General features: G+C 71.7%; 99 protein-coding genes and 11 pseudogenes (1 of these 110 cut by a window edge). 42 read left to right on the forward strand and 68 right to left on the reverse strand.

Annotated features, from left to right (window positions below; all coding sequences use genetic code 11):
- Positions 1-421, reverse strand: the 5' portion of a protein-coding gene (locus RLT59_RS19125) for a maleylpyruvate isomerase family mycothiol-dependent enzyme (RefSeq protein WP_311304523.1). The gene continues 404 nt to the left of window position 1, outside the view; the window shows 421 of its 825 coding nt (coding positions 1-421); the start codon lies at positions 419-421; its stop codon lies off the left edge, out of view.
- Between the two features lie 185 nt (positions 422-606).
- On the opposite strand from RLT59_RS19125, the gene RLT59_RS19130 reads away from it, so the two are divergent.
- Complete coding sequence (locus RLT59_RS19130; protein WP_311304524.1) at positions 607-1407, forward strand: carbon-nitrogen family hydrolase; 801 nt, start codon at positions 607-609, stop codon at positions 1405-1407.
- 84 nt (positions 1408-1491) lie between these two features.
- On the opposite strand, the gene RLT59_RS19135 is transcribed toward RLT59_RS19130, so the two are convergent.
- Both RLT59_RS19135 and RLT59_RS19140 read right to left on the reverse strand, forming a co-directional pair.
- Positions 1492-1983 (reverse strand): LURP-one-related/scramblase family protein, encoded by a 492-nt coding sequence (locus tag RLT59_RS19135; RefSeq protein ID WP_311304525.1) that lies wholly within the window; start codon positions 1981-1983, stop codon positions 1492-1494.
- A gap of 54 nt (positions 1984-2037) precedes the next feature.
- Positions 2038-2200: pseudogene (locus RLT59_RS19140) on the reverse strand (ISAzo13 family transposase); the annotation flags it as partial.
- A gap of 148 nt (positions 2201-2348) precedes the next feature.
- Here RLT59_RS19140 and RLT59_RS19145 point away from each other — a divergent pair.
- From RLT59_RS19145 to RLT59_RS19165, 5 genes and pseudogenes are all read left to right on the forward strand, one after another.
- Positions 2349-2765, forward strand: a complete 417-nt coding sequence (locus RLT59_RS19145; protein WP_311304526.1) for an SseB family protein — start codon at positions 2349-2351, stop codon at positions 2763-2765.
- A pseudogene (locus tag RLT59_RS19150) lies at positions 2755-3348 on the forward strand (hypothetical protein); the annotation flags it as partial. The gene RLT59_RS19145 and the pseudogene RLT59_RS19150, both read left to right, overlap by 11 nt.
- 138 nt (positions 3349-3486) lie before the next feature.
- Positions 3487-4692: an IS256 family transposase gene (locus tag RLT59_RS19155; protein WP_399126925.1), complete on the forward strand. Its 1206-nt coding sequence runs from the start codon at positions 3487-3489 to the stop codon at positions 4690-4692.
- A gap of 423 nt (positions 4693-5115) precedes the next feature.
- Positions 5116-5334, forward strand: coding sequence for a hypothetical protein (locus RLT59_RS19160; protein ID WP_311304527.1), 219 nt, complete (start codon positions 5116-5118; stop codon positions 5332-5334).
- Positions 5335-5464: 130 nt separating this feature from the next.
- Positions 5465-7273, forward strand: coding sequence for an NHL domain-containing thioredoxin family protein (locus RLT59_RS19165; RefSeq protein ID WP_311304528.1), 1809 nt, complete (start codon positions 5465-5467; stop codon positions 7271-7273).
- Between the two features lie 42 nt (positions 7274-7315).
- On the opposite strand, the gene RLT59_RS19170 is transcribed toward RLT59_RS19165, so the two are convergent.
- From RLT59_RS19170 to RLT59_RS19195, 6 genes and pseudogenes are all read right to left on the reverse strand, one after another.
- Positions 7316-8032 (reverse strand): DUF4232 domain-containing protein, encoded by a 717-nt coding sequence (locus RLT59_RS19170; protein ID WP_311304529.1) that lies wholly within the window; start codon positions 8030-8032, stop codon positions 7316-7318.
- Positions 8033-8208: 176 nt separating this feature from the next.
- A pseudogene (locus RLT59_RS19175) lies at positions 8209-11024 on the reverse strand (BTAD domain-containing putative transcriptional regulator).
- Positions 11025-11147: 123 nt separating this feature from the next.
- Entirely contained in the window at positions 11148-11366 is a 219-nt protein-coding gene (locus tag RLT59_RS19180; protein WP_073733335.1) for a DUF6458 family protein, read from the reverse strand.
- 99 nt (positions 11367-11465) lie between these two features.
- Entirely contained in the window at positions 11466-12764 is a 1299-nt protein-coding gene (locus RLT59_RS19185) for a M18 family aminopeptidase (RefSeq protein ID WP_311304530.1), read from the reverse strand.
- Positions 12765-12824: 60 nt separating this feature from the next.
- Complete coding sequence (locus tag RLT59_RS19190; protein WP_311304531.1) at positions 12825-13496, reverse strand: hypothetical protein; 672 nt, start codon at positions 13494-13496, stop codon at positions 12825-12827.
- Between the two features lie 208 nt (positions 13497-13704).
- A complete protein-coding gene (locus tag RLT59_RS19195) occupies positions 13705-15531 on the reverse strand; it encodes an acyl-CoA dehydrogenase (RefSeq protein ID WP_311304532.1) in 1827 nt (608 codons plus the stop codon).
- A 164-nt stretch (positions 15532-15695) separates the two neighbouring features.
- On the opposite strand from RLT59_RS19195, the gene RLT59_RS19200 reads away from it, so the two are divergent.
- Positions 15696-16136 carry an SseB family protein gene (locus RLT59_RS19200; protein ID WP_018522179.1) on the forward strand — a complete coding sequence of 147 codons (441 nt, stop codon included), beginning with the start codon at positions 15696-15698 and terminating at the stop codon, positions 16134-16136.
- A gap of 25 nt (positions 16137-16161) precedes the next feature.
- Here the strand turns inward: RLT59_RS19200 and RLT59_RS19205 are convergent, their stop codons facing one another.
- The 15 genes and pseudogenes from RLT59_RS19205 to RLT59_RS19275 form a co-directional block, all read right to left on the reverse strand.
- The gene (locus tag RLT59_RS19205) at positions 16162-16839 is read right to left on the reverse strand and encodes an ABC transporter permease (protein ID WP_311304533.1); all 678 of its coding nucleotides are present in this window, start codon (positions 16837-16839) and stop codon (positions 16162-16164) included.
- Positions 16826-17589, reverse strand: a pseudogene (locus tag RLT59_RS19210) (ABC transporter ATP-binding protein). Before RLT59_RS19210 ends, RLT59_RS19205 begins: the two are co-directional and overlap by 14 nt.
- A 1-nt stretch (position 17590) precedes the next feature.
- Entirely contained in the window at positions 17591-18931 is a 1341-nt protein-coding gene (locus tag RLT59_RS19215; RefSeq protein WP_311304534.1) for a sulfate adenylyltransferase subunit CysN, read from the reverse strand.
- 1 nt (position 18932) lies between these two features.
- On the reverse strand, positions 18933-19847 hold the full coding sequence (gene cysD, locus RLT59_RS19220; protein ID WP_399125704.1) for a sulfate adenylyltransferase subunit CysD: 915 nt from the start codon (positions 19845-19847) through the stop codon (positions 18933-18935).
- A 21-nt stretch (positions 19848-19868) separates the two neighbouring features.
- Positions 19869-20474 (reverse strand): annotated as a pseudogene (locus RLT59_RS19225) (glycosyltransferase); the annotation flags it as partial.
- 239 nt (positions 20475-20713) lie between these two features.
- Positions 20714-21742, reverse strand: coding sequence for an ATP-grasp domain-containing protein (locus RLT59_RS19230; RefSeq protein WP_311307779.1), 1029 nt, complete (start codon positions 21740-21742; stop codon positions 20714-20716).
- Positions 21716-21925: pseudogene (locus RLT59_RS19235) on the reverse strand (biotin carboxylase); the annotation flags it as partial. The pseudogene RLT59_RS19235 and the gene RLT59_RS19230, both read right to left, overlap by 27 nt.
- A gap of 92 nt (positions 21926-22017) precedes the next feature.
- The gene (locus RLT59_RS19240; protein WP_311304536.1) at positions 22018-22818 is read right to left on the reverse strand and encodes a sulfotransferase; all 801 of its coding nucleotides are present in this window, start codon (positions 22816-22818) and stop codon (positions 22018-22020) included.
- On the reverse strand, positions 22815-23456 hold the full coding sequence (locus tag RLT59_RS19245; RefSeq protein ID WP_311304537.1) for a sugar phosphate isomerase/epimerase family protein: 642 nt from the start codon (positions 23454-23456) through the stop codon (positions 22815-22817). Before RLT59_RS19245 ends, RLT59_RS19240 begins: the two co-directional genes overlap by 4 nt.
- A gap of 12 nt (positions 23457-23468) precedes the next feature.
- Positions 23469-23714 carry an IolE/MocC family protein gene (locus RLT59_RS19250; protein WP_311304538.1) on the reverse strand — a complete coding sequence of 82 codons (246 nt, stop codon included), beginning with the start codon at positions 23712-23714 and terminating at the stop codon, positions 23469-23471.
- Entirely contained in the window at positions 23711-24463 is a 753-nt protein-coding gene (locus RLT59_RS19255; RefSeq protein WP_311304539.1) for a hypothetical protein, read from the reverse strand. Before RLT59_RS19255 ends, RLT59_RS19250 begins: the two co-directional genes overlap by 4 nt.
- Complete coding sequence (locus tag RLT59_RS19260; RefSeq protein WP_311304540.1) at positions 24460-25404, reverse strand: Gfo/Idh/MocA family protein; 945 nt, start codon at positions 25402-25404, stop codon at positions 24460-24462. Before RLT59_RS19260 ends, RLT59_RS19255 begins: the two co-directional genes overlap by 4 nt.
- Positions 25401-26933 carry an Ldh family oxidoreductase gene (locus RLT59_RS19265; protein ID WP_311304541.1) on the reverse strand — a complete coding sequence of 511 codons (1533 nt, stop codon included), beginning with the start codon at positions 26931-26933 and terminating at the stop codon, positions 25401-25403. The genes RLT59_RS19260 and RLT59_RS19265 overlap by 4 nt, the downstream gene beginning before the upstream one ends.
- A 124-nt stretch (positions 26934-27057) precedes the next feature.
- Positions 27058-27465 carry a VOC family protein gene (locus tag RLT59_RS19270; protein ID WP_311304542.1) on the reverse strand — a complete coding sequence of 136 codons (408 nt, stop codon included), beginning with the start codon at positions 27463-27465 and terminating at the stop codon, positions 27058-27060.
- 97 nt (positions 27466-27562) lie between these two features.
- Positions 27563-27886, reverse strand: coding sequence for a hypothetical protein (locus tag RLT59_RS19275; RefSeq protein WP_311304543.1), 324 nt, complete (start codon positions 27884-27886; stop codon positions 27563-27565).
- Positions 27887-28046: 160 nt separating this feature from the next.
- Between RLT59_RS19275 and RLT59_RS19280 the strand changes: the two genes are divergently transcribed.
- Positions 28047-29003, forward strand: a complete 957-nt coding sequence (locus RLT59_RS19280) for a pirin family protein (RefSeq protein ID WP_311304544.1) — start codon at positions 28047-28049, stop codon at positions 29001-29003.
- An 85-nt stretch (positions 29004-29088) separates the two neighbouring features.
- Positions 29089-30180: an AI-2E family transporter gene (locus tag RLT59_RS19285; RefSeq protein WP_311304545.1), complete on the forward strand. Its 1092-nt coding sequence runs from the start codon at positions 29089-29091 to the stop codon at positions 30178-30180.
- 34 nt (positions 30181-30214) lie between these two features.
- Here the strand turns inward: RLT59_RS19285 and RLT59_RS19290 are convergent, their stop codons facing one another.
- Positions 30215-32350, reverse strand: coding sequence for an ATP-binding SpoIIE family protein phosphatase (locus tag RLT59_RS19290; protein ID WP_311304546.1), 2136 nt, complete (start codon positions 32348-32350; stop codon positions 30215-30217).
- Positions 32351-32514: 164 nt separating this feature from the next.
- Between RLT59_RS19290 and aspS the strand changes: the two genes are divergently transcribed.
- Positions 32515-34332 carry an aspartate--tRNA ligase gene (aspS, locus tag RLT59_RS19295; RefSeq protein WP_073733359.1) on the forward strand — a complete coding sequence of 606 codons (1818 nt, stop codon included), beginning with the start codon at positions 32515-32517 and terminating at the stop codon, positions 34330-34332.
- 278 nt (positions 34333-34610) lie between these two features.
- On the forward strand, positions 34611-35459 hold the full coding sequence (locus RLT59_RS19300) for a L,D-transpeptidase family protein (protein ID WP_311304547.1): 849 nt from the start codon (positions 34611-34613) through the stop codon (positions 35457-35459).
- Positions 35460-35726: 267 nt separating this feature from the next.
- Here RLT59_RS19300 and metG read toward each other — a convergent pair whose 3' ends face one another.
- Complete coding sequence (gene metG / locus RLT59_RS19305; protein ID WP_311304548.1) at positions 35727-37337, reverse strand: methionine--tRNA ligase; 1611 nt, start codon at positions 37335-37337, stop codon at positions 35727-35729.
- A gap of 172 nt (positions 37338-37509) precedes the next feature.
- Between metG and RLT59_RS19310 the strand changes: the two genes are divergently transcribed.
- Both RLT59_RS19310 and RLT59_RS19315 read left to right on the forward strand, forming a co-directional pair.
- On the forward strand, positions 37510-38163 hold the full coding sequence (locus tag RLT59_RS19310; RefSeq protein WP_073733731.1) for a response regulator transcription factor: 654 nt from the start codon (positions 37510-37512) through the stop codon (positions 38161-38163).
- Positions 38160-39365 (forward strand): sensor histidine kinase, encoded by a 1206-nt coding sequence (locus RLT59_RS19315; protein WP_311304549.1) that lies wholly within the window; start codon positions 38160-38162, stop codon positions 39363-39365. Before RLT59_RS19310 ends, RLT59_RS19315 begins: the two co-directional genes overlap by 4 nt.
- On the opposite strand, the gene RLT59_RS19320 is transcribed toward RLT59_RS19315, so the two are convergent.
- Complete coding sequence (locus RLT59_RS19320; protein WP_311304550.1) at positions 39314-40726, reverse strand: VWA domain-containing protein; 1413 nt, start codon at positions 40724-40726, stop codon at positions 39314-39316. The two genes, RLT59_RS19315 and RLT59_RS19320, sit on opposite strands and share 52 nt — an antisense overlap.
- 280 nt (positions 40727-41006) lie before the next feature.
- Here RLT59_RS19320 and RLT59_RS19325 point away from each other — a divergent pair, with 280 nt between their 5' ends.
- Positions 41007-41411 (forward strand): Hsp15 family ribosome-associated heat shock protein, encoded by a 405-nt coding sequence (locus tag RLT59_RS19325; protein ID WP_311304551.1) that lies wholly within the window; start codon positions 41007-41009, stop codon positions 41409-41411.
- Positions 41412-41429: 18 nt separating this feature from the next.
- On the opposite strand, the gene RLT59_RS19330 is transcribed toward RLT59_RS19325, so the two are convergent.
- From RLT59_RS19330 to RLT59_RS19345, 4 genes are all read right to left on the reverse strand, one after another.
- Positions 41430-43346 carry an FUSC family protein gene (locus tag RLT59_RS19330; RefSeq protein ID WP_311307780.1) on the reverse strand — a complete coding sequence of 639 codons (1917 nt, stop codon included), beginning with the start codon at positions 43344-43346 and terminating at the stop codon, positions 41430-41432.
- Positions 43347-43411: 65 nt separating this feature from the next.
- Positions 43412-43663 (reverse strand): DUF2630 family protein, encoded by a 252-nt coding sequence (locus RLT59_RS19335; protein WP_311304552.1) that lies wholly within the window; start codon positions 43661-43663, stop codon positions 43412-43414.
- A gap of 40 nt (positions 43664-43703) precedes the next feature.
- Entirely contained in the window at positions 43704-44708 is a 1005-nt protein-coding gene (locus tag RLT59_RS19340; protein ID WP_311304553.1) for an NADP-dependent oxidoreductase, read from the reverse strand.
- Between the two features lie 94 nt (positions 44709-44802).
- Complete coding sequence (locus tag RLT59_RS19345) at positions 44803-45720, reverse strand: hypothetical protein (RefSeq protein WP_311304554.1); 918 nt, start codon at positions 45718-45720, stop codon at positions 44803-44805.
- Between the two features lie 123 nt (positions 45721-45843).
- Between RLT59_RS19345 and RLT59_RS19350 the strand changes: the two genes are divergently transcribed.
- Positions 45844-46242, forward strand: a complete 399-nt coding sequence (locus RLT59_RS19350) for a hypothetical protein (RefSeq protein ID WP_311304555.1) — start codon at positions 45844-45846, stop codon at positions 46240-46242.
- Between the two features lie 80 nt (positions 46243-46322).
- Positions 46323-47456 carry a MerR family transcriptional regulator gene (locus tag RLT59_RS19355; RefSeq protein ID WP_311304556.1) on the forward strand — a complete coding sequence of 378 codons (1134 nt, stop codon included), beginning with the start codon at positions 46323-46325 and terminating at the stop codon, positions 47454-47456.
- 70 nt (positions 47457-47526) lie between these two features.
- On the opposite strand, the gene RLT59_RS19360 is transcribed toward RLT59_RS19355, so the two are convergent.
- The 3 genes from RLT59_RS19360 to RLT59_RS19370 form a co-directional block, all read right to left on the reverse strand.
- The gene (locus RLT59_RS19360) at positions 47527-47949 is read right to left on the reverse strand and encodes a universal stress protein (protein WP_311304557.1); all 423 of its coding nucleotides are present in this window, start codon (positions 47947-47949) and stop codon (positions 47527-47529) included.
- Positions 47950-48059: 110 nt separating this feature from the next.
- Positions 48060-48713 carry an FMN reductase gene (locus tag RLT59_RS19365; protein WP_311304558.1) on the reverse strand — a complete coding sequence of 218 codons (654 nt, stop codon included), beginning with the start codon at positions 48711-48713 and terminating at the stop codon, positions 48060-48062.
- 2 nt (positions 48714-48715) lie between these two features.
- Positions 48716-49825, reverse strand: a complete 1110-nt coding sequence (locus RLT59_RS19370) for an LLM class flavin-dependent oxidoreductase (RefSeq protein ID WP_311304559.1) — start codon at positions 49823-49825, stop codon at positions 48716-48718.
- Positions 49826-50056: 231 nt separating this feature from the next.
- Here RLT59_RS19370 and RLT59_RS39385 point away from each other — a divergent pair.
- A pseudogene (locus RLT59_RS39385) lies at positions 50057-50176 on the forward strand (DUF6126 family protein); the annotation flags it as partial.
- 13 nt (positions 50177-50189) lie between these two features.
- Here RLT59_RS39385 and RLT59_RS19380 read toward each other — a convergent pair.
- Entirely contained in the window at positions 50190-50549 is a 360-nt protein-coding gene (locus tag RLT59_RS19380) for a winged helix-turn-helix transcriptional regulator (RefSeq protein WP_311304561.1), read from the reverse strand.
- 86 nt (positions 50550-50635) lie between these two features.
- Between RLT59_RS19380 and RLT59_RS19385 the strand changes: the two are divergent.
- Positions 50636-51301: pseudogene (locus RLT59_RS19385) on the forward strand (NAD(P)-dependent oxidoreductase); the annotation flags it as partial.
- A 73-nt stretch (positions 51302-51374) separates the two neighbouring features.
- A complete protein-coding gene (locus RLT59_RS19390) occupies positions 51375-51827 on the forward strand; it encodes a hypothetical protein (protein ID WP_311304562.1) in 453 nt (150 codons plus the stop codon).
- A gap of 102 nt (positions 51828-51929) precedes the next feature.
- Here RLT59_RS19390 and RLT59_RS19395 read toward each other — a convergent pair whose 3' ends face one another.
- Both RLT59_RS19395 and RLT59_RS19400 read right to left on the reverse strand, forming a co-directional pair.
- Positions 51930-52136, reverse strand: a complete 207-nt coding sequence (locus tag RLT59_RS19395) for a DUF397 domain-containing protein (protein WP_311304563.1) — start codon at positions 52134-52136, stop codon at positions 51930-51932.
- Positions 52133-53053, reverse strand: coding sequence for a DUF5753 domain-containing protein (locus tag RLT59_RS19400; protein WP_311307781.1), 921 nt, complete (start codon positions 53051-53053; stop codon positions 52133-52135). Before RLT59_RS19400 ends, RLT59_RS19395 begins: the two co-directional genes overlap by 4 nt.
- Positions 53054-53527: 474 nt before the next feature.
- Here RLT59_RS19400 and RLT59_RS19405 point away from each other — a divergent pair, with 474 nt between their 5' ends.
- Entirely contained in the window at positions 53528-53932 is a 405-nt protein-coding gene (locus tag RLT59_RS19405) for an ATP-binding protein (protein ID WP_311304564.1), read from the forward strand.
- Positions 53933-54159: 227 nt separating this feature from the next.
- Positions 54160-55236 carry a tryptophan--tRNA ligase gene (gene trpS, locus RLT59_RS19410; protein WP_311304565.1) on the forward strand — a complete coding sequence of 359 codons (1077 nt, stop codon included), beginning with the start codon at positions 54160-54162 and terminating at the stop codon, positions 55234-55236.
- A gap of 4 nt (positions 55237-55240) precedes the next feature.
- Here the strand turns inward: trpS and RLT59_RS19415 are convergent, their stop codons facing one another.
- The 3 genes and pseudogenes from RLT59_RS19415 to RLT59_RS19425 all read right to left on the reverse strand — a co-directional run.
- The gene (locus RLT59_RS19415) at positions 55241-57235 is read right to left on the reverse strand and encodes an NAD-binding protein (protein ID WP_311304566.1); all 1995 of its coding nucleotides are present in this window, start codon (positions 57233-57235) and stop codon (positions 55241-55243) included.
- 230 nt (positions 57236-57465) lie between these two features.
- The gene (locus tag RLT59_RS19420; protein WP_311307782.1) at positions 57466-58485 is read right to left on the reverse strand and encodes an XRE family transcriptional regulator; all 1020 of its coding nucleotides are present in this window, start codon (positions 58483-58485) and stop codon (positions 57466-57468) included.
- A gap of 90 nt (positions 58486-58575) precedes the next feature.
- Positions 58576-58896 (reverse strand): annotated as a pseudogene (locus RLT59_RS19425) (multiprotein-bridging factor 1 family protein); the annotation flags it as partial.
- Positions 58897-58974: 78 nt separating this feature from the next.
- On the opposite strand from RLT59_RS19425, the gene rfbB reads away from it, so the two are divergent.
- The 3 genes and pseudogenes from rfbB (at position 58975) to RLT59_RS19440 (ending at position 62372) form a co-directional block, all read left to right on the forward strand.
- Complete coding sequence (gene rfbB / locus RLT59_RS19430) at positions 58975-60006, forward strand: dTDP-glucose 4,6-dehydratase (RefSeq protein ID WP_311304567.1); 1032 nt, start codon at positions 58975-58977, stop codon at positions 60004-60006.
- Positions 59996-61231, forward strand: a complete 1236-nt coding sequence (locus RLT59_RS19435) for an ATP-grasp domain-containing protein (protein ID WP_311307783.1) — start codon at positions 59996-59998, stop codon at positions 61229-61231. Before rfbB ends, RLT59_RS19435 begins: the two co-directional genes overlap by 11 nt.
- Positions 61231-62372: pseudogene (locus RLT59_RS19440) on the forward strand (DegT/DnrJ/EryC1/StrS family aminotransferase). Before RLT59_RS19435 ends, RLT59_RS19440 begins: the two are co-directional and overlap by 1 nt.
- Positions 62373-62385: 13 nt before the next feature.
- Here RLT59_RS19440 and RLT59_RS19445 read toward each other — a convergent pair.
- The 5 genes and pseudogenes from RLT59_RS19445 to RLT59_RS19465 form a co-directional block, all read right to left on the reverse strand.
- A pseudogene (locus RLT59_RS19445) lies at positions 62386-63247 on the reverse strand (UDP-N-acetylglucosamine--N-acetylmuramyl-(pentapeptide) pyrophosphoryl-undecaprenol N-acetylglucosamine transferase).
- On the reverse strand, positions 63248-63382 hold the full coding sequence (locus RLT59_RS19450; RefSeq protein WP_311304568.1) for a hypothetical protein: 135 nt from the start codon (positions 63380-63382) through the stop codon (positions 63248-63250). It lies immediately after the preceding pseudogene.
- A gap of 252 nt (positions 63383-63634) precedes the next feature.
- Positions 63635-68605 carry a DNA repair ATPase gene (locus RLT59_RS19455; RefSeq protein ID WP_311304569.1) on the reverse strand — a complete coding sequence of 1657 codons (4971 nt, stop codon included), beginning with the start codon at positions 68603-68605 and terminating at the stop codon, positions 63635-63637.
- Positions 68606-68692: 87 nt separating this feature from the next.
- A complete protein-coding gene (locus RLT59_RS19460) occupies positions 68693-70792 on the reverse strand; it encodes a flotillin family protein (RefSeq protein WP_311304570.1) in 2100 nt (699 codons plus the stop codon).
- A 242-nt stretch (positions 70793-71034) separates the two neighbouring features.
- Positions 71035-71694, reverse strand: a complete 660-nt coding sequence (locus RLT59_RS19465) for a hypothetical protein (protein WP_311304571.1) — start codon at positions 71692-71694, stop codon at positions 71035-71037.
- 304 nt (positions 71695-71998) lie between these two features.
- Between RLT59_RS19465 and RLT59_RS19470 the strand changes: the two genes are divergently transcribed.
- Together RLT59_RS19470 and RLT59_RS19475 are read left to right on the forward strand one after the other, a co-directional pair.
- Complete coding sequence (locus RLT59_RS19470) at positions 71999-73084, forward strand: PucR family transcriptional regulator (RefSeq protein ID WP_311304572.1); 1086 nt, start codon at positions 71999-72001, stop codon at positions 73082-73084.
- A gap of 130 nt (positions 73085-73214) precedes the next feature.
- Complete coding sequence (locus RLT59_RS19475; protein ID WP_311304573.1) at positions 73215-74747, forward strand: MFS transporter; 1533 nt, start codon at positions 73215-73217, stop codon at positions 74745-74747.
- Positions 74748-74757: 10 nt separating this feature from the next.
- On the opposite strand, the gene RLT59_RS19480 is transcribed toward RLT59_RS19475, so the two are convergent.
- Complete coding sequence (locus tag RLT59_RS19480; RefSeq protein ID WP_311304574.1) at positions 74758-75054, reverse strand: hypothetical protein; 297 nt, start codon at positions 75052-75054, stop codon at positions 74758-74760.
- Positions 75055-75383: 329 nt separating this feature from the next.
- On the opposite strand from RLT59_RS19480, the gene RLT59_RS19485 reads away from it, so the two are divergent.
- Positions 75384-75944: a MarR family winged helix-turn-helix transcriptional regulator gene (locus tag RLT59_RS19485; RefSeq protein WP_311307784.1), complete on the forward strand. Its 561-nt coding sequence runs from the start codon at positions 75384-75386 to the stop codon at positions 75942-75944.
- Positions 75945-75952: 8 nt separating this feature from the next.
- Here RLT59_RS19485 and RLT59_RS19490 read toward each other — a convergent pair whose 3' ends face one another.
- The 8 genes from RLT59_RS19490 to RLT59_RS19525 all read right to left on the reverse strand — a co-directional run bounded on the left by RLT59_RS19490 (position 75953) and on the right by RLT59_RS19525 (position 83949).
- A complete protein-coding gene (locus RLT59_RS19490) occupies positions 75953-77227 on the reverse strand; it encodes a cation:proton antiporter (protein ID WP_311304575.1) in 1275 nt (424 codons plus the stop codon).
- 2 nt (positions 77228-77229) lie between these two features.
- Positions 77230-77700, reverse strand: a complete 471-nt coding sequence (locus tag RLT59_RS19495) for a cation:proton antiporter regulatory subunit (protein WP_024492051.1) — start codon at positions 77698-77700, stop codon at positions 77230-77232.
- Positions 77701-78370: 670 nt separating this feature from the next.
- Positions 78371-78592, reverse strand: coding sequence for a hypothetical protein (locus RLT59_RS19500; protein ID WP_311304576.1), 222 nt, complete (start codon positions 78590-78592; stop codon positions 78371-78373).
- A gap of 269 nt (positions 78593-78861) precedes the next feature.
- Positions 78862-80049 carry a helix-turn-helix domain-containing protein gene (locus RLT59_RS19505; RefSeq protein ID WP_311304577.1) on the reverse strand — a complete coding sequence of 396 codons (1188 nt, stop codon included), beginning with the start codon at positions 80047-80049 and terminating at the stop codon, positions 78862-78864.
- Between the two features lie 105 nt (positions 80050-80154).
- Entirely contained in the window at positions 80155-80796 is a 642-nt protein-coding gene (locus RLT59_RS19510) for an HAD family hydrolase (protein ID WP_311304578.1), read from the reverse strand.
- Between the two features lie 526 nt (positions 80797-81322).
- Positions 81323-82762 (reverse strand): flotillin family protein, encoded by a 1440-nt coding sequence (locus tag RLT59_RS19515; RefSeq protein WP_311304579.1) that lies wholly within the window; start codon positions 82760-82762, stop codon positions 81323-81325.
- Positions 82763-82838: 76 nt separating this feature from the next.
- Positions 82839-83348 (reverse strand): NfeD C-terminal domain-containing protein, encoded by a 510-nt coding sequence (locus RLT59_RS19520; protein WP_311304580.1) that lies wholly within the window; start codon positions 83346-83348, stop codon positions 82839-82841.
- Between the two features lie 115 nt (positions 83349-83463).
- Positions 83464-83949 carry a peroxiredoxin gene (locus tag RLT59_RS19525; RefSeq protein WP_311304581.1) on the reverse strand — a complete coding sequence of 162 codons (486 nt, stop codon included), beginning with the start codon at positions 83947-83949 and terminating at the stop codon, positions 83464-83466.
- Between the two features lie 145 nt (positions 83950-84094).
- Here RLT59_RS19525 and RLT59_RS19530 point away from each other — a divergent pair, with 145 nt between their 5' ends.
- On the forward strand, positions 84095-84427 hold the full coding sequence (locus tag RLT59_RS19530; RefSeq protein ID WP_399125721.1) for a hypothetical protein: 333 nt from the start codon (positions 84095-84097) through the stop codon (positions 84425-84427).
- Positions 84428-84518: 91 nt separating this feature from the next.
- Positions 84519-86237, forward strand: a complete 1719-nt coding sequence (locus RLT59_RS19535; RefSeq protein WP_311304582.1) for a SpoIIE family protein phosphatase — start codon at positions 84519-84521, stop codon at positions 86235-86237.
- 172 nt (positions 86238-86409) lie between these two features.
- Here RLT59_RS19535 and RLT59_RS19540 read toward each other — a convergent pair whose 3' ends face one another.
- Together RLT59_RS19540 and RLT59_RS19545 are read right to left on the reverse strand one after the other, a co-directional pair.
- Positions 86410-87258: a GNAT family N-acetyltransferase gene (locus RLT59_RS19540; protein WP_311304583.1), complete on the reverse strand. Its 849-nt coding sequence runs from the start codon at positions 87256-87258 to the stop codon at positions 86410-86412.
- Between the two features lie 99 nt (positions 87259-87357).
- Positions 87358-88752 carry a hypothetical protein gene (locus RLT59_RS19545; protein WP_311304584.1) on the reverse strand — a complete coding sequence of 465 codons (1395 nt, stop codon included), beginning with the start codon at positions 88750-88752 and terminating at the stop codon, positions 87358-87360.
- 186 nt (positions 88753-88938) lie between these two features.
- On the opposite strand from RLT59_RS19545, the gene RLT59_RS19550 reads away from it, so the two are divergent.
- Complete coding sequence (locus RLT59_RS19550; RefSeq protein WP_311304585.1) at positions 88939-90300, forward strand: molybdopterin-dependent oxidoreductase; 1362 nt, start codon at positions 88939-88941, stop codon at positions 90298-90300.
- A gap of 325 nt (positions 90301-90625) precedes the next feature.
- On the opposite strand, the gene RLT59_RS19555 is transcribed toward RLT59_RS19550, so the two are convergent.
- The 3 genes from RLT59_RS19555 to RLT59_RS19565 form a co-directional block, all read right to left on the reverse strand.
- Entirely contained in the window at positions 90626-91507 is an 882-nt protein-coding gene (locus RLT59_RS19555) for a class I SAM-dependent methyltransferase (RefSeq protein WP_311304586.1), read from the reverse strand.
- Positions 91504-92127, reverse strand: coding sequence for a TIGR04282 family arsenosugar biosynthesis glycosyltransferase (locus tag RLT59_RS19560; RefSeq protein WP_311307785.1), 624 nt, complete (start codon positions 92125-92127; stop codon positions 91504-91506). The genes RLT59_RS19555 and RLT59_RS19560 overlap by 4 nt, the downstream gene beginning before the upstream one ends.
- A 68-nt stretch (positions 92128-92195) precedes the next feature.
- Complete coding sequence (locus tag RLT59_RS19565; RefSeq protein WP_399125725.1) at positions 92196-92909, reverse strand: glycosyltransferase family 2 protein; 714 nt, start codon at positions 92907-92909, stop codon at positions 92196-92198.
- 114 nt (positions 92910-93023) lie between these two features.
- Here RLT59_RS19565 and RLT59_RS19570 point away from each other — a divergent pair, with 114 nt between their 5' ends.
- Entirely contained in the window at positions 93024-94001 is a 978-nt protein-coding gene (locus tag RLT59_RS19570; protein WP_311304588.1) for a response regulator transcription factor, read from the forward strand.
- Positions 93998-95104 carry a sensor histidine kinase gene (locus RLT59_RS19575; RefSeq protein ID WP_311304589.1) on the forward strand — a complete coding sequence of 369 codons (1107 nt, stop codon included), beginning with the start codon at positions 93998-94000 and terminating at the stop codon, positions 95102-95104. Before RLT59_RS19570 ends, RLT59_RS19575 begins: the two co-directional genes overlap by 4 nt.
- A gap of 76 nt (positions 95105-95180) precedes the next feature.
- Here the strand turns inward: RLT59_RS19575 and RLT59_RS19580 are convergent, their stop codons facing one another.
- The 5 genes from RLT59_RS19580 to RLT59_RS19600 all read right to left on the reverse strand — a co-directional run bounded on the left by RLT59_RS19580 (position 95181) and on the right by RLT59_RS19600 (position 99400).
- Positions 95181-96251, reverse strand: a complete 1071-nt coding sequence (locus RLT59_RS19580; protein WP_311304590.1) for an NAD-dependent epimerase/dehydratase family protein — start codon at positions 96249-96251, stop codon at positions 95181-95183.
- A 141-nt stretch (positions 96252-96392) separates the two neighbouring features.
- Positions 96393-97013, reverse strand: coding sequence for a phosphatase PAP2 family protein (locus tag RLT59_RS19585; protein ID WP_311304591.1), 621 nt, complete (start codon positions 97011-97013; stop codon positions 96393-96395).
- Positions 97010-98329, reverse strand: a complete 1320-nt coding sequence (locus tag RLT59_RS19590) for an MAB_1171c family putative transporter (RefSeq protein ID WP_311304592.1) — start codon at positions 98327-98329, stop codon at positions 97010-97012. Before RLT59_RS19590 ends, RLT59_RS19585 begins: the two co-directional genes overlap by 4 nt.
- Positions 98330-98389: 60 nt before the next feature.
- Positions 98390-98950: a toxin gene (locus RLT59_RS19595; RefSeq protein ID WP_311304593.1), complete on the reverse strand. Its 561-nt coding sequence runs from the start codon at positions 98948-98950 to the stop codon at positions 98390-98392.
- Positions 98951-98953: 3 nt separating this feature from the next.
- On the reverse strand, positions 98954-99400 hold the full coding sequence (locus tag RLT59_RS19600) for a hypothetical protein (RefSeq protein WP_073733428.1): 447 nt from the start codon (positions 99398-99400) through the stop codon (positions 98954-98956).
- Between the two features lie 646 nt (positions 99401-100046).
- Between RLT59_RS19600 and RLT59_RS19605 the strand changes: the two genes are divergently transcribed.
- Positions 100047-100370, forward strand: a complete 324-nt coding sequence (locus tag RLT59_RS19605) for a MerR family transcriptional regulator (protein WP_311304594.1) — start codon at positions 100047-100049, stop codon at positions 100368-100370.
- A 36-nt stretch (positions 100371-100406) separates the two neighbouring features.
- On the opposite strand, the gene RLT59_RS19610 is transcribed toward RLT59_RS19605, so the two are convergent.
- Positions 100407-101426, reverse strand: coding sequence for a LacI family DNA-binding transcriptional regulator (locus RLT59_RS19610; protein WP_311307786.1), 1020 nt, complete (start codon positions 101424-101426; stop codon positions 100407-100409).
- Between the two features lie 412 nt (positions 101427-101838).
- On the opposite strand from RLT59_RS19610, the gene RLT59_RS19615 reads away from it, so the two are divergent.
- The 8 genes from RLT59_RS19615 (at position 101839) to RLT59_RS19650 (ending at position 112272) form a co-directional block, all read left to right on the forward strand.
- Positions 101839-103125, forward strand: coding sequence for an ABC transporter substrate-binding protein (locus RLT59_RS19615; protein WP_311304595.1), 1287 nt, complete (start codon positions 101839-101841; stop codon positions 103123-103125).
- An 8-nt stretch (positions 103126-103133) separates the two neighbouring features.
- Positions 103134-104078: a carbohydrate ABC transporter permease gene (locus RLT59_RS19620; protein ID WP_399125730.1), complete on the forward strand. Its 945-nt coding sequence runs from the start codon at positions 103134-103136 to the stop codon at positions 104076-104078.
- Complete coding sequence (locus RLT59_RS19625; protein WP_311304596.1) at positions 104075-104935, forward strand: carbohydrate ABC transporter permease; 861 nt, start codon at positions 104075-104077, stop codon at positions 104933-104935. Before RLT59_RS19620 ends, RLT59_RS19625 begins: the two co-directional genes overlap by 4 nt.
- A 63-nt stretch (positions 104936-104998) precedes the next feature.
- Positions 104999-106252: a glycoside hydrolase 5 family protein gene (locus RLT59_RS19630; RefSeq protein ID WP_311304597.1), complete on the forward strand. Its 1254-nt coding sequence runs from the start codon at positions 104999-105001 to the stop codon at positions 106250-106252.
- Between the two features lie 61 nt (positions 106253-106313).
- A complete protein-coding gene (locus RLT59_RS19635) occupies positions 106314-109343 on the forward strand; it encodes an alpha-mannosidase (RefSeq protein WP_311304598.1) in 3030 nt (1009 codons plus the stop codon).
- A gap of 358 nt (positions 109344-109701) precedes the next feature.
- A complete protein-coding gene (locus RLT59_RS19640; protein ID WP_015609674.1) occupies positions 109702-109905 on the forward strand; it encodes a cold-shock protein in 204 nt (67 codons plus the stop codon).
- A gap of 429 nt (positions 109906-110334) precedes the next feature.
- A complete protein-coding gene (locus tag RLT59_RS19645; protein ID WP_311304599.1) occupies positions 110335-111909 on the forward strand; it encodes a DEAD/DEAH box helicase in 1575 nt (524 codons plus the stop codon).
- Between the two features lie 51 nt (positions 111910-111960).
- Positions 111961-112272: an SCO5918 family protein gene (locus tag RLT59_RS19650; protein ID WP_311304600.1), complete on the forward strand. Its 312-nt coding sequence runs from the start codon at positions 111961-111963 to the stop codon at positions 112270-112272.
- 81 nt (positions 112273-112353) lie between these two features.
- Here the strand turns inward: RLT59_RS19650 and crcB (RLT59_RS19655) are convergent, their stop codons facing one another.
- The 3 genes from crcB (RLT59_RS19655) to crcB (RLT59_RS19665) are packed head-to-tail and all read right to left on the reverse strand — an operon-like array spanning position 112354 to position 113488.
- Positions 112354-112728, reverse strand: a complete 375-nt coding sequence (gene crcB / locus RLT59_RS19655) for a fluoride efflux transporter CrcB (protein WP_311304601.1) — start codon at positions 112726-112728, stop codon at positions 112354-112356.
- The gene (locus RLT59_RS19660) at positions 112725-113075 is read right to left on the reverse strand and encodes a putative PII-like signaling protein (RefSeq protein WP_311304602.1); all 351 of its coding nucleotides are present in this window, start codon (positions 113073-113075) and stop codon (positions 112725-112727) included. The genes crcB (RLT59_RS19655) and RLT59_RS19660 overlap by 4 nt, the downstream gene beginning before the upstream one ends.
- Entirely contained in the window at positions 113072-113488 is a 417-nt protein-coding gene (gene crcB / locus RLT59_RS19665) for a fluoride efflux transporter CrcB (RefSeq protein WP_311304603.1), read from the reverse strand. Before crcB (RLT59_RS19665) ends, RLT59_RS19660 begins: the two co-directional genes overlap by 4 nt.
- A 244-nt stretch (positions 113489-113732) precedes the next feature.
- On the opposite strand from crcB (RLT59_RS19665), the gene RLT59_RS19670 reads away from it, so the two are divergent.
- Positions 113733-114473 carry a peptidoglycan recognition protein family protein gene (locus RLT59_RS19670; RefSeq protein WP_311304604.1) on the forward strand — a complete coding sequence of 247 codons (741 nt, stop codon included), beginning with the start codon at positions 113733-113735 and terminating at the stop codon, positions 114471-114473.
- Positions 114474-114527 lie beyond the last annotated feature (54 nt).

Consider the following 114527-nt stretch of genomic DNA (forward strand, 5'->3'; position numbering starts at 1 on the left):
GCATCCGCAGCGCCAGTTCGAGGGTCTGCTCGGCGCCGAGCGGCGCGCGCGTCATGGTCTCCGGATCACGCGTCTCGTTACGCAGCTGACGGGACCGCCGGATGATCGTGTACTCCAGCTCGGAGGTCATCTCCGGTGCGGTGTGGTGACGCCGCACATCGACCTGCATCTCCATGTAGCGGGCGAAGTCGCTCTGCACATGGTAGAGATCGCGCGGCAGGGTGTGGATGGGGCGCGGGTCACCGAGCTGCTCACACTCCATGCCGATGATGTGCGACACGACGTCGCGCACCGACCAGTTGGGGCATGGAGTACGGCCGTTCCACTCCCCCTCGGTGAGTGGGCTCACCAGCTCGGCTATCGACTCGATGGAGTGGGTCCAGGCATCGGCGTAGGTCTGGAGGCTGGGATGGACGGTCACGGGACCCCTCGGGCGGTTCTGCGGTGCATGGGCTGGAGAACTGGGCGCGGACGGCGGGCTGCGGGCTGCGGGCTGCGATGAGGTTCGGTCGGTCCAAGTTACGCTGCGAGCAGGCACCCCGGCAGTGCTTTCGTGTGACGATCGTAGGCCCGTGTTGACGGCTCATATGCCAGGACGGTGGTAGTGTGCGCGCCTCTCTCATCCAGATCGCAGTAGACCCGGACGAATCCATCGACGCGCGCAGGGAGCGGGCGGCTTCGCTGGTCGCGGCCCAGCGGGGCGCGGATCTGGTGGTCCTGCCCGAACTCTGGCCGGTCGGAGCCTTCGCCTACCCGGTGTTCGAGACCGAGGCCGAACCGCTGCTCGGCCCCACGCACGAGGTGATGTCCAAGGCCGCCGCCGACGCCGGGGTCTGGCTGCACGCGGGCTCCTTCGTCGAGCGGGCCGACAACGGCACCCTCTACAACACCACGCTCGTCTTCACCCCCGAGGGCGAGCGGGCCGCCGCGTACCGCAAGATCCACCGCTTCGGCTTCGACAAGGGCGAGGCGGTCATGATGGGCGCCGGGGACGAGCTGGTCACGCTCGCCCTGCCGCAGACCACGATCGGCCTCGCCACCTGCTACGACCTCCGCTTCCCGGAGATGTTCCGCGGGCTGGTCGACGCGGGCGCCGAGACCCTGGTCGTCGCGGCGGGCTGGCCCGAGCGCCGCCGCGCCCACTGGACGCTGCTCGCCCAGGCGCGGGCCGTCGAGAACCAGGCGTACGTGCTGGCCGTCGGCTGCGCCGGTACCCACGCCGGAGTCCCGCAGGCCGGGCACAGCATCGTCGTCGACCCCTGGGGCGAGGTGCTCGCGGAGGCGGGCGCGGACGAAGAAGTGCTGAGCGTGGAGTTCGACCCGTCCCGGGTGGCCACCACCAGGGAGCAGTTCCCGGCCCTCAAGGACCGCCGACTGGGACTCGCTCCGCCGGTCTTCCCCGGATAGCCGGGGCCCTGTTGACCGGGGCCCTGTTCGTGCCGGTGGCTGTTTCACGTGAAACAGCCACCGGCCCACATGGGGCTACGCCGCTCAGTCCTCGTGATCCTTCTCCGCGAGCACGATCACGCACACCGCCACCGCGATCAGCAGGCTCGCGTCCGCGTCGTCCCGCACGATGTCGATCCCGTACGTGTCCCGGATGGACAGCCAGCGGCGCGAGATCTGGGCCAGCAGCTCCCCGTCGTAATCGACCGCGAACTCGCGGTCCAGGATCTTGCCGCTGACGTCCAGCTCGGTGCCGTCCACCAACGTCACCCGGTAGTGGTTGCGCAGCAGCGAGAGGTGCTTCCGCTTGACCTTGGCGAGCTGCTCGCCGTCCCGCTCGATGAGCATCGTGTCCCGCAGGCTCAGCAGCTTCTGCTTGATCTCGACAACGATCCGCCCCTGCGCGTCCTTCAGCTCGAAGGTGTCGCGCACCCGCATGGCCTTGCCGTCGACGAGGAAGACCTTGTGGCCGTCCGTGTCCTCGATCCAGTAGTCGTCGCCGATGCTGAACAGTCGCTCACGCACGAGAAGTCTCATGGCTCACAGGTTCCCCGAGGTACCTGTGGAATGCGTGGACGCCACGGTGATGTTGACCCGGTATCCGTTGGAACCTCCGGCATCAGCGGTGATCAAGAGTCGGGAGGTGAGCGGTGTTGGCCTTCGCCTTCCCACCAACGACGCAGGGTGGCGACGGCGAACGCGGACGTGTCACCATCGCACCCACCGACACCCAGTCTGCGTCCGCGACGATGTCACCTGGTCATTGATGTAGTGGAACTGGGCATCCCGGCCGGGAGACGGGCCCCTCGGTGGTAACGAACTGCGCCGTAATGGGAACTGTGCCAACTCTGTCGGGCATCGTGTTCTACGGTGCCTTCAGTCACCGAGGACGGGGGAGGAGCATGGGCCGGGCAGGAACAGCGCTCGCGGAGCGGATTGTGGAGCGCAGGAGCGGTGTTGGTGACCCGCGGGCGTTGGTGGGTGAGATGCGGCGTTCGGTCCTTCTGGTGCCGGTGGCCGATGAGCGGTTGTGGTCGGTGCGGATGGGTGGGGTGCGGTGGATCTGCGGGTTCACCGATGAGACGGCGCTGGCCCGGTTCGCTCTCCACCACGGTCCGGGGGACCAGCCGGTTGATTACGCGGCGCTGTTGGGTGCGCGGATCGTGGATGAGATCGTGCCCGCGCTGGGTGAGCCCGCGGGCCTCGCGGTGGATATCGCGACCGAGGACGGGTCGATGTTCTTCCCGCCGGTCTCCGGGATCGTTCCGGACGCGGTCGCCGTCGATAGGGGTGCGGGTGAAGAGGGGGCTGAGCGGTGACGGGGCGGATCTGCATCTCGACAAGGAGTCGGTCACCAAGTTCACCAAGTTCACCAAGTTCACCAAGGGCCTGAACTCGACGATCGATGAGTTGGGTGATCTGGGTGGTGCGACGGGTTCGGTGATGGGCAAGGGTTTCTCGTCGTTGGCGATCACGGGGATGGAAGCCGGTCACCACGGGGTGTCGGTGGACTTCGAGGACTTCTGCGAGCGGTGGGAGTGGGGGGTGCGGGCCCTGGTGCGCGATGCGAGTGGGCTGGCGGACCGGCTCGGGCTGGTGGCGGGTACGCAGTGGGAGAACGACCAGTACATCGCGGGCACCCTCAAGGTGGGTGCGAATGCCGTGTTCGGCGGGAATCCGCATGCGAGTGAGGAGGAGATCGCCAAGCAGGACTGGGGCGACATCTTCACGCCGGACTATCTGGACCCGGACTTCAGCCCGGAGTCGTTCGAGAAGGCCGGCCAGGACATGGGCCAGACCTGGAAGGACACCGGCCGCACCGTCCTCACCGAGGGGTATGGCGGGCGGCAGTCCGACATGTTCAACAGTGCGCTCGGTATCTCCGACGAGCAGTTCAACCGAGTCGCGGGAGTGTTCAATGAACGGCGGATCCGATGGTCAAGGAGACGCCAGATGAGCGATACCACCATCGAGCAGAGAGCGGGCGGCGAGCCGGGGGTTGCGGAGGCCGCGTCGGCGAGCGACGAGCAGTTGGTCGCGATGCTCGCGAGCCGGGCCCGTTCGGAAGGGCTGCAGCTGACTGGGGAGGGCAGGCTGCTTCAGCAGCTGACCAAGCGGGTCCTGGAGTCCGCGCTGGAGGGCGAGATCACCGATCACCTCGGTTACGAGAAGCACGATGCCGAAGGCCGGGGCAGTGGTAACAGCAGGAACGGGAGCCGGGCGAAGACGGTGCTGACCGACGTCGGTCCGGTCGAGGTGAAGGTCCCCCGGGACGTGACAGGCACGTTCGAGCCAGCCATTGTCAAGAAGCGGCAGCGGCGCCTGACCGGGGTGGACGAGATGGTGCTGTCGCTGTCGGCGAAGGGGCTCACGCACGGTGAGATCTCCGCGCACCTGGCCGAGGTCTATGGCGCGAGCGTGTCCAAGGCGACCATCTCTACCATCACCGACAGCGTGATGGACGGGATGGCGGAATGGGCCAGCCGCCCGCTGGACCGCGTCTATCCGGTCCTGTTCGTGGACGCCATCAACATCAAGATCAGGGACGGGCACGTCGCCAATCGCCCGGTCTACGTCGTCATGGCCGTGACCGCCGAGGGCCACCGCGACATCTTGGGGATCTGGGCCGGTGACGGCGGCGAGGGCGCGAAGTACTGGCTGAGCGTGTTCACGGACCTGAAGAACCGGGGCCTGGAAGACGTCCTGATGCTGGTCTGCGACGGGTTGAAGGGCCTGCCCGAAGCGGTGGAAGCCGTCTGGCCCCGGACAATTGTCCAGACTTGCGTAGTTCATCTCCTGAGGAACAGCTTCCGCCACGCGGCCCGCCAGGACTGGGACAAGATCGCCAAGGCGCTCCGGCCCGTCCACACGGCCCCGAACGAAGCGGCGGCCACCGAGCGGTTCAGCGAGTTCCAGGAAACCTGGGGCAAGAAGTACCCGGCGGTCATCCGGCTCCGGGAGAACGCCTGGGCCGAGTTCGTCCCCTTCCTCTCCTTCGACGTCGAGATCCGCAAGGTCATCTGCTCGGCCAACGCGATCGAGAGCGTGAACGCGCGGACCCGCAAGGCCGTTCGAGCCCGCGGGCACCTCCCCAACGAGGCCGCGGCTATGAAGTGCGTCTACATGGCGCTCATGTCCCTGGACCCGACCGGCAAGGGCCGCAAGCGCTGGACCATGCGCTGGAAGGCGCCCCTGAACGCCTTCCAGATCGCCTTCGAAGGCCGGCTCACCCCGGCTGCCTACTGACCCCAACAACACTGGATCAGCCGTTTACTGGACACTCCCAGATCAAGGTGCCATCCAGGAAGCGTTGGGGTACCGAGCCGAAGATTTTCCGGGCGGACCTCATGACCCCTATATGGATGGAAAGGCGTATTTCGCTAAGGAGCGTAAACTCGCAGACGTATATGCTCAGCATTATGGTGAAGGTGTTATAGAGATCAGGATTCCTCTGGAGGAGTACAATCTTCGCTTTGGGCAATATGAGTGCCCCTACGAAAGTGGGCCCTTGACCGAGATCCCGATCCCGAACACTGTCGTGGAGGATCTGAATCCGTACTACAGAAAATGGCACAAGTAGTTATGGAAGACGAATGGGGAAATGCAAAGCTCCGGCATCCGGTGGGCAGTAAGACTCACGGAGTGGTCCGTATCCGACGCCCGTTCGGGGTGTTCATCGAGCTCGACGGCGCTCCCGAAGCGATCGGATTCCTGGACATTGCCTCGTACAACCCCAATCCACCGGTGCTCGACCTGCCTGGGGTAGGAGCAAGAGTCTCTGTCGAAGTGGCGTTCCACGACGAACAAAAAAGGCAAATCAGAGTTCGGGTGGGTGAACCGTTCTGGAATGATTCGCGACCGGATGGGGAAAACCCTCTTTCATCCTGATCAGGTGGTGAGTTCGAGGGGGCTCTGACCAGCACTGCTGCTCTCCGAGTCGGGTGGGTCCCCCGCGCCGCAGCAGGGGCGGGGCAGGGCGCGCGGAGGGAAGAGCGCCGGTAGTGGCACCCTTGGACGCATGAGCAAGCGAGCCCGCGTCCGCGCCCCTGAGCTGCAAGGACGGTCCTGGATCAACACAGGCGGCAAGGAGCTGTCCCTTGCGGACTTCCGAGGTCGCACACTGGTGCTGGATTTCTGGACGTTCTGCTGTGTGAACTGTCTGCATGTCCTCGATGAGCTGCGCGAGCTGGAGGAGAAGCACCGCGACACCGTGGTGATCATCGGCGTTCACTCGCCGAAGTTCGTCCACGAGGCGGAGCACCAGGCCGTGGTCGACGCCGTCGAGCGGTACGAGGTGCACCACCCGGTGCTCGACGATCCCGAGCTGGCGACCTGGAAGCAGTACGCCGTACGCGCCTGGCCGACGCTCGTCGTGGTGGACCCCGAGGGCTATGTCGTCGCCCAGCACGCGGGTGAGGGCCACGCGCACGCCATCGAGAAGCTGGTCGAGGAGCTGGAGACCGAGCACGCCGCGAAGGGCACCCTGCGGCGCGGCGACGGTCCGTATGTGGCGCCCGAGCCGGTGGCGACGCATCTGCGGTTCCCCGGCAAGGCGCTGCTGCTGGACGACGGCGGCTTCCTGGTCTCCGACACCACCCGCCACCGGCTGGTCGAGCTGGCGGCGGACGGCGAGACCGTCCGGCGCCACTTCGGCACCGGCGACCGCGGGTTCAGCGATGGCGGGCCGGAGGAGGTCCGGTTCAGCGAGCCGCAGGGGCTGACCGTGCTGCCCGACGGGCGGATCGCCGTCGCGGACACGGTGAACCACGCCATCCGCGCGCTCGACCTCACGACCGGTGCGACCGCCACCCTCGCGGGCACCGGCCGCCAGTGGTGGCAGGGGGCGCCCACCAGTGGTGCGGGGCGTGAGGTGGACCTCTCCTCGCCGTGGGACGTCGCCTGGTTCGACGGCAGGCTCTGGATCGCCATGGCGGGCGTCCACCAGCTGTGGACGTACGACGCGGAGGACGGCACCGTGCGGGTCGCGGCCGGGACGACGAACGAGGGGCTGGTCGACGGTCCGGGGACGGAGGCCTGGTTCGCCCAGCCGTCCGGGCTCGCCGCCACCGCCGAGCGGCTCTGGGTCGCGGACTCGGAGACGTCCTCACTGCGCTATGTCGACCTGGAGGGTGCCGTCCACACCGCCGTCGGCACCGGGCTCTTCGACTTCGGCCACCGCGACGGGGCAGCGGACCAGGCGCTGTTCCAGCACCCGCTGGGCGTCACCGCGCTGCCCGACGGATCGGTCGCCGTCTGCGACACGTACAACCACGCCCTGCGCCGCTACGACCCGGCGAGCGGTGAGGTCAGCACGCTCGCCACGGATCTGCGCGAGCCCAGCGACGCCGTGCTGGTGGACGGCGATCTCGTGGTCGTCGAGTCCGCCCGGCACCGGCTGACCCGGCTGCGGCTGCCCGAGGAGGCGGTACGCGTCGCGGACTCGGCGCACCGCACCCAGCGTGCCACGACCGAGATCGCACCGGGCACGCTCCGGCTCGACGTCGTCTTCCAGGCGCCCGCCGGTCAGAAGCTGGACACCCGGTACGGGCCCTCGACCAGGCTGCTGGTCTCCTCGACCCCGCCGGAGCTGCTGGCCGGGGGCGAGGGAGCGGGCACCGATCTCTTCCGCGATCTGGTCGTCGCGGACGGGATCACCGAGGGCGTCCTGCACGTCTCCGCGATGGCCGCGTCCTGCGACGACGACCCCGCGAACGAGTACCCGGCCTGCCATGTCCACCAGCAGGACTGGGGCGTCCCCGTCCGCGTGGTCGCGGAGGGGACGCCCCGGCTGCCGCTCGTGCTCGCGGGGATGGACGAGCAGGGCTGACAGCCGTACCGGGGGACGGGGCGGGTCGCGGGGGCGGGCGGCTCAGAAGCCGTCGGCGCCGTTGCGCAGCTCGTACGTCCAGTAGCCGGTCCGGTACACCGCCGGGTCGACGGCGATGCCCTCGGCGCCGGGTGCCCGCACGGCGGCCTGGCCGCTGCCGCCCTGGAGCCACACGGCGAACGCCGTCACGGGCTCCACGTCCTCGTCGGCGCCGCCGTTGGACAGCTTCACCAGCGCGTACGCCGGTGCGCCCGCGTCGAGCACGATGCGGGTGGCCGGCTTGCTCTTGGCGACCGACGGGATGTTCTGCTTGTGGCTCTCCAGGAACTGGATCTCCGGGAAGCCCTTCATCTCGCACCTGTGGCCCGAGGTGTTCTTGGCCGTCAGGACGATGTGCGTGTAGAGCGGGCCGTCCTGGGTGGCGGCACTGATCCTGACATCCTCGGTGGTGCAGAGCGGGGCGCTCGCGGACCCGGTGGCGGACTTCGCCGCGCCGCCGCTGGTGCTGCCGGTGCCTCCGGTGGTGCCCTTGGCTCCGGTGGTGGTGCCCTTCGCGGCCACGGAGGTCTTGGCGGCGGCGGAGCCGGAGCCGGTGGCGGACTTCGTGGCGGAGACCGGTGCGGAGTTGTTCGCCGGGCCCTCCGACCTGGTGCCGGTGCCGCTGTCACCGCCGCCGCAGGCGGTGAGCGCCAGGGCGAGTACGGCTGTGGTCGTGGCGGCCAGGGCGGTGGCGCGGTAGCGGGTCCGGAAGGCAGACATGGTTTTCCCCCGAGTGTGGTGACGCGTGACGGTGAGACGAGAGCCGGGCGCGGTGGTGAGTCGCCCCGGCATGCTGACAGCCATGAGTCTTCCGGGCACCGCTCACGTCCCGCTGACGTGCGGCTAACGTCCCGCTGACGTGGTCCGCACCCCGGCACCCCCCGCTGCCGCCGGGCTCAGCCGTCGTCGGCGAGCCGCCGCACCGCCTGCTCGTACCGCCGTACGTACTCCGCCCCCGAGGCCACCCGCAGCAGCGCCTCCAGCGCCCGCACCGCGCCCTCGTCGTACCCGGCGCGCTCCGCCTCCGCCGCCGCCAGGTCCAGCAGCCGGACGCCCTCGCCCTCCGTGCCCAGGGCCAGGTGCGCCTCGCCGCTGACGGTCAGCAGGAGGACGCGACGGGCGGCCTCCTCGTGCTCGGGGCCCAGGTCGAACGCGGTCCGGGCGCAGTCCAGCGCTTCCTTCGGCCGCCCGGCCACCAGCCACAGCCGGGTCAGGTGCTGGAGGGCGAGCATCTCGGTGTGCGCGTCGCGCTCCTGCCTGGCCAGCGCGACGGCCCGCTCGCAGCCCTCCAGCGCCTCGTCCAGACCGCCCTGCTCCGCCTGGACGACCGCCAGGTTGATCAGTGCCGTCGCCTCGCCCAGCCGGTCCCCGGCCCGCCGCGCCAGACCGGGCGAGGGCTCCAGCAGTGCGGCGGCCTCCGTGGTCCTGCCCTCCTCCGACAGCACCCAGCCCAGCAGGTTGCGCACCCGCTACTCGGCGTACGGGTCGTCCCGCGCGACCGCCGCGTCCAGCGCCAGCCCCAGGGCCGGGGCCCAGCCGTCCCGGACCCGCCAGACCACGTGCGGCCACTGGAGCAGGATGATCCGCCAGGCGCGGTCGTCGAGACCGGCACCGCGCGCGGCGGCGGCCGCCAGGGACAGGTCCTCGCGCTCGGTGGCCAGCCAGCTCATCGCCTCGGCCCGGTCGGTGAAGTCCCTTACGGCAGTGGGCCTGCGGTAGTCCTCCGGCAGGACGAAGCAGGGCTCGCCGCCCGGTTCGGCCGTGTCGGCGGCGGCCAGCGCGGTCGCGATGCAGTGGTCGAGCACACCGAGCAGGGCGTCGGGGCCGGACTCGGGGTCGATCCCCCGTGCGTAGAGGCGCACCAGATCGTGCAGCTCCCAGCGTCCCGGGCTCGTCTCGCTGACCAGGTGGGCGGCGGCGAGCCGCTCCAGCGCCGCCGCCGCGATGACCGGATCGCTGCCGGCCAGGGCGGCGGCGGTGTACCGGTCGAAGTGGCTGCCGGGGTGGTGGCCGAGCCGGGCGAAGTGGTGGACGGCGTCCGGCGGCAGCTGCTGCACGGTCAGCCGCAGCGCCGCGGAGACCCCGGTGTCCTCCACGTCGAGATAGGTCAGCCTGCTGCGCTCGTCGGCCAGTTCGTCGGCCGTCCCGGCGAGCGTCCGGTGCGGGCGGCCCGCCAGCCGGGCCGCCGTGACCCGCAGGGCGAGCGGCAGTCCGCCGCAGAGCTCGGCCAGCCGACGGGCCGCCACCGGTTCCGCGAGCACCCGCTCCTCGCCCAGCACCCCGGCCAGCAGCGCGGTGCCGTCCGGCGGTCCGAGCACGTCCAGCGGCACCGGGCGGGCGGCGTCGGAGGCGACGAGACCGTCCAGCCGGTGCCTGCTGGTGACCAGCGTGACGCAGTCGGTGCCGCCCGGCAGCAACGGCCTGACCTGGGCCGAGTCGCGGGCGTTGTCCAGGACGACGAGCAGGCTGCGCCGGTCGGTCAGCGAGCGGAAGAGCGCGGCGGCGCCCTGGACGGACTCCGGGACCCGGCGGGGCGCGACACCGAGCGCCAGCAGGAACTCCCGCAGCACCTCCAGCGGCGTCGGCTGCCCCGTCTCACCGAACCCGCGCAGATCGGCGAAGAGCCGCCCGTCCGGGAACGCGGCGGGTGCGCGGCGCGCCCAGTGCAGGGCCAGCGCGGTCTTGCCCACCCCGGCCGGTCCGGTGACCAGGCAGACGGGCGCCTCGCCGGCCGCCGCCCGGGAGAGCGCGGCCAGCTCGGCTCCCCGGCCCTGGAAGCCCCGTGGGGCGCGCGGCAGCAGATCGGCGGGGTGGGGCTCGCCGCCCCGGACGCCGCCCTGTGCGCCTGCGGCCGTCGCGCCTGGGTCCGACGCGCCTGCGGCCGTCGCACCAGCGGGAGGCACCCCCACAGCAGACCCCCCGGCGGGACCGCCCTTCGCACCACCGCGCCCGTCCGGCTGCGGCTCCGGTTGCGGGTCGCCGCGCAGGATCGGGGCGTAGGCGTCCGCCAGCTCGCGGCCGGGGTCGATGCCCAGTTCGTCCGCGAGCAGCCGCCGGGTGCGGTGGAACCAGTCCAGCGCCTCCGACTGGCGCCGGAGCCGTGCAGCGCCGACATCAGGGCAGCGGCGAGGGACTCCCGCATCGGATGGGCCACGGCCTCGTCCCGGAGCACCGCCGCCGCCCGGTGGTGCTCGCCCAGCTCGGCGTAGGCGTGGGCCAGTTGCTCGACCGTCGTGAGCCGGGACTCCTCCAGCGCCTGCGCGGCGGCCTGGAGCGGTGCGCTGGGGAACGTACCGGTCAGCGCGGGCCCCTCCCACAGGGACAGGGCCTCCTTCAGCATCAGCACGCTGTCGGCCGGACTGCGCTGCTCCCGGGCCAGCATCAGCAGTTCCTCGAACCGCTGGGAGTCCAGCAGGGTCTCCGGCACCCGCAGCACGTACGCGTCCCCGAGCGTGGTCAGCTCGACCCCGTAGGCCTCCGCGTCCGCGCCCGTCAGCAGGGCGCGCAGCCGGGACACATGCCCCTGGATGACCGTACGGGCGTGCAGCGGCGGGGAGTCGTCCCACAGACAGCCCGTCAACCGGGCCACGGACACCGGGGTGTTGGCGCGGAGCAGCAGCGCGGCGAGCAGGCTGCGGCGTTTGGCGGGGCCGAGTGGCAGCGGACCCGTCAGCGTGTCGACGCAGACGGTGCCCAGCAGCCGGAACTCCACGAGCGGCTCCCCTTCCGGGTGTGACGCGCCCGGTGCCGGGTCATGGACAGGGCCCCAGAATATCCGGCGCCGCCCTGGGACGGGGAGGGGGTGCGCCCGGTCCACGGGGCGCACCCGCCCGGGTCACAGGTGGCGTTCGTCCTCGGAAACCACTGTGGTGGTGGGGGGTACGACCATGCGGCGGCGCCGCATGACACTCGCGTAGACGAACACGCCGATGATGCCGACGATCATCATGATCCAGCCGACCATGTCGACGTTGACGCTGTCCATCTCCCAGTCGGTCGCGAAGGCGAGTATCGCCCCTGCACCGATGAGAAGGATGCATCCTCCGAGTCCCATGAGTTCCGCCTCCTCGACGCCCCGGAAGCTCCGGGCCGTGTATCGAGCGGATACCCGGCCCGGCAACGACCATGTCCGAGAAGAGGGTTGGTGTTTCGGTCAGCCCGCCAGGAACGACGCCAGGGCGGTCGCCAGCAGGTGCGGGTCGTCGGCGCCGCACAGCTCACGGGCGCTGTGCATCGACAGGATGGCGACGCCGATGTCGACGGTCTGGATGCCGTGCCGGGCGGCGGTGATCGGCCCGATCGTGGTGCCGCAGGGCATCGAGTTGTTGGAGACGAACGTCTGCCACGGCACGCCCGCCTGCTCGCACGCGGCCGCGAAGACGGCCCGGCCGCTGCCGTCGGTCGCGTACCGCATGTTGACGTTGGTCTTGAGGATCGGTCCGCCGTTGACGACCGGGTGGTGCGTCGGGTCGTGCCGCTCGGCGTAGTTGGGGTGGATCGCGTGGCCGGTGTCGGAGGAGAGGCAGACGGTCCCGGCGAAGGCGCGGGCCCGGTCCTCGTACGTACCGCCGCGGGCGAACACCGAGCGCTCCAGGACCGTGCCGAGCAGCGGTCCGTCCGCACCCGTGTCGGACTGCGAGCCGTTCTCCTCGTGGTCGAAGGCGGCCAGCACCGGGATGTACGGGATCTCCGCGTCGGGCTGTCCGGCGACGGCGGCGAGCGCCGCGACCGCCGCGTGCACCGAGAGCAGGTTGTCCATCCGGGGCCCGGCCACCAGCTCGCGGTCACGGCCCAGGTAGGACGGCGCCTCGACGGGGTGCGGCATCAGGTCCCAGCCGGTGATGTCCTCGGCGTCGACCTCCGCCTCCTGTGCGACGAACCGGATGAGGTCGCCCTCCGCCACGTCGCCCAGGCCCCAGATCGGCTGCATGTGCTTCTGGCGGTCGAGCTTGAGCCCGTCGGGGTTGGCCGACCGGTCCAGGTGCACGGCCAGCTGCGGGACGCGCAGCAGCGGCCGGTCGATGTCGACCAGCCGGTGGGTGCCGTCACGCAGCGAGATGCGCCCGGCGAGGCCGAGGTCCCGGTCCAGCCAGGTGTTGAGGAGCGTGCCGCCGTAGACCTCCACGGCGACCTGCCGCCAGCCGTGGGCGCCCGTGTCGGGCAGCGGCTTCACGCGCAGGTTCGGGGAGTCGGTGTGCGCGCCCGCGATCCGGAACGGGGTGTGGGCCTGCGCGCCCTCCGGCACGTACCAGGCCACGATCGCGCCGCCGCGCAGCACGTACTTCCCGCCGCTGGACCCGTCCCAGGCCGCCGTCTCCTCGACCTGCCGGAAACCGGCCTTCTCCAGCCTCGACGCGGCGGTCGCCACGGCGTGGTACGGGGAGGGGCAGTCCATCAGGAAGGCCATCAGATCGTCGGTGTGCCCGCGGTCGAAGCGGAGGGAAGAACTCATGTTCTTCACCTTAACCAGGCAGGAGCGGGAGGTTTCACCGTTGCCCCCGGTGACGCACCGCTATCGTCCGGTCACCGCGGCGGACGGCTTCTTGCCGTCCTGTGCCTGCTGGGCCCGGTCCGCGACCATGGCGGCGAGGGCCTTGACCTCCGCGTCGGGTACGGCCGATTTGCCCTGGGTCCCGGTGCTGATGCCCAGCACGAGGGTGCCGACCCGGAGCTGGGTGATGGTGGCGGGGCCGCCCATGGTGCCCGTCCCGGCCCGGTTGGCCTCGCGCTCCGCCCCCGGCTCACCTATCTCGACCGGTTTCGCGCCCTCCCCGACCCTGTCCCCGCCGTAGTACGCGTTCAGCGCGTCATAGGCGGCGTCGGCCGTCTTCTCGTCCTTGTAGGCGAGGGTCCAGAAGTTCAGCGAGGTCACGTCGGGCTTGCGGACGAACGAGGAGATGCCCCAGAACGTGATCTCCCCGCAGGTGGCCTGCCGCTTCTTCTTGTCGGGCACCTGGCAGACCGGCGGCGGGTAGTCGGCCACCGGCTTCTGCGCCTCCGGCTCCGCCACGGTCCGCCAGCCCGGCAGCGCCTTCGCGTCCGGCAGCACCGACAGCAGCTCCGCCCTGCCCAGCGCCTTCGAGGCGTCGCCCCCGCCATCGCCGCCACCGCAGCCCGCGAGGAGCAGCGCCACCGCCCCGACCGCCGCGCCCCGTACGTACCACCGCTTGCCCGGACGACTCATGCGCCGACCTCCCCCTCGGAACCGGCTCCGATCATAGGGAAGGGCACGGACAGCGGCTCCTGGAGCGTGTCGATCGCCGTCAGATCGATATCGATGTCGTACGGAACGGAGAGCTTGAGCCGGTCGTGGTGGAGGCCCGTACGACAGCACCGTCACCCGGAAGCGCGTCCGGGTGACGGTGCGTGTTGGCGATCTTGAGCGGTGGTGCCTAGAACGCGGCCTCGTCCAGCTCCATCAGGGAGTTGTCGACGGACTCGGCGAGTGCGCGCTCGGCGCCGACGCCGGGCAGGACGTTCGCGGCGAAGAACTTCGCGGCGGCGATCTTGCCCTGGTAGAAGGCGAGGTCCTTGGCGGAGGCGGTCTGCAGCTTCTCGGCGGCCACGGCCGCGCCCTTGAGCAGCAGGTAGCCGACGACGACATCGCCGGAGGCCAGCAGCAGGCGGGTGGTGTTGAGGCCCACCTTGTAGATGTTCTTCACGTCCTCGCCGGTCGCGGTGAGGTCGGTGATCATCGTGCCGACGATCGCCTCCAGGTCCACGGCGGCCTTGGCGAGGTGGTCCAGCGAACCGGCCAGCTCCTCGTTGCCCTGGGCGCCCGCGAGGAACTTCTTGATCTCCTCGGAGAGCGCGTTGAGCGAGGCGCCCTGGTCGCGGACGATCTTCCGGAAGAAGAAGTCCTGGCCCTGGATGGCCGTCGTGCCCTCGTACAGCGTGTCGATCTTGGCGTCACGGATGTACTGCTCGATCGGGTACTCCTGGAGGTACCCGGAGCCGCCGAAGGTCTGGAGCGACTGGGCCAGCTGCTCGTACGACTTCTCCGAGCCGTAGCCCTTCACGATCGGGAGGAGCAGGTCGTTGAGGCCGTGCAGCGCCTTCGCGTCCTCGCCCGCGGACTCCTTCTCCTGGATCGCGTCCTGGACGGAGGCGGTGTAGAGCACCAGGGAGCGCATGCCCTCGGCGTAGGCCTTCTGCGTCATGAGCGAGCGGCGCACGTCGGGGTGGTGCGTGATGGTGACCTTGGGGGCCGTCTTGTCCATGAACTGCGACAGGTCGGTGCCCTGGACGCGCTCCTTGGCGTACTCCAGCGCGTTGAGGTAACCGGTCGAGAGTGCCGCGATGGCCTTCGTGCCGACCATCATGCGGGCGAACTCGATGATGCGGAACATCTGGCGGATGCCGTCGTGCTTGTCACCGATCAGCCAGCCCTTGGCGGGGTGCTGGTCGCCGAACGTCATCTCGCAGGTGTTGGACGCCTTGAGGCCCATCTTGTGCTCGACGTTCGTCGCGTACACGCCGTTGCGCTCGGCCAGCTCGCCGGTGGTCCAGTCGAAGTGGAACTTCGGGACCATGAAGAGCGAGAGGCCCTTGGTGCCCGGTCCCGCGCCCTCGGGGCGGGCCAGCACGTAGTGGATGATGTTCTCGGACATGTCGTGCTCGCCCGAGGTGATGAAGCGCTTCACACCCTCGATGTGCCAGGAGCCGTCCTCCTGCTCGACGGCCTTCGTGCGGCCCGCGCCGACGTCGGAACCGGCGTCCGGCTCGGTCAGCACCATCGTCGAGCCCCACTGCTTCTCGACGGCGATCTCGGCGATCTTCTTCTGCGCGTCGTTGCCCTCGTCGAAGAGGATGCCGGCGAAGGCCGGACCGGAGGAGTACATCCACACGGCCGGGTTGGCGCCGAGCAGCAGCTCCGCGTAACCCCAGATCAGGGAGCGCGGGGAGGTGGTGCCGCCGATCTCCTCGGGGAGGCCCAGGCGCCAGTACTCGGAGTCCATGAACGCCTGGTACGACTTCTTGAAGGTGTCCGGGACCGGCGCGGTGTTGGTCTCCGGGTCGAAGACCGGCGGGTTGCGGTCGGCGTCGGCGTAGGAGTCGGCGAGCTCGTTCTCCGCGAGGCGGGTGACCTCGTCGAGGATGCTCTTCGCGGTCTCGACGTCCATCTCCGCGAACGGTCCGGTGCCGTACACCTTGTCGCGCCCGAGGACCTCGAAGAGGTTGAACTCGATGTCGCGGAGATTCGACTTGTAGTGCCCCATGGGAAGGCTCCGTAATCAATAGCAGTGGCGCGCAGCGCCCCGTGGAGGGGTGGCCCGGACTCGCGGATGAGGTCGTTGTCAGCTGACCCCGTACCATGATGCTACCCGTCAGTAATAAGACGCAACCTCTCAAGGTGGAGATGTGTCCGATTACTCTTTGTCCCATGTACGGCTACGACCAGAATCAGGGCGCACAGCAGCCGATGGGTGGCGGCTACGGCGAGCAGCCGCTGTATCCCGAACCCTCGCCGCCCTCGCTGGGCGACGCGGTACGGGCCTTCACGACCGGCTCGCTGGCCGCGGAGGACTTCCAGCAGATCTTCGCGACGTCGAAGGTCTACTGCCCGCGCGGTGACAACCCGGGCTTCCTCGCGCTGCACAACACCCAGCAGCCCGTCATCCCGATGTTCACCACGCTCAAGGAGCTGCGGCTCTACGCGGGCAAGGAGTCCAAGTACTTCGTGATCACGGGTGCCGAGGTGATCGACCTGCTGCCCACCGGCTACGGCTTCGTCCTGGACATGGAGGGCGAGCACCGCATGGTCTTCGACGCCAAGGCGGTGGAGCAGATGGTCGACTTCGCGATGCGCCGGATGTACGGCTGAGAGAGCCGTACGTCTCCCGCAGGGCTCACCGCTCCGGTGCGACGGGCAGGCCGCGTGCCCGCAGGACGTGGCGCACCCCGGCCGCTCCCGTCGCCCCCATCGTCCGGCTCGCCCGCACCAGGAGCGGCGGCACCTGGTCCAGCGCGCTGAGGACCCCGGTCGCCACCGAGGGAACGGCGCCGAGGAGCACCACCAGGTACACCGCCGCCTGCGAGGTGCCGAGGCAGATCACCGCGATGGGCACCAGGACCGCCGCCGGCAGTGACTGGAAGGCACTCAGCGTCGGGGCGAGGGGCACCCGCACGGACCGGAACCGGTGCATCAGCAGACCGAGGGGCACCCCCGCCGCCGCGGACGCCGCGAACCCCGCGAGGCAGCGGCCCAGGCTGTGCAGCAGTCCGGGGCCGAGCGTCCCCGCGGACCAGGCGTCGGACAGGTCGCGCAGGACCGCCGCCGGTGCGGGCAGCACCGGCGACAGGCCGAGCAGGTGAACCAGCTGCCAGACACCCACCACCAGCAGGACCGCGGAGCAGCCCGGCCCGGTGCGGGCCGCGAGGCGCCTCAGGACCGGTCCGGTGCGGGCCGCGGAGCGCCTCAGCCGTGCTCCGGCGCGGGCTCGGCGGGCGCCTGTGCGGGGGCCTCGGCAAAAGCGCCCGCCGGACAGCGCGCCTGCCGGGCGGGCCGGGCTCTCAACAGCGTGCACGGCGGTCGGCCTCCTCGCCGAGTCGGGCCGTGATCTCGTCGACGAGACGGGCCGCCCCCGGGGTGTCGGCGCCTCGCGCGGAGCGGGGGCCGACGGACCACTCGGCCACCACCCGGCCGGGGTCCGGCGCCATCAGCACCACGCGGTCCCCCAGCGCCACGGCCTCCCTCACGTCGTGGGTCACGAAGAGCACCGTTGCCCCTGTTCCGCGCAGACGCGGACGAGCTCGCCGTGCAGCGTCCTCCGGGTCACGGTGTCGAGCGCCGCGAACGGCTCGTCCATCAGCAGGACGTCCGCGCCCTGTGCCAGGGCGCGGGCCAGGGCGACCCGCTGGCGCATGCCTCCGGACAGCTCGTGCACCCGCTGCCCGTAGCTCCCGGGGAGCCCCACCAGGGCGAGGAGGCGCCGGGCCCGGTCGCGGCGGGGGGCCGCCGGGGAGACGCCCGCGAGACGGAGCGCCAGTTCGATGTTCCGGCCCGCCGTGAGCCACGGGAACAGGGCGTGGTCCTGGAACATCACGGCGGGACGCCCGCCCGTGACGGAGATCCTCCCCGCGCTCGCCGTCTCCAGCCCGGCGACCAGGTGGAGCAGGGTCGACTTGCCCGAACCGGAGGAACCGACGACGCACACGAACTCGCCCTTCGCGAGCCGCAGTTCGACGTCCTCCAGCACGACGCGACGGGCCGCGCCCGTGCCGTACTCCTTCGTGACGCCGCAGACCTCGACGGCCGCGGTGGTGTGCCTCGTCACCTCAGAAGTCCCAGCCCGCGTCGTCGGGTTCGGGGGCGTCGGCTGCCCCGGCGGCGAAGGAGCCGCCCGCCATCCCGGCGGTGAGCGTGGTTCCGTCGGCGGGGTCGATCAGCAGGAACGAGCCGGTCGTCCGGGAGCGGACGTACGGGTCGAGCGCGAGCGGCTCGGCGGTGCGTACGACGACGCGGCCGATGTCGTTGGCGACGAGCTGTCCGGGGGCCGGGTGCTGGGAGAGGTCGTCCAGGGTGAGGCGGGACGGAATGTCCTTGACTATCGCCTTGACGGTGCGGGTGGTGTGCTTGATCAGGACCCGCTGGCCGACGGTGAGCGGCCGGTCCGCGACGTGGCAGACGGTCGCCTCGACGTCCTGGGTGGTGGGGGGCGCGTCGGCGCTCGGCACGATGAGGTCGCCGCGCGAGATGTCGATGTCGTCCGCCAGCAGGAGGGTGACCGACTGCGGCGCCCGCGCCGTGTGCACGGCCCGGCCCGGCAGGTCGATCCCGGAGACGGCCGAGGTGCGGCCGGACGGCAGCACGGTGACCGCGTCGCCCACCCGGAAGGCCCCTGCCTCGATCCGGCCGGCGTAGCCCCGGTAGTCGGGGTGCTCGGCCGTCTGGGGCCGGATCACGTACTGGACGGGGAAGCGGGCGTGGCAGCCGGTGAGGTCGTGGCTGACCGGGACCGTCTCCAGGTGCTCCAGAACGGTCGGGCCGCCGTACCAGTCCATGTGGGAGGACGGCTCCACGACGTTGTCGCCGGCCAGCGCGGAGATCGGGATCGCGGTGACCGCGGGGATGCCGAGCGAGGCCGCGTAGGCGGAGAACTCCCCGGCGATGGCGGCGAACACCGGCTCCGCGTAGTCGACCAGGTCCATCTTGTCGACCGCGAGGACCACGTGCGGGACCCGCAGCAGCGCGGTCAGCGCCGCGTGCCGGCGGGTCTGCTCGACCACGCCGTGGCGGGCGTCGACCAGAATCACCGTCAGCTCGGCGGTGGAGGCGCCCGTGACCATGTTGCGGGTGTACTGCACATGGCCCGGGGTGTCGGCCAGGATGAACCGGCGCCGGGGCGTGGCGAAGTAGCGGTAGGCGACGTCGATGGTGATGCCCTGTTCGCGCTCGGCGCGCAGTCCGTCGGTCAGCAGTGCCAGGTCGGGTGCTTCCTGGCCGCGTTTGCGGGACGCGTCCTCGACCGCCTCCAGCTGGTCGGTGAGGACCGACTTGGAGTCGTGGAGGAGCCGTCCCACGAGGGTGGACTTGCCGTCGTCCACGGACCCGGCGGTGGCGAACCGCAGCAGGGTGGTGGCCGGCAGCCGCTCGGCCGACTGGGTGGGTGTGGTCATGTCAGAAGTACCCCTCGCGCTTGCGGTCTTCCATCGCGGCCTCTGACATCTTGTCGTCGGCGCGGGTCGCGCCCCGCTCGGTGAGCCGGGAGGCGGCGATCTCGGTGATGACGGCGTCCAGGGTGGTGGCGTCGGAGTCGACGGCGCCGGTGCAGGACATGTCCCCGACGGTGCGGTAGCGGACCTGGCGGGTCTCGGTCCGCTCGTGCTCCTCGGGACCGCCCCAGTCGCCCGCGGTGAGCCACATGCCGGAGCGGCTGAAGACCTCGCGTTGGTGGGCGAAGTAGATCTGCGGGAGTTCGATGCCCTCGCGCTCGATGTACTGCCAGACGTCGAGCTCGGTCCAGTTCGACAGCGGGAAGACCCGAACATGCTCGCCGGGCGCGTGCCGGCCGTTGTACAGCTGCCACAGCTCGGGGCGCTGGCGACGCGGGTCCCACTGGGAGAACTCGTCGCGCAGCGAGAACACCCGCTCCTTCGCCCGCGCCTTCTCCTCGTCACGCCGCCCGCCGCCGAACACCGCGTCGAAGCGGTGCTGCTGGATCGCCTCCGTCAGCGGCACGGTCTGGAGCGGGTTGCGCGTACCGTCCGGGCGCTCGCGCAGCACACCCCGGTCCAGGTAGTCCTGCACCGAGACAACCCGCAGCCGCAGCGCGTGCTCCGCCACCACCCGGTCGCGGAAGTCGAGCACCTCGGGGAAGTTGTGCCCGGTGTCCACGTGGAGCAGCGTGAAGGGCACCGGCGCGGGCGCGAACGCCTTGAGCGCCAGGTGCAGCATCAGGATCGAGTCCTTGCCGCCGGAGAACAGGATCACCGGCCGCTCGAACTCCCCCGCCACCTCGCGGAAGATGTGCACCGCCTCCGACTCCAGGACGTCCAGGTGGGAGAGCGTGGCTCCCGCGTCCGCCTGGCGCACTGCCCCCGTACTCGCCATCGCTCAGGCCGCCGGGAGTGCGGTGGCCAGCGAATTCGCCGCCTGGAGGCCCAGGTTGAGGCCGGCGGCCGCCGGGTCGACCGACCAGGGCTGGGACCGGGCGCTGGCCGCGAACCGGCGCAGCGCGGACGCGGGCGCGCTGCGCGGGGCCAGCCGGCCGGCGCGCCAGGCCTCGCGCAGCGCGATTCCGGCGCCCTTGCTGTTGCGGTGGGCCACCCGGAGCCCCGGCACGAAGTGCACCCGTCCACCGGACTCGGAGAGCCGTTCCACCAGACCGTTGTCGCTCGTGGTGACCTGGTCGGGGAAGCCCTCGGCAGCGCGGAACGCCTCCGTCCACACCGCCGAGTTGCCGCCCGCGAAGAACGTGACCTCGCTGCCGGGGACGTGCTGTGCGTAGCGGACCTCGTAGCGGTACTGGCGGGCGCGGGCCACCACACTGCTGTCGAACGGCAGCACCCGGCCGGTGATCGCCGCCCGCCCGGGGGTGAGCGCCTTGTCGGGGACGTCGAACCAGTCGGGCAGGGGCCGGGCGTCGTCGTCGAGGAACGCCAGTACGTCGCCGGTCGCCTCCTGGCCCGCGAGGTTGCGGCCGGCCGCCGCGCCGCGGCGCCGTCCGTGGCGTCGTCGACCAGGATCACCTCATGGACGATGCCCGTGTCGCACGCCGCGATCGCGGTCAGCAGTGCGTCGATGTCGGTGGGGCGGTTCCGGGTGGCGACCACCACGGAGACCTGCTTGCCGTCGTCTGGGGATGTCGTACTCATCGCGGTTCTACTCCTTGCGGACATGCGCCACGGCCACCTGAGCGGGCCGGGCGGGGCTCGTAGGGGGCGGCGGGACGTGGCAGGTCACCGGGGTGCGGCGGCGAACGGGTCGAGGACCTCGTCCACCTCGTCGAGGAGCGTGCCGAGCGTGGCGGGCCGCCCGTCGTCGCCATCGGCCGGCTCCGTGGTGATCACGATGCGGGCCGCGGCCTCCGCGGCGAGCCGCACGGCGGCCTCCGCGTGGGTCGCGCGGACCACGACATGGCCGCAGCGGTCCTCCGACCAGCGCAGTTCGTGCACCGTGTCCCCGGGCTCTACCTGGACGGCGACCTGGACGACGCCGTCCATCGCCTCGGCCTCCGCCGCGCCCGTCACCGAGGTGACGGTTCCCGGCTCCGCGACGAGGAAGCGGATGGCGGCCGCCCCCGTCGGCTCCGCCGGGCGCGGCAGCGGGTCGCCGTCCAGGGCGAGCCGGTAGGCGGCCCCCTCCAGGTCGACGCCGTGGACCAGGCGGACCAGTTCGTTGATAGGGTCCCCGCCGCGACGGCTGTGCGACTCGATGACGCGGGGACCGGCGGCGGTGAGGATCAGTTCGGTGTGCGCCGGCCCGTCCACGAGGCCCACCGCGTTCAGCAGGGCCTCGACGGTCGAGACGACGGCCTGCCGGTCGGCTCCGTCCAGGGGCGCGGGCACCACATGGCCGAGCTCGACCACCCCCTGCCCGGTCTCCTTGCCGGTGACCGCGACGACGGTGTGCGCCCCGGCCCGGGAGAACGTCTCGACGCTGAGTTCCTCGCCGACGAGCCACTCCTCGGCCATGAAGTCGTCGAGGCCGAAGGTCTCGCGCCACGCCCACGCCTCGTCGACCGCGTCGACGGACGCGATCCGCCGGACACCCAGGCTGCCGGAGCCCATGGTCGGCTTGAGGACGGCGGAGCCCGCCGCCTTGACGAAGTCGCGCAGCTCGGCGGCGGTCGGCCGGGTCACCGTCCGCACCGGTCCGATGCCCTGTTCGTTCAACAGGGCGCGCAGGGACGGTTTGTCGTGCAGCAGCCGGGTGGTCCGCTCGCCGTTGCCGGGCAGTCCGAGCGCGTCGGTGAGATGGCCCGCCACCACCTGGGCAGCCTCGGTCTGGGTGAAGACCCGGGCGAACGGGCGCTGTTCGTGCAGGGCGCGCACCAGGGCGGTCACGGTGGGGACGTCCTGGTAGTCGACGAGCAGCAGTTGGGAGCAGTGCTCCACCACGTCCGGGTCGAACGCGGAGGGCTTCTGGATGTGCACCACGTCGAGACCGAGCGCTGCGGCCTGCGGACGATGCCGGCCTTACCGCCGACGACGAGAACGCGGGTTGCGGGCAAGGGAATCACCTTCGTCAGGAGTTCTGCGGATCAGGCGCGGGCGAGCGTGGGAAGCGCGGACAGGCGCAGCGCCTCCCACACGGAGGCGGTGTCCGCCGGGAGTGCGTCATCGGTGTCCGCCGCCGGGGAACGGGGCTTCAGTCCGGCGAGGTACGGGGCGAGGCCGAGACCGGTGAACCGTGACAGGCGTTCGGTCTCCTCGCCCCGGCACAGTGCGTGGTACTCGACGACCAGGGCGTTCCAGGCCGGTACCGCGGGTGCGAAGTCGAGCCAGTGCCGGTTCCAGGACGTCCACTTGGCGAGAGCTGCCTCCCGCGTGAGCGGCACATAGGGCCGGTCGCCCTTCCAGCGCAGCATCGAGCGGGCCGCCTCCTCCGGGTGGCGCACCAGCATCACGTAGCGGGCGTTCGGCAGTACCTCGCGGAACCAGGGCAGATGCAGCAGGTACTCGTTGTACTTGTCCCCGCAGTGCGGCAGTCCGCCCTGGGTCTCGGCGACGATCTGCCGGGCCAGGTCCACCGGGTCGTCTCCGCACGCGCCCTCCGCGACGTCCCTGGCGGCGGCCCGCAGGCTCTGTTCCACCCGGGCGCGCCAGCGTTCGACGCCCGAGCCGTCCGGCGGCCGGCGGTCCAGGGCGTGCAGGATCTCGTCCGTACGCAGATGGTGGTCGGCCAGGTCCTGCCGGTTCAGCCAGCGGTGCAGCAGATAGGGGAGTTTGCCGTTGACGGTGAAGTGGCCGCCCGCGTCGTGGAAGGCCAGATTCATCGCGTAGGCGAGGGCGGTGGTGCCGCAGCGCCGGCCGCCGAGCAGGATTACGGGTGAGTCGTTCATGCGCCGGCCTCCACCGTGTGCGCGTAGGGGTCGGCGGGGACGGCGTCCTCGCCCGCGGCCCGCGTCATCTCGCGGAGCAGCCGCATACAGGTGGTGCCGGCCTCGAAACCGCCGGCGGTGAACTCCTCGCCCCACGGCTCGTCCCGCTGCGCCTGGTCCAGCACCCGGCCGATGCGCCAGTGCGTCTCCAGGGAGATCCAGTCCCGGTATCCGTCCTCGGCCAGCCGGTCGAGGATCGCGGGCCAGGGCAGGTCCCCGTCACCGAGGCGGACATAGGCCCGCCGGCCGTCCGGGTCCTTCACATGGACGTGCCTGATGCGTTCGCGGCCGAGCGCGTAGTCCTGCGGGAACGGGGCCGGGTCCCAGCCGCTGAAGACGCTGTTGCCCGGATCCCACAGGATGCAGAGCCGGTCGTCGCCCAGCGCGTCCAGGAACTCCAGGGTGTGGCGCATGGTCGGGCTGTTGGTCCGCATGCCCGTCTCGACGAGCAGCGGGACGCGGTCGAAGGGGACGCCGTCCAGGACCTCCCGGGCGGCGGCGGCGGCCCTGCGCGGGTCCGGGTCGCCCTGCCGGTAGAAGGTGAAGCCGCGGACGAACGGTGCTCCGAGCAGCTCGGCGCGGCGTACGGAGTCCGTCACCAGCGCGCGGGCCTAGTCCGTCTCGGCGGCGGTGCGGGGCAGTTCGCACTTCAGCGCCGGCGGGTCGAAGCCGGCCACCCGCAGCCCGTGCCGGGCCACGGTCGCCCGTATTCGGGCCAGGGCCGCGTCGTCCATGCGCTGCGGCGCGACGCCGTCGCTGGAGCGGATCTCCAGCCCGTCGAAGCCGAGGCGGGCCGTCGTGGCCGCCGCCTGCTCGATGTCCTGGGACGGTTCGTCGTTGATGATGGCGAGTCTCACGAAAGGATCTCCTCGCTGAGGACCTGGGGGAGGGGCGGCTCCGGTGGGTACCACTCGCGCAGCAGGGCCATGTCCTCGGCGAGCGACGGGGCCTTCGACTCGACGGTCACCGCGCGCAGTTCACCCGCCGCGTCGAGGACCTTCCGGGTCAGCTCGGGCCGGGCGGAGGCGAGCGGCCGGTGCCTCGATGTGGCGGGCTCGTCCCAGTCGAACCCCTTGACCTGGGCGTAGGGGATCCAGCGGGCCAGCCGGGCCGCCGCCGCGCCGGGGTCGGCGTCGATCCTGGCGAGGCCCATCGTGTCGAGCAGGACCGAGGTGCCCGCGCGGCGGCACAGCTCGTCGAGCTCGGCCACGGGCGCGTATCCGTGGTGGGTCTCCACCAGGACGAGGGAGCTGTCACCGACCCTGGCGGTCAGCGCCTCGATCTGCGCGAGCGTCAGGGCGAAACGGTCGGGGGCGGTGCACCCGGCGGCCGCGAAGACCTTCACCGGCAGGCCCCGCTCCGGCATGCGCAGGCCGTCGACGGAGCCGGGCGGGTGCTCCGCGGAGCCCAGCACGGTGGAGACGCCGACGAAGCAGACCTCGGCCCCGGCGGCGCGCAGGGCGCCGAGCCCGCCGGCCTCCCACGCCTGGCCCTTGCCGTCCCTGCCGTCGACGGCCGTGCCGCCGCACGAGAGGGCGAGGCCGGCCAGGGCCCCGGCGTCGAGGCGCGGCGCGGCGCCGGAGGAGACACCGATCAGCGGCTTCACGCGGCCACCGCCGAGGCGGTGGCCGCGATCGACGAGAGGATGTCGGTCACCGCACGGGCGCCGTCGAGGTGGCAGCGCGTCGGGGGACGCCCCGTCGCCACGGCCTCGGCCATCTCCCGGTAGACCTCGGTGCGCAGCTGTGAGGTCGCCACCGTGGGCCAGGTCCGTTCCGTGCCGTCGAGCTGGGTCATCACCATGCCGTCGGTGATGTTGAACCCGCCGTCGGGCCCGAGGATCTGGAGCCGTTCGGTACGGACCGTCGATTCGGCGGTCACGGTGAACGCGAGCGTGGCCCCGGACCGGAAGGCGACCATTCCGGTGACGCGGGTGTCGATGCCCGCGGCGACCTCCCTGGTCGGCGTCAGGCGCACCGCCTCCGGCTCCCCGAGCAGCTGGCACGCCAGGTCGAGGTAGTGGACCCCCAGGTGGGCGGAGATCCCGCCCAGCGCCATGGTGGGATCGCTGCGCCAGCCGGCCCGCCGGTAGTGGGCCGGCGGCCGGAACCGCGACACCTCCAGGACCCCGGTGACGGAGGACGCCGACCAGGTGGCGGCGAGGGCCGCCGCCGGCAGCCGCATCCGGTGCTGGAGCATGACGCCGACCGGCAGCCCGGTCCGCCGGGCGGCGGCCGCGATCCGGTCGATCTCGTCCACCGACACGGCGGGCGGCTTCTCCAGCAGGACGGGCTTGCCCGCCTCCAGCGCCTCGACCGCCAGCCGCGCCCGCCCGCCGGGCGGCACGCACAGGGCCACCAGGTCGACGCGCGGGTCGTCGAGGAGCGACTCCCGGGAACCGGCCCGGTGGTGACGGCCGGTGTCGACCGAGGGGTCCTGCTCCAGGACGGACACGATCCCCGCCTCCGGCAGCTGCTCCAGTGCGGCGGCGTGCTGCTGGGCGGCGATGCCGAATCCGACGACGCCCACACCGAGTCGCGGGCTCATGCGGCACCTCCCGTGGTGGCCGGGGCGGCGTGGAGGGCGCCCCAGCCGAGCTGCTCGACGACCGACGCCGGTACGGGGACGCCGTGTTCGGCTGCCACGGTCTCGGCCAGCCGCTCCTGCTGTTCCGGCAGATGGACCTCGGGCGGCCCCTGGGGGTAGCCGGCGGCCACCGCGCCCGACAGGACGTCGAGCAGTTCCTCCACCGGAGGGTCGCCGAACGCGTCCGGCGCCAGGGCGAGGAACAGCTGGGAGCAGTCCATGGTCCGCTCGGGCTCCGCGCGCTGCTTGTGGACGAGGGGGCTCACCGTGCCGCCGGCCAGCACCTCGGTGATCACCGCGACGCCGAGTCCCTTGTACCCGCCGAAGACCGGTACGGCACCGCCCCGGTCGAGCTCCTCCGGATCGGTGGTGGGGCGGCCCTCGCGGTCCACCAGCCAGTTCGCGGGCACCTGTTCGCCGCGGTGCGCGGCGTGCCGGCTCTTTCCGCTGGCGACCGTCCCGGTGGCGAAGTCCACGACGAGCGGGGACCCGTCCTCGCGGGGGACGACCATGCACACGGCGTCGTTCCCGAGCGTCGGGCGCCCCGCGCCGGGTGCGGCGACGCTCGGACCGGAGACGTTGAGGACGAGGCCGACCACGCCGTGCCGGACGAAGTGGTCGCGGTAGGCGGCGAGCATCCCGACGTGGTTGTTGCCCCGGACGGCGACGGCGGCCAGCCCGGTGTGGGCGGCCCGCTCCGCGCAGCGTCCGGCCGCGAGGTCCGCGGCCACCTGTCCGAACCCGCCGCGGGCGTCGAGGCGTACGACGGACCCCTCCTCCTGGCTCCACTCGGGCTCTGCGGCGGGGTCGATGCCGCCCTGCCGCAGCCGGTCGAGATACATCGGCAGCAGGCCGACACCGTGCGAGAAGTGACCCCGCACATCGGCGTCCACGAGGACCCGGGCGACCAGGGCGGCGCGCTCGGCGCCGACCCCGGCGGCGGTCAGCGATCCGGCGGCCGCCTCCCGCAGCGCCTCGGTGGTGAAGCGGACCGCCGCCTTCGGGCGGGGCTCGGGACGGGGGGCGCGGTTGAGGTGGACGGTCCGGTCGGCGGACGCCGCCACCTCCGCGTCGGTGGTGACCAGGAGCACCGCGCCGCCCCGCCGGGCCGCGGTGCGCGCCGGTTCGGCGCCGGACTCCTCGGGCCGCCGCCCGGTGGCATCGACGACCAGGACGGGGGCCGGCCCGTCCGGGCAGCGCTCGTGCGCGGCCACCACGCTGACGCCCGCCGGGAGGGACGGCCTGATCCGCCGGGACCGGCCGGTCCGGCCGGCGTCGATCGCCCCGTACTGGGCCCGCCGCCGTCCGGCGAGCACCTGGATCAGGGCGGCCGCGGACCCGGTGCCGTCCGCGAGCACCGCGACGATCTCGCCGGCGGCCACGGTGACGGTCAGCCCCGCGATCAGGATGCGCTCCGCGCCCTCGGGGCCCTCGGCCACGATCAGGTCCGCGATGCGGAATCCGGGCGGCCTGCCCGCTGATTCGGTCATTGCTGGCTCCTCGAAATGCTGTGGCAAGGGTCGGAACACCACCGGGTCGTCCGGGGCGGGGCCTGCACGGGGTCGTCCCGCGATGTCACGGGACGACCCCGTGCGGGCCCTCGGGAGAGGTCCCCTAGGACGCGGCCGTCGGCTCCAGGAACTCCAGCCGGTTGCCGAACTCGTCGAACGCGTAGAAGCGGTCGTGGCCCGGGAAGTTGTCGTCCCACGTCACCTCGTGGCCGCCCTCCTCCAGCCGCTTGGCCAGGCCGCGCAGCGACTCGACGAGGATCCCGGGGTGCGCCTTGCGCGCGGGCGAGAAGTCCTGCTCGACGCCGAGGTGGACCTCCAGGCCGCCACCGCGGAACCAGCACCCGCCCCGGGCGGCGAGGACCGGGGGCTTCGCCAGCTCCGTCATCCCGAGGACCTCGCCCCAGAACGCCCGGCACTGGTCCTCGCCGCCCGGCGGGATGGCCAGCTGGACGTGGTGCAGTCCCCCGAACGCGTGGTCGGCGCCGGTCTGTTCGTTGTTCAGGTCGGTCATGTCTCGTCTCGTCTCTCTTCTCTCTGTTGCGCGGGCACCGGTCCGGTTCCGGGGACGCCGGTGCGGTGCGGTGCGGTACGGATCGGCCGACGTGGTGTCAGCCGGTCGAGGCGAGTGCCTCGTGGCGTGCGGCCATGCCGTCACTGCGTACGGTGAACGACAGTTTCCGTACGCCTTCCTGGGCACGCCGCAACGCCTCGTCCTGTGACGTGCCCACCGCGCAGACATGTGCACCCCGGGCGAAGGAACCGGTGACTCCCTTGAGCCGCTTGCCGGGTTCGCGCAGCACCTCGACGTCGACGACGCCCTCCAGGGCGCGGGCCTCCTCCTCGCCCGCCACCTCGACGATCTCGCCCACCGCGTCCGGGCAGGCGTGGGCCGCCGAGAGGGGACAGAGCGCTGACCCATAGGTACCACCCACCCCTCAGGGGGGTCGATCCTCCGTGGGGCCGATCCTGTGCCGGGCCGGTCCTCCGGGGTCGGTCCCCGCGCCCGGCGGAGCCGCGGGAATGGATGACGCCTTGCAGGATGTTCACCATTCAACTAAATTGGTCGCAGAACAGTCCCCGGAGGTGGCTCCCATGCCCGCAGTTACCGTCGAAAACCCGCTGACCCTGCCCAAGGTCGCCGCCTCTGGCGACGCCGTCGCCCGTCCGGTGCTCGCCGTGACCACGGCACCCAGCGGCTTCGAGGGCGAGGGATTCCCCGTGCGCCGCGCCTTCGCGGGGATCAACTACAAGTACCTCGACCCGTTCATCATGATGGACCAGATGGGTGAGGTGGAGTACGCGGCCGGTGAGCCGAAGGGCACCCCCTGGCACCCGCACCGCGGCTTCGAGACCGTCACCTACCTGATCGACGGCACCTTCGTGCACCAGGACTCCAACGGTGGCGGCGGCACCATCCGGAACGGTGACACCCAGTGGATGACCGCCGGGTCCGGGCTGCTCCACATCGAGGCCCCGCCGGAGTCGCTCGTCACGTCGGGCGGCCTCTTCCACGGCCTCCAGCTCTGGGTGAACCTGCCCAAGGCCGACAAGATGATGGCCCCGCGCTACCAGGACATCCGCGGCGGCCAGGTGCAGCTGCTCGCCTCCCCCGACGGCGGCGCGCTGCTCCGGGTGATCGCGGGCGAGCTCGACGGACACCAGGGCCCCGGCGCCACCCACACCCCCATCACGATGATCCACGCGACCGTGCGCCCCGGCGCCGAGGTGACCCTGCCGTGGCGCGAGGACTTCAACGGCCTCGCCTACGTGCTGGCCGGCCGGGGCACCGTGGGCGAGGACCGCAGGCCCGTCCACATGGGCCAGACCGCCGTCTTCGGCGCGGGCTCCTCGCTGACCGTCCGCGCGGACGAGCAGCAGGACGGCAACACCCCGGAGCTGGAGGTCGTCCTGCTCGGCGGGCGTCCCATCCGGGAGCCGATGGCGCACTACGGGCCGTTCGTGATGAACAGCCAGGCCGAACTGAAGCAGGCCTTCGAGGACTTCCAGGCCGGCCGCCTCGGCACCGTGCCCGCCGTCCACGGGATGTGAGCCGCGCCGCCGCCGTATGACGGTTCGTCACTCGTACGGCGGCGTGGGCGGGACACCGCCCCCGGGGCGTGATCGGGTGGGGAGGGTGCAGACCCCCAAGCCCCTCCTGCCCGTGGGTGCCCGGCGACTGGCCGCCTGGTGCGGTGTCGTCCTGCTGGTCACCGGCGTCGCCGCGGTGGCCATCTGGCTCTGCGTCGCGCTCAAGACCGCCGTCACCCCCGTCCTGCTCGCGCTGCTCGGTACGGCGCTGCTCGGCCCGGTGCACCGCCGGCTGACCAAGCACGGGGTGAACCGTTCGGTGGCGGCCGCGTTCACCTGCGTGCTGCTCGTCGCGGTGGTCGGCGGCGCCGGATACATCGTCGTCGCCGCGCTCGTCGACACCGGCGAGCAGATCGTGCAGTCGCTGAAGGACGCCGGTCAGTGGGTCGTCGACCACTTCGGCGTCACCGGCAACACGAACGTGGGCAACCTGGCCGACAGCGGCAAGAAGCTCGTCGAGAAGTTCGGCGCGAGCGCCGCAGGCGGGCTGCTGAGCGGACTCAGCCTGGTCGGTTCGCTCATCGCCACGAGCGTGCTCGCCCTGCTGCTGACCTTCTTCTTCCTGCGCGACTCCGACCGGGCCGCGCACCTCGCGCACTCCATCGCCCCGCGCGGCGCCGGTGACCTGGTCGAGGCGATGGGGCGGCGCGCGTTCGAGGCCGTAGAGGGCTTCATGCGCGGTACGACGTTCATCGCGCTCATCGACGCCGTCTGCATCACGGTCGGCCTGCTGATCCTGCGGGTGCCCGGCGCGGTGGGGCTGGGCGCGCTCGTGCTGGTCGGCGCCTACATCCCGTATCTGGGGGCGTTCATCTCGGGCGCCGTCGCGGTCCTGGTGGCGCTCGCGGACCGGGGCTTCGTGATCGCGCTCTGGGCGCTCGGGATCGTGCTCGCCGTGCAGGTGCTGGAGGGCCACATCCTCCAGCCGGTGATCCAGAGCCGTACGGTCCAGATGCACCCCGCCACCATCATGATCGCGCTGACGGCGGGCGCGAGCGTGGCGGGCCTGCTGGGGATGCTGCTCGCCGTCCCGGTGTGCGCGGCGGCGTTCGGCGTCCTCGGTGAACTGCGCGAGGGCCGGCTGCCCCCGGCGGATCCCCAGGCCGAAGCACCGGACCCGCCCCCGCAGCCCGCCTGACACGCCATCCGGCCCAGAGTGTGCGGCGGGCCCGCTACAGCTCCGCCTCCACCCCCATCGGCTCCGCCGACTCCACCGGGTCCACCAGCTCCGCCGACTCGTACAGCTCGAACCAGATCGACTTGCCCTCACCGCGCGGGTCCACCCCCCACGCGTCGGCGAGCATCTCCATCAGCACCAGTCCCCGCCCGCTGGACGCCATCTCGCCGGGCCGCCGCTTGTGCGGCAGTTCGTCGCTGCCGTCGGCCACCTCCACCCGCAGCCGCCGCTCTCCGTGCTCCCCGCTGGCCTGCGCCACCATCAGCGCGTCGCCGTCCGTGTGGACCAGCGCGTTCGTGGCCATCTCGGAGATCATCAGCACCGCGGAATCGACCTGCTCCGGGTCCGCCCAGTCGTGCAGCATCTCGCGCACCTGCTGCCGGGCCGCCGCGATCCGCTCGGGTTCGGCCTGGGCGATGGTCAGCGCGGTCCGCCGCGGCGGGGTCAGCCGGGACGCCGGGCTCTCGCGGCGCAGCAGCAGCACCGCGACGTCGTCCTCGCGGCGGTCCGCGAGCGGGCCCGTCGTGTAGTGCGAGGTGGGCCCGTGCACCGCCTGCACCAGGGCGTCCGCGAGCTTCTCCAGATCACTGGTGTGCCGTTCCAGGATCGGCCGCAGCCGGACCCAGCCGGTGGCCAGGTCGTGCCCGCCGGTCTCGATCAGCCCGTCCGTGCAGAGCATGATCGTTTCTCCTGGCTCCAGGGTGAACCGGGTCGTCGGGTAGTCCGTGTCCGCCTCGATGCCCAGCGGGAGCCCGCCCGCGGTCTGCCGGATGAACGCGGTCCCGTCGGGCGTCATCACCACGGGGTCGGGGTGCCCGGCCCGCGCGATGTCGAGGGTGCCGGTGGCCGGGTCCGCCTCGGCGTACAGGCAGGTCGCGAAGCGCGGTCCGGTGTGCTCCGCGTCCTCGTTCGCGTCGGTGAGCCCGGAGAGGAAGCGCGAGGCCCGCGAGAGCACCGCGTCCGGGCGGTGCCCCTCGGAGGCGTACGCGCGCAGGGCGATCCGCAACTGGCCCATCAGCCCCGCCGCCCGCACGTCATGGCTCTGGACGTCACCGATGACGAGGGCGACCCGGCCGTTGGGCAGCGGGATCATGTCGTACCAGTCGCCGCCGACCTGGAGCCCGCCCCCGGTCGGCACGTACCGCGCGGCCACCGTCATCCCCGGGATGCCGGTCCCCAGGGACGGCATCATCGTGCGCTGGAGCCCCTCGGACAGCTCCCGCTCGGTCTCGGCGATCCCGGCGCGGGCCAGCGCCTGCGCGAGCATCCTGGCCACCGTCGTCAGCACGGACCGCTCGTCCGGCGAGAACGACACCGGGTGCCGGAAGCCGGCCATCCAGGCGCCCATCGTGCGGCCCGCCACGATCAGCGGCAGAAAGGCCCAGGAGCGGCGCCCGAACCGGCGGGCCAGCGGCCAGGTGGCCGGGTAGCGGTGGACGTACTCCTCCGGGCTGGGCAGATAGATCGCCCGCCCCGTCCGCACGACCTCCGCGGCCGGGTAGTCGGTCTCCAGCGGCATGTCGTTGAACGGTCCCTCGTCACCGGAGTGGTGCCCGTGGTGCCCGACGATCGTCAGCCGCTCGCCCTCGATCCCGAAGACCGCCAGCCCGTCCGGCGAGAAGCCGGGCATGGAGAGCGAGTAGGCGACCCGCAGCACCTCCGCCGTCGACCGGGCCTCGGCCAGTGCGCGTCCCGCGTCCAGCAGGAACGCCTCCCGGGACCGGCGCCAGTCGCCGGTGATCCGGCTCTGCGCCCCGTTCGCGCCCGGCTCCGGCTCCGCCACCTCCTGGAGCGTGCCGACCAGCACGTAGTCCTCGTCACTGTCGTCCGCGGGCGGCAGCGGCCGGGAACGGCTCCGTACGGTACGCACCACCCGTCCGTGGCCGTCCACGATCCGCAGCCGGGCCTCGGCCAGCGTGCCCTCGGCGACGGCCAGGCTGACCACCCCGTAGATCTCGTTCCAGTCGACGGGGTGGAAACGGGAGCGCACCTCCGACTCACGGAAGACGCCCGATTCGGAGGGCAGCTCCAGCAGCCGGGCCGCCTCCCCGTCAAGCGTGACGACCCCGGCTGCGTTGTCCCAGCGCCAGAGACCGGTCGCGGTCGCGGCCAGGACTTCCTCGGTGCGCATTGCCCCACTTTGAGAAGATGTGGCACTCGAACGCCACCGACGGTCCCGGCTGCCACGCCCCCCGACGTCCTCGCCGGGGACAACGGCAATGAAACGGTCGGGTCGCGGGCGGTAGCCTGGGGTGGCTGTATGTGCCCCCAACCGCGAAGACTGGATGAACGACGATGCATCGGTACAGGTCCCACACCTGCGGCGAGCTCCGCGCCTCTGACGTCGGCACCGACGTCCGGCTGAGCGGCTGGCTGCACAATCGCCGAGACCTGGGTGGCATCCTCTTCATCGATCTGCGCGACCACTACGGTCTGGTGCAGCTCGTCGCACGCCCCGGCACCCCCGGCAACGACGCCCTGGCGAAGCTGACCAAGGAGACCGTCGTACGGATCGACGGCAAGGTCTCCGCCCGTGGCGCCGACAACGTCAACCCGGAGCTCCCGACCGGCGAGATCGAGATCGAGGTCACCGAGGTCGAGGTGCTGGGCGAGGCCGCTCCGCTGCCCTTCACGATCAACGCGGAGGACGGGGTCAACGAGGAGCGGCGCCTGGAGTACCGCTTCCTCGACCTGCGCCGCGAGCGCATGCACCGCAACATCATGCTGCGCTCCTCCGTGATCGCCTCGATCCGCTCCAAGATGGTGGCCCTCGGCTTCAACGAGATGGCGACGCCGATTCTCACCGCGACCTCTCCCGAGGGCGCCCGTGACTTCGTGGTCCCGTCCCGGCTGAACCCCGGCAAGTTCTACGCGCTGCCGCAGGCCCCGCAGCAGTTCAAGCAGCTGCTGATGATCTCGGGCTTCGACCGCTACTTCCAGATCGCGCCGTGCTTCCGCGACGAGGACGCCCGCGCCGACCGGTCGCCCGGCGAGTTCTACCAGCTCGACGTCGAGATGTCGTTCGTCGAGCAGGAGGACGTCTTCCGCCCGATCGAGAAGCTGATGACCGAGCTCTTCGAGGAGTTCGGCAACGGCCGCCACGTCACCTCGCCGTTCCCGCGCATCCCGTTCCGCGAGTCGATGCTGAAGTACGGCAACGACAAGCCGGACCTGCGCGCCAAGCTGGAGCTCGTCGACATCTCCGACGTCTTCGCGGACTCGGAGTTCAAGGCCTTCGCCGGCAAGCACGTCCGGGCGCTCCCGGTGCCGGACACCGCGGGCCAGTCCCGGAAGTTCTTCGACGGCCTCGGTGACTACGCCGTCGAGCACGGCGCCAAGGGCCTCGCCTGGGTCCGGGTCGGCGAGGACGGCAAGCTCGCGGGCCCGATCGCCAAGTTCCTCACCGAGGCGGACGTCAAGACGCTCACCGAGCGGCTCTCCCTCGTGCCCGGCCACGCCGTGTTCTTCGGCGCCGGCGAGTTCGACGAGGTCTCCAAGATCATGTCCGTCGTCCGCGTCGAGGCCGCCAAGCGCGCCGGCCACTTCGAGGACGGTGTCTTCCGGTTCTGCTGGATCGTCGACTTCCCGATGTACGAGAAGGACGAGGACACCGGCAAGATCGACTTCTCGCACAACCCCTTCTCGATGCCCCAGGGCGGACTGAAGGACCTGGAGGAGAAGGACCCGCTCGACATCCTCGCCTGGCAGTACGACATCGTCTGCAACGGCATCGAGCTGTCCTCCGGCGCCATCCGTAACCACGAGCCCGAGCTGATGCTCAAGGCCTTCGAGATCGCCGGTTACGACCGCGAGACCGTCGAGCAGGAGTTCGCGGGCATGCTCCGCGCCTTCCGCCTCGGCGCCCCGCCGCACGGCGGCATCGCCCCGGGCGTCGACCGCATCGTGATGCTGCTGGCCGACGAGCCCAACATCCGCGAGACGATCGCCTTCCCGCTGAACGGCAACGCCCAGGACCTGATGATGGGCGCGCCCACGGTGCTGGACGAGACGCGGCTGCGTGAGCTGAACATCCAGCTCCGCAAGCCGGTCGCGCCCGCGAAGGAGAAGGCCGAGGCCAAGGACTCGGTCGTCAGGGACACCGGCGCGAAGTAGCGTCAGCGGTTCCGCTTCGGTTCCACGTGAAACAGCCCCCGGCCGGTCGGCCGGGGGCTGTTTCACGTCCTGTCCACGTCCTGGCGGGACCCGCCCGCACCCGGGCTCCGGGCATACAAGTACACGAATCACCTGAACGGGTACAGCCGGATGGCCCCGGCGCCGGATTGGCCGGTCCCGGCTGCGGCAAAGACTGCCTGGGCCGACATCGGCACAGCGGACCCCTCGCCGTGCCGCAAAGCCCCGCGGCTCGCCACAGACTGCTGAGGAGCGCCTCCGTGTCCGTGCCCCGTTCGAGCGTTCCTCTGCGGCTCCCGTACGTCTTCTGCGCCGTTCTCGTCCTGCTGCTGACCGGGTGCGGATCGGGCGGCCTCTTCGGTACGGGGGACAGCGCCGCCCTCAGGGGGACCTCGGGTGTTCCCGGCCCGGCCGGGTCCGTAGCGTCGTCGCCCGAGGCGCCCCCCGTGCCGTCGTCCGCGCAGTCCTCGGCCGGGCCCGCCGTCGCGCGGCCCGGACCGTCGCCGGGCCCGCCCCGGCAGATCCCCGGGCTCGGCCCGCGGACCGGGGCGGCGATCCCGGCCGCTACCCGCCAGGCGTTCGTCGTCACCGGCGAGGCCATGGACTCCAACCGCTCCACCGCCGTGCTCTACACCCGCGAGTCGCCCACCGCGGACTGGCGGGCGGCCATGGCGCCCTGGCCCGCCCACAACGCCCTGAACGGCTGGACGGACGAGCACTGGGAGGGCGACCTCCGCTCACCCGTCGGCGTCTTCACCCTGACCGCGGCCGGCGGCCGCCTGGACCCCCCGGCCACGGCGTTCCCGTACGACCTGAGTCCGGACTTCAAGGTGGAGGGCGAGGGCTTCCACGGGGAGCCGCTGGAGGGTTCGTTCGACTACGTCATCGCCATCGACTACAACCGTCTCCCCGGCACCTCCCCCCTGGACCACACCCGGCCCCTCGGTGACGAGCGGGGCGGCGGCATCTGGATCCACGTCGACCACGGCGGCCCCACCCAGGGCTGCGTCTCGCTCACGGAGGACCGGATGAAGGAGCTCCTCGGCCTGCTCGACCCGGCGAAGGAGCCGGTCATCGTGATGGGCGACGCGGACTCGCTCCTACGCTGACGGAGCCCGGGGCCCTGCGGTTTCCGGTGCTGGGCGCCCCGGTCCGGGCGTCAGGGTTCCGTCCTCAAACGCCGGACGGGCTTGATTTTGTGCGGGTGCTCCGCCTGTGCGGGGTGCGCCTGTCCGGTGGGTGGGGGGCGGTGCCCCTCCGCGGAGCACCCGCACCACCCAAGCCCGTCCGGCGATTGAGGACGGAACCCCGCGCCCCGCAAAGTGGTAACCGGCACGGGGCCCGACGCCCACTCGAAGACTCGGTCCCAGAGGGGCCTACGGCTTCTCCTCCAGGCGCGGGAACAGCACCGCGCCCTTCGTCACCGTTGCGCCCGGCGACAGCCGGCCCCAGTCGGCGGCCTCCAGCAGGCGCTGGTCGGACAGCGCGCCCAGGGACTGCTCCGCGCCCAGGGACTCCCACAGCTTCTGCGAGGTGTCCGGCATGACGGGGTTCAGCAGGACCGCGACACCGCGCAGCGCCTCCGCGGCGGTGTACAGGATGGTCGCGAGGCGGGCCCGGCCCTCCGGCGACTCGTCCTTGGCGACCTTCCACGGCTCCTGCTCCGTGATGTAGCCGTTGACCTGCTTCACGAAGTCGAAGATCGACAGGATGCCGCCCTGGAAGTCCAGCTCCTCACCGATCTTCCGGTCGGCCTCCGCGACGGCCTTCGTCAGCCCGTCCCGCACCGCCTGCTCGGGCTCGCCCGCGGCCGTGGCCTCGGGGAGCGCACCGCCGTAGTACTTGCCGACCATGGCCGCGAGGCGCGAGGCCAGGTTGCCGTAGTCGTTGGCGAGCTCGGAGGTGTAGCGGGCGGTGAAGTCCTCCCAGGAGAACGAGCCGTCGCTGCCGAAGGCGATGGCCCGCAGGAAGTACCAGCGGTACGCGTCCACGCCGAAGTGCGAGGTGAGGTCCTGCGGCTTGATGCCCGTCAGGTTCGACTTCGACATCTTCTCGCCGCCGACCATCAGCCAGCCGTTGGCGACGACCTTGCCGGGCAGCGGCAGACCCTGCGCCATCAGCATCGCGGGCCAGATCACCGCGTGGAAGCGCAGGATGTCCTTGCCGACCAGGTGCACGTTCGCCGGGAACGTGGCGTCGAACTTCTCCTGGTTGGCGCCGTAGCCGACCGCCGTCGCGTAGTTGAGCAGCGCGTCGACCCATACGTAGATGACGTGCTTGTCGTCCCACGGGACCGGGACGCCCCAGTCGAAGGTCGAGCGCGAGATCGACAGGTCCTGGAGGCCCTGCTTCACGAAGTTCACGACCTCGTTGCGGGCCGACTCGGGCTGGATGAAACCGGGGTTGGCCGCGTAGAACGCAAGCAGCTTCGGGCCGTACTGGCTCAGCTTGAAGAAGTAGTTCTCCTCCTTGAGGATCTCCACCGGCTTCTTGTGGATCGGGCACAGCTTCGTGCCGTCCTCCGCCTCGATGAGGTCGCCGGGGAGCTTGTACTCCTCGCAGCCCACGCAGTACGGGCCCTCGTACCCGCCCTTGTAGATCTCGTCCTTGTCGTACAGGTCCTGGACGAACTCCTGCACACGGTCGGTGTGACGCTTCTCCGTCGTACGGATGAAGTCGTCGTTCCCGATGCCGAGGTGCTCCCAGAGGGGCTTCCAGGACTCCTCGACGAGCTTGTCGCACCACGCCTGGGGCGTGACGTTGTTCGCCTCGGCCGTGCGCATGATCTTCTGACCGTGCTCGTCCGTGCCGGTGAGGTACCACACCTTCTCGCCCCGCTGGCGGTGCCAGCGGGTGAGCACGTCGCCTGCGACGGTCGTGTAGGCGTGGCCCAGGTGAGGAGCGTCGTTGACGTAGTAGATGGGGGTCGAGACGTAGAAGCTCTTCACGTCCTCGCCCCCCTGCTTCTCTGATCCAGTGGCCGCCATGGTCGAAATCCTAACGGTCCGACGAAGATCCACTCACACCGATATGCGCGGGGGCGGAAGGGGAGAGCGGACGCGGCAGCGGAGGGGAGAGCTTTGCGAAACATTCCTTCCGGTAGCAAAGACGCATCCTGGGATGGAGTGGACACGCATGGACGAGGCAGAGGACATCACGATGCGGGTACTGGTCGCCGAGGACGAGGAGATCCTGGCGGAGCTGGTCGCGACCGGGCTGCGGCGGGCGGGGTTCGCCGTCGACACCGTGTACAGCGGCGACGCGGCCCAGGCCTACCTGGGACTGCACGACTACGACGTCGTCGTCCTGGACCGGGACCTGCCCCGGGTGCACGGCGACGACGTGGCCCGCGGACTCGTGGCCTCCGGCTCCCGCACCAGGATCCTGATGCTCACCGCCGCCGGGTCCATGGAGGACCGGGTCTCCGGCCTCGACCTGGGCGCCGATGACTATCTGGGCAAGCCGTTCGAGTTCCCCGAGCTGGTCTCGCGGGTCCGCGCGCTGCGGCGGCGCAGCGCCCGCCCCGTGCCGCCGCAGCTGGTGCGGTACGGGATCCGGCTCGACACCGTACGGCGTACCGCGTCCCGGGACGGGCAGGAGCTGGACCTCTCACCGAAGGAGTTCACCGTGCTGCAGCTGCTGCTGGAGGCCGACGGCGCGACGGTCAGCGCGGAGGAGCTGCTGGAGCGCGCCTGGGACGCCAACGCCGACCCCTTCACCGGCGCGGTCCGCGTCTGCATGAGCAAGCTGCGCGGCAAACTCGGTGAACCGGCGGTGATCCGCACCGTGCAGGGTGTCGGGTACGCCCTGTGAAGCAGCCTGCCCGGGTGCCGCACTCCACGATCAGGACCCGGATCGCGCTCGTGTACGGCGGGGTGTTCCTGGTGCTCGGCACGGCCCTGCTGGTCACCGTCAACCTGGCCTCCCGCGCCGGTACGGACTCGCAGGCCCGCTCCATCGCCCGCACGGCCGCGGTCGTGCAGCCCGGCTACGCGGTGAACGGCCCCCTCGTCACCCGCCGGAGCCTCGGTCCGCCCACCGTCTACGACCTCACCGACCACGTCAGCGACGCGGCCGGGCACCAGCTGCTCATCTGGTCCGCCGCCGCGCTGCTCGTGATGACGGCCTGCGCGGTGGGCGTCGGCTGGTGGACCGCGGGGCGGGTCCTGCGGCCGGTCCACGTCATGACCGCCAAGGCGCGCCGGCTCTCCGAGCACACGCTGCACGAACGGATCGCCTCCAGCGGCCCCGACGACGAGCTGAAGGAGCTGGGCGACACCCTCGACGCGCTGCTCGCCCGGCTGGAGAAGGCCTTCGACAGCCAGCGGCGGTTCATCGCCAACGCCTCGCACGAGCTGCGGACCCCGCTGGCCACCCAGCGGGCGGCGATCCAGGTCGGCCTGGACGACCCGACACCCGACGACCTCGTACGGACCCGGCAGACGCTCCTGGACAACAACCGGCGCAGCGAACGGCTCATCGAGGGCCTGTTGGTGCTGGCGCGCAGCGAGCGCGGGCTCGCGAACGGGGAGCGGGAGGACGTGGACCTCGCCCGGGTGGTGGCGGAGGAGGCGGGCCGGTACCCGGGGGTGACCGTGACGGCGGCCGGGTGCGCGGTGCGGGGGAACCGGATGCTGCTGGCCCAGCTGGTGGCGAACCTGCTGGCCAACGCGGTGACGTACAACGTGCCCGGCGGGACGGTGGAGGTGTCGCTGACCGTCGCGGGCGGGTCGGGCGGGGACGGGGCGCTGTGGGTGTGCAACACCGGTCCGGTGGTGGACGGCGCGGACATCCCCGGGCTGTTCGAGCCGTTCCGGCGGGGCGAGGGCAAGGACCGGATGGGGCCCGGCTCGGGGCTGGGGCTCTCGATCGTGCGGTCCATCGCGGAGGCGCACGGCGGTACGGTCACGGCGGTGCCGGGCCCGGAGGGCGGCCTCGCCGTGACCGTACGTCTGCCGGCCGGTCAGGCGCCCGCGGTGACCCACGCGGGCAGTGCGGCGAGCACCTCGCGGTAGAACGCGGCGTCCGCGACCTCGCGCGGGGCGGGGCCCGCGTGGAAGAAGCCGGCGTTCGGGGCGTCCAGCTTCCGCAGGAAGTCGAAGCCCTTCGCGTCCTGCTCGCCGAACGCGACGAACTGGAAGAACAGCGGCAGCCGCGCCGCGTCGGTGAGCGCCTGGCGGGCGGCCTGCTTCACGTCCGGCGGGCCGTCCGTCTGGAAGACCACCAGCGCCGGGCCGCTCGCCCCGGACTGCTCGTAGTGCGCGACGACCTCTTCGACGGCCCGGTGGTAGTTCGTCCGGCCGAGCCTGCCGAGGCCAGCGTTCAGCTCGTCGATCCGGCCCTCATGGCCGTCCAGCCCGAGCGTGCCGGTGCCGTCGATGTCCGTCGAGAAGAAGACGACCTGGACGGTGGCGCTCTCGTCCAGGTGTGCGGCGAGGGCAAGGGTGCGGTCGCCCAGGTGCTGGGCGCTGCCGTCCTTGTAGAACGGCCGCATGGAGCCGGAACGGTCCAGGACCAGATAGACGGTGGCCCGCAGGCCGGTCAGCCCGTGCGCCTTCAGCGCGGCCTGGGCCGCCTTGTACGGGGCGACGAGCTCCGGCGCACGGGACTTGACCCGGGCGAGGGAGAGCGCGGGTTTGCCGTCGGCGGGTGCGGGGGTGGGCGCGGGGGTGGGCGCGGGCGCGGGTGCGGGGGTGGCGGTCGCGGCGACAGGTTCCGGTTCCGTGATGGGTTCCGGTTCCGGTTCGGGTTCCGGGTCCATGTCGATGGTGATCGGCTCGGGAGCGGTCGGCTCAGGAGCGGCCTCGGCGGCGATCGGCTCGGTAGCGACCGGCTCGACAGCGGGGGTTTCCGCCGATGCCTCAACGGGCTCCGGGGTCACGACAGCCAACGGCTCCTCGACCGGCTCCGGGGTCACGACAGCCACCGGCTCCGCGACCGGCTCCGGCTTCAACTCCAGCTCGGGCGCTTGCTCCGGCTTCGACTCAATCTCCGGTTCCGGTTCAGGTTCCGGCTTCGTCTCCGTGGCCTGCGTCCTCGATCCGGAGCCCTGCGGCGGAACCGTGGGAGTGGCCTTGGGCGAGGGGGCGGCGGCCTTGTCGAAGGCGGCTGCCACCAGGTCCGTCGCCAGACTGTCGTCGTCGCTTCCGGCGGACCGGGAGGAGGCGGGGGAGGCCGGGGCCGGGACCGATGCCTTGGCGGCCGGGGCGGGTTCGGGCTCCGACCCGGCCCGCACGACCGGTTCGTCCACCGCCACCGAGGACGACTCCGTGGGCCGGGTCCGCTCGCCCTGGGGCGGGACCGTGGCCGTCGTCGGGCCGTCCTGCTCCGTGACGTCACGGCCGAACACCTTGCGCAGCAAGCTCCGAATGCCCATGGGCGAGGCCTTTCACGTGAGTTGGGTGCGATGAATGTCCGTACTGCGGGAATTGATCCCTGGCCAGGGCGGATACGTAAGGTTAGCGGCCGGATCCGGCCGTTCGGTGGCGCGGCCCGCCTGAGGGACAACCGAGCCGAAACCGATCCCGGACCGAGTCCTGCAACTGCGCGGTGGTGGTCTGATGTACGTCATTCACATGTATTTCTGTAGTGCCGAGTTGCCTGGTTGACGGATACGTCCGGGGCCTGCGGACACCGGGCGCACTAGAGTCACCGGCATGGTTTCCGGTGAGGCGCCGCAGGCGGCGGGCAGTGTTCGGGTCGACGTCTGGATCTGGTCGGTCCGGCTGACGAAGACGCGGGCGCAGGCTGCCGCCGCGTGTCGCGCGGGTCATGTGAAGGTGGCGGGCGAGCGGGCCAAGCCGGCCCAGGCGCTGCACGTCGGCGACGAGGTACGGCTGCGGCACGCGGGCCGGGACCGGGTGGTGGTCGTGTCGAAGATCGTGAAGAAGCGGGTCGGGCCTCCGGTGGCCGCGGAGTGCTTCGTCGACAACAGCCCGCCCCCGCCGCCGCGCGAGGCCGCGATCCAGGTTCCGGTACGGGACCGGGGGGCGGGGCGGCCGACGAAGCGGGACCGGCGCGAGATGGACAGGCTGCGCGGGGACGGGCCGCCCGCGGAGTGACCGGGCGGGGACAAGGCACTACGGCTCGGGGGAGGCGATCGCCCTTGCCGCCGCCACCTCCTGGCGCAGCGGGGCCAGTACGCCCTCCTCGTCGCCCGGGAGTTCGGCGCGTACCTCCACCAGCACCTCGCTCGCCCTGATGCCCGCCGCCAGTTCGCGGAGCTGCCGCTGCACCTCGGCCACCTCGGCGGGTTCCGGTTCCGGGGCCCCGTGGTTGACGCGTACCCGGGCGGCGGTCGTGGCGTCCACGATGCGTTCGACCGCGACGACCAGGGGCCACCACGCGGCGGCCCGGCGGCCGGTCGGGGGCGGTTCGGTCAGGGCGCGCTGGAACTCGGAGCGTACGGAGGACAGGTCGCGGTAGATGCGGCGCCGCGCCCGGACCCGCTCCGCCCGGTCGCCGGGCGCCTCCGGTTCGAAGGCGTACGCCACGTAGTCCGCGATGTCCGTCACCGCGTCGGCCAGCCGGTGGCCGATCCGGGCGTGCCAGCTCTCCGGCCACAGCAGGTATCCGGCCACCAGCACGATGCCGCAGCCGATCAGGCTGTCCAGGAAGCGCGGCCAGACCAGGTGCACGCCCTGGTGGTTCAGCAGGTCCGACAGGAGCAGGATGACCGGCGTGATGGCCGCGGTCTGGAAGGCGTACCCCTTCGCCGTGAACGCCGGGATCAGCGCGGCGAGCAGCAACATCACCGGCACGTCCCACCAGCCGAGCGGCACCTCCGCCAGCACCGGCGCCGCGATGACGAGGCCCGCCGCCGTGCCCACGGAGCGCAGCACCGCGCGGGAGAACACCGAGCCGAAGTCGGGCTTGAGGACGAAGGTGACGGTGAGCGCGACCCAGTAGGAGCGCGGCACGTCGACCAGTGAGGTCAGCGACTGGGCCAGCCCGATGCAGAGCGCGAGGCGCAGCCCGTACCGCCAGGAGGGCCCGGACAGCAGGACGTTGCGGGTGGCGCGCCGGATCCGTACGCCGAGCGCGGCCGGGCGGCCGAGCCGGTCGTCGACGTTGTACGGGTCGGGCTCGGCCTTGTGCACGACGACGGCGGCGTGCCGCAGGGCGCTGTCCACGGCGAGCGTGGCGGGCGACTCGGGCGCGGGCAGGGCGGGTTCGCCGCCGCCGGTACGGCTCTTCTCGATGTCGTCGGCCAGCGAACGCACCGCAGCCGGGATCTCGGGCGGCAGCGGCCGCCGCCGCAGGTGCACCGCGGGGGCGGCCTCGACGAGCGGGATGACGACGTTGAGCTGGGACAGCAGCCGCACCATCGCGCCGCTGCGGCCGTGGTAGCGGGCGCGCCGGGCCAGGACCAGGTCGTAGGAGGTGTTGAGGGAGTGGGTGACGGCCTGCCGCTTCTCCTCGTACGCGTCGGTTCCGGCGGCGGCGAGCAGATCCGCGACCGTGCGGTACGTCCCGGCGACCGAGACCCGTTCCGGCAGTTTCCGCCGCAGCGGCCAGGCCAGCAGGGTGAGTACGAGGACGAAGAGTCCGCCGAGCGTCAGCAGCAGCGGCGCCACCCACCAGGGGTCGGGCATCGGAAGTCCGGCGCCCACCACCGAGTTGAGCAGGAGCAGCAGACCGGATACGGAGGCCACGGCGCCGATCGTCGACATCATCCCGGAGACGAGCCCGACAACCGTCAGCACGGCGACGGCGGCCCAGCCGGTCCCGTACACCAGGGTGCCGATCATGATGCCGAGCGCGCCGAACACCTGCGGCACGGCGATGTTGAGGATGCGCATCCGGTACGCGTCGGCGGTGTCACCGATCACGCCGGAGAGCGCGCCCATCGAGACGAGCGCCCCGTACACCGGCCGGTCGACGGCGAATCCGACGGCGAGCGGTGCGGCCAGGGCGACGGACGCGCGGGCGACGGCGGCCCACGGGACGGGGGTGGGCTGCGGGCGCAGTCCGTACCGGAGCCAGACGGGCGGCATCCCCCGCCGCGGTGCCGTGGCGGAACCGGTGCCGGTCAATGCGCCCCCTCGTCGGTGCTCAGCGGTCAGCCGCGGTATCCCTCGACCTCGTCGGCCGGGCGGACCCGGGCCTGTGACGGGTCATCCCCGAACTCGCTCAGCGCGCGACGCTGCCGCAGCAGGTCCCAGCACTGGTCGAGCCGGACCTCCACCGTACGCAGTCGCTGCCGCTCCTCGGCGGTGAGGCCCGGCTCGCGGGCGCCCCGGTCCCGCAGGCTCCGCTCCTCCGCGACGAGTCCGTCGATGCCGCCGATGATGTCGTGCTCCTGGTCGTTCATGGTGTCGTCCTCTTCCTGGGGTCTTGAGCGGTCCGGGGATTCAGCGGGGGCCGTGGTGGCGCAGCACGATGACGGTCTTGCCGCGGGCCCCGCCCGTCCGGTTGCGGTCCAGGGCCTGCGGGGCCTTCTCCAGCGGGAGTTCGACGTCGATGGGTACGCGGAGCACTCCTTCCACCACGCCCGCCGCCAGGACGTCCAGCAGTACGGGGTTCGGGTCGAGCCGGAAGTCGATGCCGCACACGCCCTCGGGGAGCGCGGCCGCGCCCGCGACGCCCCGGGTGCTGAGCGCGATACCGCCGGGCCGGACCGCCGCGGCGTGGGCGGCGAACGCGTCCGGGGTGTCGGAGACCAGGTCGGCCAGCGCGTCGATGCCGTCCGGGCAGACGGAGCGCACCGACTCGGCCGCCGGGCTCAGGGTGGTGTCGATCGTCGCGGCGGCGCCCAACGAGCCCATCCGGGAGCGCTCGTCGCCGCGCACCGCCGCGACGACGCGTATGTCGCGGGCCCTGGCGAGCTGGGTCAGGCAGCTACCGACGCCGCCCGCCGCGCCGATGACCAGCAGGCTCTCGTGGCCGCGCAGCACCACCGTCTCCAGGATCTGTGCGGCCGCCATCCCGGCCGACGGCAGCGCGGCGGCGGTCCTGGCGTCCAGCCCGAGCGGGACGAGCGTGATCGCGGTTTCCTGCGGGACACACACGTAGTCGCAGTACGTACCGGCGCCGACCGGCGGCCCGGTCCGGCCGAAGACCCGGTCACCGACCCGGAAGCGGTTGTCGCCGCCGCCGATCATGTCGACCCGGCCCGCGAAGTCCACGCCGACGACGAACGGGAACGCGGGCGGGGCCGGCCCGCCCGTGGGGCCGCCGGTCAGTCGCGGGTCGTCCGGGGCCTGTCCGTCCGGGGAACCGTCGGCCGTCTGCCAGTCGGAGGGGTTGAGGGAGGCGTACTCGACGCGCACCCGTACCTCGCCGGGCGCCGGTTCCGGCTTGGGGAGCTCCACCAGCGCGGGGTAGGACCGGAACGCGCCGACGGCGATGGCTCGCATACGGAACACCTCCCAGTCGCCCCCGGCAGTGCACGCAATCCACTCTTCCCCGGCCCGCCCGCACCCGCACGTCGGCGTCAGCGGGGCGCGTCGGTCACACGTCGGGCGGCGGCACAGGCGCGACCGGCGGCTCGGGCGGCAGCACCCGCCGGGCCCAGATCCGTGCCGCGACCGCGCACACCGCCAGGGCCAGCCCCGTACCGAAGACGATCCACACCGTGGTGCGCAGCGAGGCCGTCAGCGCGTCGTAGACCGCGGCCGCCCCGTCCGTCTCGTTGCCCGGCACCTCGGCCAGCACCCGGTTGCGGGCGTAGGCGAGCGCCCCGCGCAGCAGCAGCGCCCCGACCGCGAAGCCCGTTCCGGCGACGGCGGTGGCGGACAGCGCGGCGAGCGCGGAGCCCCTGCGTCCTGGCCCGCCGCGCACCCAGGCCAGGACCACGGCCAGCAGCGCGAACACCAGCGTGCCGACGGCGGGCCAGATGCTCGCGGCGCGCAGCCACCGGAAGCTCTGCCGCAGCTGGTCGGCCCGGTCGGCGGAGACGATCTGGATGTCCGTGTGCTCGATGGGGATGCGGTCGGCGAACGGCACCCCGTTGTCCAGCAGGTTCTGCTTCACCTGTTCCGTCACGGGCGCCAGGTCGATGGTGACGCTCTCGCCGCTGCCGCCGTCCAGCGCGGCGGTGACGGCCTCGTGGGCGGTGCGGTTGGCGGCGTTCCAGGCGGCCTGGAAGGCGTCGGTGGTGGTGAAGGACCGCACGGCCTGGTGCAGGAAGCCGCGCACGGTGTCGCCGAGCGGACCGACGTCGATCTGTTTCATCGCCTCGTCGGTGATCAGATCGGCCACGGTGTTCTGCACATCGGAGTCGGAGGCGAGTGGCGCCACGGCGGCGACGTAGCGGTCGGTGTCGTCGATCTCCAGATCGACCCAGGCGGAGAGCGCGCTCAGCGGCACCAGGACGGCGAGCAGTACCAGGAGTACAGCCGAGAGTGCCGTCGAGAAGTAGGTCCGCACCTCACCAGGGAATCCCGGATGCGCCGCGAACGCTCCGGGCCGTGCGCCATTCGAGTTGCCGGGCGGCGCGAGGAGGTGTGCTCTGGAGGAGGACAGAGGGGGCGACGGAAGGAGCTTCCCGTCATGGCCGCACATGCTTCTGTGCAGGCACGCGGAGTGCGAGCGCGTGACCGGCACCGGTCCACCACCAGCTGGGCGCTGCCCCTCACGCTCGGGGTGGTCCTCGGCTGGTACGCGACGTCCATCGTCCGGGGCGGTGGTGTGCTCACCGGCGGGCAGCTCGCCCTCGGACTGATCTCCGGCGCTGTTCTCGCCGTCCTCTGCTTCGGACTGGGCCAAGTACAGAAGCGGCTGCCGGTCGGGCTGGCGGCGACGGCCTACGGAGTCCTCTTCGGCGGCTCGATCGGCTTCCTCTACAGCCTGTCCGGCAAGAGCGTGCTCGCGGCCTCCGTGCTGGGGCTGCTGACCGGAGCGGCCATGCTGGCGGCCGCGTTCTACGCCTTCTACACCCGCCGGAACTGAACGCCCCTCCGTGAGCCGATCCTTGACCTTCTCCGCGGGGGAAGGCCAAGGATCGGCGTGCCGGGCGAGCACCGCCCGGTATGAGGAGGCACGAGGTGACGGACCAGGGGCACGGGCGGCCGCCCGAAGCGGCGCTGATGATGATCGGGGCGTTCGCCCGGCTCTCCCGGCTGTCCGCCAAGGCGCTGCGCCGCTACGACGAGCTGGGCCTGCTGAAGCCCGTCCTGGTCGACCTGGTGAACGGCTACCGGTACTACGACCCGGCGCAGGCCCGGACGGCCCGGCTGGTGGCCTGGCTCCGCCGGATCGGCATGCCGCTCGCCCGGATCACGGAGGTGATCGCGCTGGACGACGGCGCGGCCGCCGCCGCGATCCGGGGGTACTGGGCGCAGGTCGAAGCCGAGACAGCGGCCCGGCGCGATCTCGCCGCCTTCCTCATCGACCAGCTGTCGACGGAGGAAGCCATGACTCAGGTGGGAACGCTCGGCATCCGGTACGCGGCACGCACGGAAACCGGTGCGGTGCGCGAGACCAACCAGGACGCGGCGTACGCCGGTGCCCGGCTGCTCGCGGTCGCCGACGGGTTCGGCGCGGGCGGCGCGGGGGCGAGCACGGCGGCGATCGAGGCGCTGAAACCGGTGGCGCGGGGCGCGGTACCGGCCGCGGAGCTGCTGAACCTCCTGCACGACGCGGCGGAGCAGGCCGCGCGGGCGGTCCGGGACGCGCTCGCGGGCAGCGACGGCAGCGGAACGCCCGACGAGTCGGGGACCACGCTGACCGCGCTGATGTGGACGGGCGCGCAGCTGGGGCTCGTCCACATCGGGGACTCGCGGGCGTATCTGCTGCGCGGGGGCGAACTGTTACGGATCACGCACGATCACAGCCTGGTGCAGTCGATGATCGACGACGGCTCGCTCACCGAGGAGGAGGCCGTCGTCTCGCACCCGCAGCGGGCGCTGCTGCTCAGGGCGCTGTCCGGCAGCGGACCGGCCGGCTCCGGACCCGATCTGGACGTGCGGGACGCCCGCCCCGGTGACCGCTATCTGCTCTGTTCCGACGGGCTCTCGGCGGTCGTGGCCGGTACGGATCTGGCCCGGGTGCTCGCCGGGGCGGACGGCCCCGGCACGGCGGTGCGCGGACTGCTCGGGCTGGCCGCGGAGGCGGGCGCCCCCGACAACGTGGCGTGCGCGGTGGCGGACGTGGTGGCGCTGTGACGGAACGGGGCGGGCCCGCACGGTCGTGATGACCGTGCGGGCCCGCCCCGTACCCGCGCCGCGTCCGGCGTCAGCTGCGGACCACCGTCACCGGGCACGCCGCGTGCTGGGTGACGTGCAGGCTGACCGAGCCGAGCAGGGTGGCCTTGAAGCCGCTGTATCCGCGTGCGCCGACCACCAGGAGGTTCGCGCCCTCGGCCCGGTCCAGCAGGGACTGCGCCGGGTTGCCGACCACCACGACCTTGCTGATCGCGGCGGCCCCCACGGCGCCGAGCGCCTCCTCCAGCGCCTCGGTGAGCGAGACGGTGGCCATGGCCTGCGGGTCGAAGTCCTCCGGCAGGCCCGGCATCATGGACGCCCAGCTGGTGGCGGGGTACTCCCAGCTGTTGACGGCCTCGACCGTGTCACCGGTCAGCTCCGCCTGGCGTACGGCCCAGTGCAGTGCCTTGATCGACGACTCGGAGCCGTCAACACCCACCACGATCCTGCCCATCTCTGCCTCCAGCTCGGTTCGGTTGCACGGGGGCGCCGTCCAGATTGCCCACGGCGCGCCCTCCCGCCCAACTGTAGTCAAACCGGACGAAAGTACAGCGCTCGGGTCGGTCAGGCCTGCCCGAGACCGGCGAGCTGCTGCTCGAACGGGATCACCTCGTCGTCCACGCCGAGGGTCCTGGACGCCCCGGAGACGGCCCGCCCGCCGGTGATCGCGCTCGCCAGCTCGCCGCCCGCGCGCCGGATCCGGGCCGGCAGGCCGTCGGCGTACTCGTCTCCCGAAGAGCCCCAGTCCTCCGACGCCGCGTACACCGACGTCGGCAGGGTGACGGCCCGCAGATAGGCGAAGAGCGGGCGCATGGCGTGCTCCAGCACCAGCGAGTGTCGGGCGGTGCCGCCGGTCGCGGCGACGACGACGGGCTTCCCGGTCAGTGCGGTGTTCTCGACCAGGTCGAAGAACGACTTGAACAGTCCGCTGTAGGAGGCGGTGAAGACCGGGCTGACGGCGATCAGCCCGTCCGACCGCGTCACCGCGCCGATCGCTTCCTCCAGCGCGGCCGAGGGGAACCCGGTCACCAGGTGGTTGGCGATCTCGACGGCCAGGTCGCGCAGCTCGATCACCCGGATCTCGACCGGGCGGTCCTGCTCGGCGTCCAGCCGCTCCCGGGCGGCCCCGGCCAGCCGCTCGGCCAGCAGCCGGGTCGAGGACGGGCTGCTCAGCCCGGCCGAGACGGCGACGATCCTCAGTGGTTCGGTGGCGAACACGGTCAGCTCTCCTTCGCGACGGCAGGGGCGGTTGCAGAGGCGGTGGCGGCGACGACCGCCGGGTGCAGCGGCGCGGACTCGGGGACCCCGGCAGGCCGCAGGGCGGCGAACTCCTTGCGCAGCACCGGTACGACCTCCTCGCCGAGGATGTCGAGCTGCTCCAGGACGGTCTTCAGCGGCAGCCCCGCGTGGTCCATCAGGAACAGCTGGCGCTGGTAGTCACCGACGGTGTCCCGGAAGGACAGCGTCCGCTCGATGACCTCCTGCGGGGAGCCGACGGTCAGCGGCGTCTGCTGGGTGAAGTCCTCCATCGAGGGGCCGTGCCCGTAGACCGGCGCGTTGTCGAAGTACGGGCGGAACTCCCGTACCGCGTCCTGCGAGTTCTTCCGCATGAAGACCTGGCCGCCGAGTCCGACGATGGCCTGTTCCGCGGTGCCGTGCCCGTAGTGGGCGTAGCGCTGCCGGTAGAGGTTCACCATCTTCGCGGTGTGCTCGATGGGCCAGAAGATGTTGTTGTGGAAGAAGCCGTCGCCGTAGTACGCGGCCTGCTCCGCGATCTCCGGGGAGCGGATCGAGCCGTGCCAGACGAACGGCGGCACGCCGTCCAGCGGGCGCGGGGTCGCGGTGAAGGACTGCAGCGGGGTACGGAACTTCCCCTCCCAGTCGACGACGTCCTCGCGCCACAGTTTGTGCAGCAGGGCGTAGTTCTCGATGGCGAGCGGCATGCCCTGGCGGATGTCCTTGCCGAACCAGGGGTAGACCGGCCCGGTGTTCCCCCGGCCCATCATCAGGTCGACGCGGCCGTCGGCGAGGTGCTGGAGCGTGGCGTAGTCCTCGGCGATCTTCACCGGATCGTTGGTGGTGATCAGCGTCGTGGACGTGGACAGGATCAGGTTCTCGGTGCGGGCGGCGATGTAGCCGAGGGTGGTCGTGGGGGAGGACGGGACGAACGGCGGGTTGTGGTGCTCGCCGGTCGCGAAGACGTCGAGGCCGACCTCCTCCGCCTTCCGCGCGATGGCGATGGTGGCCTTGATCCGCTCGTGCTCGCTCGGCGTCCGGCCGGTCGTCGGGTCGGTGGTGACGTCCCCGACGGTGAAGATCCCGAACTGCATGGCGCCCGCCTCCATTATTGTTGAACATTGAACTATGTGAACACACCCTACAACGGAGTGCACCATCTCCCTATTCCACGGGACCGTCCCGTGCGGGGCCTCGGTACGCTGAACGGGTACGGAGGCCGCCCGAGCCCCGGCCCGACGGGAGTGGACATGAGCGGAACCGGCCGCGCGGACGACGGCACCCCGCGCCCCGACCGGACGGAGGACCGCGACTACGGCGGCGGCAGCGAGGCCTGGAAGGAACGCGGCGTCGCGCTGCGTGTCTTCATCTACATCTTCGCCACGCATCTGTTCGCGGGCTTCGTCTGGATCCTCTTCTACGTGGGCGAGCACGCCAAGAAGTGAGCGTCCGGGAGGATCAGGACCGGCTTCCGGTGCCTTCGGCGTGCGGGCTCCGCCCGCCGAGCAGGTGCTCCCGGCCCCAGGCCCCGAGCGGGGCCAGCGCCGCGTTCAGGGACGTGCCGAGCGGGGTGAGGCCGTACGTGACGCGGCGCACCGCTCCCTCGAAGGCCTCCTCGCGAAAGACGATGCCCGCCGTCTCCAGCTCCCGAAGATGCGAGGTGAGGACCTTCTCCGTGACGCCGGGAAGCGCGCGCCGCAGCTCACCGAACCGGCAGGGTTCGACATCCAGCGCCCACAGGATGAGCACCTTCCACTTGCCGCCGACCACGTCGATCGCCGCGTCGATGCCGCACACGTAGCCGTCTCGCCGGGTCACCCGCTGAGTTTGAGGTAACCACCCACAAAATAGTGCGTACCTGATCGCGTTCCGGGCGGATACGAGCCTGTGGGGGCATGGACCACGACACATCTTCCCGAGCCCCTGTCACCCTCCTCGGCCTCGGCGGCAAGGACATCGTCAACCTGACCGCGAGTCCCCCGGAACAGGCCCGGGAACTGGCCCGCCGGACCGAGGAGCGCGGGGCCCGCTTCCTGGACGGCGGGATCATGGCCGTACCCCCGATGATCGGCCGCCCCGAGACCGGCGGCTACGTCTTCTACAGCGGCGACCACGCACTGTTCGAGCGCCACCGCGCAACGCTGGAGGCCCCCGCCGGGGCGAGGTTCACCGGTGGTGACCCCGGCCACGCGGCGCTGCACGATGTCGCCCTGCTCAGCGCGATGACCGGCATGTTCGCCGGCATCGCGCACGCCTTCGCCCTGGTGGACGGCGAGCAGGACCTCGACCGCACCGCGTTCGCCGCCCTGCTCGCCGACTGGCTGCGCGCCATGGCCGGCTCCGCCCCCGCGATGGCCGCCCAGTTGGAGAGCGGCGACTACACGGAAGGGGCCGTCTCCAACCTCGCCATGATGGCGGCGGCCAACGACACCCTCCTGGGCACGGCGGCGGGCCAGTCGGTCGACCCCCGGCTCCTCACCCCGTACATGGACCTGATGCGGCGGCGGGTGGCCCAGGGCCACGGCGACGAGGGCCTGGCGGGGACGGTCGGACTGCTCCGGAGCGCGTGAAGGGGGCGGGAAGGATTCTGCGTCACTCGTGCGGGCGATAGCTGGAGGGGACTTTCGAAGTAGTTGCAAAGGCATGAGAAATCAGAGTGCTGCCGTGAACTTCTCCGACTTGGTGAACAAGAACAAGCAGACCCTTGCCCGGCTCGACGAGTCGCCGCAGCTGCTGCTGCACCGCAGGGACGGTGAGGATCTGGTACTCACCACGGCGGTGCGGGCCGAGCAGGACCGGAGCGTGGTGTCGGCCGCCACGCGCATGCTCGCCGCCATGGCCCGGCGGGAGCCCGGCAGTATGGAACTGCTCCTGGACATACTGCCGGACGCGTTCCCCTGGGTCCGGTTCCTCCCCGAACCCGACGTCCACGCCTTCGCCGTCGAACTGGTCGACACCATGCGCGCCGCCGACTCGATCGGCAACGGCGCGTCTGTCGCGCAGCTGCTCACCGCGTGGCAGCACAGTGCCGAGGTCCACTCCGACCCCGAACTGTTGGCGGCGCTGACCAGGGACCACGAGGCGGACACGACCTGAGGTCAAGGGTGCCTCGGGGGCGCGGCGGACGCCCGATGATGCTGCGGAGCATCAGACCTCGGAAAGTCCCGGAAAAGCCGCGAGTTCGTCGTTGATGTCGTGTCAGGAGCCGGCGGAGAAGGCGTCTGCCTTCACTGCGGTCAAGAACATTGACCACGGGCTGGAGCCGATGCGCAGAACGGTCCCGGTGGGGCTCTTGCTGTCGCGGACAGCATGGCCCTCGCCTGCTGTGCCGGCTGTCTCCAGGCAATCGCCCTGCTGATCCGAGTAGGACGACTTGCGGAACGCGGTGATGATCTCGGTAGTCACGGTGCCTCTTTCGTGGGCTGCTCTGCGTCGCTGAGAAGCTGCCGAATGCGACCGGCGCTCTCCTGGGGAGACATGGCTGCCGAGCGTAGTTGGTCAAAGACGTTGGAGTAGAGGGCCAGGTCTGCCGGAGCCTCCACGACCGAGGTGTTGGCCACGTTACGAACGGCGACTGCTTCCACGTTCGGTTCCACCCCGAATGAGAAGGCCACGAAGGGGCCGGACATCCCGGCGATCTTGCTGGCCGATGCCGGGAGCAGCTGTACCGTCACATTCTGCCGCCGGCCGGTGTCCAGAAGCCTCAGCCACTGGCCTCTGCAGATGTCGGGATCGTCGGAAAGGGCCGTGACGGCGGGCTCCCAGATGATCGCGGTGAAGTGTGTGCCGCCCGCCTCGATTCTCCGCTGACGTTCCTGGCGTACTTCGATCAGTTGGTCGACGCGTTCGGGAGTGATGAACGTTGGCCCGGACGTGATCACGGAGCGCGCGTATTCCGGAGTCTGCAGGAGTCCTGGGATGAGAGCGGGCTCCCAGGACCGAATGTTGGTGGAGTCGCTTTCGAGCGTGATGTGGTCCGCGTAGTCGGGGCGGACAGTCTCCTGGTAGTCGAGCCACCAGCCCCGTTCATTGCTCGCGCGTGCCCAACGCTCCAACCGCGCTCGTTCTCCGGGGTCTTGGACCTCGAACCGGTCCAGGAGCGTGCGGACTTCCAAGGCCGAGGCCGACACCAGGCCACCCTCCATGCGGCTGACCTTGGTGACCGACTTCATGATTGCCTCGGCTGCGGCGGCCTGGTCCAGCCCCGCTGCCTCGCGGTGGCGCTTCAGTGCCGCTCCGAGGCGCCGACTTCGGACAGTTGGCCTTCCACCTGCGGGGATTGTGACCCCTCCTGACGTTTGTTCCAGTGCGCCGTTCTGGATGAAGGCGTAGTCGACGCCGCTCGACACTCACCGTAGCCGCAAATTTGCGGAAGTTGAGCTTGCGGAAGTGATTCGAACACGCCTAGCGTCATTGCGTAACGCTCTGCGCGCATAAGTGTGCAACGAGTGGGGTTCTTTCGTGGCAGCAAGGAGCCCCCGCGACCGTTGCACCGGTCCGGGGGCGTGGCCAACCCTTTGGAGGAGCGTCGACGTGTGGAATTTTATCTCCCGGCTCCGCGGTGTGATCCGCTTCGCTTCAACCGGACTCTCGGGAGGCGAGCGACTGGACGGCGGGCGGGGCCGTCCGTTCACTCCAGCGAGCGTCAGACCGCAAATGAGCTCTGAGCAAGTCGAGTTCGCACGTTAAGAGCGCGCCGAGAATCGGTTTCGGCGGGAGCGACGGCGGGTGTGGTGGCTGGCTCAGCACGGCATCGAGGCAGGGCCCAGCCCGGTTTTCGGCGTGGTGGTGTGGTGATGGGGGAGGCATCGGACCACACCGTCGTGTCGCGCTGGAGCCGCCATCCGCGCTGTGTCGGTCGCGCCAGGGCGGAGTTGCGTGCCGTGCTCGCGGGCTGGGCGCTTTCTGGGCTGGAGGAGGCGGCGGTGCTCGTGCTCTCCGAGCTCCTGACCAACGCTGGTCAACACGCACGGGTCTCGCCGGGGCGGGAGATCGAGACCCGGTTCAGGCTGGTGGACGGCGGGGTGCGGATCGAAGTTCACGATGCCTCGGAAATGGCGCCGCAGGTGCGCGATCCGGAGCCCGGAGCGTGCGGTGGACGTGGGCTGATCCTTGTCGCCGCGCCGGCGGACAGGTGGGGGTACGGGGCGCGGTGCGGGGTCGGGAAGGTGGTGTGGGCGGAGCTGACCCCCGGCCGGTGAGGTCCGGGAATGTGCCGTGACGTGGAGGTTGTGGCGCGTTACCATCGCTTCATGACCTCCGTACCGTGCCGGAACTGGTGGCGCTCCTTCTAGGAGCGGCCACCTCTTCTGCGCGGGACCAGGGCCGTTCGATAGGGACGGCCCTTTTTCTCTGCCCTCTTCCGGTACGGGCTTCCCGCCCGGTGGGCCGTCCTCCACGCACACACCGACGCGAGGAGAGACCACTCATGACGACGACCGCGACCGCGATCACGCCTGCGACCGACGCCGCCCCGGACATCGCGCTGGAAGAACGGATCAGGCGGTACCCGGAAAGATTCCGGGTCCTGACCGGTGACCGGCCCACCGGGGCGCTCCACCTCGGGCACTACTTCGGCACGCTTCACAACCGGGTGCGGCTCCAGGACCTCGGGGTGGAGACGTTCATCGTCATCCCCGACTACCAGGTGCTGACCGACCGGGACGTGGCCGAGCGGCTCACCGCGACGATGGAGGGGCTGCTGCTGGACTACCTCGCCGTCGGCATCGACCCGGAACGCTCGGTGATCTTCAACCACAGCGCCGTGCCCGCGCTCAACCAGCTGATGCTGCCGTTCCTGAGCCTGGTCTCCGTCGCCGAGCTGGGCCGCAACCCCACGGTCAAGGACGAGATCGCGCACTCCCGGCAGGCCTCCGTCAGCGGCCTGATGTTCACCTACCCGGTCCACCAGGCGGCCGACATCCTGTTCTGCAAGGGCAACCTGGTGCCGGTCGGCCGGGACCAGCTGCCCCACCTCGAAGTGGCCCGGACCGTCGCCCGACGGTTCAACGAGCGGTACGGGCCCGTCTTCCCGGAACCCGAGGCGCTGCTCTCCGCCGCGCCGCAGCTGCTCGGCACCGACGGCACCAAGATGAGCAAGAGCCGCGCCAACTCCCTCGCGCTCGGCACCGGTACGGACGAGACGGCCCGCCTGATCAAGGGCGCCACCACGGACGCCGACCGGCACATCACCTACGACCCCGAGGGGCGGCCCGGCGTGTCCGGCCTGGTGCTGCTGGCCGCGCTCTGCCTCGACCGCGAGCCGCACGCCGTGGCCGAGGAGATCGGTGGCGGGGGCGCCGCCGCCCTGAAGCGGACCGTGACCGACGCCGTCAACACCCGGTTCGCACCGATGCGCGCCCGACGGGCCGCGTACGCAGGGGAGATGGGGTACGTACGGTCCGTGCTGCGCGCCGGCAACGAGCGGGCGAACGCCATCGCCGACGCGACGCTGGCGCAGGTGCGGGAGGCGATGGGGGGCCTGGACCGGGGCCTCGCCTCATGAGCGGTCAGCGATGTGTCAACGAGCCACGTCGGCGCAGGAGTTCGGCCAGGCCGCGCCGGGTGGCCGCGATGACCACCCGGTCGGTGGGCTGGAGCACGTAGCCGGGGTGCAGGTTCCACACGAGGCCGCCGGGGCGGTCCCCGGCGGCGGGGACCGTTCCCGGCACCGCCAGGTCCGGGCGCCGGCCGGCGGGCGGGGCGACGTCCAGGGCGAGGACCCGCCAGGCCCCCGAGCGGAACGCCTGCTCCACCGTCCGGCCCTCCAGCTGCGGATGCCCGGCCACCTCGATCGCGGCGAACAGCATCACCTTCCGTTCGACCGGCACCGCGCCCAGGATCTGCCGCCCCATCATGGCGACCGCGAACGAGGGCGCGGCCAGATGGGAGACCGAGCGGGAGCGGGTCAGCGCCTGCGGGTGGGCGGTGCGCAGGGTGCGGTAGACGGCGGTGGCGAACTCGTCGTCGAACAGGCGCAGCGTCACCCGCAGGTTCGGCTTGACCGAGCGGGCGTACAGCGCGGCTTCCAGGTTGGTGGTGTCGATGCTGGTCAGGGCGAGCAGGGCGCGGGAACGGCGGATCTTCGCCGCCTCCAGCACGCCCTCCTGCGTGACGTCCCCGATGACCACCGGCACGTGCAGCCGCCGGGCCACCGGAATGCCGCGCGCGTCCGGGTCGTCCTCCACGCAGACCACCGGGATGCCGAGTTCGCGCAGCTGGACCAGGACCCGGGTGCCGATCTTGCCGAGGCCCAGCAGCACCACGTGTCCGGACAGTCCGCGCGGCGGCCGGCGCAGCGAGGAGGCGGTGCGGAGCGAACCGAAGGCCTCCAGCACCCCCGCCACCAGCAGCGGCAGCAGCATCAACCCGGCGACACCGGACAGAATTTGGATGACCTGACGGGCCGTGGGGTCACCGATGGCCGGATCGCCCATCGCGAACAGGTCGAGCAGGGTCAGGTACGCGGCGTGCAGCGGCTTGTCCCCGGTGGTGAACGTGGACGCCACCGCGAGCCCGAGGACGGCCGTGCCGACCCCCAGCGCGGACCAGCGCAGCCGGCGCGAGAAGAACTGGCTCAGCGGCGCGCTCCGTCCGCCCATCCGTGGTGTCCGCGCGTCCGCGCTGTTCCGGCTGACGGCCTCCAGGACGATGGTGCCGCGCCCGGTCGCCGCGGCCACCTCGGTCTGGTCGGGCAGCAGCCGGGGGCCCTCGTCGCCGCTGCTGTCGGAGCCCTCCGTGCCCGCCGGGTCGTGGGTGGTGGAGGAGAGCAGGGCCAGGGTGCACAGGCCCGGATCCGCGACCTGGCCGTCCCGGGGCGGGGTGCGTTCGGCGGCGCGCAGCAGCAGGCCCTCCGCCTGGATCACCTTGCTGGATCCGGCGAGCGCGGTCGCCGCGAGGGCGGGGGCGGCGGTGTCCGCGTCGGACAGGACGGTGGTGGAGGCGTCCAGCGCGGTGTGGTCGAGCCCCGGAGAGGCGACGGCGGCCGCCTGGTCGAGCAGGGCCTCCAGATGCTGGCCGAGCTTGCGGTTGTAGAGCCGGATCACCAGCCGGACGCGGGGGTTGAGCCGCCGGGCGGTCAGCGCGGCGCGGATGTTGCGCTCGTCGTCGTCGTAGACCAGGGCGAGCGCGGCGGCCGCGTCGACACCGGCCTCCTCCAGCGCCTCGTCGGACGGCTCGTGCGCCTGGAGGATGCGCACCGCCTCCACCCCGGCGTTGGTGTCGGTGTCGCCGTTCCCGGAGCCGCTGCCGTTCCCGCCGTTGCGGCTCATGGCCGACGACATCCGGCCGAACAGGGCCGCCGCCCGCCCGCGCCCGGTCAGCGCCACCTCCGGCCGTCTCGGATCGGGCCCCGGCGGCAGGACGAGGGTGACCCGCTCCCCGTAGACGTAGCGCAGTTCCACGGCGAGCCGCTGGGCGAGCGCGTCGTCGCCGCAGACGACCATGTGGCCGGAGAACGGGGAGCGTTGGGGCTGCTGCGGTAGTGGGGTCACATGTCCCAGCATGCCTGCTCCCTTCCGGAGGCCGTAGGACAGGCTGGCACCACAACCCTCTTGTCGCAGCCCTACCAAGATCCGGAATCGCCAAGGATGTAGAACAACCCGCCAGGCTCACCGAACGAACGAGGGAGCAGCCCCGAGCGCTGTGGACGTGCGACCGACATCAGACCTGGGCTGGACGTCGTAGGCACACACTCCTACGACGTCGGCGACATCCACCACTGCGCTCGTCGAGATCAGACAGGCAACGCGCCGGTGCGGACGGCGAATTCGCGGAGACCCTGCACGCGGGCCGACCCGTACAACAGATGCGACGTCAGCGCTCGCAGGGCGGGGCGGCGGACCTCCTGCGGCGCTTCCTGCTCGACGCGGCGCAGCGCGGCGAACGTCTGCGTCCCGTCGCCCAGAGCATGGTGCATGCGGGCAATGTCGGTCCAGGCGCGGGCCCTGCGTTCCGGCGTCACCATGTAGCCGATGTTCAGCCCAGCCGCGACCCTCAGGCCCTCGTCCGGGGTGCCCAGTGCGTTGAGCGCACCGATGCGGTAGACATCGACCTGGGCTCGGGTGGCCTCGACGGTGAACAGGCCAGGAACGTCCGGGAGCCGCCCGACGTCCTCCTCGGCCTCGTCGAGCAGGGCCAGCGCCGTTGACCGGTTGCCGCCCGTCGCGGCGGAGTACGCGGCTGTGAGGAGCAGTGTCGTCCGGACGGCGGCGGGGCGCTGCTCGACGGCGTCCAGCTCCGCCGCCTCACGGGTCAGGAAGTGGACGGCGGACGACCAGCTGCCGGAGCGTCGCATCGTGATCGCCAGGACGCGGGATGCCTCGCCTACCGGTACGGGTGACCCGCTGTCCCGGGCCGCTGAGAGTGCCCGGTCGGCTGCGACCCATGCCGCGTCGGAATGCTGCTTCGATGCCAGCTCGGCGGTCAGTACGTAGCCTCTGGCCAGGACGGCGGAGGCCTGCTGTCGTGCATGGCCGGTGGCCGCGTTACGGGTCGCCGCGGCGGCGGCCAGGAGACCAGGCAGCGTGCGGCCGAGGTCAGCGTAGTGGGCGGCCCGAAACGCCTTGCGCGCTCTGGCCGTCCGAGCGGACAGGAGCGACAACGCCACCGGTTCAGCGGCCGGCAGACGGAACAGGGCGTCCTCCAGCCCGGCCGCCGGATCCCCGGACGAGGTCGCGGCGGACGCGGTGCCCGAGCCCACGACGGCCGTCGCCCCAGCGGCAATCGCCCCGGTCAGTAGCTTCCTGCGACGCACCGCATCCTCCTCATCAGACGGGCCCACGACCGTCACCGTAGCGACCGCCGCCCCATCCGGAACAGCGGAACCACGCATCCGCTCGGGTGGGATGCCCAACACCTCGCACATACGTAGCATCGCGGAGTGCTCCGGCCTCAGTTTGTTCGCCTCGATCCGCGAGATCGCCGACGCCGAGTACCCGCATGCCGCGCCTAACTGCGTCTGTGTGATCCGGGCAGTGGCTCGGGCGCCGCGAACGATGGCTCCGACGTCGGGCCCGGTCGTCGTGCCCATAGGTACCTCCTGCGGCGACGGGGCCAACGAACGTAGCGCCGTTGCCCACCCGGCGGCAGGGCGCGCGGAAGCACACGGTGTGCGGGCCCCGCACACCGTGTGCGGATGAGCCCCGGGCCGTCCCGCACATGGCATCGGGGCCGGGATGGTGGCCTGGCAGACCGACGGCGTACCCAGCCGCCTCGCTGCTCGCACCCCCACCGGAGGCAACCCATGGACAAAGTGCTCGTCACCGGCGGGGCCGGATTCATCGGCGCGCACTTCGTCAAGCGCATCCTGCAAGCCGACGACGTCGCCCAGGTGACCGTCCTCGACGCGCTCACCTACGCAGGGCACATCGAGAACCTCGGCAAGGCATTCCTCGACCCGAGACTGACCTTCGTTCACGGCAACATCGTCGATGCCGACCTCGCCGACCAGCTGGTGCAGAGCCACACGGCGATCGTGCACTTCGCTGCCGAGTCCCACGTCGACCGCTCGTTCTTCAAGGCGGGCACGTTCGCTACCACGAACGTGCTCGGCACCCAGACGCTCGCCGACGCCGCCATGCGCCACGGCATCCAGAAGTTCGTGCACGTCTCCACGGACGAGGTGTACGGGCCGCTACTCGAAGGCGCCGCGACAGAGGACGACCCGCTGCGCCCCACCGTCCCCTACGCCGCGTCGAAGGCGGCCAGTGACCTCGTCGCTCTGAGCTACCACCGCACGTACGGCGTCCCCTTGTGCGTGACCCGCTCCTCGAACAACTACGGGCCCTACCAGCACCCCGAGAAGATCATCCCGCTGTTCGTGATCCGTCTCCTGCGGGGCCGGCCCGTCACCCTTCACGACCGTGGCCAGCACGTACGCAACTGGCTCCACGTCGAGGACAACTGCGCCGCGATCGAGCTCGTCCTGCGCGGCGGCACCCCGGGCGAGATCTACAACACCGGCGGTGGCACCGACCTGACCGGCCGTGACCTCACCGGCGAACTCCTGCGCATCTGCGGCGCCGACTGGGACGCGGTCACCTACGTCCCCGACCGGCGATGCAATGACCTGCGCTACGCGATGGACCGGACGAAGATCGCCGACCAACTCGCCTACCGGCCCACCCATGACTTCGGCACGGGGCTCGTCAAAACCGCGGACTGGTACCGCAACAACCCGGACCGCTGGGCCCCGCTCTCCCGCAACCCGCAGGCGCCGATGCCCGCAGTCCACATCGCGGCCCCGAGGCAGGAGCGTGACCACCATGCCGTGTGACCCGTTGCCACAGAACGCGCTGCTTGTGCTCGGCGCGTCGCAGGAGCACATCCCGCTCTACGAGGAGGCGCGCCGTCGCGGGATGCCGACCATCGCGGTGGACATGCGCGCGGATGCTCCCGCGTTCCCGTTCGCCGACGCGGCCCTTGAGATCTCCACCCGGGACGCCGGCGCCATTGTCGATGCGCTGGGCGACGTACGCCCCGCCGGGATCGTAGGCGGCGCGAGCGACGCCGCGCTGGCCACTTGGCACACCCTGGGCGTGCGGTACGACGCCCCTTACGTGTACCCGAAGGACGCATTCGCGGGTCTCGACAAGGCCGCGTTCCATGCGGCTGTCGCGTCCTGTGGCATCACCGACTACGGGTGGGTCGCGTCGAGCGACCCGGATGAGGTCGTCGCGAAGGCGGCCGGGCTGCCCCTCCCGCTCGTGGTCAAGCCCGTCGACGGGTCGGGAAGCAAGGGCGTCACCCTCGTCGCGCACCCTGACGACCTGCCGGCCGCAGTCGCCCATGCCCGTGTCTACTCCGCCTCTCAGACCGTGATCGCTGAGGAGTGCGTTGAGGGCCGGCAGTTGACCATTGACCTCTTTCTGCGGGGCGGCAGGTCGATGATGACCTGCGTCAAGGAGCTGGAGTTCGTCGCCGGGTCCGTCGTCAGGCGGATCTGCACGGTGCAGCTGTCGCCGGAGGAGGACGATCACCTTGAGGCGAGTGCTGAACGGCTGTGCCGTGCATGGGGCATTGTCGATGGGCCAGCGAACTTCGACCTTGTCCTCGGTGCAGATGGTCAGGCGCGGATCATCGAAGCCGATCCGCGTCTCAGCGGCGACAGCATCCCGCGATTGCTCGCCGCCGCCTATGGCGTGAACGTGGTGGGCGCGCTCGTCGCACTCACGCTCGGCGAGCCATTGGACGGCCACCTGCTGGCGACGCGCAACGAGCATGCGGCGGTGGAACTGGTCGGATCACAGCTCGTCACGGACGGCGAGCTGGTCGCGTGGGACGGCGTCGTCGCAGCCCGCAGCGTTCCCGGCATCACCGACGTCGTGCTGTACGCCGAGCCGGGTGACCTTGTACGGCCGCATGACCAGTCCGGCCACAAGATCGGCATGGTCGTCGCTGCCGGGCCGTCCGTTGCGGACGTGTCCTTGGCTCTGGAGACGGCCGGCGCACTGGTTCGACCGATCGTCCGACCGGTCACGGTGGCGAAGGGAGAGTCATGATGAACTCGTCAAGGCCGGATGCCCGGCGCAACGCCAGCCCCTACCTCTACGGACGGGAGGCGTCGGCGGTCGCCCAGGTCCTGGAGTCCGGCCAGTACGGGCACACCGGGGTCACCGAGGAGTTCGAGCGCAGGATCGCCGTGTTCCTCGGCGTCGACGACGCCGTGGCCGTCGCCTCCGGCACCGCGGCTCTGCACACCGCGCTGCTCGCCGCCGGGGTCGGTACCGGAGACGAGGTGATCGTCCCCTCGATGACGTTCTGCGCGACGGTCCAGGCGATCCTGGCCGTCGGCGCCGCCCCGCGGTTCATCGAGATCAACCCCGTCACCCTGTGCGTGGACCACCAGCTCGTCCTGGAGGCAGTCACCGCGGAAACGGCCGCCGTCATCCCGGTCCTGTTCGGCGGCCGAGCCGTAGACCTCGGCTCCATCCACAGCGAGGGATCGCCGTCATCGAAGACGCAGCCCACGCCTTCGGGTCCTACAACTGCACCCGCCATGTCGGCGCCACCGGAGCGACCCTGACCTGTTTCTCGTTCGGGCCGATCAAGAACCTCACCTGCGGCCAGGGCGGTGTGGTCATCCCGCGCACCTCGGAGCAAGCCGACACGATCCGCCGGCTTCGGCTCCTCGGCGTCACCCAGTCCCAGACCGAACGCACGAACACCACGACCTACCAGGTCGACTCATTCGGGCTGCGCTACCAGCTGTCGGCCATCAACGCGGCCATCGGCCCGGCCCAACTCGACAACTTCGACACGACCGTAGAGACCCGGCGACGCATGTGGTGCATCTACCGGGACGCCCTGGGCCCTCTGGAGGGTGTGACGCTCGTCGACGTCGGCCCGCAGACGGCAGTACCGCACCTGTGCCAGGTCCGCGTCCCCCCACGCGACCAGGTGTTCCAGCAGATGCGATCCCAGGGGATCGGCGTCGGCGTCCACTACCCGCCCAACCACCTCCAGCCCGCGTTCGCGCCCTGGCGGCGGGCACTGCCCGTCACTGAGAAGGCCGGGCAGGAAATTCTGAGCCTGCCCTTCCACCAGCACCTGACCGAAGACGACATCGCCCACGTGGTGGCTGTCCTCGGCCAGGCCATCGAGACGGTGAGAGCTGAGCGGCACATCGGCCGCCTCGCGTAAGACCCCGCCCCGGTCAGCCGGACGCGGCGGACAGGATCACGTCCACGAGCCTGGCCGCCGCGTCCGGCCTTCCGTGCGCCCGCGCCCGCTCCGCCATCGCATCCCGCCGGCCGAGGTCCGTGAGGAGCGGGCCCACCGCCTCACGCAGAGCCGCCTCCGTCACCTCGCCGAGCAGTGCGACAGCCGCCCCGGCCTCCGCCAAGTGCCGGGCTTTATGTGCCTGTTCGTTCCCGGCCGAGGTCGCGAGCGGGATGAACACGGCCGGCTTGCCCAGCGCGGTGAGCTCGGCCAGCGTCCCGGCCCCGCTGCGCGAGACGACGACGTCGGCCAGCGCCAGCACGTCAGGAAGCTCCGCACCCACGAACCCGGCGAGGTGGTACCGGCTTGCCAACTCCGCCGGAAGCCCGGCCACGTGGCGCCGCCACGGCTTTGTCCGGATGCCCCGACAACACATCTGGGCGCACCGGGTCACCCGTCACGACGGCAGCGCCCCGGACCGACTCCGGCAGCAACGCCACCGTCGACTCCGACGACACCGCGATCCTCGTCGCCGAGCCCGCCAGCTTCCGGTTCGCCAGTCCCAGGCGCACGGTCTGCTCGTGGAGCACGAGAGGGCGTCGGCACAGTCGGGCGCCCAGCCCAGCGGGGACGGCCACATACCCGCCCGTCGCGAGCACCACATCGGGCCGGAACTCCGCGATGATCTTCCGGGCCTGGGCCACGCCCAGCGGCACGCGCGCCATGTCCCGGGCATTGGCCGGGCTCAGCATCTTCAGCGGATTGCTGGAGCGCCGGATCTTGCCGGTGGCGACCGTGGTGAAGGCAATGCCCTCCGCCGGTGCCACCCGCGCCTCCAGGCCGTCAGGCGTCCCGATTTACAGCACATCGAGCGACCGGCCGTCACCGGCCAGCCGCTCCTGCAACGCACGGATCGCTGTCAGAGCGGGATACGTATGGCCGCCCGTGACGATCAGACGGAAGGCGCGAGGACTGGTGGAAGGACTGTTCATCCGGCGCACGCTACTGGCAACCCGCACTCATAACGTCCCGTTCCGGCGGATCCGGTGCGGACACACCCGGAAACCGGCAGGCCCTGGCCCGCTTCGGCACTTCCAGCCTGTGGGACGCGGCGAAAGGAGACGGCGTCGGCCTGAGCCTCTACCGAGTCGTCCGCGAACCGCAGACTCTCCTCGCGATCTGGACCGGCCCCTGCCCCACCTGTCACCGCGACATTCCAGACCGCGCACCAACACGACTATGCCCTACTGGTGATCGCCGGGGTCAGTGGCCCCGAGAGTCCCCGGTGTCACCGACGGTGGCCGGGCGAGGAGCCGGCGGGGATCGGCCGCCCGGCTGATCGCCGTCTCCACCGCCGCGATCCGGTCCGCGAGCAGCCCGAGCGCGGCCACCGCACGGGTCACGGGGTCGCCGTCCGGGCCGCCGAGCGCCTGGCTGCGGACGTATCCGGCGGTGATCGCGGACCAGCGGGCGGCCCGCTCCGGATCGAGGGTGCCGCGCAGCGCCGCGAGCTTCAGCAGGGCGGCCTCCGCGCCGGTGGTGAGCGTCTGGGCCTCGCCCGCGTAGTGGTCGTCGATGACGTCGGACAGTTCGGCGTCGTTCATCACGGGCACGATCCGCTCCGCGATCCGGTTCATGTTGCGGTACGAGCCCTGGAGCCGGAACGGCGGCTCCGTGCGCGTCGCGTCCGTCTGCGCCGCAGAGGCGATATAGGCGGCGTTGACCGCGAGGACGGTGTCCCGGGCGGTGAGCAGATGGCGCAGCACGGCCACGACGCGTTCCACCTCCGCGGGCACGTACGGGTGCTGCAACCGGCTCGTGGCGGAGGCGGGTTCGGTGCCTGCGGCGAGCCGCAGCAGCAGCGCCAGGTCCTCGCGGGAGCGTCCGGCGAGCGGGGCCAGTACCGGGTTCGCGGTCAGTGCGTTCTCCACGAAACTCAGCGCGAAGACGTCCTCCCGGCCGCTCAGCACCTCGCCGAGGTTCCACACGTCGGCCCGGTTGGCGAGCATGTCGGGAATCCGGAACTGCTCCCCCGACTCGGTGTACGGGTTGCCCGCCATGCACACCGCGAACCGCTTGCCCCGCAGGTCGTAGCTGCGCGGCTCACCGTCCCGCACCCCCTCGATCCGGCGGGTGGCGTCGCAGAGCGGGATGAACTTCTGGAGCAGTTCCGGTGAGGTGTGCTGGATGTCGTCGAGGTAGAGCAGGGTGTTGTTGCCCGCCTCAAGCGCGAAGTTGATCTTCTCGATCTCCTGCCGCGCGGTCGCGCTCCGCGCCTGCGCGGGGTCCAGCGACGTCACGTCGTGGCCGAGGTTCGGGCCGCTGATCTTGACGAGGACCATGCCGAGCCGGTCCGCCACGTACTCCATCAGCGTCGTCTTGCCGTAGCCGGGCGGCGACACGAGCAGCAGCAGCCCCTGCGAATCCGTGCGCCGGTCGGCGTCCGCCGTGCCGAGCTGCTTGGCGAGGCTGTCCCCGATCAGCGGCAGGTACACCTCGTCGAGCAGCCGGTTGCGGACGAACGCCGACATCACGCGCGGCCGGTGGTCGTCCAGCCGCAGCCGGGCGCGCTCGGCAGAGGCGAGTGCGGTGCGCCTGCCCTGGTAGGCGCGGAAGCCGGGGACGGTGATGTCGCGGAACTCATCGGTACGGCAGAGGAGTTCGTCGATCCGGACCGGCAGCCTGCCCCGGTCGATGCGCGGGTGGACGCCGAGGAGGCCGTCCACGGTCGCGGTGAGCGGGGCCTCGCCCTCGTACCGGCGGACGGCGGGTTCCGGGCACAGCTCCACGGCGACGGCCTCCGCGAGATAGCCCGCGTCCAGCTCCGCGCCGCTCGCGCGGGAGTAGGAGGCGAGCCAGCCCTCGACGAGCTGGCGGCGGGCCGGCAGATCGTCCCCGAGCGCCGCGAGATCCTCGTCGTAGGCCGAAGTGCCGGTCGTGCGGCGGAACTTGTCCAGGAAGGTACGGACCGAGGCGCTGGTCACGAACCCCTCCGGGCCGCTCGTCAGCTCCTCGAAGAGGTACCCGGCGACGGCCCGCGCCCCCTCGCCCCCGATGGCCCCTGCCCACTCCTCCTGGAGCGCGGCGACGGCCGGGGCGAGCCCGAAGGTGTCGCGGGCGCGGGCCAGCGAACGGGCCCGCAGCGTCCAGGAGGTCCGCCGGCCCTCGTCCGTGCCGTGCGCCCAGAACAGCTGGGCGGCGGCCCGGACGGCGGGCGGGAAGCGCAGCAGCCCGGCCCCGGCGCGCAGCCGCAGCAGCACGGTCAGGATCGCGGTGGCGTCCTCGTCGTGGACACCGCGCTGATACCCCTCGTCGTACGCGTCTGCCGCCGACTCCCTGACAAGGGAGGTGAGTTCGGCCGGGTCCAGCCCGGCCAGCCGGTCCGCGTCGTGCTCGGCCAGCAGCCGGGCGGCCAGGTGCTCACCCCGGTAGACGGACGCGGACTCGGAGGGCAGCTGCTGGTCCCAGTACGGGCGGGTCGCGGCGAAGTCCGGGTCCGTGACCGGCATCCGGTAGTCCGTACCGGTGACGGCGAACGCGAGCCCGTCGCCCTGGGGGACCAGCGTCAGATCGAACGGCTGGGTGTTCACCGCGAACCGGTGCCGGCCCAGCCGGACGGTGGCCCCGCCGTCCGCGTACAGCTCGCTGCGGTCGCGCAGCGCCCGTCCTGCCTCCTGGCGGGCCGCGAGCAGCTGCCCGTCCAGCTCCTCCGCCCTCACCGCGTCACCGAGTTCGCGCAGCTCGGCGGCGGTGCGGCGGACCTTGGCGACCATCGGGTCGGAAGCGAAGTAGGTGTGGACGGCGTCCACGTCGGGCAGCGCCGCGCTGCGGCGGGAGACCGTGTCCAGCACCCGGGCGGCGGACTGGGCGAGGCGTTCGGTACGGCGGGCGAGGGCGTCCTGAAGGGTCTGCCTGCGGGCCGAGAACGCCTCGTACACCTCCGTCCGCCGCTCACCCAGCGCGGTCAGGAAGTCGTCGAACTCGGTGAACCGCGCCTCCAGGTTCTCCAGCTGGAGCAGCAGCCGCGCGAGCTGCTCGTCGCAGGCCTCCGGTGTGGTGGCGGCGGCCAGCGCGCCCGTCACCGCCTGCCCCAGCAGGGCGAACTCGGCGGCGAACTCGGCCCGGCCCTCGTGGTCCAGGAGCTCGCGGCGGCGGGCGTCCAGGACGGCACGGACCCGGTTCACCCCGCCGAGCACCTCCGCGATCCGCTCCAGGATCGAGGTGCGGACCACGCCGTCACCGATGTCCAGCCCGGCGACGACGTCCGTGACCGTGCTCAGCCCGTCCGTCATCGCCGTCAGCCGGTCCCCGAGCGCGGCTGCGTCCGTCACGGTGGCGAGCGCCGACGCCTCCTCGGTGAGGCGGGCGATGTCCTCGTGGTAGCCGGCGAACGCGTCGTCCCTGGCCAGGAACGCGACCGCCCGCCGCCCTGCGGAGGCGAGGTCGTCCGCGGTGGTGGCGGCGAGCTCCGCGATGATCTCGGTGTCCGCGTACCGCATCTCGCCCAGGGTGGCCAGGTGGCCGTGCGCGCCCCGGAGTTCGGTGAGCCGGGTCACCCAGTCGGCGGCGGACCGCGGTGCCTCGCCGCGTACCCGGCGCACCAGGGCGCTGATCCGCTCCGCGCCCGCGTCGAGCGCCTCTGCGGCCTGCCGGGTCAGTTCCTGGACGCCCTCGAACTCCGCGAGGACCTGCTGAGCGGTGTCGCGGAGGGCGGTCAACGGCTCGGCGAGGTCTTCGAGTTCGCTGTCCCCGAGCCAGTGGTAGCGGTCCGTGGCACGGCCGCAGTCCGCCACCAGCTGTGCGTAGACGGCGCCGGTCGGGGTGGTCTCACCGGCGCTGTGCGCGAGCGCGAGGCAGTCGGAGATGCCGCGCACCAGGTCCGCGTTGCCGATCCGGGCCAGCGGGCCGGTGCCGGCGGGGCGGGAGGCGGCGTAGGTGTCGGAGACGTACGGCGTCTGCCAGCGCTGGAGGAGGTGGACCCGCGCCGGTCCGGCGTCCGGGCCCTCCACCGGGTCCCGCAGGAGGACGAGCGTCCCGTCGTCGAGCAGGGCGTGGCCCCGGCCCTGGAGCGGGGTGGCGACCTCCTGACGGATCACGTTGTACGGGAGCAGCAGGCTGCGGCCGTCGTCCCCGTCCCCGGAGCGGAACGCGTACAGCACGTCCTCGCCGTTGGGGGAGCGGACGGCTCCCTCGAAGACCGGCTCTGTGAGCGGACGCGCGATGTCGAACGTCTTGGCGACGCCGGTGGTCAGGTAGAAGCCGCCGGGGAAGATGATCCCCTGGTCCTCGGGGAGCCGGTGGCAGGCCGGACCGATACCGTCCAGCCGCCGAACCGTGCCGAGGAGCGCGTTGAACACGAGGTGGCGGGCGGCCTCCTCCTTGTACGGACGGACCCGGAGCAGGACCAGCGGGCCCAGCTCGGCGTACTCGACCTCGGCGTCCGCGAGCGACTGGAGCGGCTCGGTGACCGGCTCCTGATGGATCCCGTCCGGGGTGTCCGTGTCGTTGTCGGTCTTGACGGTGAGGTAACCGCCGAGGGTGGAGACGAACAGCCGCGCGTCGCCGCCGTCGCCCGTCCCCCCGATCGCGATGTGCGGGTGCCGGCCCATGATGTGGGCCTCGCGCCCGGCGACGGTCCAGGTGAAGTCGTGCGACGGCGGGAACACGTGGTCCCGCTCGCCCCTGGCGTCCAGGAACGCGCCGGGCGAGCCGTCCGCGTTGAGCGCCCAGCGCAGGACCCGGATGTCCTTCGCGCTCTCGCCGGTCCGGAACACCGCGAGGAGCCGTCCTTCGGTACGGCGCAGCCGCAGCAGGCGGGCGTCCCGGTAGTAGCGGTGCAGCCCGTCGAACTCGCGTACGAACGCCTCGTCGGTGAGGAGCGGGTCCGTGCCGGGGGCCAGCTCGGCGTCGTACAGCGCGAGTACGTCGTCGACGGCGGGCTCGTCGCGCCGCCCCGGTCCGCGTTGGAAGCCGAACAACAGCTGACCGCCGACCGCGACGAGATCGCGGGGGGTGGCGGGCTGCTCGGTACGGATCTGCTCGTTGCCGCCGAGCAGCCGCAGGGCGGTGGAGCCGAACTCCTCGGTACGGCGGGAGTTGAGCGCCTCGGCCCTGCGGGTCAGCTCGGTGGCCTGTGCGGCGAGCCGCCTCCGCAGCACGTCGTAGGCCCCGGCCTCCACGGGGCCGACCGGGGGCGGCGGGGTTCCGGTGTCCATGCGGTGCGGCTCCTTACGGGGTGGGCGAATGTACGGCGCGGAGGGCGGAGATCAAGCCCGTCCGGCGATGGAGGACACCGACTCCGGCTACGAGACCGGCGTACCGTTGCGCGCGGCCGCGACCCCGTTCAGCGGCAGGTCCGCGAGGCCCAGCGCGCGGGCGTGCTCCAGCAGCTCGCGGACCTGGTCCGCGCCCACACCGCCCGCCCCCGGCGCGGACATCATCCGCATCAGCAGCGCCGACACCGTCAGGTTCTGCACGTCACCCGACGACACGGACCCCAGCACCTTCGTCAGATCGTCCGTGAAGGACGACGTGCCGTTCAGCCACGGCCCCGCGAGGGCCTTCGCCGTGTCCGAGTTCCCGACGAAGCCGTCGAGGCTCTTGCCCATGGAGATGGACGAGACCAGCCGGTCGAAGAAGACCGACTCCCCGCCGACGATGTCGATGTCCGCGTTCTCCAGCCCGGCCGACACGATCGTCGCCTGCGCCTCGGCGACCTGCCGCTGCACATCGAGGCCCGCGAGCCGGATCTCCTTCTCCGCCTCAAGACGCAGCCGGTACTCCTCGTGCCCGCGCGAAGCGTCGTCCAGCGCCGCCATCGCAGCCGCCTTGTCGGTGAGCCCCGCCGCCTCGGCCTTCAGCTTCTCGCCGATCATCGCCGCGTCGGCGCTCGCCTGGGCCTGCGTGCCCTCCGCCTCGGCCAGCGCCTTGAGCCGTGCGCCCTCCGCCTCTGCCCGGAGCCGGGCGGACGTCGCCTCGGCCTCGGCCAGGCCGGTCTTCTCGATGACCTCGGCCGCCGCGTCCCGCACCTGCACATCCGCGAGACCGGGTGCCGCCGACTCCGCCTGGACACCCTCGGCCAGCCGCAGCTTCGCGCGGGCGTCCAGATCCGCCGTCTTCAGCCGGGCCTCCGCGAGCGTGAGCTGCTCGGCCGCCCGGTGAGTGGCGGACGCCTCGGCGGCCTCGGCCGCCTTGATGTCCTTGACCAGCAGCTCCTGCGCCTCCGCCTCGGCGGCGATGATCACGGACTTGCGGGTGCGCTCGGACTCCTCGACGGACCGCAGCGTCTTGATGGACTCCTCCTGCTCGGCGACCGTGCGGTCCACCGCGATCCGCTCCCGGATCACGTCCGCGACCTCGCGGCGCTCGGCCTCGACCTCCTTCGTCGCGGCGATCCGGTTCAGCTCGGTCTGCCGCTCGCGCCCGATGACCTCGATCATCCGGTCCTTCTCGATGCGCTCGTTCTCCACCGTGATGACCCGCTCGCGGTTCTTCTGCGCGACCGCGATCTCCCGCGCCTGGTTCTCCCGCTGGATGCCGAGCTGCTCCTCGGTCTTGATGAACGCGCCCTGTGCGCCGAGGCGTTCCTCCTCCTGGACCCGGGCGGTCACCGCCTCCTCGCGGGCACGCAGCGTCTCGACCTCACGGCGCTGCTTGATCTCGGCCTCTGCCTGGCGGCGCTCCAGCTCCAGGATGGTCTCCCGGGCGTCCACGTCCTGGCGGGTGATCTCCTTCTGCTCGGTGCGCTGGTACTCGTTGGTGCGCACGTGCTCGATCGCGGTCAGCTCGGTGATCTTCCGAATGCCTTGCGCGTCAAGGATGTTGGCGCCGTCCAGCTGCGTCATCGGCGTCTGCTCAAGGAAGTCGATCGCGGCGTCGTCCAGGTGGTAGCCGTTCAGATCGGTGCCGATGACCCGGATGATCCGGTCCCGGAACTCCTCGCGCTTGGTGTACAGATCGACGAAGTCCAGCTGCTTGCCGACGGTCTTGAGCGCCTCGGAGAACTTCGCGGCGAAGAACTCCTGGATCGCGATCTTGTCGCTGGCCCGTTCCGTCCCGATGGCCTGGGCGACCTTGATGACGTCTTCGACGGTCTTGTTGACCCGTACGAAGAACGTGATGTGGATGTCGGCGCGGATGTTGTCCTGGCAGATCAGGCCTTCGCGCCCGGTGCGCCGGATCTCGATGGTCTTCACCGAGATGTCCATCGATTCGGCCTTGTGCAGCACCGGCAGGACGACGGCACCGGTGAAGGTCACGTCGACCTTCTTGGTCTTGGAGATGATCAGGGCCTTGCCCTGCTCGACCTTGCGGAAGAGCCGGGTGACGATCAGCAGCAGGGCGATCGCGATGAGCAGGACCACGGCGATGAGCAGGCCGAGGCCCAAGGAGATGGCTTCCATGACAGTCCTTGGCGGCTGGTGGTACGGAAAATGAGAGGCATGGGGAGGCGGGGCGCGCGGCTCAGCACCCCGTCGAGCGGGTAGCGGCAGCACACACAGCCGGCACGGAGACGCGGTACGGACATGCGGTACGGATCCGCGGCACGGAAGTACGGCGGAGACGGGCAGTGGCGACGTGCAGTGAATACGGGCCGCCGAGACGGGCCCTGCGGCGCGCGGTACGCGAACGCGGCGGGGACGGCTCAGCCGGTGGGGCCGGGAGCGGCGCGCCGGTGCGCGGGCAGCGGCTGCGGCGGCCCCGGGTCGAGCGCCTTGTCGTACGGCGAGACCCAGAAGAACTCACCCGCGTCGTCGTACGCGTACAGCAGCCCGGAACTCCCCGAGGTCAGCTCCGCGTCGGCCGGTCGCAACTGCCTGACCTGGACGATCGCGGTGGACCCGTCGGCCGAGGCGACCTCGGCCTGGCCGAAGTCCGGACCGACCGAACCGGTGCGGATCGTGCACACCCGGCCCAGGAAGTCCTGGCGCGATGGTGGAGGCTGGTCCGGGAAGAAGCGGCGGAAGTGGTGCACGAGCACCCGCACCACGGCCCAGGCGATCAGCAGTGCGCCGACGAGGATGCCGAGCGCGAGCGCGGCCCGAGGGGTGCCGGTGACCGTGCTGCGGTGCAGCAGCACCGAACCGGTCAGCGAGGCGAACCAGGCGACGGTCACCATGACGGACACCGAGACGGTGACCGGCACACCGCCGACCCCGGCCAGATCGGCGTCGAGGTCCGCGTCGAACGCGTGGTGGTCGGCGGCCCCGGCGAGCACGAGCAGCCAGAACGCGATGACGACGACGAGCGCCGCGGCGAAGAGAACGGCCGGGAAGGACAACGTCGCTGTCAGGAACTCGCTCATCGTTCCACCCCCTGCCGTCCCGCCGGCAGGACTTGCCGGCGTCTGCGCGCGGTCCGGCGATGACCGCGGTGCTGCGGTACCGCCGGAGCGGTACCGCAGCAGCCGGGTCGTCCCCCGTCCCCCGTAGCACCCCCGTGTTTCCCCCGTGGTCCCCCGGTTGGTGCTGACTGGATCGTGCCATCCGGTGACGGGCCGTCGCATTGCCGGAGTACGGCAATCTTTCTCCGTCCCCGATGCCGGGCACCGGCACCGGGCCGTATGCGTTGGGTAAATGTCAGCAACGAATCAGAACTGGAGGTCGGCTGTGCCTGAGCCGGAGATTCCCGACAGCTTTCTGGAGGGGTACGCCCAGATCCTGGGCGATGTGGCCGTCACCGGGCGGCGGCTCACCCGGGAGGAGCTGGAGATCCGCCGGTCCCTGGGCAGGCAGGCCGCGGAGGCGGGACACCAGCTGCGCGCCCTGGTCCGCATGCACCTGGCCGAGACCCGTACCGCCTGGCCGGGCGCCGCTCCCGGCGCCACGGCGGCCACCGTGGCGGCGGTCACGGAGTGCGTGCTGGCCGCGGCGGAACAGGCGGTCGACGCGTTCGCGGAGGGTTTCGAGCGGGCCCAGCGGCTCACCGTACGGCGGGAGGAGGCGGCCCGCCGGGAGTTCATCGACGACCTGCTGTACGGGCGCAGCGACCTGGGCCGGCTCGCGGAGCGGGCCACGCGCTTCGGGCTGCGGCTCTCGCGCGCCCACGCGGTGGCGGTGGCGGCGGGCCCGGAGGCGTACACCGAGACGGATGCCGTGCCCCGGCAGGTGGAATCGGCGCTGCTGGCCCGGTTCAGCGGCCGGAAGATCCTCATCACGACGAAGGACGGACGGCTGATATGCATCGCGCCCGGCAGCCAGCCCGACGTCCTGAGGTACTTCGCCAAGCAGGCGCACGCGGCGACGGACGGCGGCCGGGTCGCCGTCGGCCGCGCCCACCGGGGCCCCGGCGGAGTGGTCCAGTCGTATGACGAGGCGCTCGACGCCCTGGATCTGGCCGACCGGATGGACCTGGACGATCCGGTGCTGTACTCCGCCGATCTGCTGGTCTACCCGGTGCTGACCCGGGACAGACAGGCGATGTCCGATCTGGTGCGCAGCGAGCTGGGGCCGCTCCAGGAGGCGCGGGGCGGGGCGGAGCCACTGCTCAAGACGTTGTCCGTGTACTTCGAGTCGGGCTGCGTCGCCGCCGAGACGGCCCGCCGCCTCGCGCTGAGCGTGCGCGCCCTCACCTACCGGCTGGAGCGCATCCACCAGCTGACCGGCTCCGACCCGTCCGACCCCATGCACCGCTACACCCTCCAGACGGCGGTGATCGGGGCCCGGCTGCTGGACTGGCCCGCGAAGGAGGTGTGAGACCGCCATCCTGTCGACCGCCACCCCCTCGCCTCGCCGGCGACGCTCCCCGCATGCGGGCGGGCCGACCTCCGCCTAGCGTGATCAGTCGGGGGATCCGGCGGTGTGCGCAACGAGGGAGATCCGCACCATGGCCCGACACGCGCGTGAGCCACGGGAATCACGGGAGCCACGGGAACCTGCCGAGAACGGCGAGAAGGACAGGAACGGGGAGGTGCGCGGTCCGTCCCACCGGTGGTGGGTACTGGGAGTGATCGGGCTCGCCCAGCTGATGGTGGTGCTCGACGCGACGATCGTGAACATCGCGCTGCCCTCCGCCCAGCAGGACCTCGGCTTCAGCGACGGCAACCGCCAGTGGATCGTGACGGCGTACGCCCTCGCCTTCGGCTCGCTGCTGCTGCTCGGCGGCCGGATCGCGGACCTGGTAGGCCGCCGGGTGGTGTTCCTGATCGGACTGGTCGGCTTCGCGGTGGCCTCCGCGATCGGCGGCGCCGCCCCGAGCTTCGAGGTCCTGGTGCTGGCCCGCGCCCTCCAGGGCATGTTCGGCGCGCTGCTGGCCCCGGCCGCGCTCTCCCTGCTCACCACCACGTTCACCGTCCCGAAGGAGCGGGCGAAGGCCTTCGGGATCTACGGGGCCATCGCCGGCGCGGGCGGCGCGGTGGGGCTGCTGCTGGGCGGGGTGCTCACGGAGTACCTGGACTGGCGCTGGTGCCTGTACGTGAACCTGCTGTTCGCGTTCGTCGCTTTCGTCGGCGGCTGGCGGCTGCTGACCGCGGGCGCGCCGGTCGACCGCCCGAAGCTCGACATCCCGGGGACGGTGCTGGTCTCGGCCGGACTCTTCTGCATCGTATTCGGGTTCTCCCGGGCCGAGACGCATCCGTGGAGTTCGGCCGACGTCTGGGGATTCCTGGCGGCCGGCGCGGTGCTCTTGGCGGCGTTCGCCTGGTGGCAGACCCGGGCGGCGCATCCGCTGCTGCCGATGCGGGTGGTGCTGGACCGGGACCGCGCGGCGTCGTTCCTGGCGATGTTCATCTCCGGCGGCGGGATGTTCGGCGTCTTCCTGTTCCTCACGTACTACCTGCAGAAGAGCCTGTTCTACTCGCCGGTCTCCACCGGGCTGGCCTTCCTGCCGATGGTCGCCGTCACGATCGTGACGTCCGTGACGACGACCAACGCGCTGGTGCCCCGGTTCGGGGCCAAACCGATCGTGCCGCTCGGCATGGGCATCGCGGCCGCCGCCATGGCGTGGCTGACCACGCTGGACCTGAACAGCAGCTACCCGGCTCATGTGCTGCCACCGCTGCTCTGCCTGGGCCTCGGCCTCGGCATGGTCTTCGCCACGGCGATGAACCTGGCCACCGCCGGGGTCTCCGCCCGGGACGCCGGGGTGGCCTCCGCGATGGTCAACACCAGTCAGCAGGTGGGAGGCTCCATCGGTACGGCTCTGCTGAACACCCTCGCCACCAGTGCGGCCACCAACTACCTGGTCGGCCGCCGTCCGACCCCGGCCGCGATCGCCCAGTCCCAGTTGGAGAGCTACTCCACCGCTTACTGGTGGTCCGCCGGCTTCTTCGCCGTCGGACTCCTGGTCACGGTGATCCTCTACCGCCGGGGCGTTCCGCAGCCGCACCCGGTAGAGGAGTCCGATCCGGTCCGGGCCTGACCTCGGGCTCTCAGCGGTCGCTCCGGCGGGCCGGGGCGCCCTCGGTGAGGCGTACGAACGGAATGGACCCGCCGACGGACCGGTAGCCCTCCGCGCTGCCGTCGACCGTGAACCCCAGATACGAGCAGAGCCGCCGGGCGACCCGGGGATGCCGGGGCGCGTACCGCACCATCAGCTCGCCACCCTCCCCGGCCGGCAGCTCTACCTCCGTCACCGCGTGGAACCGGCGGCCGATCTGCGCGGTGTCCTGCGGCGTACGTCGCAGATTGCGGTACCGGTCGGCGCAGGGCCCGAATCCGGACGCCACGGTTCAGCTCCGCCGACCGTCGCGGACTCGACCACCTCGACGGCGGTCCGGCGCGGCTGTCCCGAGGTGCGGCCGGTGTGGACGAGGAGCAGCAGCCGCCCACGGAACAGTGGCCCGAGCCCGGCCCGGAACATATGGACCGGGAGCCGGGAGCCGGGAGCCGGGCGCCGTTACGCCGCCAGCCGGTCGGCGCTACGGGGCGACGGGGCACGGACGAGTCCGCGGATCGATGTGTCACTGTGCAAACGTTGCACAGTGACAAGATCTACGTCACCGTCGCGGGCGGCACTCCCGCGGTGGGAGTACGCGGTCCGGCGCGGTACAGAGGCATGGCCGCGCACGAACAGGCATCTGAGAAACGACCGACCGACCCGTCCGCCACTGGCAGGGACGACGTCGACGCGGTGACGCGGGCGGTGCTGACGGCGTCGCGACTGCTGGTGGCCGTCTCCGCCCGGTCGCTGGCGGCGGTCGAGGACCGGGTGACGCTGCCGCAGTTCCGGCTGCTCGTGGTCCTGGCCACTCACGGGGACGCCAAGCTGGTCTCGCTGGCGGAGCGCCTGGGCGTCAATCCGTCGACCGCGATGCGCATGCTGGACCGGCTGATCGTCGCCGGTCTGGCCGAGCGCCAGGTCAACCCGGCCAACCGCCGGGAGACGGCACTGCGGGTGACCCCGGGCGGGCTCCAGCTGGTCGAGGACGTCACGGCCGGCCGCCGCCGGGAGATCGCCTCGATCGTCGAACGCCTCGCGCCGGAGCAGCGGTCCGCGTTGATCGAGGCGCTGACGGCGTTCACCGCGGCGGGCGGCGAGCCGGCCGTTCCCGGGGGCGGCGCGGACGCGTATCCGCTGGGCTGGCTGCCCGACCTGCCCGCCGCCCAGGACGGCTGACGCCGCGCTCAGTCGGTCTGGGCCAGCTCCTCCTGCGGAGCGGGTACCCGCGCGGCAGGAACGGTTCCGCTGCTGCCACTGCTACTGCCACCGTTTCCGGACGACGCGGCGGGCGTATCCCCCTTGCCGTCGCGCCACTCCTGGATCTTCTCGACGATCGGCTGCGTCCAGCGTGCGGTGAGCGGGCCGACGACGACGAGGATCAGGACGTACGCGGTGGCGATGGGGCCGATGCGCGGTTCGGTCGCCACGGCCAGACCGGCGATGACGATGGAGAACTCGCCGCGTGCGACGAGCGTGCCGCCCGCCCGCCAGCGCCCGCGCGAACCGATGCCGGCCCGCCGTGCCGCGTACCAGCCGGTGGCGATCTTGGTGAAGACGGTGACGACGGCCAGCAACGCGGCCGGGAGGAGCACCGGCGGGATCTCCGCGGGGTTGGTGGAGAGCCCGAAGAACACGAAGAAGACGGCGGCGAAGAGATCCCGCAACGGGGTCAGCAGCTTGCGCGCCCCCTCCGCGACCTCGCCGGAGAGCGCGATGCCGACGAGGAACGCCCCGACGGCCGCGGACACCTGCAACTGCTGGGCGACCCCGGCGACCAGCACGGTCAGCCCGAGCACGACGAGCAGCAGCAGCTCGGGATTGTCGGAGGACACGGCCCGGCTGATCAGCCGCCCGTGCCGCAGCGCGAGGTAGAGCACGAAGCCGACGGCGCCGAGCGCGACGAGCAGCGCGATGCTGCCCCCGGCGAAGCCCACACCCGCGAGCATCGCGGTGAGCAGCGGCAGATAGACGGCCATCGACAGGTCCTCGATGACGAGCACCCCGAGGATGACGGGCGTCTCCCGGTTGCCGAGCCGCCCCAGGTCCGCGAGGACCTTGGCGATCACCCCGGACGACGAGATCCAGGTGACCCCGGCCAGAGCCACCGCCCCCACGGGCCCCCAGCCGAGCAGCAGCGCGGCGACGGCACCGGGGGTGGCGTTGAGCACGAAGTCCACGGCCCCGGACGGATACTGCGTCTTCAGACTGGTGACGAGCTCACTGGCGCTGTACTCCAGCCCCAGCAGGAGCAGCAGCAGAATGACGCCGATCTCGGCGCCGACAGCGGTGAACTCCTCACTCGCGCCGAGCGGCAGCAGCCCGCCGTCACCGAAGGCGAGCCCGGCCAGCAGATACAGGGGAATCGAGGAGAGGCCTATTCGGCCGGCGAATCGGCCGATGATGCCGAGCCCCAGAATCACGGAGCCGAACTCCACCAGCAGTGCGGTCGTGTCGTGCACGGTCAGCCCTCCGCAATAATCTCGGAGAGCGTGTCCACGCCCTCGCGCGTACCGACGACGACAAGCGTGTCCCCGATGGCCAGCCGGAAGTCCGGCCCCGGCGACGGATGCGCACTGTGCGTACGCAACACCGCCACGATCGACGCCCCGGTCCGGGTCCGAGCCCGGGTGTCCCCGAGCAACCGCCCGCCGTACGGCGACCGCGTCCCGAGCGGTATGTGCTCGGTGACCAGATCAATCCCCTCGGTCCGCACGGCGTCGATCGGCGCGGCATCGATGAGATGCGCGAGCCCGGTGGCCTCCTGTGGAGTCAGGGGTACGGAGAGCCGGCACGAATCAGGATCGTCCTGGTCGTAGAACCCGATGAACCGCCGCCCGTCGTGATGCACGACGACGGAAATGTGCTGGCCCGTCTCGGTGGTGTAGTCGTACTGCACTCCGACTCCGGGCAGCGTGGTGCGGTGGGTTCCCATGGCTTCCTCCCGAGGAGCGCGACGCTTACGAAACGCACTTGGTGATCTCTTTAGTCCCGCATTACCCTAACCGGACCATCGACGGGCCCTCCGGCCTTGTGTTCCGCCCGCAGGCGGACGCCCCTCTGGCTGCGCCTCACTCTCCGGCAGACGGTTCCCTCCGGGGCACCTTTCGCTCTTCGGTGCCACGGGCGGGCGGTGCGGCGGGGGAGCGCGGCTTGTGCGGTTCGGGCGGCGGGCAGTGCGGGTCCGGGTTAGTGCTGGTCGATTTGCCCATGTATGACGGACTTCACGAAGCTGCTTCGAAATGGCAGGATGCGGCCAGAGAACCCGAGGTCAGGCAGTCTGCTCCCCGCGCGTGCGGGGATGAACCCTAGGGTCCCGTCGTGCACATACGTGGAGACCACGGGGTGCGGTCACCGCGCGTATGTCCGGTGGCCAGATTCCAGGACAGCCCGTACTCGATCGGGCCACGGCATGGCAGGGCGTGCTCAGCCTCGCCGCAATGCCCGTCGCAGTGGTGACTCATAACCAGGTGCCAACCGCGGAGCCCTGCAGTCGGGGTCGTCGGTGGGGTGCGACCAGGCATCAGGTCGGGCTCCGCTCATGGAATCGGAGTGGTCGAGTCGGACCGCGTCACCGTTGATCAGCTGGTCGCAGCGTCCGCAGATCATTTCCGGGCCTGCTCTGCCTCGCGAACCACGCAGACGGCTACGTCCGAGCAGGCTCGCGGGAACCACGAGTAGGCAGCCCCATCGCTCGGCCGTGCGCGCTGCTCGCCCAGGTCGACGTCCGCTCCGACCGTGAGCGGGTACCGGCACCAGACGCACCGCCATCCGCGCTGTTGCTGCATGGTGAGCTTGTTGACGGGCGGGAGTTCTCGCGTGGTCACGTCAGCCGCCTCCCCTGTGGAGCCGAGCAAGTGGTGACCGACCACGCCCTGGTGCCGTCATCCAGGGTGATCTCGCCGACGGGAGCGAGCGTGCCGTTCACGGAGCCACAGAACCAGCAGGCGAAGCTCGGTTGCTCGCCGGTTCCGACCGCTTCGGTCAGTGTGAGTGACGCACTCATAGCCTGTCCCATCTGCCGCTTCCGTTGACGAGGCAGATCATGAGCCGTGGCGATGGGCACAAGTACCCCAGCCAGGGGTACCGGATGCACTCAGCCCGCGTGGCACCACTCGGCGAAGTTCGTCAGCGATTCCGCATCAGCGCGTCGCAGTCGGCGCAGTGTTGCCGCGTCCTCCCGAACCCACGGGTGTTCGCGGGTGTGCTGTGGGGCGATTCGGCGGGCGGCCTTGAGGGACTCGAAGCTGTCGTCCATGAGGCCGCCCCACAACTGGGCGCGGGCGAGCTCGATGTAGAAGCCGCTGCGCCGTTCGGCCGGCAGGTCGGCGGGCGGCTTCCACTCACGGGCCACATCGAAGGCGCGCTGAACGTGGTCGTTGCCGAGGCTGACCGCCACACCGACCTCGTGGATGCGGACACTGTCTGGGCCGAACGCGGTCCCCTGGTAGATGCCTTCGGGCACCTGGTCGGCCAGGGCCCTCGCTTCATCGAGGTGGTCGTCAGCCGCGTCGGTGTACCCAGCCCTGCCTGCGATCACAGCAGCGCGCATGTGCAGTGCGCCGCGGGCGGCGGCAGCCTCGTTGGTGTCTGGGGCTGGGCATGCGTCCACGGCCTGTTCCAGGGCTCGGAGTCCTGGCTCGTGGGCGCGGGCGGCGAAGAAGACTTCGGTACGGACATAGCTGACGGTGGCGGACAGCAGCGGGTCGTCAGCGCCACGGGCTGCCCAGCGCATCAATTCGATGAGCCGGGCGGAGAGGTCTCGCGCCCCGTATTTGTAGGCGACGGAATCCGCGCACCGGTAGGCCGTGACGAGCAGCGACGCCAACTCGGGACTGCCGGTCCCCGACGCGGTCCGAGCGGCTCGGGCGAGTTCGGCCAGAAGGGCGGGAGCCGCGCGGACGATCTGAAGGTACTGGGCGGACAGGCGCCACGCCGTGGCCTGGTCGACCGCGGCCCGCAGCTGAAGCATCGGTCGGACGGGGCCGCCGTCGGGGATGTCATAGGTGGCAATGGCTGCCGAGAGTTCGGGGAGGGCGTCGCGGATGCGGGTGGATACGCGCTCCCGGTCGGCGACGAGCCGGGACGGGTCCACGCCGAGAGCTCCCGCGACGGCATCGAGGGTGTCGTCGGTGACGCCGCGCTCCCCGCGCTCGATCTTGCGGATGGTGCCGAGGGCGACGTGGGCGCGGTCGGCGAGTTGCTGCTGGGTCATTCTCGGGCGGGCGACGCTGCGGTAGTACGCAATGCGCCGGCCTACCGAACCCGGCTGGGTCGATGGCATCCGGGCTCCGTTCGAGGCGTCCACTTCGAACCGTACCGGCTGCTATGTGCTGTTGGGGCGCGAACGGCTCCACCCCCGACACGTGCTCGGGGGTGGCTGGTTCGGTCAGGGGGAGACCACGTCCAGCAGATCGGTCAGTGAGTTGATGGACCAGTCCGCTGCGGCCCGCACCTCAGGGTCGTCGGCCCACCAGTACCCCCATGGGCCGCGACGGATGTGGGCTGTCAGCAGCCCGGCCGCGCGGGCGGGGAACACGTCGTTGGCAGGGTGGTCGCCGACGTACAGCGTTGACTGAGGGCCCGCTCCGGACACCGCCAGGACCCGGGCAAAGAACTCCGGGGCCGGCTTCGCGACACCCCACTCCGCGGACATGACCACCAGGTCGGCGGGCAGATCGAAGGCGCGTAGCAACTGGCCCGCCTTCGCCGTCTGGTTGCCGGCCACAATCACGCGGATGCCCCGCCCTTGCAGCGCCGCCAGGGTGGGGCGGACATCGGCGTAGAGGTCGCGCTCGTCAAGGGATTCGCCACGGCCTGCTGCCTCGCGGGCGGCGTATTCGGCGGCGATGTCGATGCCGGGGCGCAGAAGTCGCAAGGCGTCTGCGTTGTCCCTACCTTGGACGACCGCGGCTCCCACGAGGGCGCTGAGCGTGTGCGGAGGTACGTCGAGCCAGTCGGCCCAGGCGCTCCAGTACCGGTCGTCGCGGATCAGGGTTTCGCCGACATCGAGGACGATGGTCTCAATCACGTTTCGACCCTACGCGGGGGCGTCGTCAGACCACGGCCGTACTCTGAGGGCATGCCCGTCCCTCTACCCTCCAGGCCAGGCATCTCGCCGTGCGTTAGCAGGCCGTGTGAACATGGGAATCTGCGCGTTCCGGCAGCGGTCATCGGGGCGGTTGTCGGCCGAGGGGTGCCGGGGCCGGAGGGAAGCTGCTCGAATCTGGCCAGTCCGTCGGGTAAACCCGCAGGTCACAGAGACTGCTCCCCGCGCGTGCGGGGATGAACCCGCCCCGAACAAGGCGGGGGACTGGCACGACCGCTGCTCCCCGCGCACGTGGGGATGAACCCGGAGCGCCAACCTACTCACGTGAGTAGGTTGGCGCTCCCCGCGCACGCGCGCAGTGCCGTTCCGCGCCGTGCCCCGTACGGGCAGAGCCCCCGACCGCCCCCCAGACGTGCGCGTGCCCGGACGGTTGGGGGGAACCGGCCGGGCACGCGCGGGTGTTGCTATCGGGTGTCGGTAGTCGGTAGTCGGTGGTCGGTGGTCGGGGTCAGTCCGTGACCTCGATCTTGCCGTTCTGCGGGGTGGACGGTTCCGGCTGGGCCGGGACGTCGGGCTTCGGGGCGGCGCCCTTGAGGTTCTGCAGGAGGGCGGCGAGGTCGACGCCCGTGGTGGAGCTGAGGAGTTCCATGCCCTGGGCGACGTTGTCCGTGACGGTGCGCGAGAGCTGGCTCGCACCGTCCGTCGAGATCACGGTCAGCTTGTCGATGGCGCTCAACGGCTCGGACGCCTTGGCGACGACCTGCGGGAGGACCTCGACGAGCATCTGGAGCACGGCCGCGTCGCCGTACTGGGCGAAGGCGTCCGCCTTCTTCTGCATGGCCTCCGCCTCGGCCGAGCCCCGCGCGGCGATGGCGGCACCCTGGGCCTCGCCCTCGATGCGTACGGCGTCGGCGAGGGCCGAGCGGTGCAGCTTCTCGCCCTCACCGGTCAGGCGGGAGCGCTCCGCGTCCGCTTCGGCCTCCTTGACCTGGGCGATGCGGCGGGCCTCCGCCTCCTGCTCGGCCTGGTAGCGGGCGGCGTCGGCGGGCTTGCGGACCTTGGTGTCGAGCTCGCGGTCGGTCAGGGCGGCCTGGCGCTCGGCGACCTTCTCCTGCTCCTGGAGGATCTCCTGGCGGCGGGCGGCCTCTGCGAGGGGACCGGCGGCGTTGGCCTTCGCGGCGGCGGCCTCCGTCTCGACCTTGATCTCGGCCTGCTTGAGGTAGTACGTCCGCTCGGCGATGGCGATTTCCTCGGCGGCCTTCAGCCGGGCCTGTTCGGAGGCGCGGCGGGCGATCGCCTCCGCGATGTCCGCCTCCTGCTTGGCGCGGGCGGCCTCGGGGCGGCCGAGGTCCTCCAGGTAGGAGCCCTCCGTGGTGATGTCCTGGATCTGGAAGGCGTCCAGGATCAGGCCCTGGCCGGAGAGGCTGGCCTCGGCCTCCTCCGCCACCTGGCCGGCGAACGCGGCCCGGTCGCGGATGATGTCCTCGACCGACATCCGGCCGACGATGGCGCGCAGCGCGCCGGAGAGCACTTCCTGGGTGAAGCCGACGATGCCGTTCTGCTGCTGCAGGAAGCGCTGGGCGGCGGCCCGGATGGCGTCCTCGCTGCCGCCGACCTTGACGATCGCGACGCCCTCCAGGTTGGACTTCACCCCGCGCAGCGTGACGGCCCCGCGCACGGCTACCGGGATGTGCCGGCTGGAGAGGTCCAGGGTGAACTTCTGCTGGACGAACGGGACGACGAAGACGCCGCCGCCGACGACGACCTTCTGGCCGCTGTTGTCGATGCTGGCCCGGCCCGTCACCGGGTCGACGGACTTCTTGCCGCGCCGGCCGGTGATGATGAACGCCTCACTGGGCCCGGCGACCTTGTAACGGGTGATGACCACGAGGGCCAGCAGGACGAGGAGTACGACGACTCCGACGATGGCGATCAGTACTGGACTCATAAGGGTGTCCCCCTCTGCCTCCCGACGGGGACGGCAGTTCTGTTGCGAGCGGTGATGGGCCGGCCGGCTTGCCGGCTCAGCGTTCGACGGGGCGGACCGAGACCGAGGTGGTCGAGAGCGTGGCCTCGACCCAGATCTCGGTGCCGCGTTCGACCGGCACCGGGCTCTTCGCCGACAGCTTCACGACGTGCCCTCCCAGCCGCAGCAGCACCTCGCCGTAGCCGTTGGCCGGAATGGCCGTGACCACGGACCCGGCCGAGCCGACGAGATCCTCCTCGCGCGGTGTGGCGTTGGTCTGGTCCCGCATCAGGGCCTGGCTGAACTTATAGGTGAGCCAGGCGGCGACCAGACCGGCCACCACACCGGCCCCCACGGCGGCGAACGTGCCGACGCCGGTCGTGCCGAGCACGATGGCGCCGCCGAAACCGAGCATCGAGACGAAGCCGGCGATCACCGGGAGGGAGAGCAGCCCGTCGAAGAGGCCGTCCAGCACACCCCCGAAGAGACCTTCGAGTATTCCGTCGAAGATCAGGGACAGCGCCAGCAGCACGACTCCCGCAATGCCGAGACCGAGGAACAAGGTCACGTGATCACCCCTCCCAGTCTGCGGAATCCGCGGAATCCCCCGAACATTTCCGTCGAACTGGCTGGATGGTCCCATACCTGCCGTACCGGTGACACTGCCGGGTTCCGGCAGTCTTCTACGGGGTCTGGATGCCGGAGAGGTGGCCCGCCAGGGTGTCCAGTGACTGGAACGTGGCACCGAGGAGCGCTACGTGCTTCCAGCGCAGCACCCCCTCCGCGTCGATCAGGAACACCGCCCGGCGTACGCCGATGCCGGGTGCCGCCACCCCGAAGGTCCGGGCGAGCTCGCGGCCGGTGTCCGCCAGCAGCGGCATCCGCAGGCCCTGGGCGCGGGCGAAGGACTCGTGGCTGTCCACATCCTGTGGACTGATCCCCCAGACCTGCGCGTCGAGCCCCTCGAAGGTCTCCATGCCGGAGGAGTACGAGCACAGCTGCTTGGTGCACACCGCCGTGTTGTCGCCGGGGTAGAAGGCGAGGACCACGGCCCGGCCCCGGGCGGCGGAGAGCGTGTAGTCGCGGCGTTCGAACGTATCCCCGTCGAGTGAGCCTCCCGGGAGGGTGAAGTCCGGGACGGTACTGCCGAGTTGTGGTGACGAGCCCATGGTGTGTGTCCTTTGTTGCTTGTCGTTGTTTCGCGTTGCCGGTTTGCGCTGCTGTTCCGCGCCGCTCGTTTTCCGTTGTGACGGTGCCGTCCGTGCTCGTACAGCATGCTCGTTACGGCTCCACCCATCCGCACCGGAGGTACGCATGACACGACGACAACCGGCGGCGGCGGTACTCCTGCTGCACGGCGGACGGGAGGACGGGCTCGGGGCGCCGCCGCCCGGACCGTTCAACCTGCCCGCGCTGCGGATGCGCCCCTTCGCGTACGCGCTGCGGCGGGCGCTGCCGGGGGACGTCCTGGTGCGCGCCGTCCGGTACGGGCACCGGGGCTGGAACGGGGCGCGGGCCGATCCGCTGCACGATGCCGTGCGCGCCCTGGACGAGCTGCGGCGGGCGGCGGGGGACATCCCGGTGGAGCTGGACCGGGTGCTCCCCGGCGCGGCGGGCGGGCCCGCGCGCTCGGGTACCGCGCGCTGATCAGCCGTCTGCGGATGCGGGGCCGGTGCGGGCGGCCGACGATGAGGGGCCGGGCAGTCGGGCGGCCCGCGCCCTGTCCCAGGAGGTTGCCTTGCAGGCCGATGAGTACGCCGGCAGTCCGCCGCCGCTCGACACCACGGCGCTCGCGGCCCTGATCGGTGGAACCACGGCCGGGGTGGGGGTCCTCGACACCAGGCTGCGCTACCTCTACGTGAACCCGGCCCTCGAACGGATCAACGGCATCCCGGCCGCGGAGCACCTGGGCCGTACGGTCGCCGAGGTGCTCCCCGAGGTCGACGCCCGGGAGGACCTGATGCTGGCGGTGCTCTCCGACGGGCTGTCCCGCGAGATCACCTCCAGCGGCCGGCCCCCCGCCGGTCCTGGCGGCGTCCGGCGCTACTGGCACGGCGCGTACCACCGGCTGGAGGTGGCCGGCCGGGTGGTGGGTGTCGCGGGCATCCTGATGGAGGTCATGGCTTCCGACGAGGAGCGGCGCCAGCTGGCCCAGGCTCGGCGCCATCTGCGTCTGCTGGACACCGCGAACACCCGCATCGGCACCACGCTCGACATGGACACCACCTGCGCCGAGCTGGTCGAGCTGGTCGTACCGGGGCTCGCGGACCTCGCCACGGTCGAGGTGTTCCCGAGGGACGTCGCCCCGCTGGTGCGCCCCGCACCGCCCGGAGTGACCCGGCTGCGGCGGGCGGCGATGACGGCGGTGCCGGAGCTGCGCGACCGGGTCGCGCGGTTCGGGGTGGCCGGGGACTACATCGACTACCAGGAGGACGCGGCGGTGACGCGCTGCCTGGCCACCAACCAGCCGGTCGTCGAGAACTTCACCGGCGACGAGCAGCTGGGCCGCTCCGCGCCCTCCCCCGACCGGGTCGCCGCCTACCGGACCCTCGGGATGCACTCGGCGGTCATCGTGCCGGTCTCCGTGCGCGGCGGGCCCATCGGCGTCCTCGGCCTGGTCAGGGCGGGGGACTCGCCGCCCTTCACGGAGCAGGACGTGGTGGTGGCCCGGGAGCTCGCCGGACGGGCCGCCGTCGATCTGGACCACGCGCGCCGGTTCACCCACGAGCACACCATCGCCCTGGAGCTCCAGCGCTCCCTGCTCTCCGAACCGCGTCAGCCGCACCCGCACATCGAGGTCGCCACCCGCTATCTGCCGGCCGACCGGAGCGTGCTGGTCGGCGGCGACTGGTTCGACATCATCCCGATGCGCGACGGCCGCCACCTCAAGGCGATGGGCGATGTGATGGGCCACGGCGTGGAGGCGGCCGTCGCGATGAGCCACTACCGCTCGCTGCTGCGGCTGCTCGCGGACGAGGAGCTGCCGCCGCACCGCATCCTGCGGCAGCTCGACCGGATGGTGGAGCGGTCGGGGCTCGACCGGGCGGCGACCTGTCTCCTCGCGGTCGTCGACCGGTCCGGCGGGAGGTGCCTGGTGTCGAGCGCCGGCCATCTGCCGCCGGTCTTCATCGACCCCGGCCCGGCGGGCACCCGGCTGGGCGACGTACCGGCGGGGCCGCCGCTCGGCACCGGGTTCGGCGGCTACCGGACGACGGAGGTGCGGTGCGCGCCGGGAACGGTGCTGTTCATGTACACCGACGGTCTGGTGGAGCGGCGCGGTGAGGACATCGACGTGTCCGTCGGGCGGCTCAAGGACCTGAGGCTGCCGGCGAGCGGCAATCTGGAGGAGCTGCTCGACGAGGTGCTCGACCGCTTCGGTCCGGGCGCGGAGGACGACATCGCGGTGATGGCGTCGCGGGCCCGCTTCGCCCCCGGCGCCGGGGACGAAGCGGGGTGAGCCCAGCGAGGAGTACGAGTCCCTCCGGGGCCGGGTCCAGCAGTTCCTGCACGGCACGGGCGGGGGCAGCGGAGCTGACGCACGGACGGGCGGGGCAGCCGATACGGCGAACGCCCTCGCTCGCCCGCTCGCCCGCTCGCACTGGCGCGGGTGGCGGAGTTGCCGCAGCGGGTCAGCCCAGTTCGAGACTGGTGATGCCGAAGAGGCCGGAGTGGTCGACCTCGGGCGCCGGGCCGGTGTACATGCGGGCCGTCTCGAACGACGGGGTGAACCCGAGCTGTTCCGCGAGCCGTACCGCCGCCGGGTTGACGTCGGGCACGTCCACGGCGACCGGGGCGGACGGATCGGTCGCCGCCAGCGCGCTCACCAGGGCGGCGGCCGTATCCGGCGTGGCCGCGTACACCGGGCCGATGCGGGAGGACGTACGGCAGGCACGCATCACCGCGAGCCCCCGCACCTCTCCCTCGCGCAGCGCGACCAGCGCGGTGCGGCCGGGGGCGGTCGTCCAGGCCGCCAGGAAGCCGTCGCGCTCCGCCGGGAAGAACCGGCGGTCGTACGTGGTGACCTGGCCGAAGGGCAGGGTGCGGGCATCGGCCAGGGTGACACCGGCCGGCGGTGCGATGTCCACGGGCGCCAGCCCCTCGTACCGCATGTTCGTCCAGACGGAGCGGAAGCCGGACTTGCGGTAGTTGGCCTGCTGCTCCACCACGCCGTCGAGGCCGGTGTTCCGCCCGTCCAGCCGGGCCGTCCCGGTGGCCCAGAGCCGGCTGCCGTAGCCCTGGCCGCGCAGCTCCGGGCGGGTGAGGTAGAAGCCCAGGAATCCGTGGTCGCTGCCGTAGCGGATCACGGAGACACAGGAGACGGGCGCACCGTCGAGCCTGCCGATCAGGAAGCCGCAGGGGTCGGCGGCGAAGAAGGCCTGACCGTCGGTCAGTCCCGGGTTCCATCCCTCGGCATGGGCCCAGTCCGCCATCATCCTGATGTCGTCCGCGCTTGCTGTGGTGATCTCGAATGTCGGCACGGGACAAGCCATACCCGGGTGCCGGTGGTTCAACGACAGACCGCCCCCTTCACCACCCGCCGTTCCCCCTGTTCACCACCGCAGCTCCCCTGTTCCCGTTCACCACCCCGTCCAGAGCAGGTGGTTGACGAGCAGCGCGACGGCCGCCTGGGCGGCCAGCCAGCCGCGCCGGCCGCGGTCGGGCAGCAGCGCGGCGGCGGGCAGCAGCCAGAGCATGAAGGGCTGCCAGATCCGTTCGGTCTCCGCCTTGCTCATCCCGGACAGATCGGCGGCCAGCAGCATGAGGAACGCCGTGAGCACGACCAGGACCAGCCGCTGCGGCGCGGCCGTGGTCCCCGTCCGCAGCGTGTTCAGGGCCCCGGGCGTGGCCGTCGCGCTCCGGCGCAGGCCCGCGACCGTCGCGGGCCCGATGGCGATCGCGGTGCAGGCGAGGTTGGCCCAGACCCAGTACCAGTACGGGCGGAACCCGCCCGCCGCCTGGTAGTAGCGCTCGACCAGCAGGTGGTACCCCTCCCACCAGTTGAAGCCCGCCAGGGTGAAGGCGGCCGGTACGACCAGCGCCCCCAGGACGAAGAGCGGCACCGGCCGGGCGGTCCGGGTGAGCAGGAGCACGGTGAGCAGCGCCAGCACGATGAGCGCCAGACCGTAACTGAGGTAGCAGGTCAGTCCGTACAACAGCCCCGCACCGAGCGCCGCGGCCGAGGGGCTGCGGACCTTCCCGGTCGCGGCCAGGGCCAGCAGGGCGACGGACCAGGCCGCGACGGCGGCGAAGTAGCCGTCGGCGGAGGTGCCCGCCCAGACCGCGACCGGTGCCAGGACGAGGAAGGGCGCGGCGCGGCGGGCGGTGCGCTCGTCGGCCAGGACCCGGACGGCGACCAGCGCGGCCACGGCGGCGGTGGTGCCGGTGACGATGCACCAGACCCCGGCCCAGGCGCCGCCGCCGAGCCCCACCCGGTCCAGCAGCACGAAGGTGAGGGTGGCGCCCGGCGGGTGTCCGGCGACATGGGCGGGCCAGTTGCCGGGCGGGCCGATCAGGATGTGGTCGTTGAAGCCGCGCAGGGCGGCGCCGATGTCGTCGAAACGGCCGATGACCCTGAGGTACTCGTGCTTGGTGGTGAGGCGTTCCGCGATACCGCGTCCCCAGCCGTCGATCAGCGCCAGCGAGAACACCCAGGCGAGCGAGGCGCCCCAGCAGATCGGCAGCAGGGTCCGCCAGCGCAGCCGTGCGGCGAGGCCGGGACCGTACGCCACGACGGCCACGGCGACGGCGGGCGCGGCCGCGGTGCCGGGGCCGGTGTGCGGGTACCAGGACGCGAGCAGCGGTGGACAGTGGACGTACAGGACGCGGGCGTAGTCCTCGACGTTCCGGCCGACGAGCACGGCGGCGGCGACCAGCAGCACGGCTCCGCCCGCGGCGGCCAGGTCGGCGCGGCCGCCGCTGCGGCGGCCGCTCTCCGGTTCGGTGCGCTGTTCCTCGCGTTCCTCGGTCTTCACCCAGGCACGGTACGCACGCCGGGGCGGCGTGGGCGGCTGCCGGCGGGGCGCGTCACCGAACCGTCAGATTCCCGCATCCGGCCGCACCCGGCCGCACCCCGTCGCGGGCGGCGGCCGGACGACGTCAGCGTTTCGTCAGGAGTCGTACGGGCCGTGCCCCGGCACCTCGGGCATAGCGTCGGATCCATGGGCGACCGACGTCGGCTCCGACGCTTCAGACTTCCCGATTCCTCCACCGGATCCTCCGCCGATTCCTCCACCGGATCCCCTTCCGATTCCCTTGTCGCGCCGCTGTCCGGACGCGCCTCCCGGCTTCTCGAACGGACTCCCTCCGCTCCCGGGTTCTGGCGCAGTCCGGTGCGCGGGGTCCGGTTCACCGCGGTGCTCGGCCTGGTGCTGCTCGGCGGGATCACGCTGCTGTTCGTGACCGGGCTGCTGTCGTACGCCGCGTACAACCCGGACCTGAACCCGGTCAACGACAAGACCCCGGACAAGGGGCTGCTCGGCTTCTACCTGTTCGACTGGCCGACTGATCCGCACTGGCTGTACCGGCTGACGCAGGGGCTCCATGTCACGGTCGGCATCGTGCTCGTACCGGTGCTGCTGGCCAAGCTGTGGTCGGTCGTCCCGAAGCTCTTCGCGCTGCCTCCGGTTCGCTCGTTGGGGCATGCGCTGGAGCGGCTCTCGCTGCTTCTCCTGGTGGGCGGGGCGCTGTTCGAGTTCGTCACCGGACTGCTCAACATCCAGCTGGAGTACCTGTTCCCCGGCTCGTTCTACCCGCTGCACTTCTACGGGGCGTGGGTGTTCTTCGCCGCGTTCCTCGCCCACGCCGGGCTGCGGGCGCCGCAGGCCGTACGGGTGCTGAGGTCGGGCGCGCTCAGCGGGAACGTGCCGGGGGACGCGCTGGCCTCCCCGGCTCCGGACGCGCCGACGCTGTCCCGGCGCGGGGCGCTGGCGATGGTGGGTGCCGGTTCGCTGGTCCTGCTGATCACCTCGGCCGGGCGGAGCTTCGACGGGCCACTGCGGCGCCTCGCCCTGCTCACCCCGCACGGCGCCGCCGAACCCGGTCAAGGGCCGGGCGGCTTCCAGATCAACAAGACCGCCGCCGCTGTCGGGATCACCTCGGCCGATACGGGGGAGGGCTGGTGGCTGACCGTCAGCGGTCCGGCCGGTGATCTCCGGTTCACCCGCGAACAGCTGCTGGCCATGGACCAGTACAGCGCGGCGCTCCCGAGCGCCTGCGTGGAGGGCTGGTCCACCTCTGACCAGCGGTGGCGGGGCGTCCGGCTGAGGGACCTGGCAGAGCTCGCCGGGTACCCGCGCGACCCGCCGGGGGTGCTTGTGGAGTCCCTGCAGCGCAGCGGGGCGTTCCGCCGGGCGGCGCTCCGCGACAACCAGGTGCGCGACCCCCGCTCGCTGCTGGCGTTGCGGGTCAACGGGGAGGACCTGTCGCCCGACCACGGATATCCGGCACGGATCATCGTCCCGGCCGCGCCCGGCGTGCTCAACACCAAATGGGTGTCCCGGCTGACCTTCGGAGAGCTGTGAACAGGCTGAATCCACTGGATCGCGTCCGGCGCCGGTACGGGGAGGGCCCGTTGCACCTCCTTCTGACGGCCGCCTCCTTCGCGCTGGCGGGGTACGCGGGGGTGCGGCTGCTGGCCGGGGACGCGTTCGGCGTCGTCGTCTGGTTCGTCGGCGCGGCCCTCGTGCACGATCTGGTGCTGGTGCCGCTGTACGCGGCGGCGGACCGGCTGCTGCTGCGCGCGCTCGGTCCGCGCCCCGGCCTGGTCGACTTCGTCCGGGTGCCCGTCTTCCTGTCGGGCCTGCTCCTGCTGGTGTGGTGGCCGCTGATCACCCGGCACACGGAGCGCTACGAACCGGCGACCGGGCTCTCCCCCGATGTGTTTCTGGGGAACTGGCTGCTGATTACGGCCGCGCTCTGCGTGCTGTCGGCGCTGTGGCTGGTCGTCAGGACCTTCCGGCTGCGGCGCAGTGCGACGAAGGTGCGGTCGTCCGCCTCCCACTGATCGGCCGTGTGCCAGCCGAGGAGTCCGGCGTACCGCAGCAGTGCCGGGGTGCCGAGCCGGGCCCACGGGAAGGGCGCGGCGGGCGCCGACAGGTCCCGGCCGGCGCGTCCGTCGTCCAGCTGGACCCGGACCCGCTCGTCGATGTCCTGCGGCGAGGTCTCCGCGATGAGCAGCCCGCCGGGTGCCAGCACGGCAGCAGTCCGTTGCAGGAGCCTGCGCGGGTCGCCGCCGATGCCGATGTTGCCGTCGACGAGCAGGACGGTGCCCCAGCGGCCCTCGCCGGGCAGCGGTTCGAAGACCGAGCGGTGGAGCGCGGAGCCGCCGAGCCGCAGGGTGCGGGCCACCGCCGCCTCGCTCACGTCGATGCCGAGGGTGCGGTGACCTCGGGCCGCGAGCGCCGCGACGAGCCGGCCGGGCCCGCACCCGATGTCCAGGACGGGGCCCTCGCAGCGGTGCAGGGCCGACAGGTCCGCCGCGTCCGCGCCCGCGCACCAGCGCTCCACGGCCAGCGGCAGCAGCCAGCCGTCCGTACGGCGCAGGAAGAGCGGACCGTGGCCGTTGCGCAGGGCGTTGGCGTACGGGTCGGTGCTCCAGGAGGTGGCGTCCGGGCGCGGCGGGCGGACCGTCTCGTGCTGGGTGACTGTTTCGTGGCGGGGTGCCGCTTCGTGTCGGGGGACCGCCTCGTGGAGGGGTGCCGCTTCGTGTCGGGGGGCCGTCCGGCTCATCGGGCACCCGCCCCGCTCAGTGCGGCGAGTGCGGCGGCGAACCGGCCGTGCGGAGCCCGTCCGGCGACGTCCACGGCGTCGGACGCCGTGTCCACGTCCCGCAGCCGGGGCAGATCGCGCACCGTCAGTCCGGCGTCGACCAGCCGGCGGCGCTGCACCGCGCCGGTCTCCGGCACGGACATCGGCACCCCGCGCAGCAGCTCGGGGTCCGGATCCGCCAGCCCCAGCGCCCAGAAGCCGCCGTCCTCCGCCGGGCCGAACCACGCGTCGCAGCCGTCCCAGGAACCGGGGGAGAGCGCGGGCGCCAGATCGGCGGCGGTGAACTGCGGGGTGTCCATGCCGATGAGGAGGGCCGGCCCGGTGCTGCCCGCGAACGCGCCGGCGAGCCGGGCGTCGAGACCGCCCGCGCACTGGCCCACCACCTCGATGCCCGGAGGAAGCCAGGGTCCTGGCGCCCCGTCCAGGACGAGCACCCGGCTCGCGGCGGGCAGCGCGAGGACGGTGTGCAGGGTGTCCGCGAGCGAGGCCTCGGCCAGCCGTGCGGCCTCCTGCGGGGTGAAGGGCGGCGTGAGCCGGGTCTTGACCCGGCCGGGCAGCGGCTCCTTGGCGATGACCAGCAGGGTCACCGCACCGGCGGGTCCGGTGCCGCGCTCGGCTCCCGTCCCCGCGCCGGTACACGCGGCCGGGGTCACCGGGACACCCCCACCGGGACCGGGGCCTCGCCCAGCACGGCGCGCATGTCGCGCACCGCGTGCCAGGTGCCCCGCCAGGTGCCGGTGACCTTCGACTTCCCGGTGCGCGAGAGGTACGGGACATCCGTCTCCGCGACCCGGAGCCCCGCGTCCGCCGCCCGCACCACCATCTGCAACGGGTATCCGCTGCGCCGGTCGGTGAGGCCGAGCGCCAGCAGGTCCGTCCGGCGCGCCGCCCGCATCGGGCCCAGGTCGTGCAGCCGGAGCCCGGTACGTCTGCGCAGCAGCCGGGACAGCGCCAGGTTTCCCGCACGGGCGTGCAGGGGCCAGGCGCCGAGCCGGTCCGGGCGGCGGCGGCCGAGCAGCAGATCGCTCTCGCCGTCCGCGATCCGGCGGACGAAGCCGGGGAGCAGCCCCGGGTCCAGGGAGCCGTCGCAGTCGCAGAAGCAGATGTACTCCGCCTCGGCGGCGAGCAGCCCGGCATGGCAGGCCGAGCCGAAGCCGCGGCGCGGTTCGTGCACCACCGTCGCACCGAGCGACCGGGCCAGTTCGGCCGAGCCGTCGGTGGAGCCGTTGTCGACGACGATCGCGCGCCAGCCGCGCGGGATCGCACCGAGCACCGCGGGCAGGGCGGCGGCCTCGTCCAGACAGGGCAGCACGATGTCGGCGCGGGGGGCGGAGTTATCGGAGGAGTCGGTCACCCGGCTCACCCTACGGAGAGGAAACCGACAATTCGGGCCACGGATTCTTACGAAACGTGGACATCGACCGTGTGGCGGTGTCCGCGCGTCCGGCGCGCGGCGGGCGGGTGCCACGCTGGAGTCATGCAGCTTGCCCCGTCGGCCCGTCCGGCGCCCGAGGACCGGGGAGCCGCGAGCGAACCCCCCGGCCCCGGCCCCGCGTCCGCGTCCGGCCCCGCCCCCGTGCCCGCCCCGGGTCCCGCGCCCGCCTCCGCCCCAGGTGCCGTCCCTGCACCCGCCTCCGCCCCGGGTGCCGTCCCCGTTCCCGTCCCCGGCCCCGGCCATGTCCTCGTCGTGGACGACGATCCGACCGTCTCCGAGGTCGTCGCCGGGTACCTGACCGGTGCCGGTTACGAGGTGGCCCGTGCGGCGGACGGACCGGCGGCGCTGGAGTGCTTCGCGCGCCGCCGCCCCGACCTGGTGGTGCTGGACCTGATGCTGCCCGGCATGGACGGCTTCGAGGTCTGCCGGCGGATGCGGGCGCACGGGCGGGTGCCCGTCATCATGCTGACCGCGCGAGGCGACGAGGACGACCGGATCCTCGGCCTGGAGACCGGGGCGGACGACTACGTCACCAAGCCGTTCAGCCCCCGCGAACTCGTCCTGCGCGTCGACTCCGTACTGCGCCGCGCCCACGCGGCCCCGGTACCCGCCGGGCGTTCCGCGCCGCTCCGGGGCGCGGGCCTGGTCCTCGACCCGGCGGCCAGGAGCGCCACCCGGGAGGGCGGGGCGCTGGCCCTCACCCTGCGCGAGTTCGACCTGCTCGCCTTCCTGCTGCGCCACCCGGGCCGGGTCTTCACCCGGGAGGAGCTGATGAGCGAGGTGTGGGGCTGGGACTTCGGTGACCTGTCGACGGTGACGGTCCATGTACGCCGGCTGCGCGGCAAGGTCGAGGCGGACCCGGCCCGCCCGGAGCTGATCCGTACGGTCTGGGGCGTGGGCTACCGGCTGGACCTGCCACCGGGGGACGAACCCGCCGCTCCGGAGAACGGCCCCGCCGGTCCGGAGGACGTACCGACCGCTCCGGGGGACGGCCCCGCCGGTCCGGGGGAGCCGTCGTGACCGACATCCTCCTCATCGCGCTGTTCGCGTTCCTGGGCGCCGCCGCGGCCGGGCTGCTCGGCGCACTCGTCCTGCGGCTCTTCCGGCACCGCTCGCTCGTCGTCTCGCTGACCGTGGTCGCCGCGGTCGCCGTGACCGCGATGCTCGCCGGGACGCTGGCCGTCGCCTGGGCGATGTTCCTGTCGCCGCACGACCTCTCCGTGGTCACCACCGTCGTCGCGATGGCCGCCGTCGTCTCGCTCGCCACCGCGATCCTGCTCGGCCGCTGGGTGGCCGCGCGCAGCCGGGACCTGACCCTCGCCGCCCGGTCCTTCGGGGACGGCGGCACCTTCGCGGCCCCCGCGACCCCGGCCACCGCCGAACTCGCCTCGCTCACCAGGGAACTGGCCGCCACCAGCGCCAAGCTCGACAGCTCACGGGAGCGCGAGCGCGCCCTGGAGACCTCGCGGCGCGAGCTCGTCGCCTGGATCTCGCACGATCTGCGGACCCCGCTGGCCGGGCTGCGGGCCATGTCGGAGGCGCTGGAGGACGGGATGGCCGTCGACTCGCGGCGCTATCTGCGGCAGATACGCACCGAGGTGGAGCGGATGAACGACATGGTGGGCGACCTTTTCGAGCTCTCCCGCATCCACGCCGGTTCGCTCACCCTCAGCCCCACCCGGATCTCGGTGTACGACCTGGTGGGCGACGCGCTCGCCGGTGCGCACCCGCTGGCCCGCGAACACGGCGTACGGCTGGTCGGGGACCGGATCGAGGCGGTGCCGGTGGAGGTCGACGGCAAGGAGATGAGCCGGGTCCTGGGCAACCTCCTGATCAACGCGATCCGCCGCACCCCCGCCGACGGCACCGTCGCGGTGACCGCCCAACGCACGGGCGGCGGCGTGGTCCTGTCGGTGACCGACGGCTGCGGCGGCATCCCGGAAGAGGACCTGGCCAGGGTCTTCGACACCGGATGGCGCGGCAGCCACGCCCGTACACCTCCGGCAGGCGCGGGCCTGGGGCTCGCCATCGTGCGCGGAATCGTCGAGGCACACGCGGGCCGGGCCGAGGTCCGCAACGTCACCGGCGGCTGCTGCTTCGAGGTCACCCTGCCGGTGGCGTGAGCGGACCGGTGCGGTGAGCCCGGTAAACGGACCGGCGCGGTGGGCCCCGGTATGCGGCCCGGTGCCGTGAGCCCGGTCAGCGGGCAGGGCTCGCGGCCATGTCCCGCTGCGGGGCGGCCGCGAACTCCGCCATCCCCTCCGCGAAGCCCACCGTGGGCTTCCAGCCCAGCTCGTCGCGGAGCCGCCGGGAGTCGGCGGTGACATGGCGTACGTCTCCGAGCCGGTACTCACCGGTGATCCGAGGCGCCGGACCGCCATGGGCGGAGGCCAGGGCGGAGGCCATCTCCCCGATGGTGTGCGGCTGCCCGCTCCCGGTGTTGTACGCGGCGAAGCTGCCCGCACCCAGCCCCGCGACGGACTCCAGGGCCACCGCGTTGGCGGCCGCCACGTCCCGTACGTGGACGAAGTCCCGCCGCTGGGCGCCGTCCTCGAAGACCTGCGGCGACTCGCCCCGGGCCAGCGACGAGCGGAAGAACGAGGCGACTCCGGCGTACGGGGTGTCGCGCGGCATCCCCGGCCCGTACACGTTGTGGTAGCGCAGCGACACCGCCCGGCCGCCCGTGGCGCGCGCCCAGGAGGCGGCGAGGTGTTCCTGGGCGAGCTTGGTCGTCGCGTACACGTTGCGCGGGTCCACGGGCGCGTCCTCACCGACGAGACCCGGGGTCAGTTCCGTACCGCAGGACGGGCAGAGGGGCTCGAACCGGCCCTCGGCCAGATCCGCTTCCGCCCTCGGCCCCGGCCGCACCTGCCCGTGGCGCGGGCACTCGTAGCGGCCCTCGCCGTAGACCACCATCGACCCGGCGAGCACCAGGTTCCGCACCCCGGCGGCGGCCGAGGCGGCGAGCAGTACGGCGGTGCCGAGGTCGTTGCAGCCGACGTACAGCGGGGCGTCCGCGAAGTCCTTGCCCAGGCCCACCATCGCCGCCTGGTGGCACACGGCGTCGATGCCGCGCAGCGCACCGTCCACGGCCTCGCGGTCGCGCACGTCCGCCACGATGATCCCGCTGCCGTCCGGCAGATCCGCCGCCGCGCCGTGTGCCGAGGGGAGCAGGGCGTCGAGCACCACCGCCTCGTGCCCGGCCGAAGTGAGGGTCCGGACGATCTCCGACCCGATGAACCCGGCTCCGCCGGTGACCAGTACGCGCATGACGGCCACGCTAGGGCGCCACGGCCCGCGGGCGCGGTTTCCCGGTCGGCACGTCACGGAGCCGTAAGAACCGGACCCGTTCGGCGGGACGGTCACCGGTCACCCGGCGGGCGCCCGGCTCAGCCGAAGCGGGCGCCCGGCTCAGCCGAAGAGGAACGCGCACGCGGTGGCCGCGCCCAGCGCGGTACCGGCGGTCACCTGGCTGACCGTGTGGTACCCGAGCACGACCCGCGACCAGCACACGGCGGCCGTCATCAGGTACCCGAACAGCCACCACGGCGAGTGGACCACGGCGAGCAGGGCGACGACGGCGGAGGCGACCGAGGCGTCCACCGAGATCTTCCAGACCGTGTTGACGGCCAGCAGGACGACCGTCATCGCCCACAGCCCGAGCATCGCCGTCAGGATGCCGGAGGGGGCGCCGCCGAGCACCATGACCGCCGAACCGACGCCTATGGAACCGAGGATGACGAAGAAGATCGGGGCCCGCTTGGTGCGGTCGACGACATGGCGGTCGCCCCAGGTGCCGCGCCCGCGCTCCCACTCGATGTAGCCGGCCGGGATGATCCCGGCGCACAGCGCGCCGAGCAGCCCCCACAGCAGCCCCGTCCACTCGCCCGCGGCCGCGGACCCGGTCGCGAGCATCCCGGCGAGCAGGAGATTACGTGGCTGGAAGACATCGGTGACCGTACGCGCGGTGGAGGTCGTACGGGCGTCCTCCGGCGAGCTGTCGGTGCCGTCGGCGGTGCCGGTGGTGCTCATGCTGTCTGCTCCTTGGCTGCTGCTGTTTCGGACGGCTGCGGCGCTCCGGAGGGCTCCGCTGCCCCGGCGGACTCCGCCGCTCCGGAGGACTCCAGGATCCGCCGGGCCTGTTCCGCCGTGACCGTGCGGTACGCGGCGGCGACCCGGACCAGCCAGGCGACCTCGCCGTCCTGGTCGGTCGCGTGCCGGCTGCCGACGGCCGCCGCGTCCCCGGGAGCCACACCGGCGGCGTGCGCCGCGAGGGCCGCCTTGATCCAGTACGCCTCGGTGAGCGGGCCCGTCCGGTCCCTGTCCCCGTCGCCGGCCCCGGCAGCGGCCCCCGCCGCGGTGAGCAGGGTGCCGGGGGCGTAGTGGCGCAGCTTCTCCACCGCGTCCGCGATGTCCGCTGCCCAGCGGTCGATCCGCAGGTCGGCCGGGGTGCCGAATCGGGTCAGCTCGCGGACCAGGGGCGCCGGGGGGTCGAAGGGCTGGTCGGGGAAGGCCGTCATCAGCTCGTACCAGAGCGCGTGCAGCCGGACCTGGGCGCGCCAGAGCTTCGCGCGGCGGCGGACGTTGCCCAGGGCGGGGATGGAGGCGCCCACCGCGAAGAACGCGAACAGCACCACCTGCGAGGCCTCGGTGATCTCGTCGAAGCGCAGCGCGAACGCCTCGCTCGGATCGTCGATCACGCTCACCCAGAGGAACAGCGTCCGGCTGACGGTGTAGCCGACCCCGATGAACATCGCGAACGTCATCATGCCGAGGCCGATCCGCAGCAGCCGTAGCCGCGCGCTCGCGGTGGCGAGCGCCCACTGGTAGGCGCAGACGGCGGAGGCGGTGCCGAGGTAGAGGTAGAACACGCTCATGTAGAGCGTCGCGCCCCACTGCCCGGCGTGGTCGGCGACGAACCGGTCGGAGGGGACGGAACGGTCGACGACGGTGAAGAAGAGCACCGTCAGCAGCACCAGCGTGGCGACGGACGCCTTGGTGGCGACCTGCTGGATCAGCCGGGCGAACCGTACGTGCCGGGGGATGTCCCCGTCGTCGGCGTACTGGCCGTAGATGGCGACGATGTAGCTGAGGATGGCCAGGATCGCGATCGTCGCCGTGTAGTGCTTGATCAGCACGGAGAGGTCGGTGACGGAGCTGTCGTTGAGCCCGATGCGCACGGCCCGGGTCTTGGTCCACAGGGCGGCGGCGAATCCCGCGTAGCAGCCCCACAGGGCCCGGCGGCGTCTGTCCGCCTCGTCGCCCCGCAGGGCGGCCGGCATGCGCCACAGGGCGACGGCTGTCATCAGGCCGGCTATCAGGTAGCCGGCGAGGTCGAGCGGGGTCACGTCGGAAGTCCTCGGGGTGGGGGGAAACGGTTCGGCTGCGGAACGGACGTCGCTCCGGTGCTACGTACGGCGGAACAGGCCGCGGCGGCGGTGGGCGACCGGGCGGGAGAGCGAGTTGGCGAGCCGCCCCACCATGTCATCGCTCGTCACGTCTCTGGCCAGTCGGGGGATGAGCGAGGCACCGAATTCGGCCATGCGTTCGTCGTGGGTGTCGTACGCCGCGCGGGCCTGTACGGCGTCCGGGGACCGCAGCGCGTCGGCGCCGACGACCCGGGAGATCAGCGAGGTGTCGAAGACGGGCAGCAGCCGCTGGAGCTGCTCGGTGTCCAGCGAGGTGCCGTGGTCGAACCACTCGTGGCACAGCTCGTGCAGGATGACGTGCTGCGTCTGGTAGGCGGTGGGGCGCCGCCGGTAGAGCACGAAGCTGGTCCCGCCGGCCTTGAGCCGCAGCCCGCAGACGCCGTTGACCCGCGCCAGCCGGTCCGGCATCTCGTGCAGCACGATGCTGCGGCCGCCGGCCGCCTTCATGTTCGCGACCAGCCCCTTGACGGTGAAGGGGGCGGGCAGCGGAAGCCCGGCGAGTCCGGCCTCGCACTCTTTCCGCAGTTCGCGCAGGGACATGCCCTAGCTCCGGGGTCCGCCGTCGGCCGGGCGCTGCCGGTTCTTCGCGTCCTCCAGCAGGGACAGCGCGAACTGCAGCAGCTCCGGGGGGAGTCCGTCCTCGTCCAGGCCCCGGCCGGCCACGCCGCTGATGTCGCCGGTACGCCGCTTGGCCAGGAACTGGAGTCCGTCCACCACGTCGTCGACGACCTCGGACTCCTCCTTGAAGAAGCGCCAGTCCACGCCGAAGCCGAGGCCGAGGGCCTTGAGGATGTCCTCGGAGGGCTGGGTGACCTTGCCGGCCAGGATGTTGGAGAAGTAGCTGTGCGAGAGCGATCCGCCGCGCTCTCTGACCAGGTCCGCGAAGACCCGTCCCGAGATCTTCCGGCCGGGGAAGGTCTTCTCGACCATGTACTCGACCTTCTGCCGCAGCGTCCGCAGCTCCGGTGCGCGTTCTTCTCCGCTGTCCATCCGGCCCCCCACGTCTCCGGGCCCCGCCCGGGTTCTGTCCGGTGCCGCGCGGTGTCCGATTCGGTCAACGGGCTCGTACTGTAACCAACTCCGGTCCGCCGTCCCCAGTGCGGGGAGCCGTGAGCGCATTCCTAACGGGGACGTAGTGGCACATCCCGTGCCGGGGGCCAGGATCAGGGTTGCGCAAATACTCTACGTCACTGTTAACTCGAAAAAACACGGGCAGGGGACCACGAGGGGAGCCCCTTGCCCGTGAAATTCGGTGATGGCGCCTGCGGTGAACCGGCGCCTTCCGTGACGACCGGTGCCTTCCGTGGCGGGTGGGACACGCAGGGTCTCGCGCACCCGGTCCCGCGGTCCGGTGCGCCCGGTCGCGCACAGGGGTGTAGCCCTTCACGACGGGGGATGCGTGAAGGGCTACACGTGCATTATGGCCCGACGGCAGGCAGTCATCAACTGACCCGCCGGTCAGTGTTCTTGACGGACCCGGCGGCCGGGCCCCGCGGAGGCGGCACCAAGGCGGCCCGCTCAGATAACTTCCCCCGTCCGGCCAGGGAAATCTGTCGCCGCTATGATAGAGACGATGGCTCGCACAACGAGAGTTTCTCCTCCGGTCAACGAAGTCGGCGACACGCGGCAGGTGCCCATGCCCCCAGAATCCCCTCCGCATCCCGCCGACCGTCTCGATGACGACGACTACCCCGCCTACACCATGGGCCGCGCCGCGGAGATGATCGGCGCCACCCCCGGATTCCTCCGCGCGATCGGCGAGGCCAGGCTGATCACCCCGCTGCGGTCCGAGGGCGGCCACCGCCGCTACTCCCGCTATCAGCTCCGCATCGCCGCCCGCGCCCGGGAGCTCGTCGACGGGGGCACGCCGATCGACGCCGCCTGCCGCATCGTGATCCTGGAGGACCAGCTCGAAGAGGCGCTCCGGCTCAACGAGGAACTGCGCAGGCCGACGCCGTAGGACCTCTCCTTCGAGGCCCCTCCTCCCCGCCCCTTCTCAGTCGCCGCTCACCCCTGCCGTGCTGCCCCGTTCGATGAGCCGGGGCAGCGGCACCTGGATGGTGTGCGCCGTGCCGCCGTCGAGCAGTGCGGTCAGCTCCCGCGCCGCGAGCCGGCCGAACGCGACCGTGTCCCTGGACAGCGCGGTCAGCCACGGTGCCGTCAGCCGGCACAGCGCGGAGTCCTCCCACGAGACCACGGAGACATCGGCCGGGACCCGGAAGCCCAGGCCCGCCGTGACCGCCACCCCGGCCGCGGCCATCACGTCGTTGTCGTAGACGATCGCGGTCGGCGGGGTGCCGTGCTCCAGCACCCGGCGGGTCACCGCCGCGCCCTCGGTGTCCGAGTAGTCCGTGGTCACCGAGTGGGCCTCGGTCAGTCCGCGCCGGTCGGCCTCGATGCGCAGGGACCGGATGCGCCGGTCGGTGTGGGCCAGTGAGGGAAGTCCGGCGATGTGCACGATGCGCCGGTGGCCCAGCTCGTGCAGCCGCCCGACCACGGCCGCCATCGCGCCCGCGTCGTCGGCGCGGATCTGCGAGAGGCCCGGGTGGGGGCCGGTGTCGCTGCCGGGGAGGGCACCGATGACGACGCCGGGCAGGCCCAGTTCGTCCAGCAGGCCGACGCGGGGGTCGTCGGTGCGCGGGTCCACGACGAGCACCCCGTCGACCCGCCGCTCCGCCCACCAGCGCCGGTAGACCGCGCACTCGGCCGCCACGTCCTCCACCACCTGGAAGAGCAGCCCGAGCCGGCGCTCCGCCAGGACCTCCTGGATGCCGGAGATCAGCTGGAGGAAGAAGGAGTCCACGCCCAGGTTGGCCGCCGGGCGGGCCACCACGAGACCCACGGTGGCCGAGCCCTCGCCGGACAGCGCGCGGGCGGCGGTGCTCGGGTGCCAGCCCAACTGCTCGGCCACGCGCCGGATCCGGTCCCGGGTGACGGCCGAGACCCCCGGGCGGTCGTTGAGCGCGAAGGACACCGCGCTCTCCGACACCCCGGCCCGCTGGGCGATGTCCTTCATGGTCGGCCGTCGCGCGGGCGTCCGTCTGGCCGGCGAGGTGTCCCCGGCCGGCGGCCGCTTCGGTGTCACCGAGTGCCTCTCTCCTGCGTTCCCTGTGGCTGCCATGGGTCGTCGGGTTCGCTCTCCCCCGGAGGGCATCGTAGAGCCTTCGCGGGCATGGGGCGAGAGTGCGGAGCTCAGACAACTAATGCGCTTGAGCTGTGACCACCTAAAGCGCATTAGTCATTGATCTTGAATGTGCTGCCACACCGCGCTGACCTGCTGGTATGCCGAAAGATGCGAGCTCATTGCAGGGAATGTATTGACTTTCCGTCACGCGCATTGCAGGGTCTGCTGGGCGAACGCATCCGGCCGGTCGGTGACCTCCGGTCCGCCGTCCGCACGCCTGGTCCGAGCAAAGGAGCCGTTCACCGTGCGCATCTCTCGCAGAGCAGTCGCCACTGCCGCCGTCCTCGCAACTGTCCTGCCGTTGAGCGCCTGTGGCGGCGGATCGGGTTCGGGCTCGTCCGACGCCTCCGGCAAGGTCGAAGGGAAGATCACCTTCCAGACCTGGAACCTCCAGGCGAACTTCAAGGACTACTTCAACGGCGTGATCGCGGACTTCGAGAAGAAGTACCCGGGCACGGACGTGAAGTGGGTCGACCGGCCCGGCGAGGGCTACGCGGACAAGATCAGCGCGGACGCGGCCGGCGGCACCCTGCCGGACGTCGTCAACGTCTCGCCCGACCTGGTGGCGCCGCTGGCCGAGGCGGGCATCGCGCTCGACCTCGACAAGGCGGCGGCCAAGTACCGCAAGGAGTATCTGCCGGGCGCCTGGCAGAGCCATCAGATACCGGGCACGGAAGGGACGTTCGCCTTCCCCTGGTACCTCAACACCGGGCCGATGTTCTACAACAAGCGCCTCCTCAAGGACGCCGGACTCGACGCGGAGAAGCCGCCGGCCACCTACGACGAGGTGTTCTCCGACGGGCGGAAGCTGGCCGAGAAGAGCAAGGGCAAGGTCGCCGCGCTCGCGAACGTGCCCACCATCGAGGACTTCGGCCGCTACGGCGGACAGCTGATGAACAAGGAAGGCACCGGCTTCGCCTTCAACGACGCCAAGGGCATCGAACTCCTCACCCGCTACAAGGAGTTGTACGACGTCAAGGGGCTCGACGTGCAGGCGCTGACCGCGACGCCCGAGTCGTCCGGCCACAAGTTCCTCACCGAGTCCGTGGCGATGAACCCCGGCAGCGCGCTGGACCTGGCCAACTTCAAGAAGCAGGCGCCCAGCCTCTACAAGAACATCGGCATCACCGACCAGGTCAGCAACACCGGCAAGGCCAACATGTACGTCATGGGCATCATGGTGAACGCCCAGACCAAGCAGAAGCCCGCCGCCGTGGCCTTCGCGCACTACATGACCGACGCGACCCGGCAGATGGAGTTCGCCAAGCAGGTCGCCATCTTCCCCAGCACCGCCGGATCGCTCGACGACCCGTACTTCACCAAGGAGGACGGCACCGACGAGACCCGCGTCCGGGTCGCCGCCGCCAAGTCCCTGAAGACGGCCGTCAATTACACCCCGGTGCTGTTCAGCGAGCAGATGAAGACCGAGCTGCGCAACCAGATCGCCAAGGCGCTGCAGGGCAAGCAGAGCCCCAAGGAAGCCCTTGATAACGCTGTCAAGGCCTGTGACCGGCTGTTGCAGCAGAGCTGAGCCCCCTCGTGACTACCCCCGCCCCCGCTCTCACCCCCGTCCCCGCACCCGCGCCGGCCCCCGCCCCCCGGCGGGCCCGCCGGATCAGCCGCCATCTGCCCCTCAGCCCCTGGCTGTTCGCGGCTCCCGGGCTGATCGTGGTCGGCGCGTTCAGCCTCTACCCGTTCTTCAGCACGCTGGTCAACGCCTTCACCGACCGGCGGACCCTGGTCCCGGGGAAGTTCGTCGGCCTGGCGAACTTCCGCGAACTGCTGCACGACGAGATGTTCTGGACCGGGCTGCGCAACAGCGCGCTGTACGTACTGGTCGTCGTCCCGGCACTCGTCATCCTGCCGCTGCTGCTGGCGATGCTCGTCCAGCGGCACATCCCCGGCATCACCTTCTTCCGCTCCGCCTTCTACACCCCGGTCGTCGCGTCCATCGTCGTCGTCGGCCTGATCTGGGTGTGGATGCTCGACGACCGGGGGCTGATCAACTCGCTCCTGGAGGCCGTGGGCATCGGCAAGGTCGGCTTCCTCAGCGACCAGTGGCTGCTGCTGGGCAGCGCGATGGCGGTCACGGTCTGGAAGGGCCTGGGCTACTACATGATCATTTACCTGGCCGCGCTGGCGAACGTCCCGCGCGAGCTGCACGAGGCGGCCTCCGTGGACGGCGCCGGGATCGTACGCCGCTTCTTCACCGTCACCGTCCCCGCCATCCGCTCCACCATGGTGCTGGTCGCGGCACTGTCCTCGGTCTCCGCCTTCAAGGTGTTCTCCGAGGTCTATCTGATGGCCGGCCCCTCCGGCGGACCGGCCGGCGAGGACACCACCCTGGTGATGCTCGTCCAGCGGGTCGGCACCGGGCTGACCGGGCGGGTCGGCTACGCCTCCGCGATCTCCGTCGTCATCTTCGTCGTCACCGTCGGCCTGATGCTCCTGGTGCTGCGCGCCGACCGCAAGGAGGACGCGTGAGCTTCCTGAAGACCACCGACGCCGAAGGGCGCCGCATCGCGCCCTGGCAGCTCGTCCTGCGCTACGTGCTGCTGCTCGCCGTACTGGTGCTGACCGTGGGACCGTTCCTGTGGCAGCTCTCGACGTCCCTGAAGGGGCCGGGCGAGGACATCTTCAGCTCGCCGCCGAAGTTCTTCCCCAGCCATCCGACCCTGGACAACTACAGCAGGGTCGCCGACACCATCCCGGTGTGGGACTACGCCTTCAACTCGCTCAAGGTCGCCGCCGCCAACGTGGTCACCAACTGCGTGGGCGCGTCCCTGGCGGGCTACGCGCTGGCCCGGCTGCGCTACCGGGGGCGGCGGGCCGCGACGCTGGCGTTCATCCTCGCCATGCTGGTGCCCGTGGAGGGCATCATCATCGCCCAGTTCACCACCATGCGTGATCTCGGGCTGAACAACACCCTGCTCGGGGTGCTGCTGCCGGGGTCCATCGGGGCGATGAACGTCCTGCTGATGCGCAACGCCTTCCTGAACCTCCCGCAGGAGATCGAGGAGGCGGCGTTCGTGGACGGCGCCAACGTCTGGCAGCGCTTCCTGCGGATCGCGCTCCCCTCGGTCAAGGGCACCCTCGCCGTCGTCGCGATCTTCGCCTTCATGGGCTCGTGGGACGACTTCCTGTGGCCGCTGATCGTCCTCAGCGACCCGGACCACTTCACCCTGACCATCGGGCTGAACTATCTGCACGGCACCTTCGCGAACGACGAACGGCTCGTCGCCGCGGGCACGATCATCGCCGTGCTCCCGCTCATCGTGCTCTTCGCCGGTCTGCAGCGCTTCTTCTTCCGGGGTGTCGGCGAAGGCGCCGTCAAGGGCTGAGCGCTGCCCGCCGACCGACCGAACGCCGCCACCCGCACCACAGAACCAGGATTCCTGTTCCGTATGAGCTCCTCCCCGCTTCGCTTCGGTGCCAACTACACGCCCAGCCAGGGCTGGTTCCACCACTGGCTGGACTTCGACCTCGACGCCGTACGGGCCGACCTGGACTCGATCGCCGGTCTCGGCCTCGACCACATCCGGGTCTTCCCGCTCTGGCCGCTCTTCCAGCCCAACCGCACCCTGATCCGCCCGCGCGCCGTCGAGCAGCTCGTGCAGCTGGCCGACGCCGCCGCCGAACGCGGGCTCGACGTCAGCGTGGACGGGCTCCAGGGCCATCTGTCGAGCTTCGACTTCCTGCCCGCCTGGACCCGGACCTGGCACCGGCGCAACCTCTTCACGGACCCCGACGTCGTCTCCGGCCAGGCCGAGTACCTGCGGACGCTGGCCGCCGCCCTCGCGGACCGGCCGCACTTCATCGGGATGACCCTCGGCAACGAGATCAACCAGTTCTCCGGGGACCCGCACCCCGACCCGGACCGCATCACCCCCGAACAGGCGGGCGGCTGGCTGACCCGGATGCTGGCGGCCTGCGAGGAGGGGGCGCCCGGCAAGCTCCACCTGCACGCCGAGTACGACGCCGCCTGGTACCAGGACGACCACGCCTTCACCCCCGCGCACGCCGCCCGGATCGGGGCCGTCACCGCCGTCCACTCCTGGGTCTTCAACGGCACCGCCCAGCGCCACGGCAGGACCGGCACCGCCACCGAGCACCACGCCGCCTACCTGATCGAGCTCTCCAAGGCCTGGGCCCTCGACCCGCACCGCCCGGTCTGGCTCCAGGAGGTCGGCGCCCCCGCCCCGCTGATCCCGGCCGAGCACGCCGCAGCCTTCACCGCCGCGACCGTCCGGAACGCGCTGGACTGCGAGGACGTCTGGGGCGTCACCTGGTGGTGCTCCCACGACGTGTCCCGCTCGCTGGCCGACTTCCCCGAACTCGAATACGGGCTCGGCCTGCTGACCAACGACCGGCAGGTCAAACCGGCCGGCCGGGCCATCGCGGAGATCGTCCAGGAGCAGCGCACCCGTACCCGCCGGCCCGCGCCCCGCACCACGGCGCTCGTCGTCGACACCGGCGACGACACGACCGCGCCCCGCCGCTCCACCTGCGCCCCCGGCGGCGAGGTCTTCGAGGCCTTCGCCCGGCTCACCGCGGACGGCGTACGCCCCACCACCGTCCTCGCGAGCATGGCCGGGGACGCGGACCACCTCGCCGCGCGCGGTATCACCGAGGTACTCACGCCCGACGAGGTCCGCTGACCAAGCACCCTGGTAAGCCTCCCGGTAACCCCCCGCACCCACTCACAACGGAGCCACCCTCATGCACGACGACCGCACCCTGGTCGAAGCCCGTCTGAAGCGCGTCCTCGACGAGCGCATCCGGCCGGCCGTATACCCGGAATCCGTACCGCTGGACGTCGCCGTCTGGAACGCTCCGGGCGAGCCGGTCCCGGTCGCCGAGGGCCTGGCCGGTGCCACGGAGCCGATCGCGGTCGGCGACCGGTGGGGCGCCCCGTGGGGCACGAGCTGGTTCCTGGTCTCCGGCACGGTCCCCGAGGCGTGGGCGGGCCGGACCGTGGAAGCGCTGCTCGACCTGGGCTTCGACGAGAACATGCCGGGGTTCCAGTGCGAGGGCCTCGTCTACCGTCCCGACGGCACCCCGGTGAAGGGCCTCAACCCGCGCAACCAGTGGGTGCGCGTCGGCGCCCCCGCAGCGGGCGGCGAGGAGGTGCTGCTGCACATCGAGGCAGCGTCCAACCCGGTCATCCTCGACTACCACCCCTTCCTGCCGACCCAGCTGGGCGACAAGGAGACCGCGGGCAGCGAGCCGCAGTACGTGCTGGCCCGGATGGACCTCGCGGTCTTCGACGAGCACGTGTGGAACCTCGTCCAGGACCTGGAGGTGCTGGGCGAGCTGATGCAGGAGCTGCCGGTGGACGGCGCCCGCCGCTGGGACATCCTGCGCGCCGTCGGCCGCTGCCTCGACACGGTCGACCTCCAGGACGTCAACGGCACCGCGGCCGCCGCCCGCGAGGAGCTCGCCGCCGTCCTCGCGACACCCGCGCAGCCCTCCGCGCACCGCATCAGCGCCGTGGGCCACGCGCACATCGACTCCGCCTGGCTGTGGCCGCTGCGGGAGACGGTGCGCAAGGTCGCCCGTACGACGTCGAACATGACGGCCCTCCTGGAGGACGAGCCGGACTTCGTCTTCGCGATGTCGCAGGCGCAGCAGTTCGCCTGGATCAAGGAGCACCGCCCCGAGGTCTACGCCAAGGTCAAGCAGGCCGTGGCGGACGGCCGGTTCGTGCCGTCCGGCGGCATGTGGGTCGAGTCGGACACGAACATGCCGGGCTCCGAGGCGATGGCCCGTCAGTTCGTGCACGGCAAGCGGTTCTTCCTCGACGAGTTCGGCATCGAGAACGACGAGGCGTGGCTGCCCGACACCTTCGGCTTCGCGGCCGGACTGCCGCAGATCATCAAGGCGGCGGGCTCCAAGTGGCTCCTCACCCAGAAGATCTCCTGGAGCCAGACCAACAAGTTCCCGCACCACACCTTCCAGTGGGAGGGCATCGACGGCACCCGGATCTTCACCCACTTCCCGCCCGTCGACACCTACAACTGCTCGATGAAGGGCAGCGAGATCGCCCACGCGGCGAAGAACTTCAAGGACAAGGGCGTCGCCCAGCACTCCCTGGCGCCGACCGGCTGGGGCGACGGCGGCGGCGGCACCACCCGCGAGATGATCGCCAAGGCGGCCCGGCTGAGCAGCCTCGAAGGCTCCGCGACGGTCACCTGGGAGACCCCCGCCGACTTCTTCACCAAGGCCGAGGCGGAGTACCCCCACGCACCCGTCTGGGTCGGTGAGCTCTACCTGGAGCTGCACCGCGCCACCCTGACCAGCCAGGCGAAGACGAAGCAGGGCAACCGCCGCAGCGAGCACCTGCTGCGCGAGGCCGAGCTGTGGGCCGCCACCGCCGCCGTGCGGACCGGGGCCGTCTACCCGTACGAGCAGCTGGACCGGATCTGGAAGACGGTGCTGCTGCACCAGTTCCACGACATCCTGCCCGGCTCGTCCATCGCCTGGGTGCACCTTGAGGCGGAGAAGACGTACGCCGCCGTCGCCGAGGAGCTGAACGGCATCGTCGACGCCGCGCAGCGCGCCCTGGCCGGTGACTCCACCACGGGGGAGACCCTCCTCTTCAACTCCGCCCCGCACGCCCGGGGCGGCGTCCCGGCCGGTGCGGCGGCGCCCGTCACGGCCGGTGAAGGCGGCACGCTCGCACCCCGCGAGGGCGGCGGGTTCGTCCTGGACAACGGTCTGCTCCGGGTGGAGATCGACGCGCGCGGGCTGGTCGTCTCGGCGTACGACATCGCCGCCGGGCGGGAGACGGTGGCCCCGGGGCAGGCCGCGAACCTGCTCCAGATCCACCCCGACTTCCCGAACATGTGGGACGCGTGGGACGTGGACGCGTTCTACCGCAACACCGTCACCGACCTGACGGACCTCGACGAGCTCACCCCCGTCGAGGAAGGCGGCGCCGTATCCGTACGGATCGTCCGGGGCTTCGGTGACTCGAGGGTCAGCCAGCTGCTGACCCTCGCGCCGGGCGCCAAGCGGCTCGACATCGACACCGAGGTCGACTGGCACGAGACGGAGAAGTTCCTCAAGGCGGCGTTCCCGCTGGACATCCACGCCGAGCGGTACGCCTCCGAGACGCAGTTCGGGCACTTCTACCGGGCGACCCACACCAACACCAGCTGGGAGGCCGCCAAGTTCGAGGCGTGCAATCACCGCTTCGTGCACCTGGAGGAGCCGGGCTGGGGCGTGGCGCTGGTCAACGACTCGACGTACGGGCACGACGTGACCCGCACCGTCCGCGACGCCGACTCGGGCACGACCACCACCGTGCGGGTCTCGCTGCTGCGCGCCCCGCGCTTCCCCGACCCGGAGACCGACCAGGGCGTGCACCGCTTCCGGCACGCGCTCGCGCCGGGCGCGGCGATCGGTGACGCGGTCCGGGAGGGCTTCCGGATCAACCTGCCGGAGCGCCGGATCGCCGGTGACCGCGAGGTGGCCCCGCTGGTGGCCGTCGACAACGACGCGGTGGTGGTCAGCGCGGTGAAGCTGGCCGACGACGAGAGCGGCGACCTGGTCGTGCGGCTCTACGAGTCGACGGGCGGCCGGGCCCGGGTCCGCCTCGCCACCGGCTTCGGGGCCGAGGGCCTCGCGGTGACCGATCTGCTGGAGCGGCCGCTGCCCGACGCGGTGGCGCCCGAGCTCCGTGACGGTGCTGTCGAACTGTCGCTGCGCCCGTTCGAGCTGATCACGCTGAGGTTCGCGCGCGGCTGAGTCCCGGCCCGGTGCGGCGGCGGATCTGTCCGCCGCCGCACCGGGCGGCTAAGCACTGCCCCGTTCGGCGGTGAATATCTACAGCGGCAAGCACAGAATTTTACGCAATGTGCGATGAGGGTTTATGACACGCCGGATGGAGTGTAATTACTTGCCGCGCCCGCTCGCATTCATTGTGCTACTGTAGATCTCAGTTGCAGTTGTGGTTCCCAAAGACTCCAAGTGCTCTCCTCGGCTAAATGGGCTGAGTGGGTGCACTTTTGTATTTCCGGTTCATTATCCGGATGGGGTAATCATCGCGGCGACGCGGGACTGGCACAGTGCGAGTCCCCGGGCTCTGCCCCAGAAGGAGATAAACATGGCTACTGGCACCGTCAAGTGGTTCAACGCGGAAAAGGGCTTCGGCTTCATCGAGCAGGATGGTGGCGGCGCTGACGTCTTCGCCCACTACTCGAACATCGCCGCCTCCGGCTTCCGTGAGCTGCAGGAGGGCCAGAAGGTGAACTTCGACGTCACGCAGGGCCAGAAGGGCCCGCAGGCGGAGAACATCACCCCCGCGTGAACCTGATTGCTCCGGCGCTCACGCGCTGAGATGCTTTCGCGCAGCTGGGGCCCGCACCTTGGGGTGCGGGCCTCAGCTCGTTGCTTTCCCGGGTCCACCCCCGAGCGATGCCGTGCCGGTGTACGACCGCCACGAGCTGCCGGGCAGGCGCCCGGACCACGATTTTCACCGTGCGGCGGACGATCCGCCATGGCTCCCGGACCGGAAGACCGGCCCGCCGGAGCCCCGTGACACGACCTGCGGGACCGCACAGCGGCCCGCTCGTCCCCGTCATTGCGAAGCACCGGACCCGGTTCGGCCGGGCCCGTATCGGCTCAAGACCGGCTGCCGGGCTTCGTTCACGTATGCCAACGGCCCGTTCTTGCGATTCTTGTGCCGCTCGTCGCGCAATGAATTCCTCGATACGCGCCATATCGAGGGAAGGTTCCTATGAACCGCGACCGCACATCTCGCTCCAATGACCGTTTTTCCCGCGCTTCCGGCGGTTCCCGTTCGGGCGGCGGCTTCCGCTCGCAGGCGCCGAGCCGCCAGGGCGGCCAGGGCCGCTTCGGCGCCCCGGCCCAGCGCTCCGGTGGCGGCGGTGGCTACGGCCGCAGGCCCGCCGCCAAGCAGGGCGAGTTCGCCCTGCCGACGACCATCACCCCGGCGCTGCCCGCTGTGGAGGCCTTCGCCGATCTGGACATGCCCGCGCAGCTGCTGACGGCGCTCTCCACCGAGGGCGTCACGGTGCCGTTCCCGATCCAGGCGGCCACGCTGCCGAACTCGCTGGCCGGCCGTGACGTGCTGGGCCGGGGCCGTACCGGCTCCGGCAAGACGCTCGCCTTCGGCCTGGCCCTGCTGGCCCGTATCGAAGGACGCCGCGCCGACGCCAAGCGCCCGCTGGCCCTGGTGCTCGTCCCCACCCGGGAACTGGCCCAGCAGGTCACCGACGCGCTCACCCCGTACGCCCGCTCGCTCAAGCTGCGGATGGCGACCGTCGTCGGCGGCATGTCGATCGGCCGGCAGTCCGCGGCGCTGCGCGGCGGCTCCGAGGTCGTCGTCGCCACTCCGGGCCGGCTGAAGGACCTGATCGAGCGCGGCGACTGCTCGCTGGACCGGGTCTCCATCACCGTCCTGGACGAGGCCGACCAGATGGCCGACATGGGCTTCATGCCGCAGGTCACCGAGCTGCTCGACCAGGTGCAGGCGGGGGGCCAGCGGATGCTGTTCTCGGCCACCCTGGACCGCAACGTCGACCTGCTGGTGCGCCGCTATCTGCACGACCCGGTCGTCCACTCGGTCGACCCGGCCGCCGGTGCCGTCACCACGATGGAGCACCACGTGCTCTACGTGCACGGCGCCGACAAGTACGCCACCACGACGGAGATCGCCGCCCGCGACGGCCGCGTGATCATGTTCCTGGACACCAAGCACGCGGTGGACAAGCTCACCGACCACCTGCTGAACAGCGGGGTCCGGGCGGCGGCGCTGCACGGCGGGAAGTCGCAGCCGCAGCGCACCCGCACCCTGACCCGGTTCAAGACCGGGCACGTCACGGTGCTGGTCGCCACCAACGTCGCGGCCCGGGGCATCCACGTCGACAACCTCGACCTGGTCGTCAACGTCGACCCGCCGAGCGACCACAAGGACTACCTGCACCGGGGCGGCCGCACCGCCCGCGCCGGGGAGTCCGGCAGTGTCGTCACGCTGGTGCTGCCCAACCAGCGCCGCGAGATGACGCGCCTGATGGCCGACGCCGGGATCACTCCGCAGATCGCCCAGGTCCGCTCCGGTGAGGCCGAGCTCAGCCGGATCACCGGTGCGCAGGCGCCGTCCGGCGTGCCCGTTGTCATCACCTCGCCGGTCTCCGAGCGCCCCAAGAGCGGGTCCTCCTCCCGGGGCAGGCGCAGCCGCCCGGCCCAGGCCCGGCGCACCGCGTCGTCCTCGGCGTCGGGTTCCCCGTCGTCGTCCCAGTCGCGGGGTGGCGGTGCGCAGCGCCGACCCTCCGGCAACCGTGCCGCCTGACCGATTCCCGCGTTCCCGTCCGGTTCCGCTCCCCGACCCCGTTGAGGCACTATGCGCTGCGTCATCGCCCGCTTCCCCTTCGACCTCTTCAAGCATGAGGTCGAGGCATCGATGAAGGGCATCAAGCCCGAACCCGTCACCGGGGATTCGGTGATCATCAGCCGTCGTGTCTATCCGGTCAAGCAGGTGGGTGAAGTGATCACCCGGCAGGACCGCCGCGACTTCTCGGCCGGAGAGGTGACCAGGGCGCTCGGGCGCCTCGGCTTCACCTGCCGGTCCGTGCCGGTGCCGTCCGCTCCGGTGGAGCTCAGCCCCATGGAGGCCGCCTCGGCCGCGCTGGGGACGCCCGGACAGGACGCCTGAGCCACCCACCACCCGTACCACTGCCTGGGCCCGGCCCCCGAGAGGGAGCCGGGCCCGGTCGCGTCATACGTCCTGTGGCGGTCAGCTCCAGAGCGCCTCCGCGAGGGTGGCGCCGGCGTACACCGCGCCGAGACCCGCCACCACGCTCGCGGCGACGTTGGCCGCCGCGTAGAAGCGCGCACCGTCCTCGGCCAGCCGCAGCGTCTCGTAGCTGAAGGTCGAGTACGTGGTCAGCGCCCCGCAGAGCCCGGTCCCGAGCAGCAGTTGGACGTGCGAGGACGCGGCACCGGCCGTCACCGCGCCGGTCAGCAGCCCCAGCACCAGGCAGCCCGTGACGTTCACCGTGAACGTCCCCCAGGGGAAGACGGTGTCGTGCCGGGACTGCACCGCCCGGTCGGTCAGATACCGCAGCGGGGCGCCGACCGCCGCGCCGGCGATCACCAGCAGCCAGTTCACCGGGGCTCCTCCGGTTCGCCGCGCCGCACCAGCTCGCAGGCGTCCAGGACGACCGGGCTGTCGCCGGTCAGCTCCTCGATCAGCGGCAGGAACGCCCGCACCTTCTCCTCCGCGTCCACGATCACCACCGCCACCGGCAGGTCCTCGCTCATCGAGAGCAGCCGCTGGGTGTGGATCATCGAGGAGGAGCCGAACCCCTCGATCCCCCGGAACACGCTGGCGCCCGCCAGGCCCGCCGCGTGTGCCCGGTGCACGATCTCGGTGTGGACCGGCCGGTGGTGCCGGCCGTCGGACTCCCCGACCAGGACGGTCAGCCGCAGGGCGCGCTCGGTCCTCGATGTCGTCATGTCTGCCTCCACGCCGGTACGCGGCGGGTCAGCCACACCGCGCTCCACACCGCCGCGAGGGCCGCGAGCAGTGTCAGTCCCAGATAGGCCAGCCCGCTGCGGGCCCGGCCGCCGTCGACGAGGCGCTGGATGTCCACGGCGTAGGTGGAGAAGGTGGTGAACCCGCCCAGCACCCCCGTACCGAAGAACGGCCGCACCAGCCGGTGGGCCGCCCAGAGCTCGCTGATCACCACCATGAACACGCCGATCACCGCGCAGCCGATGACGTTGACCACGAGGGTCGTCCACGGGAATCCGTCGGCCGCGGTGGGCCAGAGCAGCGCCGCCCCGTAACGGGCGCACGCGCCGGTCGCGCCGCCGAGCGCGACCACGGCGACGACGGGGATCTGCGGGTTCAAAGCTCTGGTGGGCACACGTCTCCTACCTGCCGGGGCGCCCGCCGGACGCGGGCGCGCTCGTCGCCAAGTAGGGACCGTTGGCGGCGCGCTCAGGAACGCGGCCGCGGTTCGGGTACGGCGGGCCCCACCGCCGCGCGGCGGCCGTTCCCGGCGCCGCTTCCCTCAGGATATCGTGCGGCCCGCGCGGGGGCGTGCCGGGCGGTTCACCCGATCGGCCACCGCATCTGCGGACCGCGCCGGGAGACCGCAGGGTGGTCCCATGTGGCCCAATCGAGTCGCTCTGGGCGCCGCGGTCCTCCCGCTCACCCTGCTGGTGCTGCGGGACGCCCCGGTGCGGATCGCGCTGCCCACGTCGGCCGCTGCCCACGAGTGGCCGCGCCCGGTGCCGTACCGGGTGCCGCAGCCGGTGATCGTCAGCCGGACGGCCTGGCACGCGGACGAGCACATCGTCAGGGAGCCCGCGGTCTACACGGGCCCGGTGCGGGCGGTCTTCATCCACCACACCGGGGAGTCGAACGACTACGACTGCGCGGATGTGCCCCGGATGCTGCGGGCGGTGGAGGAGTCCCACATCAAGGGCAACGGTTGGGACGACATCGGCTACAACTTCCTCGTCGACCGGTGCGGGACGATCTACGAGGGCCGGGCGGGCGGCATCCGGCGTTCGGTGCGCGGCGCGCACACCACGGGCTTCAACGCCGACAGCGTCGGCATAGCGGTGCTGGGCAACTACGGCAGCGGGGCCACGGTGCCGCCGGTCCTGGTGGCGGCGCTGGCGAAGGTGGCCGCGTGGAAGCTGGCGCCGGGCGTCGATCCGCGCGGCAGGGTGCGGCTGGTCTCGACGAACGACGCGAGCAGGTTCCCGAAGGGCACGGCCGCCGTCCTGAACGTCATATCCGGCCACCGCGACGCGTACCGGACGACCTGTCCGGGCGAGGCGCTGTACGGCGAGCTGCCCGCGATCCGGGCGGCGACGGCGGCCCTGCGCAAGGGGCGGTGAGCGGGGCCGGCCGACCTCGGGGGGCAGACCCCGACGGCTTGCGGGGGCAGGCCC

It is taken from the genome of Streptomyces sp. ITFR-6, assembly GCF_031844725.1.
Classification (GTDB): Bacteria; Actinomycetota; Actinomycetes; order Streptomycetales; family Streptomycetaceae; genus Streptomyces.

Bases quoted from the DNA above. Each gene is read 5' to 3' on its own strand.
- RLT59_RS19135 (WP_311304525.1), bottom strand. From the start codon at position 1,983: ATGAGACTTCTCGTGCGTGAGCGACTGTTCAGCATCGGCGACGACTAC.
- RLT59_RS19145 (WP_311304526.1), top strand. From the start codon at position 2,349: ATGGGCCGGGCAGGAACAGCGCTCGCGGAGCGGATTGTGGAGCGCAGG.
- RLT59_RS19155 (WP_399126925.1), top strand. From the start codon at position 3,487: ATGCTCGCGAGCCGGGCCCGTTCGGAAGGGCTGCAGCTGACTGGGGAG.
- RLT59_RS19165 (WP_311304528.1), top strand. From the start codon at position 5,465: ATGAGCAAGCGAGCCCGCGTCCGCGCCCCTGAGCTGCAAGGACGGTCC.
- RLT59_RS19170 (WP_311304529.1), bottom strand. From the start codon at position 8,032: ATGTCTGCCTTCCGGACCCGCTACCGCGCCACCGCCCTGGCCGCCACG.
- RLT59_RS19180 (WP_073733335.1), bottom strand. From the start codon at position 11,366: ATGGGACTCGGAGGATGCATCCTTCTCATCGGTGCAGGGGCGATACTC.
- RLT59_RS19185 (WP_311304530.1), bottom strand. From the start codon at position 12,764: ATGAGTTCTTCCCTCCGCTTCGACCGCGGGCACACCGACGATCTGATG.
- RLT59_RS19190 (WP_311304531.1), bottom strand. From the start codon at position 13,496: ATGAGTCGTCCGGGCAAGCGGTGGTACGTACGGGGCGCGGCGGTCGGG.
- RLT59_RS19195 (WP_311304532.1), bottom strand. From the start codon at position 15,531: ATGGGGCACTACAAGTCGAATCTCCGCGACATCGAGTTCAACCTCTTC.
- RLT59_RS19200 (WP_018522179.1), top strand. From the start codon at position 15,696: ATGTACGGCTACGACCAGAATCAGGGCGCACAGCAGCCGATGGGTGGC.
- RLT59_RS19215 (WP_311304534.1), bottom strand. From the start codon at position 18,931: ATGACCACACCCACCCAGTCGGCCGAGCGGCTGCCGGCCACCACCCTG.
- RLT59_RS19240 (WP_311304536.1), bottom strand. From the start codon at position 22,818: ATGAACGACTCACCCGTAATCCTGCTCGGCGGCCGGCGCTGCGGCACC.
- RLT59_RS19260 (WP_311304540.1), bottom strand. From the start codon at position 25,404: ATGAGCCCGCGACTCGGTGTGGGCGTCGTCGGATTCGGCATCGCCGCC.
- RLT59_RS19265 (WP_311304541.1), bottom strand. From the start codon at position 26,933: ATGACCGAATCAGCGGGCAGGCCGCCCGGATTCCGCATCGCGGACCTG.
- RLT59_RS19270 (WP_311304542.1), bottom strand. From the start codon at position 27,465: ATGACCGACCTGAACAACGAACAGACCGGCGCCGACCACGCGTTCGGG.
- RLT59_RS19280 (WP_311304544.1), top strand. From the start codon at position 28,047: ATGCCCGCAGTTACCGTCGAAAACCCGCTGACCCTGCCCAAGGTCGCC.
- RLT59_RS19290 (WP_311304546.1), bottom strand. From the start codon at position 32,350: ATGCGCACCGAGGAAGTCCTGGCCGCGACCGCGACCGGTCTCTGGCGC.
- aspS (WP_073733359.1), top strand. From the start codon at position 32,515: ATGCATCGGTACAGGTCCCACACCTGCGGCGAGCTCCGCGCCTCTGAC.
- metG (WP_311304548.1), bottom strand. From the start codon at position 37,337: ATGGCGGCCACTGGATCAGAGAAGCAGGGGGGCGAGGACGTGAAGAGC.
- RLT59_RS19310 (WP_073733731.1), top strand. From the start codon at position 37,510: ATGCGGGTACTGGTCGCCGAGGACGAGGAGATCCTGGCGGAGCTGGTC.
- RLT59_RS19320 (WP_311304550.1), bottom strand. From the start codon at position 40,726: ATGGGCATTCGGAGCTTGCTGCGCAAGGTGTTCGGCCGTGACGTCACG.
- RLT59_RS19325 (WP_311304551.1), top strand. From the start codon at position 41,007: ATGGTTTCCGGTGAGGCGCCGCAGGCGGCGGGCAGTGTTCGGGTCGAC.
- RLT59_RS19330 (WP_311307780.1), bottom strand. From the start codon at position 43,346: ATGCCGCCCGTCTGGCTCCGGTACGGACTGCGCCCGCAGCCCACCCCC.
- RLT59_RS19335 (WP_311304552.1), bottom strand. From the start codon at position 43,663: ATGAACGACCAGGAGCACGACATCATCGGCGGCATCGACGGACTCGTC.
- RLT59_RS19340 (WP_311304553.1), bottom strand. From the start codon at position 44,708: ATGCGAGCCATCGCCGTCGGCGCGTTCCGGTCCTACCCCGCGCTGGTG.
- RLT59_RS19350 (WP_311304555.1), top strand. From the start codon at position 45,844: ATGGCCGCACATGCTTCTGTGCAGGCACGCGGAGTGCGAGCGCGTGAC.
- RLT59_RS19355 (WP_311304556.1), top strand. From the start codon at position 46,323: ATGAGGAGGCACGAGGTGACGGACCAGGGGCACGGGCGGCCGCCCGAA.
- RLT59_RS19360 (WP_311304557.1), bottom strand. From the start codon at position 47,949: ATGGGCAGGATCGTGGTGGGTGTTGACGGCTCCGAGTCGTCGATCAAG.
- RLT59_RS19370 (WP_311304559.1), bottom strand. From the start codon at position 49,825: ATGCAGTTCGGGATCTTCACCGTCGGGGACGTCACCACCGACCCGACG.
- RLT59_RS19390 (WP_311304562.1), top strand. From the start codon at position 51,375: ATGAGAAATCAGAGTGCTGCCGTGAACTTCTCCGACTTGGTGAACAAG.
- RLT59_RS19405 (WP_311304564.1), top strand. From the start codon at position 53,528: ATGGGGGAGGCATCGGACCACACCGTCGTGTCGCGCTGGAGCCGCCAT.
- trpS (WP_311304565.1), top strand. From the start codon at position 54,160: ATGACGACGACCGCGACCGCGATCACGCCTGCGACCGACGCCGCCCCG.
- RLT59_RS19415 (WP_311304566.1), bottom strand. From the start codon at position 57,235: ATGCTGGGACATGTGACCCCACTACCGCAGCAGCCCCAACGCTCCCCG.
- rfbB (WP_311304567.1), top strand. From the start codon at position 58,975: ATGGACAAAGTGCTCGTCACCGGCGGGGCCGGATTCATCGGCGCGCAC.
- RLT59_RS19435 (WP_311307783.1), top strand. From the start codon at position 59,996: ATGCCGTGTGACCCGTTGCCACAGAACGCGCTGCTTGTGCTCGGCGCG.
- RLT59_RS19450 (WP_311304568.1), bottom strand. From the start codon at position 63,382: ATGAACAGTCCTTCCACCAGTCCTCGCGCCTTCCGTCTGATCGTCACG.
- RLT59_RS19455 (WP_311304569.1), bottom strand. From the start codon at position 68,605: ATGGACACCGGAACCCCGCCGCCCCCGGTCGGCCCCGTGGAGGCCGGG.
- RLT59_RS19460 (WP_311304570.1), bottom strand. From the start codon at position 70,792: ATGGAAGCCATCTCCTTGGGCCTCGGCCTGCTCATCGCCGTGGTCCTG.
- RLT59_RS19465 (WP_311304571.1), bottom strand. From the start codon at position 71,694: ATGAGCGAGTTCCTGACAGCGACGTTGTCCTTCCCGGCCGTTCTCTTC.
- RLT59_RS19475 (WP_311304573.1), top strand. From the start codon at position 73,215: ATGGCCCGACACGCGCGTGAGCCACGGGAATCACGGGAGCCACGGGAA.
- RLT59_RS19485 (WP_311307784.1), top strand. From the start codon at position 75,384: ATGGCCGCGCACGAACAGGCATCTGAGAAACGACCGACCGACCCGTCC.
- RLT59_RS19495 (WP_024492051.1), bottom strand. From the start codon at position 77,700: ATGGGAACCCACCGCACCACGCTGCCCGGAGTCGGAGTGCAGTACGAC.
- RLT59_RS19505 (WP_311304577.1), bottom strand. From the start codon at position 80,049: ATGCCATCGACCCAGCCGGGTTCGGTAGGCCGGCGCATTGCGTACTAC.
- RLT59_RS19515 (WP_311304579.1), bottom strand. From the start codon at position 82,762: ATGAGTCCAGTACTGATCGCCATCGTCGGAGTCGTCGTACTCCTCGTC.
- RLT59_RS19525 (WP_311304581.1), bottom strand. From the start codon at position 83,949: ATGGGCTCGTCACCACAACTCGGCAGTACCGTCCCGGACTTCACCCTC.
- RLT59_RS19530 (WP_399125721.1), top strand. From the start codon at position 84,095: ATGACACGACGACAACCGGCGGCGGCGGTACTCCTGCTGCACGGCGGA.
- RLT59_RS19550 (WP_311304585.1), top strand. From the start codon at position 88,939: ATGGGCGACCGACGTCGGCTCCGACGCTTCAGACTTCCCGATTCCTCC.
- RLT59_RS19555 (WP_311304586.1), bottom strand. From the start codon at position 91,507: ATGAGCCGGACGGCCCCCCGACACGAAGCGGCACCCCTCCACGAGGCG.
- RLT59_RS19570 (WP_311304588.1), top strand. From the start codon at position 93,024: ATGCAGCTTGCCCCGTCGGCCCGTCCGGCGCCCGAGGACCGGGGAGCC.
- RLT59_RS19580 (WP_311304590.1), bottom strand. From the start codon at position 96,251: ATGCGCGTACTGGTCACCGGCGGAGCCGGGTTCATCGGGTCGGAGATC.
- RLT59_RS19585 (WP_311304591.1), bottom strand. From the start codon at position 97,013: ATGAGCACCACCGGCACCGCCGACGGCACCGACAGCTCGCCGGAGGAC.
- RLT59_RS19595 (WP_311304593.1), bottom strand. From the start codon at position 98,950: ATGTCCCTGCGCGAACTGCGGAAAGAGTGCGAGGCCGGACTCGCCGGG.
- RLT59_RS19600 (WP_073733428.1), bottom strand. From the start codon at position 99,400: ATGGACAGCGGAGAAGAACGCGCACCGGAGCTGCGGACGCTGCGGCAG.
- RLT59_RS19605 (WP_311304594.1), top strand. From the start codon at position 100,047: ATGCCCCCAGAATCCCCTCCGCATCCCGCCGACCGTCTCGATGACGAC.
- RLT59_RS19610 (WP_311307786.1), bottom strand. From the start codon at position 101,426: ATGAAGGACATCGCCCAGCGGGCCGGGGTGTCGGAGAGCGCGGTGTCC.
- RLT59_RS19630 (WP_311304597.1), top strand. From the start codon at position 104,999: ATGAGCTCCTCCCCGCTTCGCTTCGGTGCCAACTACACGCCCAGCCAG.
- RLT59_RS19635 (WP_311304598.1), top strand. From the start codon at position 106,314: ATGCACGACGACCGCACCCTGGTCGAAGCCCGTCTGAAGCGCGTCCTC.
- RLT59_RS19640 (WP_015609674.1), top strand. From the start codon at position 109,702: ATGGCTACTGGCACCGTCAAGTGGTTCAACGCGGAAAAGGGCTTCGGC.
- RLT59_RS19645 (WP_311304599.1), top strand. From the start codon at position 110,335: ATGAACCGCGACCGCACATCTCGCTCCAATGACCGTTTTTCCCGCGCT.
- RLT59_RS19650 (WP_311304600.1), top strand. From the start codon at position 111,961: ATGCGCTGCGTCATCGCCCGCTTCCCCTTCGACCTCTTCAAGCATGAG.
- RLT59_RS19660 (WP_311304602.1), bottom strand. From the start codon at position 113,075: ATGACGACATCGAGGACCGAGCGCGCCCTGCGGCTGACCGTCCTGGTC.
- RLT59_RS19670 (WP_311304604.1), top strand. From the start codon at position 113,733: ATGTGGCCCAATCGAGTCGCTCTGGGCGCCGCGGTCCTCCCGCTCACC.